Source organism: Desulfosediminicola sp. (assembly GCF_048381775.1).
Taxonomy (GTDB): domain Bacteria; phylum Desulfobacterota; class Desulfobulbia; order Desulfobulbales; family Desulfocapsaceae; genus Desulfopila; species Desulfopila ganghwensis.
This window is the reverse complement of the sequence record NZ_JBLXGE010000010.1, coordinates 115,343-230,685: the sequence shown is the minus strand read 5'-3', so window position 1 is coordinate 230,685 and position 115,343 is coordinate 115,343. Positions and strand designations below refer to the sequence as shown.

At 50.4% G+C, this 115,343-nt stretch carries 93 protein-coding genes, 1 tRNA gene and 1 riboswitch (2 of these 95 running past the window's edge); of the genes, 27 read left to right on the top strand and 67 right to left on the bottom strand.

Annotated elements, in window-relative coordinates:
• The 3 genes from ACN5NT_RS16975 to ACN5NT_RS16965 all read right to left on the bottom strand — a co-directional run.
• On the bottom strand, positions 1–12 hold the 5' portion of the coding sequence (locus ACN5NT_RS16975; RefSeq protein ID WP_419176211.1) for an ABC transporter permease. 1,629 nt of this gene lie to the left of the window's left edge; 12 of the gene's 1,641 nt are visible here — the first part of the coding sequence; its start codon is at positions 10–12; the stop codon falls past the left edge of the window.
• An 11-nt stretch (positions 13–23) separates the two neighbouring features.
• A complete protein-coding gene (locus ACN5NT_RS16970) occupies positions 24–1,028 on the bottom strand; it encodes an extracellular solute-binding protein (protein ID WP_419176210.1) in 1,005 nt (334 codons plus the stop codon).
• A 208-nt stretch (positions 1,029–1,236) separates the two neighbouring features.
• A complete protein-coding gene (locus tag ACN5NT_RS16965) occupies positions 1,237–1,647 on the bottom strand; it encodes a DUF4345 domain-containing protein (protein ID WP_136798154.1) in 411 nt (136 codons plus the stop codon).
• 254 nt (positions 1,648–1,901) lie between these two features.
• Between ACN5NT_RS16965 and ACN5NT_RS16960 the strand changes: the two genes are divergently transcribed.
• Both ACN5NT_RS16960 and ACN5NT_RS16955 read left to right on the top strand, forming a co-directional pair.
• On the top strand, positions 1,902–2,930 hold the full coding sequence (locus ACN5NT_RS16960) for a threonine aldolase family protein (protein WP_419176209.1): 1,029 nt from the start codon (positions 1,902–1,904) through the stop codon (positions 2,928–2,930).
• 132 nt (positions 2,931–3,062) lie between these two features.
• Entirely contained in the window at positions 3,063–3,518 is a 456-nt protein-coding gene (locus tag ACN5NT_RS16955) for a MarR family winged helix-turn-helix transcriptional regulator (protein WP_217907698.1), read from the top strand.
• Positions 3,519–3,709: 191 nt separating this feature from the next.
• On the opposite strand, the gene ACN5NT_RS16950 is transcribed toward ACN5NT_RS16955, so the two are convergent.
• Together ACN5NT_RS16950 and ACN5NT_RS16945 are read right to left on the bottom strand one after the other, a co-directional pair.
• The gene (locus tag ACN5NT_RS16950; RefSeq protein ID WP_136798156.1) at positions 3,710–4,174 is read right to left on the bottom strand and encodes a YbaK/EbsC family protein; all 465 of its coding nucleotides are present in this window, start codon (positions 4,172–4,174) and stop codon (positions 3,710–3,712) included.
• Between the two features lie 232 nt (positions 4,175–4,406).
• Positions 4,407–5,126, bottom strand: a complete 720-nt coding sequence (locus ACN5NT_RS16945; RefSeq protein WP_419176208.1) for a hypothetical protein — start codon at positions 5,124–5,126, stop codon at positions 4,407–4,409.
• Positions 5,127–5,310: 184 nt separating this feature from the next.
• Here ACN5NT_RS16945 and ACN5NT_RS16940 point away from each other — a divergent pair, with 184 nt between their 5' ends.
• The gene (locus ACN5NT_RS16940) at positions 5,311–5,937 is read left to right on the top strand and encodes an FmdE family protein (protein WP_136798158.1); all 627 of its coding nucleotides are present in this window, start codon (positions 5,311–5,313) and stop codon (positions 5,935–5,937) included.
• Positions 5,938–6,050: 113 nt separating this feature from the next.
• Here the strand turns inward: ACN5NT_RS16940 and ACN5NT_RS16935 are convergent, their stop codons facing one another.
• From ACN5NT_RS16935 to aroC, 3 genes are all read right to left on the bottom strand, one after another.
• The gene (locus ACN5NT_RS16935) at positions 6,051–8,150 is read right to left on the bottom strand and encodes a chloride channel protein (RefSeq protein ID WP_136798159.1); all 2,100 of its coding nucleotides are present in this window, start codon (positions 8,148–8,150) and stop codon (positions 6,051–6,053) included.
• Positions 8,147–8,326 carry a hypothetical protein gene (locus ACN5NT_RS16930; RefSeq protein ID WP_136798160.1) on the bottom strand — a complete coding sequence of 60 codons (180 nt, stop codon included), beginning with the start codon at positions 8,324–8,326 and terminating at the stop codon, positions 8,147–8,149. The genes ACN5NT_RS16935 and ACN5NT_RS16930 overlap by 4 nt, the downstream gene beginning before the upstream one ends.
• A 151-nt stretch (positions 8,327–8,477) precedes the next feature.
• Entirely contained in the window at positions 8,478–9,569 is a 1,092-nt protein-coding gene (aroC, locus tag ACN5NT_RS16925; RefSeq protein ID WP_419176207.1) for a chorismate synthase, read from the bottom strand.
• Positions 9,570–9,975: 406 nt separating this feature from the next.
• On the opposite strand from aroC, the gene ACN5NT_RS16920 reads away from it, so the two are divergent.
• Positions 9,976–10,905, top strand: a complete 930-nt coding sequence (locus ACN5NT_RS16920) for a glucosaminidase domain-containing protein (protein WP_419176206.1) — start codon at positions 9,976–9,978, stop codon at positions 10,903–10,905.
• 4 nt (positions 10,906–10,909) lie between these two features.
• Here the strand turns inward: ACN5NT_RS16920 and nudC are convergent, their stop codons facing one another.
• The 6 genes from nudC to ACN5NT_RS16890 all read right to left on the bottom strand — a co-directional run bounded on the left by nudC (position 10,910) and on the right by ACN5NT_RS16890 (position 19,004).
• Positions 10,910–11,752: an NAD(+) diphosphatase gene (nudC, locus tag ACN5NT_RS16915; protein ID WP_419176205.1), complete on the bottom strand. Its 843-nt coding sequence runs from the start codon at positions 11,750–11,752 to the stop codon at positions 10,910–10,912.
• Positions 11,753–11,834: 82 nt separating this feature from the next.
• On the bottom strand, positions 11,835–12,689 hold the full coding sequence (locus tag ACN5NT_RS16910) for a histidinol-phosphatase (RefSeq protein WP_419176204.1): 855 nt from the start codon (positions 12,687–12,689) through the stop codon (positions 11,835–11,837).
• A 234-nt stretch (positions 12,690–12,923) separates the two neighbouring features.
• Positions 12,924–13,682: a phosphonate metabolism protein PhnP gene (gene phnP / locus ACN5NT_RS16905; protein WP_419176203.1), complete on the bottom strand. Its 759-nt coding sequence runs from the start codon at positions 13,680–13,682 to the stop codon at positions 12,924–12,926.
• 74 nt (positions 13,683–13,756) lie between these two features.
• Entirely contained in the window at positions 13,757–15,094 is a 1,338-nt protein-coding gene (locus ACN5NT_RS16900; RefSeq protein WP_419176202.1) for a tetratricopeptide repeat protein, read from the bottom strand.
• Between the two features lie 207 nt (positions 15,095–15,301).
• The gene (locus ACN5NT_RS16895) at positions 15,302–17,575 is read right to left on the bottom strand and encodes a carboxyl transferase domain-containing protein (protein WP_419176201.1); all 2,274 of its coding nucleotides are present in this window, start codon (positions 17,573–17,575) and stop codon (positions 15,302–15,304) included.
• 25 nt (positions 17,576–17,600) lie between these two features.
• Positions 17,601–19,004, bottom strand: coding sequence for a biotin carboxylase N-terminal domain-containing protein (locus tag ACN5NT_RS16890; protein ID WP_136798168.1), 1,404 nt, complete (start codon positions 19,002–19,004; stop codon positions 17,601–17,603).
• A gap of 426 nt (positions 19,005–19,430) precedes the next feature.
• Here ACN5NT_RS16890 and ACN5NT_RS16885 point away from each other — a divergent pair, with 426 nt between their 5' ends.
• The 4 genes from ACN5NT_RS16885 (at position 19,431) to ACN5NT_RS16870 (ending at position 24,576) form a co-directional block, all read left to right on the top strand.
• A complete protein-coding gene (locus ACN5NT_RS16885; protein WP_136798169.1) occupies positions 19,431–20,312 on the top strand; it encodes a hemolysin family protein in 882 nt (293 codons plus the stop codon).
• Positions 20,309–21,910, top strand: a complete 1,602-nt coding sequence (gene lnt, locus ACN5NT_RS16880; RefSeq protein WP_419176200.1) for an apolipoprotein N-acyltransferase — start codon at positions 20,309–20,311, stop codon at positions 21,908–21,910. Before ACN5NT_RS16885 ends, lnt begins: the two co-directional genes overlap by 4 nt.
• A 92-nt stretch (positions 21,911–22,002) precedes the next feature.
• Positions 22,003–23,113, top strand: a protein-coding gene (gene prfB, locus ACN5NT_RS16875) for a peptide chain release factor 2 (RefSeq protein WP_136798171.1) whose coding sequence is annotated in 2 segments (ribosomal slippage) — positions 22,003–22,086 and positions 22,088–23,113 — 1,110 coding nt in all. Because the reading frame shifts where the segments join, the coding sequence is not laid out codon by codon here.
• 155 nt (positions 23,114–23,268) lie between these two features.
• Positions 23,269–24,576 (top strand): (Fe-S)-binding protein, encoded by a 1,308-nt coding sequence (locus tag ACN5NT_RS16870; RefSeq protein ID WP_419176199.1) that lies wholly within the window; start codon positions 23,269–23,271, stop codon positions 24,574–24,576.
• Positions 24,577–24,756: 180 nt separating this feature from the next.
• Here ACN5NT_RS16870 and ACN5NT_RS16865 read toward each other — a convergent pair whose 3' ends face one another.
• The 11 genes from ACN5NT_RS16865 to ACN5NT_RS16815 all read right to left on the bottom strand — a co-directional run bounded on the left by ACN5NT_RS16865 (position 24,757) and on the right by ACN5NT_RS16815 (position 34,465).
• Complete coding sequence (locus ACN5NT_RS16865) at positions 24,757–24,951, bottom strand: hypothetical protein (RefSeq protein WP_419176198.1); 195 nt, start codon at positions 24,949–24,951, stop codon at positions 24,757–24,759.
• Between the two features lie 338 nt (positions 24,952–25,289).
• Positions 25,290–26,405: an alanine dehydrogenase gene (gene ald / locus ACN5NT_RS16860; RefSeq protein WP_136798174.1), complete on the bottom strand. Its 1,116-nt coding sequence runs from the start codon at positions 26,403–26,405 to the stop codon at positions 25,290–25,292.
• Between the two features lie 104 nt (positions 26,406–26,509).
• A complete protein-coding gene (locus ACN5NT_RS16855) occupies positions 26,510–26,953 on the bottom strand; it encodes an Lrp/AsnC family transcriptional regulator (protein WP_136798175.1) in 444 nt (147 codons plus the stop codon).
• Between the two features lie 324 nt (positions 26,954–27,277).
• Positions 27,278–27,493 carry a hypothetical protein gene (locus ACN5NT_RS16850; protein ID WP_419176197.1) on the bottom strand — a complete coding sequence of 72 codons (216 nt, stop codon included), beginning with the start codon at positions 27,491–27,493 and terminating at the stop codon, positions 27,278–27,280.
• Positions 27,494–27,515: 22 nt separating this feature from the next.
• Complete coding sequence (gene nqrF / locus ACN5NT_RS16845) at positions 27,516–28,739, bottom strand: NADH:ubiquinone reductase (Na(+)-transporting) subunit F (protein ID WP_419176196.1); 1,224 nt, start codon at positions 28,737–28,739, stop codon at positions 27,516–27,518.
• 134 nt (positions 28,740–28,873) lie between these two features.
• A complete protein-coding gene (gene nqrE / locus ACN5NT_RS16840; protein WP_419176225.1) occupies positions 28,874–29,485 on the bottom strand; it encodes an NADH:ubiquinone reductase (Na(+)-transporting) subunit E in 612 nt (203 codons plus the stop codon).
• Complete coding sequence (locus ACN5NT_RS16835; protein WP_136798179.1) at positions 29,482–30,105, bottom strand: NADH:ubiquinone reductase (Na(+)-transporting) subunit D; 624 nt, start codon at positions 30,103–30,105, stop codon at positions 29,482–29,484. Before ACN5NT_RS16835 ends, nqrE begins: the two co-directional genes overlap by 4 nt.
• A complete protein-coding gene (locus ACN5NT_RS16830; protein WP_419176195.1) occupies positions 30,098–30,880 on the bottom strand; it encodes a Na(+)-translocating NADH-quinone reductase subunit C in 783 nt (260 codons plus the stop codon). The genes ACN5NT_RS16835 and ACN5NT_RS16830 overlap by 8 nt, the downstream gene beginning before the upstream one ends.
• Positions 30,873–32,081 (bottom strand): NADH:ubiquinone reductase (Na(+)-transporting) subunit B, encoded by a 1,209-nt coding sequence (locus ACN5NT_RS16825; RefSeq protein WP_419176194.1) that lies wholly within the window; start codon positions 32,079–32,081, stop codon positions 30,873–30,875. Before ACN5NT_RS16825 ends, ACN5NT_RS16830 begins: the two co-directional genes overlap by 8 nt.
• A 28-nt stretch (positions 32,082–32,109) precedes the next feature.
• A complete protein-coding gene (locus ACN5NT_RS16820) occupies positions 32,110–33,459 on the bottom strand; it encodes a Na(+)-translocating NADH-quinone reductase subunit A (protein WP_419176193.1) in 1,350 nt (449 codons plus the stop codon).
• 1 nt (position 33,460) lies between these two features.
• Positions 33,461–34,465, bottom strand: a complete 1,005-nt coding sequence (locus ACN5NT_RS16815; RefSeq protein ID WP_419176192.1) for an FAD:protein FMN transferase — start codon at positions 34,463–34,465, stop codon at positions 33,461–33,463.
• Between the two features lie 379 nt (positions 34,466–34,844).
• Here ACN5NT_RS16815 and ACN5NT_RS16810 point away from each other — a divergent pair, with 379 nt between their 5' ends.
• Positions 34,845–37,316, top strand: a complete 2,472-nt coding sequence (locus ACN5NT_RS16810; protein WP_419176191.1) for an ATP-binding protein — start codon at positions 34,845–34,847, stop codon at positions 37,314–37,316.
• Between the two features lie 343 nt (positions 37,317–37,659).
• On the top strand, positions 37,660–37,992 hold the full coding sequence (locus ACN5NT_RS16805) for a carboxymuconolactone decarboxylase family protein (protein ID WP_136798185.1): 333 nt from the start codon (positions 37,660–37,662) through the stop codon (positions 37,990–37,992).
• 127 nt (positions 37,993–38,119) lie between these two features.
• Here the strand turns inward: ACN5NT_RS16805 and ACN5NT_RS16800 are convergent, their stop codons facing one another.
• From ACN5NT_RS16800 to ACN5NT_RS16790, 3 genes are read right to left on the bottom strand one after another with little or no spacing between them, the layout of a single operon-like run.
• On the bottom strand, positions 38,120–38,770 hold the full coding sequence (locus ACN5NT_RS16800; RefSeq protein WP_419176190.1) for a TPM domain-containing protein: 651 nt from the start codon (positions 38,768–38,770) through the stop codon (positions 38,120–38,122).
• A gap of 1 nt (position 38,771) precedes the next feature.
• Positions 38,772–39,707, bottom strand: coding sequence for a TPM domain-containing protein (locus tag ACN5NT_RS16795; RefSeq protein WP_419176189.1), 936 nt, complete (start codon positions 39,705–39,707; stop codon positions 38,772–38,774).
• A gap of 25 nt (positions 39,708–39,732) precedes the next feature.
• Positions 39,733–40,272, bottom strand: coding sequence for a LemA family protein (locus ACN5NT_RS16790; RefSeq protein ID WP_419176224.1), 540 nt, complete (start codon positions 40,270–40,272; stop codon positions 39,733–39,735).
• A gap of 277 nt (positions 40,273–40,549) precedes the next feature.
• On the opposite strand from ACN5NT_RS16790, the gene ACN5NT_RS16785 reads away from it, so the two are divergent.
• From ACN5NT_RS16785 to ACN5NT_RS16760, 6 genes are all read left to right on the top strand, one after another.
• On the top strand, positions 40,550–40,999 hold the full coding sequence (locus ACN5NT_RS16785) for a MarR family winged helix-turn-helix transcriptional regulator (protein WP_419176188.1): 450 nt from the start codon (positions 40,550–40,552) through the stop codon (positions 40,997–40,999).
• Positions 40,996–42,078, top strand: coding sequence for an efflux RND transporter periplasmic adaptor subunit (locus ACN5NT_RS16780; protein ID WP_136798189.1), 1,083 nt, complete (start codon positions 40,996–40,998; stop codon positions 42,076–42,078). Before ACN5NT_RS16785 ends, ACN5NT_RS16780 begins: the two co-directional genes overlap by 4 nt.
• A complete protein-coding gene (locus tag ACN5NT_RS16775; protein ID WP_419176187.1) occupies positions 42,078–45,191 on the top strand; it encodes an efflux RND transporter permease subunit in 3,114 nt (1,037 codons plus the stop codon). The genes ACN5NT_RS16780 and ACN5NT_RS16775 overlap by 1 nt, the downstream gene beginning before the upstream one ends.
• Positions 45,178–46,440, top strand: coding sequence for a TolC family protein (locus ACN5NT_RS16770; protein ID WP_419176186.1), 1,263 nt, complete (start codon positions 45,178–45,180; stop codon positions 46,438–46,440). The genes ACN5NT_RS16775 and ACN5NT_RS16770 overlap by 14 nt, the downstream gene beginning before the upstream one ends.
• 376 nt (positions 46,441–46,816) lie before the next feature.
• On the top strand, positions 46,817–48,016 hold the full coding sequence (locus ACN5NT_RS16765) for an MFS transporter (RefSeq protein ID WP_419176185.1): 1,200 nt from the start codon (positions 46,817–46,819) through the stop codon (positions 48,014–48,016).
• 337 nt (positions 48,017–48,353) lie between these two features.
• Positions 48,354–48,851 carry a DUF2059 domain-containing protein gene (locus ACN5NT_RS16760; RefSeq protein WP_419176184.1) on the top strand — a complete coding sequence of 166 codons (498 nt, stop codon included), beginning with the start codon at positions 48,354–48,356 and terminating at the stop codon, positions 48,849–48,851.
• A 26-nt stretch (positions 48,852–48,877) separates the two neighbouring features.
• On the opposite strand, the gene ACN5NT_RS16755 is transcribed toward ACN5NT_RS16760, so the two are convergent.
• Positions 48,878–50,137 (bottom strand): HD domain-containing phosphohydrolase, encoded by a 1,260-nt coding sequence (locus ACN5NT_RS16755; protein ID WP_136798194.1) that lies wholly within the window; start codon positions 50,135–50,137, stop codon positions 48,878–48,880.
• 436 nt (positions 50,138–50,573) lie between these two features.
• Here ACN5NT_RS16755 and ACN5NT_RS16750 point away from each other — a divergent pair, with 436 nt between their 5' ends.
• Positions 50,574–51,188: a hypothetical protein gene (locus ACN5NT_RS16750; protein ID WP_136798195.1), complete on the top strand. Its 615-nt coding sequence runs from the start codon at positions 50,574–50,576 to the stop codon at positions 51,186–51,188.
• Between the two features lie 49 nt (positions 51,189–51,237).
• On the opposite strand, the gene ACN5NT_RS16745 is transcribed toward ACN5NT_RS16750, so the two are convergent.
• From ACN5NT_RS16745 to ACN5NT_RS16610, 28 genes are all read right to left on the bottom strand, one after another.
• A complete protein-coding gene (locus ACN5NT_RS16745) occupies positions 51,238–51,750 on the bottom strand; it encodes a DsbA family oxidoreductase (RefSeq protein ID WP_419176223.1) in 513 nt (170 codons plus the stop codon).
• Between the two features lie 141 nt (positions 51,751–51,891).
• Positions 51,892–52,212, bottom strand: a complete 321-nt coding sequence (locus ACN5NT_RS16740) for a hypothetical protein (protein ID WP_136798197.1) — start codon at positions 52,210–52,212, stop codon at positions 51,892–51,894.
• Between the two features lie 284 nt (positions 52,213–52,496).
• Positions 52,497–52,673: an ankyrin gene (locus tag ACN5NT_RS16735; RefSeq protein WP_136798198.1), complete on the bottom strand. Its 177-nt coding sequence runs from the start codon at positions 52,671–52,673 to the stop codon at positions 52,497–52,499.
• A gap of 119 nt (positions 52,674–52,792) precedes the next feature.
• Positions 52,793–52,975, bottom strand: coding sequence for a hypothetical protein (locus tag ACN5NT_RS16730; protein WP_136798199.1), 183 nt, complete (start codon positions 52,973–52,975; stop codon positions 52,793–52,795).
• A gap of 200 nt (positions 52,976–53,175) precedes the next feature.
• Positions 53,176–53,676, bottom strand: coding sequence for a tRNA (N6-threonylcarbamoyladenosine(37)-N6)-methyltransferase TrmO (gene tsaA / locus ACN5NT_RS16725; protein WP_136798243.1), 501 nt, complete (start codon positions 53,674–53,676; stop codon positions 53,176–53,178).
• A gap of 171 nt (positions 53,677–53,847) precedes the next feature.
• A complete protein-coding gene (gene eno, locus ACN5NT_RS16720) occupies positions 53,848–55,122 on the bottom strand; it encodes a phosphopyruvate hydratase (protein ID WP_136798200.1) in 1,275 nt (424 codons plus the stop codon).
• A gap of 339 nt (positions 55,123–55,461) precedes the next feature.
• Positions 55,462–56,634 (bottom strand): polysaccharide pyruvyl transferase family protein, encoded by a 1,173-nt coding sequence (locus tag ACN5NT_RS16715; protein ID WP_419176183.1) that lies wholly within the window; start codon positions 56,632–56,634, stop codon positions 55,462–55,464.
• Positions 56,635–56,691: 57 nt separating this feature from the next.
• Entirely contained in the window at positions 56,692–57,672 is a 981-nt protein-coding gene (locus tag ACN5NT_RS16710; RefSeq protein ID WP_167495804.1) for an NAD-dependent epimerase/dehydratase family protein, read from the bottom strand.
• Between the two features lie 62 nt (positions 57,673–57,734).
• Positions 57,735–58,907, bottom strand: coding sequence for a glycosyltransferase family 4 protein (locus tag ACN5NT_RS16705; protein WP_136798203.1), 1,173 nt, complete (start codon positions 58,905–58,907; stop codon positions 57,735–57,737).
• Entirely contained in the window at positions 58,904–60,562 is a 1,659-nt protein-coding gene (locus ACN5NT_RS16700; RefSeq protein ID WP_419176182.1) for an FAD-dependent oxidoreductase, read from the bottom strand. Before ACN5NT_RS16700 ends, ACN5NT_RS16705 begins: the two co-directional genes overlap by 4 nt.
• 15 nt (positions 60,563–60,577) lie before the next feature.
• Positions 60,578–61,426 carry a hypothetical protein gene (locus tag ACN5NT_RS16695; RefSeq protein WP_419176181.1) on the bottom strand — a complete coding sequence of 283 codons (849 nt, stop codon included), beginning with the start codon at positions 61,424–61,426 and terminating at the stop codon, positions 60,578–60,580.
• 416 nt (positions 61,427–61,842) lie between these two features.
• The gene (locus ACN5NT_RS16690; protein WP_419176180.1) at positions 61,843–63,459 is read right to left on the bottom strand and encodes an N-acyl-D-amino-acid deacylase family protein; all 1,617 of its coding nucleotides are present in this window, start codon (positions 63,457–63,459) and stop codon (positions 61,843–61,845) included.
• Between the two features lie 32 nt (positions 63,460–63,491).
• Positions 63,492–64,676, bottom strand: a complete 1,185-nt coding sequence (locus ACN5NT_RS16685; protein WP_419176179.1) for a YgeY family selenium metabolism-linked hydrolase — start codon at positions 64,674–64,676, stop codon at positions 63,492–63,494.
• An 11-nt stretch (positions 64,677–64,687) separates the two neighbouring features.
• Complete coding sequence (locus tag ACN5NT_RS16680; RefSeq protein ID WP_419176178.1) at positions 64,688–66,157, bottom strand: pyridoxal-phosphate dependent enzyme; 1,470 nt, start codon at positions 66,155–66,157, stop codon at positions 64,688–64,690.
• Between the two features lie 22 nt (positions 66,158–66,179).
• Positions 66,180–67,460, bottom strand: a complete 1,281-nt coding sequence (gene thrC / locus ACN5NT_RS16675; protein WP_419176177.1) for a threonine synthase — start codon at positions 67,458–67,460, stop codon at positions 66,180–66,182.
• Positions 67,461–67,526: 66 nt separating this feature from the next.
• Positions 67,527–68,102, bottom strand: a complete 576-nt coding sequence (locus ACN5NT_RS16670) for a GNAT family acetyltransferase (protein WP_419176176.1) — start codon at positions 68,100–68,102, stop codon at positions 67,527–67,529.
• 62 nt (positions 68,103–68,164) lie between these two features.
• Positions 68,165–69,196, bottom strand: a complete 1,032-nt coding sequence (locus tag ACN5NT_RS16665; RefSeq protein ID WP_136798210.1) for a DctP family TRAP transporter solute-binding subunit — start codon at positions 69,194–69,196, stop codon at positions 68,165–68,167.
• A 27-nt stretch (positions 69,197–69,223) separates the two neighbouring features.
• The gene (locus tag ACN5NT_RS16660) at positions 69,224–70,507 is read right to left on the bottom strand and encodes a TRAP transporter large permease (RefSeq protein ID WP_419176175.1); all 1,284 of its coding nucleotides are present in this window, start codon (positions 70,505–70,507) and stop codon (positions 69,224–69,226) included.
• Positions 70,504–71,046 (bottom strand): TRAP transporter small permease, encoded by a 543-nt coding sequence (locus ACN5NT_RS16655; RefSeq protein ID WP_419176174.1) that lies wholly within the window; start codon positions 71,044–71,046, stop codon positions 70,504–70,506. The genes ACN5NT_RS16660 and ACN5NT_RS16655 overlap by 4 nt, the downstream gene beginning before the upstream one ends.
• 50 nt (positions 71,047–71,096) lie before the next feature.
• On the bottom strand, positions 71,097–71,792 hold the full coding sequence (locus ACN5NT_RS16650) for a GntR family transcriptional regulator (RefSeq protein WP_419176173.1): 696 nt from the start codon (positions 71,790–71,792) through the stop codon (positions 71,097–71,099).
• A gap of 379 nt (positions 71,793–72,171) precedes the next feature.
• Entirely contained in the window at positions 72,172–72,777 is a 606-nt protein-coding gene (locus ACN5NT_RS16645) for a class I SAM-dependent methyltransferase (RefSeq protein ID WP_419176172.1), read from the bottom strand.
• A 507-nt stretch (positions 72,778–73,284) separates the two neighbouring features.
• Positions 73,285–73,956 carry a GntR family transcriptional regulator gene (locus tag ACN5NT_RS16640; RefSeq protein WP_419176171.1) on the bottom strand — a complete coding sequence of 224 codons (672 nt, stop codon included), beginning with the start codon at positions 73,954–73,956 and terminating at the stop codon, positions 73,285–73,287.
• 403 nt (positions 73,957–74,359) lie between these two features.
• Positions 74,360–75,628: a dicarboxylate/amino acid:cation symporter gene (locus ACN5NT_RS16635; RefSeq protein ID WP_419176170.1), complete on the bottom strand. Its 1,269-nt coding sequence runs from the start codon at positions 75,626–75,628 to the stop codon at positions 74,360–74,362.
• A gap of 153 nt (positions 75,629–75,781) precedes the next feature.
• Positions 75,782–76,780, bottom strand: coding sequence for a D-cysteine desulfhydrase (locus tag ACN5NT_RS16630; protein ID WP_419176169.1), 999 nt, complete (start codon positions 76,778–76,780; stop codon positions 75,782–75,784).
• 27 nt (positions 76,781–76,807) lie between these two features.
• Complete coding sequence (locus ACN5NT_RS16625) at positions 76,808–77,191, bottom strand: RidA family protein (protein ID WP_136798218.1); 384 nt, start codon at positions 77,189–77,191, stop codon at positions 76,808–76,810.
• Between the two features lie 768 nt (positions 77,192–77,959).
• Positions 77,960–78,568 carry a universal stress protein gene (locus tag ACN5NT_RS16620; RefSeq protein ID WP_419176168.1) on the bottom strand — a complete coding sequence of 203 codons (609 nt, stop codon included), beginning with the start codon at positions 78,566–78,568 and terminating at the stop codon, positions 77,960–77,962.
• Between the two features lie 164 nt (positions 78,569–78,732).
• On the bottom strand, positions 78,733–80,118 hold the full coding sequence (locus tag ACN5NT_RS16615) for a sigma-54 interaction domain-containing protein (protein WP_419176167.1): 1,386 nt from the start codon (positions 80,116–80,118) through the stop codon (positions 78,733–78,735).
• Between the two features lie 728 nt (positions 80,119–80,846).
• Positions 80,847–81,590: a hypothetical protein gene (locus ACN5NT_RS16610; RefSeq protein WP_419176166.1), complete on the bottom strand. Its 744-nt coding sequence runs from the start codon at positions 81,588–81,590 to the stop codon at positions 80,847–80,849.
• Positions 81,591–82,714: 1,124 nt separating this feature from the next.
• On the opposite strand from ACN5NT_RS16610, the gene ACN5NT_RS16605 reads away from it, so the two are divergent.
• Entirely contained in the window at positions 82,715–84,679 is a 1,965-nt protein-coding gene (locus ACN5NT_RS16605; protein WP_419176165.1) for a Clp1/GlmU family protein, read from the top strand.
• A 357-nt stretch (positions 84,680–85,036) separates the two neighbouring features.
• Here the strand turns inward: ACN5NT_RS16605 and ACN5NT_RS16600 are convergent, their stop codons facing one another.
• The 4 genes from ACN5NT_RS16600 to cfa form a co-directional block, all read right to left on the bottom strand.
• Complete coding sequence (locus tag ACN5NT_RS16600; RefSeq protein WP_419176164.1) at positions 85,037–85,282, bottom strand: hypothetical protein; 246 nt, start codon at positions 85,280–85,282, stop codon at positions 85,037–85,039.
• A gap of 323 nt (positions 85,283–85,605) precedes the next feature.
• Positions 85,606–87,003, bottom strand: coding sequence for a Re/Si-specific NAD(P)(+) transhydrogenase subunit beta (gene pntB / locus ACN5NT_RS16595; protein WP_419176163.1), 1,398 nt, complete (start codon positions 87,001–87,003; stop codon positions 85,606–85,608).
• A 10-nt stretch (positions 87,004–87,013) separates the two neighbouring features.
• A complete protein-coding gene (locus ACN5NT_RS16590; RefSeq protein ID WP_419176162.1) occupies positions 87,014–88,567 on the bottom strand; it encodes a Re/Si-specific NAD(P)(+) transhydrogenase subunit alpha in 1,554 nt (517 codons plus the stop codon).
• Positions 88,568–88,925: 358 nt separating this feature from the next.
• On the bottom strand, positions 88,926–90,083 hold the full coding sequence (gene cfa, locus ACN5NT_RS16585; protein WP_419176161.1) for a cyclopropane fatty acyl phospholipid synthase: 1,158 nt from the start codon (positions 90,081–90,083) through the stop codon (positions 88,926–88,928).
• Between the two features lie 1,001 nt (positions 90,084–91,084).
• Positions 91,085–91,158, top strand: a riboswitch (cyclic di-GMP riboswitch).
• Positions 91,159–91,403: 245 nt separating this feature from the next.
• Between cfa and ACN5NT_RS16580 the strand changes: the two genes are divergently transcribed.
• Together ACN5NT_RS16580 and ACN5NT_RS16575 are read left to right on the top strand one after the other, a co-directional pair.
• Positions 91,404–93,050, top strand: a complete 1,647-nt coding sequence (locus tag ACN5NT_RS16580; protein ID WP_136798227.1) for a hypothetical protein — start codon at positions 91,404–91,406, stop codon at positions 93,048–93,050.
• Between the two features lie 670 nt (positions 93,051–93,720).
• Entirely contained in the window at positions 93,721–95,892 is a 2,172-nt protein-coding gene (locus tag ACN5NT_RS16575) for an aryl-sulfate sulfotransferase (RefSeq protein ID WP_419176160.1), read from the top strand.
• An 841-nt stretch (positions 95,893–96,733) separates the two neighbouring features.
• On the opposite strand, the gene ACN5NT_RS16570 is transcribed toward ACN5NT_RS16575, so the two are convergent.
• Together ACN5NT_RS16570 and ACN5NT_RS16565 are read right to left on the bottom strand one after the other, a co-directional pair.
• Complete coding sequence (locus ACN5NT_RS16570; protein WP_419176159.1) at positions 96,734–98,083, bottom strand: glycosyl hydrolase family 8; 1,350 nt, start codon at positions 98,081–98,083, stop codon at positions 96,734–96,736.
• A gap of 160 nt (positions 98,084–98,243) precedes the next feature.
• Positions 98,244–101,558, bottom strand: coding sequence for a glycosyltransferase (locus tag ACN5NT_RS16565; protein WP_419176158.1), 3,315 nt, complete (start codon positions 101,556–101,558; stop codon positions 98,244–98,246).
• A gap of 1,071 nt (positions 101,559–102,629) precedes the next feature.
• Here ACN5NT_RS16565 and ACN5NT_RS16560 point away from each other — a divergent pair.
• A complete protein-coding gene (locus tag ACN5NT_RS16560) occupies positions 102,630–103,763 on the top strand; it encodes a pyruvate flavodoxin/ferredoxin oxidoreductase (RefSeq protein WP_419176157.1) in 1,134 nt (377 codons plus the stop codon).
• Entirely contained in the window at positions 103,744–105,057 is a 1,314-nt protein-coding gene (locus ACN5NT_RS16555; RefSeq protein ID WP_419176156.1) for a thiamine pyrophosphate-dependent enzyme, read from the top strand. Before ACN5NT_RS16560 ends, ACN5NT_RS16555 begins: the two co-directional genes overlap by 20 nt.
• Before the next feature lie 22 nt (positions 105,058–105,079).
• Here the strand turns inward: ACN5NT_RS16555 and ACN5NT_RS16550 are convergent, their stop codons facing one another.
• The 4 genes from ACN5NT_RS16550 to ACN5NT_RS16535 all read right to left on the bottom strand — a co-directional run bounded on the left by ACN5NT_RS16550 (position 105,080) and on the right by ACN5NT_RS16535 (position 108,651).
• Positions 105,080–106,099, bottom strand: coding sequence for a type I glyceraldehyde-3-phosphate dehydrogenase (locus tag ACN5NT_RS16550; RefSeq protein WP_136798234.1), 1,020 nt, complete (start codon positions 106,097–106,099; stop codon positions 105,080–105,082).
• Positions 106,100–106,335: 236 nt separating this feature from the next.
• Positions 106,336–106,836, bottom strand: a complete 501-nt coding sequence (gene tpx / locus ACN5NT_RS16545; RefSeq protein ID WP_136798235.1) for a thiol peroxidase — start codon at positions 106,834–106,836, stop codon at positions 106,336–106,338.
• A 252-nt stretch (positions 106,837–107,088) separates the two neighbouring features.
• A complete protein-coding gene (locus ACN5NT_RS16540) occupies positions 107,089–108,021 on the bottom strand; it encodes a rhodanese-like domain-containing protein (protein ID WP_419176155.1) in 933 nt (310 codons plus the stop codon).
• Between the two features lie 144 nt (positions 108,022–108,165).
• The gene (locus ACN5NT_RS16535) at positions 108,166–108,651 is read right to left on the bottom strand and encodes a DUF3465 domain-containing protein (protein ID WP_419176154.1); all 486 of its coding nucleotides are present in this window, start codon (positions 108,649–108,651) and stop codon (positions 108,166–108,168) included.
• A gap of 397 nt (positions 108,652–109,048) precedes the next feature.
• Here ACN5NT_RS16535 and ACN5NT_RS16530 point away from each other — a divergent pair, with 397 nt between their 5' ends.
• From ACN5NT_RS16530 to ACN5NT_RS16510, 5 genes are all read left to right on the top strand, one after another.
• Complete coding sequence (locus tag ACN5NT_RS16530; protein WP_419176153.1) at positions 109,049–110,143, top strand: deoxyguanosinetriphosphate triphosphohydrolase; 1,095 nt, start codon at positions 109,049–109,051, stop codon at positions 110,141–110,143.
• Positions 110,144–110,650: 507 nt separating this feature from the next.
• Positions 110,651–113,320: a valine--tRNA ligase gene (locus ACN5NT_RS16525; RefSeq protein WP_419176152.1), complete on the top strand. Its 2,670-nt coding sequence runs from the start codon at positions 110,651–110,653 to the stop codon at positions 113,318–113,320.
• 17 nt (positions 113,321–113,337) lie between these two features.
• A complete protein-coding gene (gene nadC, locus ACN5NT_RS16520) occupies positions 113,338–114,171 on the top strand; it encodes a carboxylating nicotinate-nucleotide diphosphorylase (protein ID WP_419176151.1) in 834 nt (277 codons plus the stop codon).
• 165 nt (positions 114,172–114,336) lie between these two features.
• Positions 114,337–115,176 (top strand): hypothetical protein, encoded by an 840-nt coding sequence (locus ACN5NT_RS16515; protein WP_419176150.1) that lies wholly within the window; start codon positions 114,337–114,339, stop codon positions 115,174–115,176.
• A 99-nt stretch (positions 115,177–115,275) separates the two neighbouring features.
• A tRNA-Phe gene (locus ACN5NT_RS16510) sits at positions 115,276–115,343 on the top strand (it continues 8 nt past the right edge of the window).

The following is a 115,343-nucleotide window of genomic DNA, read 5'->3' as shown; positions in this document are numbered from 1 at the left end:
TGGTTTTGTCATTACGGATGCGACTATTTATATTGAGCTCTATCCATCAATTTGATCGCATCTGTCTGCAATTCGCCGTAGACAGAAATGTTCAGCGGATTACCTTTGAAGCTGCCCCAGCTCTGAACCAGCGGTTCAAGGGCGACAGAATCATTAACAGGATATTCCATGTTCAGGCCGGCAAAATCGACCTGGGCTTCAGGGCCGGAAAGCCATTCGAGCAGCTTGATTGCCTCGCCCTTGTTTTTGGCATGGGCGGTGAGGCCAGCGCCACTCACATTCATGTGAACGCCATCTGTTTTCTGGTTTGGCCAGAATATCGCCAGCGGAAGTTCAGGTTTCTGCTTCATCAGGCGACCGAGGTAATAGGTGTTTACAATTGTCGCGTCACCGATGCCTGCCGCAACGGCTTCAAGCGCTTTGGTATCGTTGGAAAAAGGTGCAGTAGCCAGGTTGCTTACCCAACCCTCGACAATGGTCTCAGCTTTCTCTTCTCCATGGCTTGCGATAAGGGAGGCTACCAGGGACTGGTTGTAAACTTTTTTCGAGGTACGCAGCACCAACCTGCCTTTCCAGTTTTCGTCGGCGAGCCCTTCATAACTTTCGAGTTTATCGGCAACATCTGCGTTGGTGTTGTAGACGATGGTTCTGGCACGTACCGACAGTCCGAACCATCTGTTTTCAGGATCGCGCAGATTGGCAGGAACATTAGTGTTTAACTCTTCAGACTCAAGGGATTGGAGTACACCTGATTCTGCAGCTTGCCAGAGGTTGCCGGCATCTACTGTAAGGTATATATCTGCAGGGGTTCGCGTCCCTTCGGCTTTAAGCTTTTCCAGCAGAACACCAGCGTCGTCGGTGATATATTTCACCTTTACCCCGGTCTTTTCCGTGTACTTTTCAAAAATTGGTTTGATCAGGTGTTCATTGCGGGCGGAGTAGACAACGATTTCATCCTGGGCAAGTGCGTTGGCTGCAGGAAGAACCATGCTCATTGCCAAACCTGCGAGAAGTGCTTTGATTTTCATCTGTAATCCTCTTTGGTAGAAAAATGTACAATATGTTAGAGATAGTCAATTAGCCTCTTAGGCTTACATGTTAAATTTCGGGGAGACTAAAATATTAAGCAAGACCTGTCAATGGCAATTTTAAGGGGCACCTAAAAACATATGTGAGACAGGTGGTCACCTTTGTTCGTTATTGTAGGTATTCCGAATTGTTACAGGCTGTTCTTTTTTAGTTACGATTTTTGTCTGGAGGTGGGAGCTGGCCATCTTTTTTGAGCAGCCAGATGCAGATCGGTATCAGGGCGAGTTCCATGAAAATATAGAGCACAAACAGTGGTGAGGGGGGGCCATCGATAACTACGCTCAGTATCCTGCCGGCGACGAGTCCCCCACAGAATATTGCCAGAATGACGATCCCGATATCACGGTATCTATCAGAAAAAGCAGCATAGAGCCAAAATAGCCCGAGTGCGATGTAGAGCATCATTACCGCTCGTAAAATATGGGTTTGATCTATACTGGCAGGTTCTGAAGCTGTAGAGAAAGTAGTCAGAAACCAGCTGGGTGAGATGCCGTAGAGCATACCGATGATAAGGATGGTACCAAAAGCCAGAATAAGCAGGGCCTTCTTTAATTGCATGTGTTCCTCATAGGGGAGAGCGAGGGGGGAGCCAGGCAATCCTTTTTGATTTCAAACTTATTATATGCGAGTTCAAATCATTTGCCAAAAAGCCGAACAGAGGCTGGTGTGTTGGGCCTGCTGTTGGCTGCTTGGATGAAGAATGGTGTTGACTATTGGGCTGATTTACCAATAATGTGCTGCTCGTTTGTGATGAATTTGTATATCGAGCAAGAGAAGGGAAAGAGTAACAGACACGAGCAAGGACAGATTCAATGTACAGTTTTAAAAATGATTACAGTGAAGGCGCCCACCCGGAAATTCTCCAAGCTCTGGTCGAGAGCAATCTCAGCCAGGAGGAAGGATATGGGTTGGACTGCCATACAGAGCGGGCGATTGCGCTGTTGAGGAGTCAGGTAGCGGATGAAAACGCTGATATTCATCTGCTCTCAGGTGGCACCCAGACGAACCTGATCGCTATCAGCTCATTTCTTCGACCGCATGAGGCGTGTATCTGCGCCAGATCGGGACACATCGCCACCCACGAAACGGGGGCCATTGAGGCGACCGGGCATAAGCTGCTGGCGGTAGACGCACCGAATGGCAAGCTGACCAGACAGATGATCGAGCCGGTACTTTTTGAACACCACTTTGAGCATATGGTGAAACCGCGGCTGGTCTATATCTCTAATCCTACTGAGATTGGCACAATTTACTCAAAAAAAGAACTGGCCGAACTGCAGCGTTTCTGTCTGGAAAATGAACTGCTGCTCTATGTGGATGGTGCCCGTCTGGGTACGGCTCTGGTGGCTGATGGTGGCCTTACCATGGCTGATATGTATCAGTTGACGGACGCCTTTTTTGTAGGTGGCACCAAGACAGGTGCTTTGCTTGGCGAAGCGCTTGTTGTGCGCAATCCTGATCTTCGCCGCGACCTCCGCTACCTGATCAAGCAACGTGGCGGTTTGCTTGCCAAAGGCCGGGTGCTTGGCGTCCAGTTTGAGGAGCTGTTTAAAGATAATCTTTACTTTGAACTATCGGCCCACGCCAATGAGATGGCGCAGCTTATGGTACGGGAGTTGTCTCAGGCTGGTTGCAGGTTCTGGATCGAATCTCCAACCAACCAGATCTTTCCTATTTTCGAGAATAAGGTAATCGACCAGTTGTCCGGGGATTTTGAGTTTTATGTCTGGGCCAGGATAGATGAGGCAAGTTCTGCAGTGCGCCTGGTGACTTCATGGGCAACTCCGAGGGAAGCTGTCGTCAAATTTATTGAGGCGTACAGAGAGGCAGTGGCGAATTGAGGAAATATGTTATCCAAAGGTTATGCCATGATGGGGTAACCTTCACACTCTACTGATTGCTTTATCTGGCCCGATTCTTGACATCAAGACCCTCCCAAATTAGTTTAATATTTAATTATTACTTTTGGGGGGATGATGAAACACAGGGTGAAAGGTAAAAAAGCAGATCTGCAGACACTGAGCACCTATGTGAAACTGGCCAGAGCCTCGGACACGGTTACCGCCGTCACACACAAACATCTTGCCAGGGAAAATCTTACTATATCGCAGTTTGGCGTGCTGGAAGCTTTGTACCACCTGGGATCAATGTGCCAGAAAGATGTGGCTCGAAAAATCCTGAAGACCACGGCCAATATTACCACTGTTATCGATAATCTGGAAAAACGCGGCTTGGTTGAGAGGGTGCGTAGCACCGAGGATCGCAGATATATCAGCCTGCACATCACTCCCGACGGTGCAGAGTTGGTTGAGAGGATCTTCCCTGTTCACTTGCGGGGAATCGTCGAGAGTTTCAGGGTATTGACAGCAGAGGAGCAGGCCCAGCTGGCAGAACTTTGCAAAAAACTCGGTCTGGCGCAAAAGGTGTAAATCTTTTGCTGCGCTACGGTTCAATGGGATACGGTTGAAATCTTTTCTGGCAAGATAACGTTGTTGCGTTAAAATATTCGGCCTGGGCCTCGCTGTGTGGCTAAGAGTACCCCGGCACTGAAGAGAGTAAGGTAGTGAACACATTTCCTTTTCAATTACCGCTCCAGCCAGCGTCATCCGGGCGGCCGGGATCAGGTAACCTCAACCTTTACCCCACCGGTGATCTGCTGCAGATAATCGGGGCTCAGGGGCACACCGGTGGCATTAGTGCCAGCCGCAGGATAGACAGTTTCATACTTGTCGAGCGATATGTCCAGCAGGATCTCCAGCTCAGCTTCTGCCAGCCCGAACGGGCACACTCCGCCGGGTAGAAATCCGGTAACATCATTTGTTTCATCGGCAGTTGCCATCCTGTGTTTGGCGCCGGTTGCCCGCTTGAGTGCTCCGCTGTTAATCTTCTTGTCGCCAGCAGCCACGACCAGCCTGAAGGTGTTATCTTTACCTTTGAAAAGGATCGATTTCGCAATTTGGCCAACGGGAACTCCTATCCGTTGGGCAGCCATTTCTGCGGTGGGTGTTGAACCGGGTTCGAATTCGAGTGCGGCAAGATTATGGTTCTCAAGAAATGCACGTACTTTATCTGGGATATTACTCATCGCTACTTTTCGTCCTGTGTCAGTTTGCAGGTAATAATATGAATAATCAAAACTTTAGAGTTTTCAGAGAAGCCCCGGGTCGGCAAGAGAGAAGAGTCTTTGGTCTGAAAGATACTGTTTCTCCCAGGCTGTGAGGGCTGCGCTGGCTACGACATTATCTCATTATCGTTTCTAAACGTCACTAAGCAGAACCAGAGAGGATGCTGGTTCTGTCCCCTCTGGTTGCAACCAATTATTTCACCTTGCTGAGGTGAGCCTTCTGGTTTTCAAGATAGCTGTCGGTAAAGATATAGAAAATCAGAATTGTGGTGACAAAGTTAATGATCAGCTCAATTGCTTTGGTAATAAATTCTGAAGCCTTGTCGGGTGACACACCGGGCTCGAGAGGCTGGAAAAACATGATCTGAAAGAAGCCTGAGACGATAAATGACAGCATCATCACTATCACAATTTTGTGAACATAGCCTGTGGTATAGCGAAAGCTGGTTGCGATTGCCCCAAGAGTACTTTTGCCATCCAGTACAATGAGGTAGTCGGCAAATGTTGCCTTAATGGCAATATAGAAGAAGATGAAAGTGCTAAATGACAGGGCAAAGGCGTTTTGCGAAGAAAACTGTTCTCCGGCAAAAAGCCACGGCATCAAGGGAATAGACAGCAGGAGGTAGAGAAGCAGTATGGCCGGGGTGTACGCTACTCCGGCCAGTAATGCCTGTTGAACCGAGGTTGGCTGATTATAGCTTCGCGCTGAGATATAGCGGATCAGCGAGGCAGAAATAAAAGCATTGGCCAGAACCTCGGCAAAAAATACCATTAAGGCTCCTGCGGTGCCGGGCAGCATTGAAGATAAGGTGATCAGAGCTGCGAAGATAAGCGCTGGTGGCAGCGCCAGTTGTACGAGATCGGAAATGTTCTCGCTTATAAACGTAAAGGATTTCTGAAATATCTCTTTCATGGAATACCGGTTAAAGTCTTGGAGTTAATGTTTCTGGTTGATGGAATATACAGTTATTTGCAGGGACTTCAAACTGTAACCAGGAAATATTGGCTGCAGTTGAAGGTTTACCCAAAAAACTTCGGCCCTGAAGCTACCTTACGGTATGAAAAATCGGGGCGAATAATCAGGAGGCATCGGTATTATGACTATTTTTTCCAAAGAAACCATAGAGGGCCTGATAGCTTTTCATGGCCATTCCTGCCCAGGTTTGGCAATCGGCATTCGGGCAGCGGAATATGCCAAAAGAGAACTGCCCAAGGCGGACTCTGCTTCGCTCATCTGTGTTACTGAAACGGATATGTGCGGTGTCGACGCCATCCAGTTTTTATGTGGCTGCACTTTTGGCAAGGGCAACCTGATCCATCGGGATTATGGAAAAATGGCCTTTACATTTTATGATCGTGAGCAGGGTACGGGCTTTCGCATCGTTTTAACTGGTGGTGTGGCCAGCAGCAAGGATAGCCGAAAGAGCGGGAAAGGAAATGTCAGTGAGCTGATGGCAAAAGATAAAGAGGGTACCATTACTGCCGAGGAAAAAGAGCTTTTAAGCGAGATGCGAGAGATGTCACGGAAGCAGCTGATGGAAGCACCGCTGGATGACCTTTTTACTAAAACAGAGTTGAATGTTCCTCCGCCGAGCCCTGCCAGGGTGCTTGCAGGACTGGTTTGTGAATCCTGCGGGGAAAAGACCATGGAGTCTCGTACCCGACGTTTTGGTGGGCAAACATTGTGTATTCCGTGTTTTGATAAAGTTGAGCAAAAAGTGTGAGGGAAGAATTGCCGGAAGTTGAAATGTTTATGATGGGTGCCGGCTCAAACGCCGCCCTTGAGACAAGATTTCCCATGAGCATTGTGCTGTACAATGCTCATGGGAAATTCGGGTTAGTTGCTGTTGCCGTACTTGCCGGGGAGCGGGCAACTGTTCATTACATCTTTAAGTACCTTGATATCACTGACCTTGCCGTAGACTGTAACCACATCACCAGCTTCCAGGCGGGTTGAACCGCGGGGAATGATAATTTTGCCACCGCGCTTGATGGATACGAGGTTGACCGTATCCGGTATCTGCATCTCTTTCACCATGGCTTTATTGCAGTTGTCGCTATCTGTGAGTACGAACTCGGCAAAGCTGTTATCAGGTGATTTTCTCAGCTCGACCTGATCGTCGATTATCTGGCCTCTTTGCTTACGCATAACACCGACATCATAGGCGCGAAGAATGTCACTGCGGCTGATGAGACCTGCAAGACGCCCGGAGGTGCCGCGGCGAACCACCGGCAGGCGTGCCAGATCCCGTGGTGACATCTTCTGGATGGCGACCCAGATTGGCTCATCGGGAAAAACCGTAATCGGGTCTTCCACGGCTACATCGGCTACCTTCATCTTTGTGGAGGAGAAATCATCTTTCATCTGGGCCCGGTCGATATCCTGAAGGGTGACGATACCCCAGACCTTGCCGCCATCCTTCATTACCGGAAAGCCATGCAGGTTGGTCTCCTGAAACAGAGCCATAAGATCAGACAATGATTGATCTTTGTGGATGGTCACGGGTGTAGTCTTCATGACTTCACTGACCCGCACACCCTGCATGATATCCATATCCCGGCCTTCTGCAAAACGAACACCACGTTTTGCGAGCTTGAGGGTGTATATCGATTCAGGATGCAGCCACTGGGCAAAGAAGGTGGCTGTGACACCTGCAACCATCAGGGGCAGGATCATGAAGTAATCGTTACTCATCTCAAAGACAATGAGCATGGCTGTAAGCGGGGCCCGGGCAGTAGCGGAAAAAAGGGCTGCCATGCCGACCAGGGCAAAAGCGGCGGGGCTGCTGACGATATCCGGGAAATAGTTGTTGAAAAGATGTCCCATGGCTCCACCCAGCATCGCACCAATGAAAAGGGATGGAGCGAAGACACCGCCGGAGTTGCCGGAGCCGAGTGTAAATGAAGTGGCAAGGGGTTTAAGGAAGATGAGCAGTACCAGTACCCAGAGTGTCGCTTTCCCCTGGATAGCGACTTCAATGAAGGGAAAGCCGGAGCCGTACATATGCGGGATAACTGCACCGGAGCCGCCATGTGCTCCACCGGTCATGGGCTCGGCGACACCAGGCAGGTGCATATAGGCAAAACCGAGAATACCGAGAAAGACAGCTCCAACTGCGGGCTTGAGCAGTTGGGGGAAATCCCAGCCATCAAAGACATTCTCACTGAAGTTGAGCATCCTGATGAACATGATGCCGATGACGGCGGCGGAGAGTCCCAGCAGCAGATAGAACACCAACTCAAGTGGTGAGTTCATGGTGTAGATCGGTACCTCGAAGGCGACCCTGTTGCCGAAGAAAAACTGGCTGACGATGGAGGCTGAAACTGCGGCGATTACCACGTTGCCGAAATGGCGTACCTGTAATCCGCACATCAGTACCTCGATGGCGAACGCGACTCCGGCAATGGGCGCATTGAAGGTTGCCGCGATACCGGCAGCAGCACCGCAGGCCACAAGATTTTTGATCCGCTCGTCAGAGAGTCTGAGAATCTGGCCAAGGCTGGAGCCCAGCGCAGAACCGACCTGAACAATAGGCCCTTCTCGGCCGGCTGACCCGCCTGTACCAATGCAGAGTGCGGATGCTGCGATCTTGGCCGCTGCCACTCGAGGCCGTATCCGGCCGCCTCGCAGGATGAGCGCCTGCATAACCTCAGGTACGCCATGGCCCTTCGCTTCCTGTGCGAACATTATCAGCGGGCCGACTAACAGGCCGCCAATAATCGGCACCACCAGGTAGACCCACTTCCCGAGAATGGGGATTGCCGAGGAAAGCCCACTGTAGGAAATATACTGGATAAAATGGATGAGTTTAATGAAAAGAACCGCGGCCAAACCGGTACATGCACCGACCAGCACGGAGAGGATAAGCAGCAACAGCCCTTCAGGCGGAGCTAACCTATCGAGATAGGAACTGAGAGGATTACGTTTCGGTGTCATGCAAAGGCCGTACGGCGGTAAAGACTGTCCTGGAGAGTGCGGAAAGCCGGGCTGACACTGCCTGAAGCCGAGTCGATTACCGGTTCGCCGCTATCGGGTCCTGTTGCAACAGCAACAGCGACACCATTACGATGCAATGCCAGGTACAATGCGTCGTCGCGGTATCGCCAGTACATTCTACACAAACAAAAAAACCAGTATCATCTTTCAATGACGTGACATTTTTCTACTTCGTTCACCGCTGAGATTCAAGAATTATTTTGGGTTAGGCCCGGTTATTTCATTATTTACTGTATCACCCAATATGCGGGTATCGAGAAAAATCTCTTAGAATTTAGTAGCAATACGAGCCTCCTGGCGCATGGCCATGTCAAGGATGACCAGCGCCGACATGGATTCGACGATAGCCACTGCCCGTGGAACCACGCATGGGTCGTGACGGCCCTTGGCCTCCAGGGTGGCTGGTTCGCCCTGAAAATTAACGGTGTCCTGGGGGAGGGAAATAGTTGCCGGTGGCTTGAAGGCGATCCTGAAAAAGATCGGCTCTCCGTTGGATATGCCGCCCTGGATACCGCCGGAGTTGTTGGTGGCTGTACCGAGTATATTGCCCTTTTTGATGAACGGGTCATTATGTACCGAGCCGCGCAGTCTGCTGCCGCTGAAACCTGAGCCAATCTCAAAGCCTTTAGTCGCGGGTATGGCCAGCATCGCCTGAGCCAGTTTGGCTTCCAGTTTCTCGTAGGTCGGCTCACCGAGGCCGGCGGGAACGTTACGGATAACGCAGGAGACGGTTCCCCCTATGGAATCACCCGCATCTTTGAGTTCTACGATGAGTTTTTCCATTTCTATGGCAGCATTTTTGTCCGGACAGCGAACCCGTGTTTCATCGACCCACTCACGGCTGATTGTCAGGTGGTCCGGTTCGCGGGAATTGATGTTACCGACACTCCCAACCCAGGCAACAATTTCAATGCCATATTTCAGACGCAGTATTTTATCGGCAACGGCTCCTGCTGCCACGGTACCGATAGTCTCTCTGGCGCTGGAGCGCCCGCCGCCGGAAGAGGCACGAATACCATATTTCATCTGGTAGGTATAATCGGCATGGGATGGACGGGGGATGGCAGCCATCTCTCCATAATCACCTGGCCTCTGGTCGCGATTTGCCACTTGCAGCGCAATAGGAGTACCCAGGGTCTTGCCGTTTTCTGTACCGGAGAGGATTGTCACCCGATCCTGTTCCTGCCTGTCCGTGGAAAGAGAGGACTGGCCGGGACGTCTTCTGTCAAGTTGGGGCTGGATGTCAGCTTCTACCAGGTCCAAGTCCGGAGGGCAACCGTCTATGACCACACCCACGGCTTTACAGTGGGATTCGCCAAAGGTACTGACACGATAAATTGTTCCAAAATTACTCGACATAATATTTGATTAGCCTCTTTTGGTGATGGAGAGTGAAAATTGAATTTGGTAACTGTATGAAATTACTTGCCTGTATTGGATAACAATGACCATACAACACTGATTTGTAAAGACTCCTGCAGGACTTCCCCCGGCCAAGGCTGTGTCGCCATTTGCTGAACAGCTTAAATTTTGGTACATATCAGGCCGATAGCTCCTCTTCAGGAGGTTGGGCATTACTCCCCGATAGCGTTATTTATTATCTGACAGTTCACTGTTCAATGCACAAAGATGGTGATAGGTAACATGGGAGTTTTATGATTTGCGTCAGGTTGTTGATAGGGACGCGTTAATTTTTTTCGTCGGCAGGTGAAGGCTTGGAGTTCCGGCTTATTTCCGTTGCCTCCGGATGTGATAACAGTTTTTTATGAACATGAAAGTAGACCGTTGGTTGTTTTTTCCTCTGTATACGATCTTCTCAGTACTCTTTTGTCTGGTTGTATATCATTGTCTGGTGCCGGAATTACGTGAAGGCGGCAGATTCGATGGGAGTGGGCGCACTGTCTTTACCATCGACGGTGCCGAGGGGTTTGCCCTTCTGCTCGATGAGTATGAAAGTAGCTTGCTGGAAGTCCGGGAGAGTGCGGATGTAAAATCCCTTTATCCGGAAAATTTACCCCATGACCTTCATGCATTACCGATACCCGAGAAAACGTCGATCTTCATCTCTCTGGTGCTGCCCAGCGTTTTGCGTGTAAATGCGGAGATCGCCGAAACGCGGAACGAGGTGGTCCGGCTTATTACGAAAAAAGAGAACTTTCAGCGTCTAACAGCTAAAGAGGAGTGGTGGCTGAACAGAGTTGCCCGGTCTTATGGCTGCAGACCGGATGATACAACTCAGCTCATGATGCGTGTGGATGAGGTCCCGCCAGCTTTGGCCCTGGCCCAGGCAATTACCGAATCGGGATGGGGGACTTCGCGCTTTGCCCGTGAAGGAAATGCCCTTTATGGACTTCATATGCCGAGCAAAAGTGATGGTAACTATATAGTCTCCCGGAAGGGTAATGTGAAAGTGGCGGCATTTGACTCCGTCTATGAGGCGACCAGGAGTTATATGCATAGCCTTAACAGGGTATATGCCTACAGTGAATTTCGCGCCCAGAGGGCGGCAATGAGGGAAAAAGGACAGACTGTCACGGGTCATGATCTCGCTGTGAATCTCTATTCATACTCGGAGTTGGGCGACAGGTATATCAGGGATTTGCAGTTCCTGATTAAGCAGTATCAGCTTGAAGAGCTGAATAAGACGGTATTGTTACCAGAAAAACGTGAAAACAGGGTCCGCTTTTCCCGGTAGCGGATTATTTTGCCAGAGACTGCAGGAAAAGTTCAATCAGATGTCTTGAAATGCTGATTCTGGAGGGCAGTTGTGGCAGGTTGTCTGGCGTAAACCAGGCGGCGTCTTCAAGTTCATCACCGTCCGGCTGCAGTTCACCGCTGGCGTATCTGGCACTGAAACCTACCATCAGGGAGTGGGGAAAGGGCCAGGACTGGCTGTTAATGTACCGGATGTCGGTTACTTCAATTCTGGTCTCTTCATACACTTCTCTTTTGACAGCTTCCTCCAGGGTTTCACCCGGCTCCACATAACCGGCCAGTACACTATACATGCCATTGGGAAAGTGGGGAGAGCGACCAAGCAGGATTTCATCGCCCCGAACCACCGACATGATCACCGCCGGCGACAAACGCGGGTAGTTGAAATAGCCACAGCCAGGGCACCTGCACAGCAGGTCGTGCTTATCCTCCACCATCTCCGATCCGCATCTGCCGCAGAATCGGTGATCCCGGCGCCAGCGCAGTACCTGGCTGGCTCTGCCGGCGATGGTCCAGTGGTCACTGCCAATGTGGCCGTGGGCAGCTCTCATCGTTACTCCGTTCAAGGGTGACGAAACAACAGCTGACGGATCAAGCTCGATGACCATGCAGGGGACACCATCATAGACACCAATACACCGGCTATACTTGATTTGCTCGGCATCGACAGGTGGCTCCAGAGCGAAGGGTACAACAAAACCCTGAGAGTTCCCCTCCAGGTAGAGAGTGTCCTTTTGCAAGATAAACCAGAACATTGGCCCGGCAGCAGCAGTCGTTTGCCTGCAATGCGGTTGAAAGGGTTTTTGAAGGGAGAACAGATCAGACACGTGTTTCGTCAGGCCTTGAGGATGATGTGCGATGATTATACCCTGCACCGGTTCAGCTAGTGAATGGTGCCGGGCGATGTTGCTATTCGTAGCTGTAAAGTGTTGGCTTTGGCCAATTGGTAGTGAAACCGAGATCCTGGAGAATTGCTATAGCGCGATCCATATTTACGTGGATGTTGCCAAGACCGTGCGAGTCATCACCCGGCACGACTGATATCCCCATGTCGCGGGCTTTTTGCAGAATTGAGCCGGTTATATATGGTTCTTCAGCTCCCTTGAGCAACGATCTGAGGTTTAAATCCATTATCAGGTCGTGTTTTTTAATCACTTCCAGGTTTCGCTCAACGCGTTCGTTTATTTCCGGTTTAAGCAGACGTGACTTGTAGTCGGCATCAAAAATTCGAATCAGGTCGAAGTGACCCACCACCGCTGGTTGCAATCGCTCGAGCATCTCGTGCTGAATATCGAAATAACGGCAATACATTTTGTCGTAACCGCCTACGGCGTCGGCAGTCTCGTCGTACTGTTCTTTGGAGTAGTCAAAACCTAGATCATCAACGAAATGCACTGAACCGACCAGATAATCAGGTTGATATTTTTCTATCAAACTTGGGATGAACGTATCGTAACCGCTGTAGGTTTCGATTTCCATGGCTGCGAAAATCTGCAACTGTCCAGCATACTTTTCCTGAAGCCTTTTGCATTCACCCATGTAACGGCCGAATCGCTCCAGCAGAAATTCCGGGGTGAGACCAGCGGCTTTCTGGTCTGGATAGAGCAGCTCTTCGGTGCGGCCGGGGACGTGCTCGGTAATGCCAACCCAGGCGAAGCCGTGCTTGATATACGAGGTGATTATTTCTTCCAGGGTGTCTGTCGCGTGGTGACAAAATTGCCCACTGTGACCGCCATGGACCGATACATACTGCGCTGTACTCATGTCTGATAAACCTTTGGGTGGATAAGCATTGCACACTTTTTTCAAAAACACTGCAAAATACCTTAAACATCTTTTCTCGGCAGGCAGAAAAAAGAGTTGTGCCAATGAAGGGAAAGAATTGGTTTGTTTTTTACCAAAACCGCAAGAAATCCACAAGTAAGCTTTTGGATCGCCTGGGTACGTGCAAAATATCAGGGAGATGTGGTTTGTTAAAAACTGTAGTTATTTGAGCTTTTATAGCGATAGCGTCATAAAATCCCGGGCTACATGGACATTTTCCGGCAATGCGTCGGGGTTTTTCCTGAGCCAGAGATCCAGAGTGTGATCGATGTGGGCCAGGTAGGTCTGGTAGGGGCCGACATTTTCATGTATGGCTAAAGCAGCGTTGATATCGTTATGGCTTTTATGAGCCTGCTCCAATGGCGGGAAGGTACAGTCTAAGATGATAATTTCAGGCTGGAAGCTCTGCAGGAATTGAAGTGTCTCTGTAGGTAAACCGCTTGTGTCCGCTAGCCAGGCGAGGCGGGCGTCGGCTGTGGAAAGGCAAAAGCCGAGGGATGGCCTGGAGTGATTGAGCGCAACAGTGGTAACTTCAAGATCAGCTATCCTGACAGTCTCGAATGGTTGCAAAGTCCGGGAAAAATCAAAGATGCCGTTATGTTTGTGCAGGTCGGCACATCCGTCGGGATCATCGGGGCCAAGTACCGCTATCTGCTTATCTCTCACCCCCCAGCGCATCGGGAAGAGCCCCATCACGTGGTCGATGTGATAATGACTCAGCAGGATTGCGTCGATTTTGTCGGCCGGGCAGATCTCGCCAAGATAAGGGATGCCGGCGTCGATGAGTATGGTCTGCCCTCCGGTGTTGATGCGGGCGCAGAGCGAGCCCCGTTTCAGTTCCGGGTTGTTGCGGCTGTCGCTGCAGACTTGGCAGTCACACCCATATACGGGTATTCCTGCACAGTTTCCGGTCCCTAGAAAGGCAAGTTGCATGGTGCTGTCTCCTGGTAGCTTTTTCCGGCTGGCATTACTGCGGGTTTAATAAGGAGGCACGCCTTGTGCAATCCTCAAAGTTGTCCCCACCATGAGTCCTGGAATTCGGTAAAAGTCATCCCTGTATTTTCATAGAGGGCCTGCTCGAATTTTTTTCCCCCGGCCATGGAGTGCAGGATAGCCCGCAGAGTGACAATTGTATAACGGTCGATCAGGTAATCAGTCGCTGAGAGAGCCAGCCCATAGGCGAGTGCCGCCTGTTTTGAGCCTTTGATCGTTTCGTTGAGTTCCGCCAGCTCCGGAGCAGTTTTTGACCAGTCTCCGGTCTGTTTTTGCACCCTGATCGCACCAAGTATAACCTGTAATCTCTTTTGACTCGAGAGTGAAAGATATTGAGCAAGCCCCTCATTGAGCCACCAGGGGCAGCGGTAGGCCATGGCGTCGTAAAGCAGGGCGTGGGTATACTCATGGGTGATGATTTCTGCTGTTTGTTCAGGCTCATCGCTCTGGAGCGGCAAGCTGATTCTGCCCTCGTAGACTCCACCAGACCAGGCGGGGACCCCATTTTCAGTTTGGAATGTTTCTGAATTGACCAGATAAACTGTGATTTGCCGCTTGGGATAAAAATCCAATTCAAGGCCGACATGGTACCAGGCGTCTTCGAGCATTCTCCAGATACTGTTGATTTGTTCGCGTGCTATGTCATCTCCGGCGTTTAAACGAAATACCTGGCTTATCTGGGTTACGCCATTATTTTCAGACTGCTCTTTTGCCTTGAGCTGGGTCAGCCGTAGGGTAAGGTCCCTGCGGTCGGGCTGCAAGGCGATAGCAATTTCGAGATAATCTATAGCATCTTCCAGTGAACCGCTGAGGTAGTGTATCTGGGCCAGGGTCTCGGCATAATGTGGGTTAATGCTATCCAGAGCATAGGCGCGGGAAAATGTCGTTACTGCTTCTTCGTACAGCGACTGCTCGAGATAAATTCTACCCAACTCTGCATAAAGGGTCGGGTCTTCATCATTGTAAGAGACAGCCTGTTCAAACAGTTCCTGGGCTTCAAGCAGATTGGTGTTTTCAAAAGCATTGCGTCCGAGCTGGCGGAAGGCGTGGGCGATATAATACTGTATACCTGAGCGATCTCCCCGGTCTTCATATTCCGAGATGAGGAGATTGATTGCACATTGCCAGTCAGCTCTCTTGAGGCAGTCGGCACCTTCATGACTCATGGAGACTGTCGGCAGTTTGGCGGCAGCCCTGGGCAATGCCGGGGAGGAGAGAGTAAACAGCAGGATGGTACAGATAGCCGTGAGACGGTGTGTTGAAAAGGGTGCAGTGGACCACCCGAGCTGTGTCAATCGGGTCGGCAGCGAAAAGAGAAATTTCAGTAACTCATGGCGGGTATTGTTGTGCATGTACTTGTCCCTGACTAAGTAATCATGTCACATACGTAGAACAGCTTTGAGAGGATGTAAATGGAAAAATACCTTTTCAGGGTGCTTGTAGAAAGGGGAAATGAGGGAAAATAGCGCAGTTACCCGCAATAAAAAAACGGGAACCTGGAAAGATCCTGGTTCCCGTTTTTGGTGAAAAAAGAGACTATCGCCCCGGAGGGCGGTTCATCATCTATAGTAAAGATGCGGACTGCCCATGGTTTGCAGTGCCTTGTGCAGATTACGACGGAACTCGCGACGATCCCAGATACCCTGAATGTGGCCGCGGCGCAGCGCGTTTCTGGCCGAGTGGTAATCGGGCGGAATATCGATTCCGGTGGTTTCCCTGATAACCCGCGGGCCGGCAAACCCTACCCGGCTTGAGCGAATTGCGAATTGGTAGGGGGAGCAGCCGAGAAACGATGCAACCGGGCCGGCGTAACTGTTGTTGTCGTAAACAACGATGTACAGGCCACCCGAATCGATGTATTCACGCACTGCCACGGTACACTTCGGCATCTGCACGACACCAAGGGTTCCCTCCTGAATACGGATTCCGCCGGTGGTGTGTACATAGGCAAGCAGTGGTCGTTTCTTACGCTTGGCGATGGCACAGGCCTGCACGAATTTCTCGCCTTCAGCGCTACCCACGGTACCGTTTCTGAAATCGGAGTAGAGCATGGTGGTGACGATTTTGATATCGTTCACCTTGGCGTGAAAGGTGAGGTTTCCTGCCTTGTAGCCGGTCTTCTTCTTACTGGCGTTCAACCTGTCGGCGAAGCCGGTGTAGTCAAGCGGGTTGCCGGAAGCAAGGCCTGAGTTGAAGAAGCGGATGGTACCTGCATCGAAGATGTTTTTCAGGTACCACTGGTACTCCAGTGGAAAGTGGTGTCCGCAGGTCTCGCAGACACCGCCAAACTCGCCATAAAGATCAGGAATCCAGAGATCCTTGCAACCGTGTTTGTCTGCATTGGGACAACTCACGGTGCGGTCCTCGTTGGCAAGCGGACTGGTGTAGGTATCCGTCAGTTCCAGCGGGTCGCTCAGGGGACGTTCAGCGTCACCGTTGCCGTTGGTTGGAGTATAGGTCAAAAGCCTGGTTGGCTTTTTGCCGGATTTTTTGGAGATGAGGTTTATCATCGTGGAAACCGGTTCGGTCAATCGTTTGAGCATTACCGAACCTTCGCCGGATACGTCCTGAATCACATTACCAACCTGTTTCTTGTGATTTTTCAGGATGTCGTAACGGATTTTATAGTAGGCTTTTTCCGAAGCAACCCGGGCGAGGGTATATAGGCTGAGGGATGAATCGGGCGAACCTGTATAACCATTTCTGGCCATAGTAAGATACTTTTTTGAGCGCAGCGCAAGAAGACGTTTGGTCTCTTCGCGGTTGAGCTCCCAGTTGACCAGTACCTGGTCTTCAGCATCCTTACCGGTTTTTTTTCGCCTGACTTCCCAGGATCGAAACGCCTTAAAGCTTTTGGTCTCCAGCACGACATGATCGGTAGCTCTGATCATCTCGCTGCGAAGGGTGGCAAAAAAGGCGAAGTCGTCGCGACGTGCGCCAAGCTGCGGTTCCTGAATAACCCTGTCTATAGTGCCTTGTTTTATATTGTCGAAAGCGGTGAGGCGCAAACGATCTGCACACACCTCAATCAGTTCTTTAGGTACTTTGGAGCCTTCGCGAATACGTCCTTCAATGGCCGCGGCACCCTCTGGAGAGATAACCGAGTAATAGCCGTGACTTGCCATCAGTCGATAATCAGAGAGGCCGATTGCTTCTGCACCGCCGGAACCACCTTCCGAGATCATGGAGATCACAGGAATGCGGAGCTTGGACATAGCGTAGATATTGCGCGCGATCTGCTGGGCGGCGCCGGGGTATTCCTCTACCGGGTAGGATCCCGGGGTGAAAATGTAGCTATGGATCGGAATACCTTCAGTTTCCGCAACCTTCATGAAACGCATAGCTTTCTCGTTCCCTTCAGGTTTACAGGAGCCACCGTTGCGGAACTCCTCGCCGTGACCGCTCTCCTGGCCGATAACCATGACCGTGGAGGTGTGGGTCTTATTCTTGATCCGGCGAACGAGGGTTGCCTTGGCGCAAATCATCGCCGGGTCGACGTTGGCGTCTTCTTCACCACCGAGTTCGGTGTAGTCCTCGTAGACATTTTCGAGGATGTCTTTAAGGCTGAAACGCTGGATTGAGCGGACGATGCGCACTCGTTCCATAGGGGTGAGATGTTCCTCGGCCCTTTCCTCAAGAAAACTGATCGACTCGTTGAGCTTGCGAATCTCTCCCAGGAGTTCTTCCTCGGTGTGGTCGTAGAGTGTCTGCTTCAGTTGATCGCAGGTCTCCTTGAACCCCTCCAGGTTCCCCCAGTTATTGTAATCTTTAATCTGGAGCAGGTAATTGACCCGCTCTTCGATTTTCAGAAGTTTTTTTAGTAATTCGTTCATATATGTGTTCCGTCTGTTCTCATCTCTAGAAGGCCAGCAGACGATCCAGGTTGTTTTTCAGGTATTCCAGATTGGTAATGATCGGACTTCCGCTGGAATCTTCACCCCTGATAACCGTCTCGTCGATGAACTGTGCGGCGCGCGCCTTAGCCTCATCCATATCTTTGCCCCAGACCAGCGCCAGCGCCAGGTTCGGATCAAAATCACTTGGAATTGGGTATGCCCTGTCGGTGGGAACGTGGCTGTATACCACTGACCATTCATGAGCCGGGAAACTGAACTCGTTAATGGTTCCGATCCATGGGGCAAAGCCGCGACGGGTGTCCTCGGCAACGATACGAAGCTCGATTGAAGCACCTTTAAACTCGATGGCGTTCTGCTTGTAGCCGGTTTTCTCACCAAGGGCCAGTCGGATCTGTTCCCGGATAAGATTAGGCTGCTCGCCATTAAGATAGGAAATGCGCGCTGAAATATCGTTTTCTACCTGGATGCGGGTGTTCACCTCCAGCAGGTAGGGCTGACCGGATCTGGTGACAATCCATTCCCAGGTGCCGACGTTGTCATATTTGACGTGGTTGGCCAGTTTAAGAGAATACTCGACGATTTTATCGAGAACTTTCTTTTCGTCAAAATCGTAATCAAAACAGGACTGGCAAAAACCAGGCGCTGCCTCGACGCGTTTCTGACGACCGGTGGACTGGATTGTACAGTTACGGGAGCTGAAGTGGATCCGTTCACCATGACGGGAACAGACAAGTTGCACCTCTAAGTGGTTAAAATCCCTGATACATTGTTCAATCAGTACACCGCCGTCGCCGAACTGACGCTTGGCGTAGTTCTGCAGCTGGCGGTAAACACGACGAAACGTCTCAATTTCTGTAACTTCCTCGATGCCCATGCCGCCACCGCCTGCTGCGGCTTTGACCAGGATCGAAGGAGACTGGATGCCCTGGGCGAGCTGGTCTTCGAGCAGACGCTGGGCTATCTCTTCGGCCTCCATCTCATTATAAATGGGGGCGTCTGTGCCGGGAATGGTGGGGATGCCAAGGCCGTTGGCAACCTTTTTAGTGTTGATCTTGTCACCCAGGTCCTTGATTACATTCCAGTTGGGGCCAATAAAGGTCAGCGCCCGATCACGCTTGGTTGCCCGGCGGGCAAAGCGGTAATCTTCTGAAAAAAATCCATAACCTGGATGGATGGCTGTTGCTCCGCAATAATCTGCCACCGCCAGTATGTCGTTGGGGTCAGTATAACTGGTTATACGCCAGGCATTCTGATCCGGGCCACTGGTGATGTTACGCTGCACATGCTCGGAGTCTTTATCGGCCTCGGTATACACTACTGCATAATCGAGTCCGAGGTCTATGCAGGCGTTCATGATGCGGATGGCGATCTCGCCACGGTTTGCAATGAGTACCTTTCCTTCCAAACTGTATCCTCTGTTTTCCGAATTTATGTTGTGATTGATTGGCGTTAGCCAATGCCGAAGGCGCAGTTCTCCCTACCCTTTTTCTCTCTAAGCGCCTTGGAAATGGAAAATTACAGCAATATAGTAACCTAACTGCGATTAGAAAAGCAAAAATGTTCAATTCTTTGGCGCCACTCATCGAACGAGGCACGTTTAGCGCAGATTTCTCTTTTCTACTTGACAAGAGTTTTGAATCCCCATACAGACTATGAGTGGGAGTCTGTGTATAATAATTACAGCTACCGTTGATTTTTTTACCTTCGTAGCAATCTTCTGTGTATACAGCGCAGTAGGCACTCGTTACCCAGAATTTTGATCGGGGCCTTTTAAGGTTGTTAGACTAGAGGTTGTTTTGGCTTTAAAAGGGAATTTCTTTTACTCAAAATAATGAACACGGAAAACGAATCTGACCAGGAGGAGCCTGAAGAACGAAAAGGCTTTCTCAGACAATTGCTGTCCAAAGTACCTTTCGGGCGGCCGGAAACCACCCAGGATTTAGAAAACGAAATTCTCGAACTGCTGGAAGAGGGCGAGGAACACGGGCTTATATCCAGTCTTGAGGAGAAGATGATTAACTCCATCTTCGACTTTCGAGACACTCTTGCAGCTGAGATTATGACCCCGGCTGCCGAGGTCGTGAGTATTGAGGCATCAATGCCCATGGCCGATATCATCAATTTGGTCATAGAAAATGGTTTTACCCGAATACCCGTGTATCAGGACAATCCGGATCGGGTTGTCGGCGTGCTGCATGCCAAGGATCTGCTGAGGGTTTGCGCACACCTCTCCAATAAGCCGGTGGTGCTGGATGATGTGCTCCGTCCCATCTACTTCGTGACCGAGAACAAACCGATTGTCGACCTTCTCAAAGAATTCCAGATGCGCAAAAATCATATGGCCATGGTCACCGATGAGTTCGGAACTGTACGTGGCCTGATTACGCTGGAAGATATTCTGGAGGAGATTGTTGGCGAGATCGACGACGAATATGACGAAGAACAGGATGTCATCGAGCGCCTCGAAGATGGTGCAATTGTCGTTCATGCGCGCCTCGATATTGAAAAGATCGAGGAATTTTTCGATGCTGAACTGCCTGAAGGGCCGTTTGAGTCAGTTGGTGGCCTGGTTATTCATCTTCTCGGCAGGCTCGGGAAGACCGGCGACGTAATGACTGTCGGCGGCTTGAAGCTCGAGGTGAAAAGCGCCTCCTCCCGTCACATCAAGATGGTCAGAATTGAACGTATACCCGACGGGGATAAAGACGAATGACAGCTCCCAGGCGGGTCTGGCCGCTATTTTCATCACTGCTTACGCCGGTGTTGCTCTGGTGTGCGTATCCCGGAGGTGGGGAAATCTGGCAGTTGCTCTTCGTTGCCCTGATTCCTTTTCTTCACGCTTTGCCGCTGATGAGTGGCAGGCGTGCTCTCGTTTGTGGCTTTCTGGTAGGGGTGCTGCATTATCTGCTGGTGCTTTACTGGATTACCACGGTGGTTGGCCGTTACGGTGGGCTGCCGCTCCCGATTACCATTATGGCCTTGGTACTGCTCGCTTCGTTTATGGCCAGTTATACGGCAATATTTGCCGTGCTGGCCAGGGCCATGCTCGTTAGAGCCTCCCTGCTCGCCTCCCTGCTTGTTATTCCCGCAATATGGATCGGTCTGGATTGGCTCAAGAGCTGGCTGTTCAGTGGCTTTCCCTGGATGGATATAGGGTATGCCCTGGCAGGGGAGCCCTTGTTGATTCAGTCGGCAGATGTGTTTGGCCATAGCGGTCTTTCCTATCTGCTGGTGCTGATCAATGTGTTGCTGGTGCTGGTTATATATAATTTACGGTACCTGCGGGCTGTACTGCCGCTGGTGGTGTTGGTCGGCGTGCTGGCAGGTGGAGCCGGTTTTTATTCCGTAGAGCGTTGGGACGAGGTTTCTGCCCGGCTAACTGATCCGAATACCCCGAAAACAGTCATGGGGATTGTACAGGGCAATATCGATCAAAGTGAAAAGTGGTCGAAGGACAACCAGCAGCGAACAACAGATATTTATATAGAAAACTCTCTTCGGCTGAGAACGGATGAGGGGGCTGCAAAACGTCCCGAGCTGGTGGTCTGGCCGGAGACTGCGCTTCCCTATTATCCTCAGACCTACCAGGATATAGGAACGCTCATAGGTTTCGTAGAGTCCCGGCAGATGGCTGTATTGACCGGTGCCCCCTGGTTCGAACTGAGAGATCGGGCAACCCGTGATATTCGCTACTTTAACAGCGCCCAGCTGGTTCAACCTGGCATAGGGTTTTCCGATTATTATCATAAAAGCCATCTGGTGCCGTTTGGCGAATATGTGCCGATGAAACGTTTTCTGCCGTTTCTGGAACCGCTGGTGGAATCGGTCGGTGATTTCAGCGCAGGCCAGGTGGAAGAGCCAATGGTCTGGAACGAGTCCCGTATCGGGGTGCTGATCTGCTTTGAGTCCATCTTCGCCGATATCGGCAGGGCTTGGGTAAAAAGTGGAGCCAACGTTCTGGTAAATTTGACCAATGACGCCTGGTATGGTAAATCCAGTGCCCCACACCATAGTATGGCGATGACAGTTTTTCGCGCAGTGGAAACCCGTCGTAGCGTTGTTCGGGCGGCAAATACCGGTATATCAGGCTTCATTGATCCACGGGGCCAGGTTGATGAACCATCAGCTATATTCACCCTTTGGGCCCACGCCGAAGAGGTGGCGCTGCTGGAAGGCGAGACAGTTTTTGTTCGCTGGGGGTATTTTTTCGCACCCGTATGTCTGATCCTGGGCGTCCTGATCGGAGGTCTCTATGCAGGATTGCCTTCGGGGAGAATTCGCCAGGGCAGAGATTATGTGATACGCGGTTAACGAACCGCAGAACATTGCGTATAATAAGGATGAACTCTGCGATGTATTGTGCATTGCAGTAATACAATAATTTACACGTTTGGATAGGAAATATGTCTATTGAAACAGGTGCTGGTGTTTCCAAGCAGATCATTACTGATCTCAAAGGCCGTCTCCTGGCCTTGAAGGAGCATCTTTGACTTACCTCGCAAAAGAGAAGAACTGGAAAAGCTGGAACGACTGACCATGGCGCCGGACTTCTGGAATGAGGCTGCTGTAGCCCAGAAAGTCCAGAAAGAGCATGGCCAGCTCCAGGATATTATTAAAGCCTGGGATGATCGCTGGGAGGAGTTGGAAGAAATCGAACTTCTCCTGGAAATGGCCACTGAAGAGGGTGATGCCGAATCGGAAGTTGAGGTCGCTGAAAGGCTCCGCGAAATGCAGGATGAAATTGCTGTTGCGGAGGTGGAGTGTATGTTCAGCGGTGAGCATGATGGCAATAACGCCATAGTTTCCATTCATGCCGGTGCCGGTGGTACAGAGGCACAGGACTGGGTGGATATCATGCTGCGCATGTACCTGCGCTGGGCTGAGGATAAAGGTATCAAAACTGATATTCTCGATTATCTGCCTGGTGATGAAGCTGGCGTGAAGGGTGTGACTATCATGTTCCAAGGGCGCAATGCCTATGGCTATCTGCGCTCTGAACTTGGCATTCACAGGCTGGTGCGGATTTCACCGTTTGACTCCAGCGGCAGGCGCCACACCTCCTTCGCCTCGGTAATGGTCATGCCCGAACTGGATGACAGTGTCGACGTGAATATCGAGGATAAGGATCTGCGCGTTGACACCTACCGGGCAAGCGGTGCCGGGGGTCAGCATGTGAACAAGACCGACTCCGCTATTCGCCTGACCCATTTGCCCACCGGTGTCGTAGTGCAATGCCAGAACGAACGCAGTCAGCATCGCAACAAGGATATGGCCATGAAAATGCTGGCGGCACGGCTTTATGAGCTTGAGAAGCAGAAGCAGGCCGAAGCCCAGGAAGGTTTGAGCGGCGACAAGAAGGATATTGCCTGGGGCAGCCAGATCCGATCCTATGTCCTGCAACCGTACCGGATGATCAAAGATCACAGAACCGAGCATGAAACAGGTAATGTGGACGCGGTTCTCGATGGCAATATTGATCAGTTCATTAAGGCCTATCTGCTCTGGAAGAAGTAGGAGCCGTTTGAGAAATACATTTTAGTTCTAAGCTGTTGAAGTCAAATTAATGCTCGTACTGTTCGTTAAAAGTATTGTTTCGCTTAATTTGTCTTCAGCGGCCCGATCTGAAAGAAAATCATATTTCTCCATCGGTCTCCTGAGTTTTTTGTCATTTGAGGTGTAGCATCAGTACAGGTAACAGCAATAACGCGCAGGCTGGGAAAAAAAGTTCGCGCTGCGCCAGGTGTGGGGCTTGCACCGTAGTTTGCCCCGTTTACAGGGCCAGTGGTGGCAAAGAATATTACTCTGGCCGCGGCAAAAAATATCTGCTCGAAGTAATGGGGGAGGAAACTCCCTCTCCCGTTTTCGAAGATATTTTTTCCAAATGTCTTCTTTGCGGGGCCTGTGTCGCAGCCTGTCCACGTGGGGTGGACGTGGTTGAAGAGGTGCGCGATGCCAGGAGTGACTTCACCAGAGGCTATGGCGAACATGGCTACCAGAAATTTCTGGCGGCTAAGGTGCTCGAAAAGCCTGAACTGCTCGGCGTCGTCCGTAGATTTGGCAGATCCTTTCACTCCCTTCTCAGTACAACTCTCCCCGCCGATAGTGGCTTACGGGTCAAGTTGGCCATGTTTGGCGGCGAACCCGTTTCTTTCGCCAATGAAAAAATAGCATCTCCCGCAGCTCCCATATCGACCAGTACCGGTATCGGTGAGCAACTGATCTATTTTCCCGGTTGCAGTGCAAGGTATCTCGCCCCGGAAGTTCTCGATGCGAGCCGTGAGCTGCTCGGCTCCCTCGGCTTTTCTGTCCATATTCCTGCAGGGCTGGTCTGTTGCGGGTTGGCCATCGATTCTATTGGTGAGCGGGAAAAAGCACGGCAACTGGCTAAAAAAAATATCGAAGCGCTGGAGCAACAGAAAGGTAGGATCGTGGTCAGTTGCGGCTCCTGTTACGCTCATTTGCTGAGGTATAAGCAGCTGTTGTCAGGAGATAGCCCTTGGGCAGACCGTGCTGAAGAAGTCGCTGGGCGACTGGTGGAGCTGAGCCGGCTTCTTGACCTGACACTGGCGGAAAAGGGCCTGAAAATAGAAAAAGATTCACCCGGACGTGTAGCGTCAAAAAAGAATCTGCGCGTTTTTTATCATGACCCCTGTCATTTGCGAAACGAGCTGGATATCACCCGGGAGCCCCGTAATGTTCTAAAACGCTTCTCAGCCCGGGTTGAACTCCTGGAATTGGCAGACGGGCCTCAGTGCTGTGGACAGGGAGGGTTGTTTCATCTGGGAGCGCCGGAACTCTCTGCGACTATTCGCGATGACCTGACTGCGAAAGTACTGGCCATGGAGCCGGACATCATCACCAGCAGCTGTTCCGGTTGCCTGATGCAGTGGAAATCTGCGCTGGCCGCAGCCTCTGTGGAATTACCGGTGCTGCATCTCTCAGAGCTTGTCTCGATGCTTTCTGGTCAGAAAGCTTGAGCGGCCCGAATATCCCCTGGGCCATATGCACCATCCTGCTTCAATTTCAATGATCGGAGCGGGCGGGGAGTCTATCCTGATAATTATCTCCATTTTAAAAAAAGAAATACGCAGGCGCCTACTCATCCGGGCCTGCGTATTTGTGCCGGTATTGACCGGCCAACCTGATACTGCTCTGTATTAGTCGCCAACGGCAACTGCCATTTTAGCTCGAGCTAGAGGCGCATCTCCAAAGACTTCATGGGATCTCATGGAGTGTCCTTGTTTAAGGAGTTTAACAATGGGCCAGACGGCAAGAACAGTCAGAGGAAGAATGATTTGTAAGACAACGGGAAGGAACCAGAGTATTACGATGATTTCGGCTGGAAAATTCATACTACACCTCCTGTCAAGCACATGATCTTGTGCTGAATTGATTGGCTTTGGTATGGGTGATCCGGAATCACAACGGGACTTCTCGTTTCGTATAGGTACAGTGTACGGGGTGCTCCTGACAAAATCCCCCCCACACAGTGGTTATGCAGCCTGTGAAAGTGGTTGAATACTCTGATTGCACAAGCTTACCGTTATGCAAGTATTCGGCAAGATAGTAGATTTTAAAAGTCGCAGTATCTAAAAAAAAAATGCAACCCGAAGGCTGCATTTTTGAAGGAGAGGTGGTTCGAAGATAAGTATCGCCCTGATCTTCGAACCGGCGAAAGGTCTCGTTCGTTTTAACCGAGAATTTCCTCAACTGGGGTGTAGTTGAGATTAAAGGCTTCGGCTACAGCCTTACAGGTGACCTTGCCGCGAACAACGTTGAGGCCTGGAGTGATCTCAGCATTGTCCTTGCAAGCCTGCTTCCAGCCCTTGTTGGCGATCTGAACCGCATAAGGGAGCGTGGCATTGGTGAGTGCGAGGGTGGAGGTTTTAGCGTAGGCACCGGGCATATTGGCTACGCAGTAATGGACGATGCCGTCCACCTCGTAGGTCGGTTCAGCATGGGTTGTTGCTTTTGAGGTCTCGAAACAACCACCCTGATCGATTGCTACATCCACCATTACTGAGCCTTTTTTCATAACCTGGAGCATGTCACGGGTGACCAGTTTGGGAGCCTTGGCGCCGGGAATAAGCACTGCACCGATGACCAGGTCTGCTTCAGCCAGCAGTTCGCGGAGTTTGGGCGTGCTGCTCATTACCGGGATGCAGTTGGCAGGCATGATGTCGCTCAGATAGCGGAGGCGGTCGAGATTGGTATCGAGCAGGTACACTTTTGCTCCAAGACCACAGGCCATCTTGGCTGCGTTGATACCGACAATACCACCGCCGATGACGACAACGGTGGCCGGCTCTACGCCGGGAACACCGCCAAGCAGAACACCGCGACCACCGTTCGGCATGGCAAGATGGTTTGCACCCTGCAGGGTTGCCATACGACCGGCCACTTCACTCATCGGGGTAAGCAGGGGCAGGGAACCGTCGGCTTTCTGAATGGTCTCATAGGCAATGTTGATAGAGTTGGCATTCATGAGCGCATGGGTCTGCTGCTCATCTGCAGCCAGATGCAGGTAGGTAAAGACGATCTGGCCGTCACGAATCAGCTCATACTCGGAGGGCTGAGGTTCCTTGACGTGCATGACCATGTCAGAGCTCTGATAAATTTCTGCGGGGGTGTTGACAATTTTTGCGCCTGCAGCGACATATCTCTCGTTGGGAAAACCGCTTCCGACACCAGCGTTGTTCTCTACGAGAACCTCATGGTTGTTGGCCACCATAACCTCAACGCCTGCCGGAGTCATTGCAACACGATTCTCCAGTACTTTGATTTCCTTTAGAATTCCAACAATCATGGCATTACTCCTTGAAAGTAATAATGAAAAAATGTTCCCGGTATGATCCCGCCCGGAGGAGAGGAGAAAGGGCGAAACCACACCAGGAATCCTGGTACCACTATTTAAAGGATATATGGAACCTTCAGGTTATATCCTTCGTACACGACAAAACTCTCAACAGTCTGAACATCATCTATCTTTGTTACCTGGCTGGTGACGAATTCGAGCAAGTTATATTCTTCATTAAGCAGTACCTGCAGAATGATATCGTATCTGCCTGTAACAATTCCTGCTGAAACCACGCCTTTGAGCTGGCTGAATTCCTGAGCCTTTTTCTGGAGCTCCATGCTTTTGAGTTTTACCCCAAGGTAGAGCAGGTTATGACCGGGCAGGGCGTCTACCCGGATATTGCCGGATATATCGAGGAGACCTTCTTCAATCAGCTTATTGACCCGACTGCGGACGGTATTCTCAGTGATGGAAAGATCAGTAGCGATCAGCTTGAAAGATTTACGGCCATCTTTGAGGTGTCGGATTATCTCGATGTTTGTCGCATCAAGTTTCATGGTGATCGTGTCCTTTATTATTACATTTATTCTGACCGGTATGTGCTTGCACATCTAAAATCAGATATAGCCCTGATTGAGTATAATGTCAAAATAAAAGATCAATAATTGTAAAAACATAAATTTGGGATTGCCAATATTCGGATTACCTCATGCGTAAAAAACCCGGGCACGTGTGGAAAAGATCTGGCTTTTCACTGCCCCTATGCTATGAGATCAGGTTTTTTAAGGAGTCTATCGGGCGTAATACACCAGACTTTCGTTGAGGAGCAGTTAAGGGGGCACGCGCATTGTATTACGGATACTGCTTTGACCAATCTGTTGTCAGCTGCATTTCTCCTGCCCGGCCGGTCTTTTTACAGCCTCGGGCGGCAGTAGTTGGCTGCATGAGCAGGCAGAAGCGGGGTCGCCGGTTTTATGGCATATGGCGGTGAGCGGGTGTTTGCGGGTACCGGCACGTTGCTTGGAAAAATTAATAATCAGTCCGGAGCATATGATAACCGTCAGGCTGATAATAAAAAGCAGAATAAACGTGGTCATAATTCAGATTCCATCACAGCGGTTAGCCGCCGAAATCATCAAATTTAATGTTTTCTCCCTCGACTCCGAGATCTTCAAGCATATTGATCACGGCGGCATTCATCATCGGCGGTCCGCAAATATAGTAGTGTATATCTTCAGGAGCCGGGTGGGCTTTGAGGTACTTTTCGTACAGTACATTGTGGATAAAGCCTACATCACCCTGCCATTTATCTTCGGGCAGCGGGTCGGAGAGCGCAAGGTGAAAGGAAAAATTATCGTTGTTTTTTTCTATCTCATAGAAATCCTCAAGGTAGAAACATTCCTTGAGGCTGCGTCCACCATACCAGTAGGAGACTTTGCGATTGGTGTGGTGGGTCTTAAACAGATCGAAGACATGGCTGCGGAGAGGGGCCATGCCAGCGCCGCCACCGATAATGATGACTTCTGATTGGGATTCATCCATAAAGAATTCACCAAAAGGACCGGAGATGGTTACCTCGTCACCGGCCTTGAGGTTGAATATATACGAGCTCACCTGACCCGGAGGAATGTCTTTCTTTGCTCCCGGCGGTGGACTGGCAATCCGCACGTTCAGCTTGATAACCCCTCTTTCACCCGGATAGTTGGCCATGGAGTAAGCCCTGGTAACCGGGGTATGGACATGGGACTTGTACTGGAACATCTGAAATTTGGTCCAGTCGCTCAGATATGATTCACCAATATCAAAGCTGGCGTAGGAGAGTGTATGCGGCGGTACTTCGATCTGGATATAACCTCCGGCCTTGAAATCGACATTTTCGCCGGGGGGCAGTTCCAGTATCAGCTCCTTTATGAAAGTGGCAACGTTCTCATTTGAAACGACTTTACATTGCCATTTCCTGGCATCAAGCATGGAATTCGGCACTTCGATTTTCAAATCACGCTTCACTGGCACCTGGCAGGAGAGGCGCATCCCTTCGCGCTCTTCCCGTCGGTTGATCTTTCCTTTCTCTGTAGGAAGAATGGCGCCACCGCCTTCAGAGATAATGCATCGACACTGACCGCAGGTGCCACCGCCACCACAGGCAGAGGAGAGAATGATGCCGTTGTCGGCCAGGGTTGTGAGCAGTTTTCCTCCGGGTTTACCGGTAACAACCTTGTCCTCGTTTATGATGATGTTGATATCACCGCTGGGCAGCAGGGTTTTCTTGGTAATAACGATAAGCGTCACAAGTACCAGCTGGATGCCGAGAAAACAGAGTACGGCATAAAGAATCTCATTCATATTCTGCCTCCTATACCATGAACATAAGCATCATTTACAAAATGAAATGGCAGAACCGACGAGACATTGCTACTGGCTTTGTGCTGTGAAGGAGAGTCATTTTGGCACATAAATCTGCTCATGAGAAGTTCTGGTTAGAGTTGCATTCCTGCAAGGCCCATAAACGCAATGGCCATCAAACCTGCGGTGATAAAGGTCATCCCAAGGCCTTTCAGACCTGCGGGCGGGTCGGCATACTCACTGCGTTCACGAATTCCTGCCAGTACTACCACCGCCAGAAAAAAACCTGCTCCTGCGCCAATGCCGTAAGCGACGCTTTCACCAAAGGTGTAATCACGTTCGACCATGAAGAGTGAAGCACCGAGGATGGCGCAGTTGACGGTAAGCAGCGGCAGGAAGATGCCAAGGGTGTTGTATAGTGCCGGTAAAAAACGGTCGAGCACCATTTCCAGTATCTGCACCACTGCGGCGATGATGGCGATGTAGGTGAGTAATCCCAGAAAGGTGAGGTCGATATCGGGTTGTCCGGCCCATGAAAGGGCTCCTGGCTTGAGCAGAGTCGAGAGCACCAGGTTATTCAGGGGTACCGTGATGATCTGCAAAAAAAGAACAGCCGACCCGAGACCTATGGCGGTTTTTACCTGCTTGGAGATAGCAAGGAAGGTACACATGCCGAGGAAAAAGCTGAGCGGCAGGTTCTCAAGAAAGACTGAGCGGAAAATTATATCGAGATAGTGGCCCATTATTCAGTCTCCTGTTGATCCGGCAATGCTGTACGCACTGCCCAGATGATCAGTGCGACAAGGAAGAAAGCGCTGGCCGGCAGTACCAGCAGGCCGTTCGGGATATACCAGCCGCCATTGCTCACTGTTCTCATAATCTCGTAGCCGAACACCGAGCCGGACCCAAAAAGCTCGCGTATAAAGGCCACCAAGATCAGGATAAAGCTGTAGCCCAGCCCGTTGCCGACACCGTCCAGGAAAGAGGCCACCGGCGGATTGCTCATGGCGAACCCTTCAGCCCGACCCATGATGATGCAGTTGGTGATGATCAGCCCGACATAGATTGAAAGCTGTTTCGAGAGTTCGAAGACAAACGCTTTCAGGATCTGATCGACCAGTATAACCAGAGTGGCTATAACGGTGATCTGGATGCCGATACGAACCGAGTTAGGGATCTGGAAGCGTACTATGGAGATCGTCAGACTGGAGAAAGCAGTAACAAAGATTACACAGACCGACATCACGAAGGCGGTGGCCATCTGGCCGGTTACCGCCAACGCCGAACAGATACCGAGAATCAGCAGGGCGATAGGGTTACGCTTGAATATGGGAAATACGACCAGTTCGAGTTTTGATTCAGCCATTTGAATTGTCCTTTTTCTTCAGTTGGCTCAAAAATGGTTGGAAACCGTGATCTCCGAACCAGAATTTCAACAGATCCGAAACACCGTTGGAGGTGAGGGTGGCGCCGGAAAGGCCATCGATCTCATAGGCAGCATCGGCTGAAGTCTCGTCGATAGTGCCTTTGATGACTCTGATTGCAACATCTTCATCCTTGTACACCTTTTTCCCACCCCAGCGTTGCTGCCAGCGGGGGTTTGAAACTTCGCCGCCCAGTCCCGGCGTCTCACCATGCTCATAGAAGGAGACTCCGCGGATAGTGTTCAGGTCGCTGTCTATGGCCACATAGGCATACATGGTGGACCAGAGCCCCTTACCCCGCACGGGCAGCACTATCTGGGAGATGGTGTCGTTGTCCTTTATCACATAGACCAGGGAAATTTTTTCCTGGCGGCCAAGCTTGGCGAGATCTGCGTCGGGCTCAATCGGTCGGCCCAGATCGTTTGAAAGAGCGGCTCTTCGCTGGTTGTAGTTTTTTGGATCGAGCTGGTCTGCTTCAACAAACTCGCCGCTTTCAAGATCGACCAGCCGGGTCTCAACGTTGGCAAAGAGTTGGTCTATCGACTTCCCTTCCTCGAAGAGGCCCGCCGCATAAAGGATGTTTTTCTGGCGATCGAGCTGACGGTTGGCTTCCTGTCTGGGGCGCAACCCCACTGCCGCTCCTGCCACCAGGGCAGAACAGGCGAAGGCCAGGATAAGAACCGAATAAAATGGTTTGGCGGCTCGTATGTCAACCATGGCGGAGCCTCCTTCTCTTGATGTTGGCTTGCAGCACGAAATAATCAAAGAGCGGTGCGAAGACATTGCCCAGGATAATCGCCAGCATTGTCCCCTCTGGGTAGGCAGGGTTGGCAACGCGAATCAGTATGCAGAGGATACCGACCAGCCCGCCATAGAGCCATTGGCCGGTATTGGTGTGGGCCGCAGATACCGGGTCGGTGGCCATAAACACCATGCCGAAGGCGAAACTGCCCATCACCAGATGATAGTAAGGCGGGAGTGAATAGAGGGCATTAGCCGGACTATTATGGAACGAGAGCAGCACCGAGGCGATTATGCCACCGATCAGCATTGAGACAATGATCCTCCATGAAGCCACCCTGGTTACCAGCAGGATAACGGCCCCGAAAAGACAGGCGATGGCAGAGGTCTCACCCATGGAACCCGGAATATTGCCAATAAACATCTGCAGCCAGTCGATACCCATGGCCGAGGCGGGGGTGCCGGGTGCGGCAGCAGCGGCAGCGCCGAGGGGGGTCGCACCGGTGACGCCATCCACGGCGGTCCAGACCGCGTCGCCTGAGATCTGGGCCGGGTAGGCAAAATAGATAAAGGCGCGGGAGGCGAGGGCCGGGTTCATGAAGTTGCGACCCACCCCGCCGAATACCTCTTTGGCAAACACCAGCCCGAAGGTGATGCCTGTGGCCACCTGCCAGAGCGGGATGGTGGGCGGCAGTATCAAGGTGTAGAGCAGGCCGGTGACTAAAAACGCTTCTGAAAATTCATGGCCGCGGATAATGTTGAAGATACCCTCGACAATTGAGCCGACGACCATGGTGACGACATATATGGGCAGGAAGTAAAGAGCGCCATGAGCCAGATTGGAGAAGGTGCTGGCAGGGTCGCAGCCGATCCCGGCCATTATTGCCCCCCGCCAGCCTTCAGGTGCCGCCAGGCCCAGCGAGGCGATTGCCTGGTTAGCCTGGTATCCTGTGTTCCAGAGGGCCATGATGACGCAGGGAAACAGCGCAATCAGCACCGTGGTCATGATCCTCTTCAGGTCGATTCCGTCCCGGACGTGGGGGGCGTTCCTGGTGGTAGTGTTGCTGCCGAAGAGAAAAGAGTCGAACGCTTCATAGAGCGGATACCAGCGGGCAAAACGTGCGCCCGGCTCGAAGTGTTGTCCCAACTCTTCCATTTTCTTGCTGAGTTTATTCATGTCTGCTCTTTATGATTGTCTGTTGTTCTCAGCCTTCGATTTCAATTGTGGTCAATACCTGGCGGAGGTTGGTACCGAACTCATTTTTTCCGGGACAGACAAAACTACATGGGGCTACGTCCTCCTCGATGAGTTCGAGGCACCCGAGCGCCTTCGACTTTTCTGTATCGCCCACCAGCAGGGCGCGCATCAGATAGGTGGGGATGATGTCCAGGGGCATCACGTCTTCATAAGTGCCTAAAGGATAAATAGCCCTATGGCCACCCCAGACGGCGGTGTTCATGTCTAGCTTCAGCAACTTGTTCATGGCGGAGGTGAAAACGGGTTTGACCGAAAATTTACTGGCACCCGGCAGTGCCCAGTTGAGCAGGCTTCTGCCGCTGTTATCGGGCAATACGCTTACCTGATTGTGATACCGGCCGAGGTAGGCGTGGTGCTCATTGGCGTTGCGGCCGCTGAGCACAGAGCCTGAAATGATGCGCATTGTGTCATTTCTCAATTCTCCGGCGCAGAGATCGTGCAGGTTTGTACCTAACCGTGTGGTTACAAGTGACGGATTCCTCACTCCAGGTCCGGCGAGTGAGATGGTACGTTCCGTCATCAACGTGCCGGTCCGAAACAGGTAGCCGATAGCGATGACATCCTGATAGCCGATGTGCCAGACGGTTTTTTTCTCATGGACCGGATCGATGAAATGGATATGGGTGGAAGCCAGTCCTGCAGGGTGGGGTCCTGTGAAGGTCCAGTAATTGAAGTTTTCCTGCTTTTCACCGATGCCGAGTTCACGGTCTGCTGAGCAGTAGTGAACCGGCACTTCCAACAGCCGGTCGAGCAGATCAAGGCCCATTTTGTAATCCTCGGCATGGGCCGAAATGATGAGTTCCGGTGGTGGTGCCAAAGGCTCGCTATCGATTGCGGTGATAAAAAGGGATGCAGGCAGGGTATCAATTTCAGGGATTTTGCCGTAGGGCCTGGTACGGAAGGATGCCCAGAGCCCTGATTCGGCAAGAACTTCCCTGATGGCCTCTGCCGAGAGGTTTTCCACGGGCTGGCCAGGGTTATCCACGAACGATATCGCCTCATCGCCCATCAGTTCGATCACCAGGGATTCGAATTTCCTTTTGGCTCCGCGATTTATAGCCACCACTTTGCCGCAGCCGGGTGCTACATACCTTTGTCCCTGTGATTTCTTGTTAGTGAAAAGCAGTTGCCCGGTTTTAACCATGTCGCCGACCTGCACCTCCATGGTCGGCTTCATGCCAACGCTGTCGTCTCCTATCAGGGCAACACGGCGGCTTTCTGCTCCTTTGCGGATTGTGGGCTCCGGGGCACCGCTGATGGGCAGGTTGAGTCCTTTTTTGATGATTATATGTTCCATATCAGCTGAAAAATCCTGAAGAGTGAGAGTTTCTCTGCTGCTTATCGATGAGATATCCTTCACAGCCGTCAAGCGATTCCAGTAGCTCCAGCCCTGTATCACGACCAAGAGCCATGACTGCGGTGGCGAGACCGTCTGCGAGGCCAACCGTCGGGGCCGTGATGGTGCAGCTGGCCAGGTCCGGAGAAGAAAAACCGGTCCGGGGATCTAATATATGATGATTGCGAAAATCAGCGGTGTAGGGTTGGAAGTAATCTCCGGAGGTGGCAACCGCCCGGTTGATCACCTTCACTGAAACGGGCTCCATTGGTTGCTCTATCCTTGGATTACGTATGCCGATTCTCCAGGGGCTGCCGTCCGGTTTGGCGCCGGCCACCATCAGGTCGCCACCGGCATCTACACAGACATTGTGAAATCCGGCCGCTTTTAAAGCCGCCACCCCCTGATCGACGATATATCCTTTGCCTATGCCATCCAGGGTGATACCCATGCCGGTTTTCTGGAATTGTACAGATGAGGCGTTTGCTGCCAGGTAGCGATACCCCGTTGCTGTCCTGGCCTGGGTGATGGCTCCGCTACTATCGGCATATTTGCCTGCAAATTCAGAGTGAGCATTCATCACCGGCAGAATCGTCACGTCAAAAGCACCGTCGCTTCGTTCACTGAGGCCAGCCGAGAGGCCAAGCAGTTCGAGCAAATCCTTGTCGGGGCTGTCGAGACGGCCAGTGGAATTCAGGGTAGCCACCTGGCTGGTCGGCATATGCCGGCTCAGTATTGCCTCAAGCCCTTTCATCCTGTTTATGGTCCGATCAATGGCAGCCTCACAGGCATCACGGTCTTTCCCGTAAACGGTCAGGTTGAGATAGGTACCCATGATCGGCTGACTGCGCCTGGCGACCTGAAGCCTGGCATCTCCGGTAAACAGCCCAAGCTGCCAACACCCACCCGCTGCGCCGGCGACGGCGACTATTTGCAGGAAAGTCCGCCTGGTTATCTTTTTTTTCATTCTTCCTCACCTGTTTTTTTCAACATTTTCATGGGCGCAGTGCACAGCTTTGATGAGCGCTGCTATGAATGAAATCACATGTGTTGAGGGGGTGCCCAATGGCTTGAATGGGCTGACAAAATTTGCTGACTCATCGAAATATTAAAAAAAAATATAATAAACTATAACGGGAATGCGAAAGTGAATCAATCTCATTTGGGAATAAGATTGGTAATCTTTTGTATCTGAAAATCTTTGAGAAAACCCATATCTGCAGTTTAGCATGATTTTACCGCAAAGTTTCAAGAATTATCCGGTGTATAATTTAAGACGTAGGGCAAGAAATGGTTGGGAACGCAGGGACTGCAGGAGTATCTGACTTTTCGCTGAGGTGATTCCGATGGCTGGAGATATTATTGATTCAGGCAAAGTTTCAGGCAAAAAAAAGAGCTATGAAAAACTGGGACTGTTCTATCTGGGCCGGGAAATTGGTGACAATGGAGAAACAATCGCCCCTATGCTGCTCAGGAGTCGTGACCTTACCACCCATGGCGTGATTATAGGCATGACGGGAAGCGGCAAAACAGGCCTTGGAATTGGATTGATAGAAGAGGCGATAATGGATGGGATTCCCTCAATTATCATTGATCCCAAGGGTGACATGGGAAACCTGTTGCTGACATTTCCTGATTTACAGGCCCATGATTTTCAGCCGTGGCTGGAACAGTCGGAAGCATCCCGTAAAGGGCTCAGCCTTGAACAGTATGCGCAGAAAACCGCTGCACAATGGCGGGACGGTCTTGCAACATGGGATCAGAAGCCCGATAGGATCCGAACTCTTACTCAACAAGCAGAGATAACCATATATACCCCTGGTGGAGGTGGTGGCGTGCCGGTTTCTGTGTTGGCAGGCTTTGCCGCACCAGTCACGGATCCGGCGGCTGATCCCGATACCTTGAACGATCTTGTTACCTCAGCTGTTTCAGGATTGCTGGCACTATTGCAGATTGACGCCGACCCGATGCAGAGCAGGGAACATATCCTGCTCAGTTCGATCTTGCTGCACTACTGGCAGAAGGGGAATGGGGTGGATATGGAGGCATTGATCGGTGCCATAGTCAGCCCGCCGATCGAAAAGATTGGCGCTTTTGCCCTGGAGACATATTGCAAACAGTCCGATCGTATGCAGCTTGCCATGCGCCTGAACAGCCTCCTGGCAAGCCCCTCTTTTGCAGGTTGGGTGAAAGGAGAGCCGCTGGATATCCAGCGTATTCTTTACACCGATGATGGCAGGCCCAAAACCGCAATATTTTCGATTTCCCACCTGACCGATAGCGAACGGATGTTTTTTGTCACCTTGCTGTTGAACAGGTTTGTCGGCTGGATGAGAATGCAGCGAGGGAGTTCATCTTTGAAAATGTTACTTTACATGGATGAAATTTATGGATTTTTTCCTCCAACCGCTAATCCTCCATCGAAAAAGCCCATGTTGCTTATCCTCAAGCAGGCAAGGGCCTTTGGCTGTGGAGTGGTGCTCTCAACCCAGAACCCGGTAGATCTCGATTATCGGGGGCTCTCGAACATGGGCAGTTGGTTTATCGGCAGGCTGCAGACAGATCAGGATCGGAAAAAAGTTGCGGGTGGCATCGCTGGAGCGAGCGATGGCCGATTCACTGCCAGGGATGTTGAGCTGCTCCTGGCAAAAATGAAGGGTAGGCAGTTCCTGCTGAATTCAGCCCATCTGGATGAGCCAATGGCCTTTGAGACCCGGTGGGTTATGTCCTTTTTAAAAGGCCCGCTTGCCTCAAAAGAGATCGAACAGCTGATGGCGGACAAGGTGACGGTGGCTAGAGAACTTCAAGGTAATTCGATCACTTCCGGAGAGGCGGACATGGCCCGGTCTGCACCAGGACCGGCCATGGCGGAAAGCAGCGCACCGATTCTGGCAGGCCAGATAGAGCAGCGTTATTACCTGCCTGCTGCTCCAGGAGAAAAATGCGTGTTGCAGCCTGCGATTGCAGCACGTTGCAAGGTTCGCTTTTTTAACGCCAGCAGAAATATCAATGAGACCAGGCTGGTGCAGCGCTACTATCCACTAGGGGGGACTGCAGAAAATTTCCCAGGTTTGGCTGAGATTACCTGGTCGGAGGCTGAAGAACTTCCTTTCGCACTGGAGGAATGCTTTGTCTCGGCCCCCTCAGGTTACGGATATGCTGCAATACCTGCTGAAATCTGTGCGGTTCAAAATCTGCGAGCTGCAGAAAAAAGTTTTGCCGATGCCCTCTACCGAACCGAACGGCTCGAGCTTTTCAGGGTGAAATCTCTGAAGCTGGAATCGGTACCCCATGAAACACTGACGGATTTTAAAGTCCGGCTTCGCGACCTGTTACGGGAGAACAAGGATGAAGCGGTTGATAAACTGCGGGCAAAATATGACCTCAGGCAGCAGCGTCTGCATAAAAAAATTCAGCAAGCCCATGAACGTCTGCAGCAGGAAGAGGCCGAGGTGCGAACGAAAACGACAGACACGATTCTCTCTTTCGGGGTGGCGGTGGTCGGAGCACTTTTCGGGCGCCGGTCGGCCGGCAGCGGTACCTCGGGGTTTGCCACCGGTATGCGGAAAGCGGGGAGGGTGTTTACAGAAAAAGACGATGCCAGAAGGGTGCGACTGGAACTTGGGCAGCTTCAGAGTGAGTTGGAGCTGTTGGCAGGGGAGCTGGAGCAGGAGATAGACGCACTGGGAAGTTCATTTTCAGTTGAAAATTATCAGATCGAGACGTTTACCATCAATCCGCGAAGAAAAGATATATTTGATGTGAATTGTTTCCTGGTGTGGGAGCTTGCAGAGGTTGGAGACATATTGCCAAGCTAATGACGAAGCAACAAATTGTAGAGACTAGGCAAGAAATGACTTTTTGTCAAAGTGAAAATGAGAAGGAGTTGCTGAAAACAGAATTGTTGAAAAAAGTGCGGATTAGGGTGGAAATTATTAGGTGTTGGTGGTATGCCGATGAGAAGAAGAGCATCCCCATGATTTCAGCATATTACATGGGATGAAGAGAGCACCGGAGTGGAGAGGAAAAGAGCTATGAGAACGAGTAGTTCAGCTGTTTTCAAGCTGACTCTCCTGTCTGGAATTCAGCGTCTGTTCCATTGCCGGAATGGAACGGTCGTCTGCAACAATTAAATGCAGAATGCCAACCACACAGTGAGCCATGAAAGACCCCATCTATCCCGACAGAACACAGTATGAAGTTTCTCAGTGCTATCCAGAGGTTATGTCGGCCTTGAAAGATCTCAGCACCAAAGTCCGCAATTGCGGACCACTGGAAGAGAAGACAACACATCTTATCCAGCTGGCAGCTGCTGCGGCAAATGGATCTGAGGCAACGGTTCATTCACACGCCAGGAGAGCGATGAGAGCAGGCGCAAGCAGTTATGAAATTTACCATGCCTTGATGCTGCTGCTGCCTATCTGTGGTTATCCGATAACCATGGAGGCGATATCCTGGTGTCGTGATATCCTCGAAGGGGAATGCGGCGAGTAATCGCCGCACCGGGACAAACATAAAGTTCTTGTAAGTATTTATTTTTAGCTGCTTCGGTGTCCTGGTTTGTGGTTTGCCGGTTCAATTTGTTTTTTGCGCCTGTCATTTGATATGTGGGGCTGGCCGATTAGCGGATGATGAGATTGTGGAGTTCGTTGTGGTCATCTCCTTCTATCGGGAAATGGTGTGCAAGTATCTCTCCTACACGTTCGATCGCTCTGCACAGGCTTTCGCAGCGGCAGTTCGTCCTGATGCCGTGAGTCAGTTCTTCTACTATTTCAAGCCATTGGTCGGGGGCAATTTTTTCGTTGATGCCCCTGTCGCCCAAAACCCATACTTTATGCTCAAAAACTGAGATGAATATCAGGATACCGTTCTCAGCCCTGGTGCGATAAAGTCCCTCCTCATAAAAAGATGTTATCGCCGCCTCTGCCACCTCCTCCTCGACCTGGTCACTGTTCAGGAAGAAACGCTTTAGCCACAGGAGGTGGGCAACAAGAGCCCGGGCGGGGAGGTAAAGCACCGCAAAAATTGCCAGAAAAAGGTACATGTTTTCGGGTCCAAACCAGAGGTAGTTGCCGATAAGAGAGGTTAGCAGTAAAGCCACAGGAAGAGTGATAATGGCGCCGCCTGAAGCACAGGCCAGCGGGTAGTGGTGGCTGGCTGAGACTATCATGGGTACGATCTCACCCGAGGTTTGGAGTTCGGCCGCATGAACTGCCTTGCTGACCAGCTGTTGTTCTTCTGGTGTGAGAAACGATTCGGCAAGATTTTTCATATCACCATCCTCCTGAGGCACCGCCTCCGCCGAAACCGCCTCCTCCGCCGCCAAATCCTCCTCCGAAACCACCCCCCAAACCTCCGCTGCCGTAACCTCCGTAGTGACGGCCGCTCCCGCGGTGAATGGTCCTGGAGTTCAATGAAGAGGCAGCAAAGGCAGAGGCGATCAACCCTCCGACCGCGCCAGCGGGTACCAGGACAGCAAGAAGCAGCCATTTCGCGCCAAGGATGAAATAGCCAAGAATCGGTGCGGCAACTCCGCCGATGGTAGCCGCCAGCGCTTTGTGTTTGCCGAACGCTTTTCCGATAAAGAGCAGAACGGCCATCAGCATAATGGGAAATGTCCCAAGGCCGGCCTGATTTTGGCTGGCTTGATTTTCCGGGGCGGAAAACTCACCCCGGACAACATCCATCATGGCATTGACGCCATTAATTACCCCCTGGTCGAAATCGCCACGCTTGAACGAGGGAGCAATGATCTCCCGGATTATTCTGCCCGAAGTGAGGTCGGTGAGTGTGGGCTCGAGGCCGTACCCAACTTCTATTCTGATTTTTCGATCATTTTGGGCAATGAGCAGGATGGCTCCGTTGTCCAGATCGGCCTGGCCTATCCGCCAGTTTTCTGCAACCCTGATCGAAAAATCCTCCAGCGAATCACCTTTAAGACTCTCTATGGTAAGGACTACCAGTTGGGTCGACTGTTCATCCTCAAATGTTTTCAGGGAATTTTCGAGCTGACTCACAGTGGCAGGATTCAGCATCTTCGCGTAATCATTGATCCTGGCCGTAAGAGGGGGGACTTCGAGGGCCCCCGCTGACGGCGCTTGCAGTCCTAGTACCGCAATGATGGTTATTGGCAGAGCCATGCCGGAGGCGGCTCTACAGATACGAAGACCATGAACATATAGAGAATTACAGCAATCGGCAAAAGACATTGCTCTTCTCCCCAAAATGTACCGGTTAAAATTTCACTTCCGGCACCTGTTTTGCTGCTTCGTCCGCTTTGAAGTATTCCTTGCGGTCCAGGTGGAGCAGGATGTTGTTGGTCAGGCTCTGGGGAAATTTGCGAATAGCGGCGTTGAACACCTCCACTGCCTGGTTATAGCGTTGACGAGCAACGTTTATTCGGTTTTCAGTACCTTCCAGCTGATTTTGCAGATCGAGAAAATTCTGGTTGGCTTTAAGATCCGGGTAGCGCTCAACCACCACCATGAGTCTGGAAAGAGCAGAATTGAGTCCTCCCTGTGCCTCCTGGAATTGCTGCATTTTGGCGGCGTCTCCCAGGTCGGAGGTGTTGAGCTGTATGGAAGATGCCTTGGCCCTGGCGTTGACCACCGCTTCCAGTGTCTCTTTCTCATGGGCTGCATAGCCCTTTACTGTTTCAACGAGATTGGGGATCAGATCACCCCTTCGCTGCAGGGTAGCTTCGATATCAGCCCAGGCTTTGAAAACAGATTCCTCCTTTATCTGCAGATCATTATAGCCACAGGAACTGAGCATAAACGCGGTGAGAGCCAGTGCGCTCAGCCAGTTGAGTTTTTGAAAAAATCTAACTGGGGCAGGGCGGGTCATGGGAACCTCCATAATCGGTATGGATTTGCAAAACACTCAGAGTCTGTATGTTCTTCAAGGTTTGTGCCTGACAAAAAATATCCTATATGGTCTTTGCTCTGTTGTCCATCCCCATCGTGCTGTTTCTCCATAATTAATGAAAGTCGTTGACAAGATAAAGTTTAGCGCCTAGATATTTGCCTAGTTAAATATCTAGAGGAAATTTATGGATAAATTACAAGAGAATGCATTAGGTCGCCTGTTGTACCTGTCTGCCATGTCGTTCAGGAACTATCTCGAAAACCACTTGAAACCATACGACCTGACGGCGGAACAGTTTCATGTGATGAAGTGCCTGATCGAGGAAGATGGCGTAACACAGAGTCGTCTTTGTACTTCGACCTACAAGAGCCCGGCCAATGTGACCAGGATTCTTGACAGGCTGGAGAAAAAGCGATGCCTCGAACGACGGAATAATCCTGGCGACAGACGATCGAGCCTGGTCCATCTCACCGGGCAGGGAGAGCTTCTCATGGCAAAGATCAAGGAGGAGCTTGCCGATTGTGAGGCGAAGGTAACAACTGGTTTGAGCCCTCAGGAGGTGCAGGTAATTAAAGATGGGCTGAAGATCATCCGCTACAATATGGAACAAAGTATGGGGGAACAGGCGAAATGAGAGAGGGGAAAAAGGGCAGTATTCTCGTGTTGTTTGTATTAGGAGTATTTTGCGGAGTTGTATTCTTAAGCGGCATGGTGGCAGCTCAGGGGCCACCGCCTGCACGGGTTATTGTCAGCAAGGTCGTAGAGGAGGAGGTCTCCCAGAGTCGCTCGGTGATCGGCATTCTCTACTATGAGCGGACCAGTGACATTTCTACCGAGGTGGCCGGCCTGGTAGAGGTAGTGCGTGTGAACCAGGGTGATCATGTGAATGTGGGGGATGTGCTGGTTGAGCTTAATACCGAGATTCTCGATCAGGAGATAGTCCTGACGAAAACTCGTATCGCCCAGGCGGAACTTCGTATAGTCAACACCAGGAAAAACTTCAATCGCCTGCAGAATCTGTTCGACAACAAGGGGGTCAGCGAGAAGGATTTCGATGATGCGCTTTACGCCTATCAGGACGCCCAGAAAGAAAAGCAAGCCAATCAGGATAACCTGAAAAAACTGCTGATCCAGAAAAAAAGAAGCGTTATCACCGCTCCTTTTGCCGGTATTATTCTCGCCAAAAATGTGGATTCAGGGGCCTGGGTCCAGCAGGGCAAGCAGTTGGTGAGCCTCGGTTCTATAAATGATCTGTATGTACGGGCACCGATCTCGGAGGCGCTGTTGCAATACATCCGAATGGGTGAAGAGGTGCCGGTGATCATAACCGCTTTTGGTGAAGAAAAGAGCGGTAAGGTGGTTGATATTGATCCGGTGGCCGATGTGAAGACCAAAAATGTCTTCTTAAAGATCAAGATCGATCCGTTGCCGCTGGTCGCTCAGAACATGTCGGCTACGGTTCACGTGCCTGCCAGCCCCAAAACGCAACTGCGGATATTGCCGAGAGCGGCGATTATCAAAAATCAGGGCAAAGATTTCATCTTTACCATCAAAGAAGGGAAGGCCTCCATCCTGCCGGTTCATGTCGTTAGCTTTATGGGGGAAAAAGTTGCGGTGGATAACCCGTATATCGTGGTGGGAATGGACGTGGTGGTAGAAGGTAATGAGCGTCTCCGCCCTGATCAGCCGGTTATGATTGCGGGAGAGAGATAATGAACATCGTCGAATACGCTCTGAAAAAACCGGTGAGTGTGGCGGTGGGAGTTATCCTGGTGGCCACCTTTGGCCTGCTCGGTCTGCAAAAGCTGCCGGTACAGCTCACTCCGGATGTTGAGACGCCCCAGATCACTGTACAGACAACCTGGGCCGGCGCGACCCCTTACGAGATTGAGAAGGATATCATAGAGATACAGGAAGAGGCTCTGAAAGGGCTGCAGGGGCTCACGGAGATGGAGAGTTCCAGTTACAATAACTTCGGTGAGATTACTCTCTCGTTCGGAATCGGAACCGAACTGGATGATGCGCTGCTCAGAGTCTCAAACAAAATGAACGAGGTGTCCGGCTATCCCGATTCGGCGGATAAGCCAAAGATCGAGGCTGCCGGTGCTAACAGTTCGCCGGTTATCTGGTCCATGCTCAAGACCCGCGAAGATAACCCTAACCATATCAACACCTATCGCACCTATTTCGAAGACAATGTGCGCCAGCATATCGAGCGTGTGCCGGGAGTAGGTTCGTTGTTGGTTTTTGGCGGTACAGAGGCAGAAATGCATGTCACTCTCGATATGACCGAGATGGCACGGTACAACATCTCCATAAATCAGATCAGCTCCGTTTTGAAAAATGCCAATGCCACCACCTCAGCAGGTGTGCTTGGTATTGGCCGCAAAAACTATCGCATCAGAACCATGGGGCAGTTTCAATCCCCGGAAGATGTAATGGATGTGGTGGTGTTTGATGATGGTATCAAGCGTGTCTACCTGCGGGATATTGCCAAGGTTGATCCCGGCTATGATGAGGAGACCGGGGCTGTATTCCATAACGGGACCCAGGTTATTGTAATCGGTATCCGCAAGGAACCGGGTGCCAACGTATTGGAGATGACCGAGCGTGTGGAACAGGAAGTGGAGCGGCTTAACAGTGGCCTGCTTGGTGATAAACAACTCTACATCGATATGGTCTATGACCAGCGACCATATATCAACACCGCTATAGATCTGGTGAAGACCAATGTGATGCTCGGTGGCCTTTTGGCTATTCTCGTGCTCCTCACTTTTCTCCGCAGCCTCCGTTCCACCATTACCACCGCGGTGGCTATCCCGGTCTCCGTGGTGGGCAGTTTTATCTTTTTGTGGGTGAGCGGCAGGAGCCTGAACGTGGTGAGTCTGGCCGGTATCTCTTTTGCGGTGGGCATGCTGGTGGATAACTCCATCGTCGTGCTGGAGAATATTGACCGCCACCGAAAGATGGGCAAAGATGCATTTACCGCCGCGCTGGACGGTGCCAATGAGGTGTGGGGTGCGGTTTTCGCTTCCACCGCCACCACCGTGGCGGTGTTTCTGCCGGTGGTATTCATGCAGGAGGAGGCCGGTCAGCTCTTTCGCGATATCGCCATAGCCATCACCTTCTCAATCATGCTGAGTCTGGTGGTGTCTGTTACCGTTATCCCGACCTTGATCAATATTTTCTATAGAAACAGAAAAGAAAAAGAGAAGACCTGGCTGCAGAGATCCACTGTGGGGCCGGTGATAGCTGACGGTTTGATGTGGTTTTCAAACCTCTGTTTAAAAAACGTCTTCACCAGACTTGCATCGGTATTGGTTTTCACCTTGCTTTCCGTGGTGCTGATCGTGAGCCTCAAGCCCAGTGCAGAGTATCTGCCCCTGGGCAATCGTAACCTTATTCTGAATATTCTTATCCCGCCCCCGGGGTACTCGGTCGACAAGCTCAAGGAGATAGGCGGTTACATCTTCGAGAGTTCAGAGCCCTATTTCAAGGAAGACGACCGGGAAGGGTTCCCCCAGATCAAACAGATGTTTTATGTCGGCTCGGACCGTTTCACCCTATTTGGTGGTATCTCGACCCATGAGACCCGTGCAGCTGAGTTGATTCCCCTGTTTTCACGAATCATGAACACAATCCCCGGTTTTTTCGGGGTCTCCCTGCAGGCTGGTATTTTCGAGAGCGGGCTTGGCGAGGGCAGAACCGTTGAGGTCAATATTTCCGGCGAGAACATTGACCAGATAGCGGGCTCCGCCCTGATGCTTTACGGGGCAACCATGCAGACCATACCAGGTTCCCAAGTGCGGCCGGTGCCATCTTTTGAGACCAGCTACCCTGAGATCAGGGTTATTGGTAATAAAGAAAAACTTGCGGCTAACGGGCTTACTGAAAGAGATCTGGGCGTCTATATCGATACCCTGATGGATGGTCGCAAGGTGGATGATTACCGCCCGGAAGGTGTGAAACAGATCGATCTGGTGGTCAAAGGCAGTGATGAGATTTACGATACACCGGAGCGTATTTTAAAGGCGACCATTGTCAACAGCTATGGCAACCTTATCCACGTCGGCGATGTAGCGAGTCTCGAGTATAGTCAGGGCATGCCCCAGATCAATCATCTGGAGCGTAAGCGAACCATCACCCTGCAGGTGACTCCACCCAAGGATCTGCCCATCCAGACGGCCATGGAGACTATTGAAAACAACCTGATCAAACCGATGCAGGAAGAGGGCAAATTGGCCGGACTGGATATCACCATCGGCGGTAATGCCGATAAATTGCAGGAGACAGGGGAGGCGTTGAAGTGGAACCTGTTGCTGGCTCTGCTGATCACCTACCTGCTGATGGCGGCGTTGTTTGAGAATTTTCTCTATCCACTGATCATCCTGTTCAGTGTGCCCCTGGCAGCAGCGGGTGGGTTTGTCGGGCTTGTTGCCGTAAACGCTTTTGTGGCACCACAGGCCTTTGATATCCTGGCTATGCTTGGATTTATCATCCTTATCGGTACAGTGGTCAATAACGCTATCCTGATTGTTCACCAATCGTTGAACAACGTTCGCTATAACGGTCTGGTCGGCATGGAGGCAGTTTCCGATGCGGTGCGGACCCGTATCCGGCCCATTTTCATGAGTGCCACCACCAGCCTTTTAGCCATGACCCCGCTGGTGCTTTCCACCGGCTCGGGTAGTGAGTTGTACCGCGGCCTGGGTTCCATCCTGTTGGGAGGACTGGCCCTGTCAACGCTGTTCACGCTTTTTGTCATTCCATCACTTCTCATATTCGTCATAGGTTTTGAAAGGAGCAGAGTCAATGAAGAGAGTTAGTCTGGTCACCGCAACTTTTGTCGGTTGTCTCGCGGGCGCAGTTGCTGCGCAGGCGATGGATCTTACGGCAATGCAGAATGCCGCGGTGGATAATCGTGCGGTGGTGCAGCGCTTTATAAGCAACGTGGAGAGCAGCGAGCAGGATGTTGCCCTGGCGAAAGGGCCCTACTATCCGTCTGTGGATCTCTCCTATATCACCAATACGCTCGATGAAGCGAGTCAGTTTGAGAATTCTGAGAACAGTGTGGCTGAAGCCACGGTGAGCTGGAATATGTTCTCAGGATTTCGGGATAAATATAACCTGCTTACGGCCCGGCAACTCCAGGAGGTGGAAGAGTACCGCCTGGAAGGCATCAAGCAGGATCTCAGGCTGGTGGTCGCTCTCAGTTATCTCGGGGTTTATGACAGTCTGGCCAACCTGAAGGTGACTGAAGATGCAGTCCGCACCCTTGAGCGGGTCTACCGGGATGGTGAGAATCGATATGAAGTGGGGCTGATCGGTAAAAATGATCTGCTCAAATTCAGGGTCGACTACGATAACGCCGATATTAATATGAAAGCGGCCCGGGCCCGCCTTGATAAGAGTGTCAACTCTCTTTCCCGGGAGATCGGGGTCGGGGTGACTCTGGAAGATTTGCGTTTTGAAGAATTTTCCATATTGCCGAACGAGCTTGATGAGATGGAATACCTGCAGAGGATGCTTGTCTCGCGTAGCGAAATCCTTGCCCTGGAAGGGGTGATAGCCGCCAGTGAGTCCCAGGTGCGGGCAAGTTACGCTGATTATTATCCCAGCGTGGATCTGGTGGGCAGTTACAGCCGCTACGACGACAACTACTTCAACGGCGCCGGTGATGAAGAAGATGACGAGTTGCGCGCCAGTCTGGTTCTCTCCATGAATATTTTTCGTGGCTTCACCAAAGAGGCCCAGACCAGCAAGGCCAAGCTGGAAAAGCGCGGCAATCAGTTTGAGTTGCAGGAGCTGCAGGAGACTCTCACCAATGATCTGCACAATCTTTTCATTGATTACCGGGTAAGCCTGGAGAACGTGGAGGTTGCCAGAAGGTCAATTGAGCAGGCAGAGGAAAACCTGCGAATCACCCAACTGAAATATGATGAGGGACTGGAGCGTGAGTCCGATCTGCTGGATGCCATCGCCAGTCTCTCCCGGGCCCAGGCCAACGAGGTGGCGGTTATCCGCACTGTGTATAGTAATTATTTCCAGATTCAGAGGATGGTCGCCGGCTTTTAACCTGAATATTACCTCGGTCATGCAACGCCATCTTCTCCAGTGTTTTGCCTTGAGCATAGGCTCATTGCAAAAAACGTCGAATATGACGTCGCCTGAACCGATGGGATCTCTGGCAGGATATTGAAGTTCGTCGAGACCTCTGGGATTTGCCTATGTGAGTAGAGTGAATCCCAACTCTCTTTGAACAGCAGCCTGTCTCAATTCATTCTATTATAGTGTATGAATTAGCTGCGCTTTTTGGTAGCTTTTGGGTTGTGCCTCATTCGTTCCCCGTCCTTTGCCATTTAGCAGAGGGCGGGGTTGTTTTTTGGCGGAGAGAATTTCCATTTCGGCTTCCGCTTTGTTTTTCCCTACCAGCCTATTACATTGGTACTTTATGGAACGTAGTACACTCATAACCCTGCTTCTCACAATTTTCATCGCTCTACTAGGGATTGGAGTCATCATTCCGGTTATGCCTGTTCTAGCCGAAAGCCTCGGTGCCGGCGGTGTGGCGTTGGGGATGATTATCGCTGCGTTTTCCATCGTACGTGGGCTCGCCCAGCCAGTGGTGGGCAACCTTTCCGACATCCTGGGCAGAAAATGGTTCATGGTAGCCGGGCTCTTTATCTATGGTCTGGTGGGACTCTTGATCCCCCATGCGACAAGTGTCAATGACCTGATCATAATCAGGGGATTTCAGGGACTCGGTTCGGCAATGATCGTACCTATTGCCCTGGCTTATGTGAGTATACTTGCCCCGGCCGGACAAGAGGGGCGTTATATGGGGTATCTCAATATCGCCATGTTCTGCGGCATAGGATGTGGGCCGGTATTTGGCGGGCTGTTCATGGATACGCTGGGATTGGCTTCTGCCTTCTATGCCATGGCAATTCTCTCTTTTGCCGCCTTTGTGCTGGTGGTTTTCAATATGCCGGCCTACCTCCCACGAAAGGGTGTGGAGGCGGCAGGGTTGTTGCCCAGTCTGGTCAGGATGGCCCGTCGCAGGAGAACCGTCGGTATCCTCCTGGCCAGGTACGCCACCATGATCGTCATGGTACCCACCATGGCATTTCTCCCTTTGCTGATGATGCAGTGGGAAAGCCATGTGACGGGAACTCAGGTGGGATTGGTCATTGCCGCGCGGACCCTGGTAAACGCCGTTCTTCAGGTACCGTTCGGCAAGTTGGTTGACACCTGTAACAAAATAACACTGCTTGTTATCGGCACTCTCTGCATGGGTGTCTCTCTAGCTTTTGTCCCGCATGGTTCGAGTGTTATCGAAATGATTATTCTCTATGCAATTCTCGGTATAGGGGAGGCCCTTATCTGGCCGGTTTTGGGAGCATATGCATCGGAGGAGGGCCGAACGCATTTCGGACATGGAACCATGATGGGAGTATACAGCCTGGCCATGAGCGGAGGTGTTTTTACCGGTGCAATGCTGGCTGGCTATTCAACAGATAATATGGGGATGAGTTGGGCCTACTATCTTACTGCGCTTGCGGTTTGTCTGATCACAATCTTTGCTGCTTATATGATATTTCTGGGTGAGCAGGCGGACAAAGCCGGAAACGTACAGTCAGACAGACGATGAGTACGAATCTGATTGTGGTTGCGCATATCAATCTTCATTTGGTTCGAAATGAAAGGGTTGTTGATCTTGATTGTTGAATCATCCGGTTCACCCTGTTTGTCTCATTCTATGCTGAAATTTCAACCGGCCCATGTGATTGACTCTCACATCTGCATCAGAGCTGGTGGCGCTACCCCCAAAAAACGCAGAATTATTTCAAAAATTTTCAATGCGTTGGATACTCCCCTGGTGTAAAGTGAGACGTACCTGACGCATTGATGGTGCTTTTCTTGCGGGTTGCGCCCAGGGTAGTGGATAGAACAGAAGAGGAGACAAATAATCCAGTGAGAGGATACTGATGATAAAGCGTGTTCTGGCGGTGCTGGTGGTGCTGATGTTTTCAAGTTGCCCCTGTTGGGCGAGTGATGAGAAGGCAGAAGATATCCTTAAGTTGCTCGTTATTACCGGATCGCTGGAGCAGGCTAAAGATATAGTGATCTATCTGGCCCAAGCTGAACTGGCGGCCGTGAGTGAAAGTGACGATGATATCTCAAAGCAGGCAATTGCCATTATAGAAGAAGAAACAGTCAAAATCCTGACCGGGCAATTTGCTGCCGGTTCACCGCTTGTGAGCGAATTAGTGAATATATATGCGGAATATTTCAGTCACGATGAGATATTGGAGATCATCGCATTTTATGAATCAGGGGTGGGTTCGAAGATGATCGCCAGCATGCCGCAGATTATGGAAAAATCAATGCTTGCCGGCCAGATGATGGGCAATAGTATTACGCCTCTGTTGAGAGATAATATCCTGTCAAGGTTACAGCAGGAAGGTATTGAAGTACCCCGCTAATTATTGCTGTATTGTAGGGTTCCGCCTTAAAAGACGGTGGCGGTTGTCTGGCACTGATTGAGATTTTTCTCGATAATTTTGAACAGCTCCGGATCTATGTTGTGCAGGCTCACCTCCTTTTTAAGGACCATCAGGATATCATAGGGGGCCAGCGGAGGACGATAGGGTCTTCGCTGAGCAAGTGCCTGGTAAATATCAGATATGCAGACAATTCGTGCCTCTATGCTGAGCTCATCGGCGGTTTTTTTGAACGGGTAACCGCTTCCGTTCAGCTTTTCATGATGATCTGCTGCCCAGCTGGTAATTTGATCAAAGCCTTTAATTCTTTTCAGGATCATGAAGGTGACATAGCTGTGCTGGCGCATAACCGAGAGAAATTCACCATCCAGGCCGCCGGGATAGTCAAGAATTTTATCGGGGACCTGGAGTTTACCCAGATCATGCAGCAGGCCGGCGATTTCAAGCGAGATGACAGTCTCATCAGGAAGACCGCAGCACTGACCGATATAGGCAGCAAGTCGGGAGACCCCAAGTGAATGCTCTGCGGTGAAACTACTTTTAGCATCAACAATTTCAGCAAATATTGCAGCCATTTTCCTGAGCTGGTTCTCATCGAGCCAGATATCATCCGGTTCAATAATCTGCTGTGAGAGATAATCGCGAAGATGTTCTATCTCTTGAGTTATCCAGAACGATTCTCTCTCAGAGGCGGCAAGAACCACATCCACAAGCTCCGGCTTGAAGTGTGAACCTCTCAGAAACTTGATGTTTTTACAAACCCTGTCGCGACAAGAGAGCTTGTTGGTGAAAGGTTCCATGAAGGAAATAGCATCAATCCTGTCGGTGAGATAAATTAAATTGGCGTAGGTCTTAATATTCTCATCAATGGGTAAGTCTTTCAACTCATCCCATCGGGTGTGGTGATACAGGATGATATCCGCGAATCCCTCCAGCGGTTCAAACCGCCTCAACCGTTCGGCACCTATGAGGCAATGGATATTGGCGTTTACCCATTCGAGTTCAGTGACCAGATGGTTGTGGACCTGGCTCGATGATACCCCGCAATCATGGAGCAGGCCGAGGCGATACAGCTTTAAATGTAATTGCGGATCGGAGCTCATCAGTTTGGCACATTCCATGGCCATGAACCCTACCCGCTTCCCATGGTGAAGTTCATCAACACCTACCAGATCTATAGTATCTGAAAGGGCATGGACCAATTGTCCGAAATCTATTCTCATGTTGGGGCCTATTGGTGATATTGATCCGTTACGATCCTGACGCATTAATACATCATGTCTTCCTGGCCAGTTGATGTGTCAGGTCGCTCTAGTATTATAGCATTCTCCAAGTCGAGATTAGCAACATAAAGATGGGGTGAGATCGAGATGAAGACGGAACCCCAATTTGACGCTGAGCATTTTGAATCTGAAGGGCATGTTGTGCAAGTATATGAATCTGCACAACAATATTGGTTTTTATGTGGAAGGTGAGATTTTGTTTTCTATGGTGTTAATCTTCTGTGATTGTACCGTCAAATCTCCGTGAATATTTTAATTGTTATTGTCGGGATGGTGATAACATACTAGATTCACATCTAAAAGTATGATTGCCGTTGTCAGGATATAGTCAGCTCAATCCCTCGTACGCACTGTACTTCGAGCTGGCTGAAAAACGGCCTCATTTCCCATTGGAAAGAAAACGCGAATTTTGGAGGAGACGATGACAAGAGCTGTAGATCTGTCACACGTGGTGTTTATTGACTTACTGCAGAATCTGGTTGATACATCAGGCATCAAGGTGGCTAAAGGCAACCTCATGCGCATTGCCATGAAGGCCGGCCAGCAAGTTGAGCCGAGAGAGTATGAATCATTTGAGAAGTTGGTCGAGGCAATGGAAAATGGTGACACACCATTGTCAGCAATTGAAGGGAATGCAACTTACCTCGGTGATGGGCTGTTTGGGCTGAAGTTGTGCCCTTTCGACAAGCTTGCACAAGATTATAAGAGCTATTTTGATAAGGAACCGGCTGGGTTGAAAGATCTAACCATTGAATTCAACACAGAGAATACCATGGCCAAAGAAATGAAAATAGGCCTGGGAGCGGGTGCAGGTCCTTTCTGTATTTTCCACCAGCCCATGAGGAGTCAGGCTGGGACAAATATCATCGTAGCTGGTAAATCGGTGGAGATCATCCAGCTTGCCTGCAGAAGCAGCAATGGTGAAAAGGCCTTTGCCCAGATCCTTATTTCAGAATATGGGTGTGATAAGGATAAAGTACTGAGCGTAATGGACAGTTACACCTGCTGCTACGGTATTCGTATAAAGGGTTCCTGATTCAACGAACAGGCGGTGCCTGTATTGACCGTTGGCTACTCAGGCGATTCTATCTGCGGAGCACCCCGTGCTGCAGCATGAGTCCCTGCAAGTTGCTATAGGCTTGGGCACCGACAAGTAAGGTGCTACCGAAAGTAAACGTAGGCACCGCAGTTATCTGCTGCTGGCGGGAGGCTTCCCAGTCCTCATCAACCGCGGTTGCGTAGCTTCTTGTGCGCAGTACCTCACTGGCCTCTTCGATGGGCAGATTACATGACTTGGCAAGGTCCAGGAGAACGTGCTGTTTGGCGAGGTTGCGCCCATCTGCAAAATATGCCTTAAAGGCTGCGAGGTGAAACTCCTCGCCCCGCCCGTTTTTCTCAGCCCATAGCCCAAGTTCCTGGGCGAGCCTCGAGTTGTAGGTTTTTGTTCGGTTGCCGAAAGGCAGCCCCAGCTGGTTTGCTGTGAGTCTCAGTTGGGTAACCATGCGATCAATCTGATCACTTCCGGTTTTAAAGAGTTCTTCCAGCAGCATACCTTCATCAGGGGTCTCGGGATGCAGTGGAAAAGCGCGCCAGCGGATTTCGATCTGGTACTCATGTTTCAGTTGCTCAACACTTCCAGTGATGAAGTAGCAGTATGGTCAGACGTAGTCTGAGAATATCTGAAGAAGGGGTGGCATTGTCATGGGGGTCTCTCAGCAATGTTCAGGAACGAAAACGCTTTACTCTTTTTGGGGTTTAACACTTCCCGGCTTGCCATTGACCACACGGCCGCAGCGGCTGCAGTTCAGTATCAGCCGGGCATTGGCATAGCCGGCACCATATTCAGCTCCCATGGTACCCACGCTGCCGCATAAGTCACAACGAGCAGGCATGGTGCTATTGTTGATGCGAATACCAATATAACCGCCAATCAGGGCGATGAGTGCAAATCCGGCGAGTGAAACCTTTTCGAATTCGGCCAGGTACAGGATGGCGAGTAAAAGCGCCAGGGCGGCAGCAGCGAGTCGTAACCAATAGAGTCGGATAAGGTTGATATGCATAATTGTATAATCTGTATGAGGATAGCAGGTTAAACCGTTCCTGGAGTGAATCCGGGCTACCTGTGGATCGTCTTTTACCGAGCGGATTATCCTTACACAGACCACTGCATTGTTCAAGATGTAACTTGGAGCATCTGCAATTGCGTTAACTTAGAGTCGGCACCTGGACAGCAAGGCTGGTGTACAGTGAGAAATACCGGGAAATGTCACCGGGGAGTAGAGTACCCCGGTGACATTTTTTTCATCTATCAGAAAACGATGGGTTCAGCATAAAGTTTCTGCCATCAGTCTTCGTATCCTTTCCCTGCACAGGTAGGGCAGTTTTCCTCAGGAGTACAGCGAATATCGTCGGCCTCATCGCCCATCTGGCCTCCACGCCATTCTGAATCCGCTTCACATACTCCCTCTATAACTTTTTTCCCCTGGCAGGTTGGGCATACTTTTCGTGTTTCTTCAGACATGATCTACTCCTTTAGGAAAATAGAGTTCATGGATAATTACCATCTGTTTACGCTTATGGTAATTGCAACTCAATTGACTGCTTTGATTATGGAATCAGCGATCTGTTGAAATCTTCTGACTATTCCTCATCGACAAAATAATCTTTCAACTTCTCAAGCAGAGACTCCGGGAGTTCCTGCCTGTACATAAACGCATCGGCTTCCTCGCCTGTGATCTGCTGCTTGATTTCCAGCGGCAGCGCACGGAGTGCGGCAACACGTTCAGGATCAGGTTTCGTTTTTTTTATTTCAGGGCTCTTCACAACTTCTCTTCCTGGATAGCAATGTGACAGGAATTGGATACTCTTCATCCGGATTATATTACCTGCCACTCTTTAAGTTTTCTTCCGGGCTCATCTTCTGTCAATGGTTAAAGATGACAATACATAGTATTAATAACTATTATCAGCGGAAAAGCCAGAAGAAAATCTATCGACGCAGTAAAAAATTGTAAGAGGATCGTTTAGATGAAGCGGTGGTCAGATTTTTTGCGAGCTACATCCTCTTCAGAATGGTTCATCCAGCCGCTTTCAGCATTTTCTACATGATCAAATGCAGGAATGTAGGGTTTGATGTCAATGAGGGGGGTGTTGTCTAAAATATCTACTCCGAGAATATTCAGAAAGTTATTCTGAACGGAAGTCATCTGTACCAGGGATAGTCCAAGGTGATTCGGGCGTAACGGTGAACGGGTTGAGTACACTCCACGTCGGACAGTATCCATAAAAGGGATCACGGAGAGTTCAGTTCGGGTTGCTTTGTGGAACAGGTAAATCAGGTAAATGTGGCTGAAACCTTCCAGGTCGGCAAGACCACCGGCATATTCATTGAAAATTTCTACCCGTCCTTCTGTTTCGGCCGCACCCTTGGGCTGAATGGGCATATCGGCCAGATTGGTGTATGGGGAGTGAATAGTGCCAATCGGCTTAATGGAAGAAAAATCTGAATTACTATCTGTTTTCATAGCCTTGATATTCCAATAGAAGTGATTCTGCTCCGTTGCTAACGCTGACACCGGAGTCGCCTGACAGAGGGAAAATCCGGTTTTCTCAAAAGAGATTCGGGATGCTCCTGGTAAGATAGCAAAAAGCCCGGTTCTTAACCGGGCTTTTTGTATATATTGATGAAATATTTTCTATTTCCAGTAATACAGGGCACTGTCGCCCAACTCGTGTTCGATTTCCAGCAACCTGTTGTATTTAGCTATTCGCTCACTCCGACTGGCAGAACCGGTTTTCAGCTGGCCTCCATCCATGGCCACGGCAAAATCGGCCAGAAAGGTGTCTTCGGTTTCGCCGGAACGGTGTGAGATGAAGTAGCGCCAACCTGCGTCGCGGCACATGCGCACAGCCTCTATACTCTCAGTGACGGTACCAATCTGGTTCAGCTTGATAAGAACGGAGTTTGCTGTCTTCTCCTCAATACCGCGGGCGATATATTTGGTGTTGGTGACAAAGATATCATCACCGACAATGTCGATTGAGTCACCCACTGCGGCGGTGAAGTTCCTGAAACCCTCCCAGTCATGTTCAGCGAGCGGGTCTTCCCAGGTGACGATGGGGTACTTCTCAACCCATTTTATGGCCAGGGCGACCAGTTCATCACGAGACATTTTACCGCCACCAGACCATTTCAGGTCATATTGGCTGGTCAGGTCGGGAGAAAAGGAACTTGCGGCGCTGTCCAGCGATATGCTGATATCCTTTCCCGGAGTGTAGCCAGCTTCAACGATGGCCTCCATGATAGTGTCCATCACCGCGTCGTTGCTTTCCAGGTTGGGGGCAAAGCCACCCTCATCTCCCACACTGGTGGCCAGGCCTCTTGATTTTAGTATTTTTTTCAGCACATGGAAGGTTTCAGCCACATACCTCAACCCTTCACTGAAGCTCGGTGCGCCCAGTGGAGTTGCCATAAATTCCTGAAAGTCAACGCTGTTGTCAGCGTGCTCTCCACCATTGATAATATTCATGGCAGGCACGGGAATGCGTCTGGCGTTGGTACCCCCCAGGTACTTATAAAGTGGCAGGCCGGTGACCATCGCTCCCGCCCGTGCAACTGCCATGGAAACTCCCAGAATAGCGTTGGCACCCAGTTTCGATTTATTCTCGGTGCCGTCCAGCTGCAGCATCAGATTGTCCACATCCGTCTGTCTGGTGGCGCACATACCGATAAGTTCGGGCGCGATAACGTCGTTGACATTGGCTACAGCTTTTAAAACACCTTTGCCGAGATAGCGGGTTTTGTCGCCGTCTCGCATCTCGATGGCTTCATTTTCACCGGTAGAGGCGCCAGATGGTACCGAAGCGCTGGAAATGGTGCCGTCTTCAAGTTCTGTAAAGACGCGTACCGTGGGGTTGCCCCTGGAATCCAAAATCTCCATAGCCTGTACAGCTGTGATTTTATCGGCCATAATATGTTCCTCCTAAACATGAGTGCCTGGTTATTTAACCCTTGGATGCACAAGATTTACGGGTTACGCATCTGACTCGCAATTTCCATTCAGATTCGAATTTCAGGACGATCTTAAAATCAAATGCCGCTTTCGTATTTTGGCAAAATAGTCATGAGAAATGCGAGCGAAAGATTCGAGGTTTGGTGAAACAGATATACTATAACACACATGTGGGGTCGTACCGGAAATATTAACGGACGGCGTCCAGTGAAGCGCGGAAGAGAGTCAAAAACGATATCCCGGGTATTGCCGTAAAGCCAGGACGAACAAGAGATATCGGTTACCGGAGGTGTTGGACTATCCCAGCAGCTCATCGACAAGATGAACAGCTTTACGTGCTTTTTCTTTTTCGATACTGGTTATGGGGATGAGTTCCTCTCTGCGCCTGTTACGGTTACGCCAACTGTCGATGACTTTTTGGGTAATGTAATCCACGTTCAAATCTTCAAACTCTATCATCCAGTCATCCTGGCCGATACTGCGCATAAAACCTGCATTTTTAGGGTATGAATTGATCGAGATCATAGGCGTGTTAACCGCCGCACAAAAGATCAGCGAGTGGGTCCTCAGGCCAATATGGGTGTCTACACCCCGAAGGATGCCGACGATATCGTTGCAGGTGTATTTCCTGTTGGAGATCATCCGAACTTTATACGCGTTTTGGATGTATTGCCGGACTTCTGAGGTGATCTTTTCATCCATCACCTGGGTTACGGTCAAAAGAATATCCACCCCAAGTTCCTCAACCACATTGTCGATGGCGGCAGCCATGATCCGGCAAAATTGTTCGCGGGTCAGCTTTCCGGTGTTACTCCAGTTATCTATATATGAATTGACGTTAAAGCTAATAGTGCCGGCGCTGTCGGAGGCAAAAAGGTTTTCATCGGCAAAGATCTTTTGCAGCCGCTCATCGGGTGAGGGCAGGGTGTTGATTGCTGCATCGGCCAGCAGGTGGATATGAGGTGATCGGAGCTGCAACTTTTCAAAAAGTTCTTTGGTCGAGCTGTCCCTGAGGGTAACGAGCTTTGTGGCGTCGAGAACTGTCTGCATAAGTTCCCGGCCTTTTTCGGTCTCGATCGGCCCGACACTGGCGTTATAAAAGACGATGGGAATATTCTTCTTCTTGCAGGTCGGTGCCATCAAGGCAACGCTGAAAAGGGTGTTTACCAGAGGGTTGTAGAGCTTTCGGTCAAACAGGGCATTATCGGTAATCATTACCATGTCGGTACTGGACATGGAACGATAGGTGGCCAGGCCAAAGGCTTTCAGGGAGAAATGCCAGGGCATCATCCCCATGGGCTTTACATTGTAGTGACCGTAATAGGTAGTGACAAAGCTTGGTTTAAGAGTGGGGATCAGAAACTGTACATCAGAGCGGACTTGGGCAAAGTCATGAAGGATGTTTGCCAGTATGGCGATATCGCCGGCATTGCGTCCGGAAAAGCTGCCTATCAGCGTAATTTTTTTCATGGGGTACCTGTATCTGGATTAGTCGGTTGCGGTCTCTGCTTTCACACTGGCGTACTCCTACAGCAGGTTGTGCTCACGGTACCACCCAGCAGTTCGGGCGAGCCCACGTGTGTAATCGAATTGCGGGTTATAACCAAGCAGGCGCCGTGATTTCTCGATGGAAAACGAGCGTGATTTGGTAAAAAAATCGATTCTGCGCCTATAAATCGGGGGTTCTATCCCAAGCGGTATACATATTTTTTCACACAGGGTTCCCGCGACCTGGAAGGGTTTGACGGGCAGATGCACCTTGCGGCTTGGTTTGCTGAGAATGAAGGAGATCTTGTCGAGAATATCGTTGAGCCGCAGGTTTTCAGGCCCTGCACCGAGAAAAACCTCGCCGACAGCTTCTTCCTTTTGTCCGGCCAGGATGAAAATATCGGCCAGATCTTCTACATAGACCATGTTGTAGAAGACGTTGCCATCTCCGAGTACTGGTGTGATGCTTTTCGAGGCGAGCTTGAAGAGTTTCAGAAGCCGCATATCACCTGCACCGTAAATTGCGCCCGGCCGGATTACTGAAACGGGGAAGCCGGTTTTGCGATGATACTCGAGAACCTTTTTCTCGGCGGCAAGTTTGGTAATCTGATAGATGTCGCCGGGTGAGAAGCGGTAGGTCTCATCAGCTGGCGGCTCTTCGATGTCGCCATGTACGCCGACGGTGGAGCAGTGTACAAAACGTTTTGCTCCAGCCAGGTGAGCGAGTTGCAGCAGGTTCTCGCTGGCTTTAACGTTGACATCCCAATACTCCTGATCCGGTACTCCTGCCTGACGATAGATGGCCGCAATATGAAAAACGACCTCGATATCCTGGACTGCACGCTCCAGCTGTTCACGCTGGGTAAGTTCGCTTTCAATAACTTCAAATTTGCCTGCACTGGGGGAGCTTATCCGATTGCGATCACGGACCAGTACGCGCACATGGTGTCCTTGCTGGTAGAGTTTTTCGGCCAGTATGCCTCCGGTAAATCCCGTCGCTCCTGTTACGAGTGCTCTCATGGATACTCCATGGTGATATGATACCGTCCGTTTCGCATTCCCCATATAGAGGGGAGATCTTTTCAGGCGGTAGTTATTGTGTGTTCGATTCGGGCATAAAACGATTTCAGCTTCCTGTTAAACGCTGTACGGGTGTACTCTTCGCTCACCCGTTGCTTTGCCCGTGTGGCCAGCCGGGAACCGAGCTCGCGGTCGTTGACCAAGCGCATGATACCTGCGGCCATCTCCGTGTCGGTTGGTGCTACCAGCATGCTGATGGAATCGTCGAGTACCTGGGTGTGGGTTTCAAGGCGGGTGGCCACCACAGGTTTTCCGGAATCGAGATACGAGTAGATTTTCATCGGGGTGTTATAACCTTTGCATCGTGGTGAGACGACGATATGGGCCTGGTCGAGATAGTAGGCGAGATCTTCCACCGGTTTGGGGCCGGTGAAGATGACTCCGCTGTCAACTCCAAGAAGTGTCGCCTTGTGTTTGTAATGGCTGATGTCGTTTTTGTTGCCGCCTATGACGACCAGTTTCAGCCGGTTGTTTTCGAGATAACAAAGGGAGAACGCTTCGAGCAAGAGGTCTATCCCCTGGTACTTTTCCAGATTGCCAACATACATCAGCACGATATTGTCCTGCTTGAGCCGGAGGAGTGTTTTTTTCTTCCGGTGATTATCAAGCTCTCCCGGCAGCAGGGTGATATCCTCCAGGCACTGTATTATGGGGCCAGAGCTGTAGGATCTGGCTAACTTTTCAAGATACGGGCAGACCGGCAGTACGCCGGTACTGTTTGCAACGGCCCGTCGTTCGAGTGTTCTGAAAACCGGCAGCAGCGGGGTAAGTATGGAAGATTTTTCACAGAGCTGCTGGGGTAGGGATGAGTCCATGTCGTAGACGTATGGGATCTTGAATTTTTTCTGTAATCTGCGTGCCATGAAAACAGCCTCTTCCCCGGCGTGGATCAGGTCAAAACTTTCAGAACTGAGCAGTCTTCTGGCCATTTTCATCATGGCCAGGTCAAGTGCGAGCTTTTTCCAGGAGAAACCCGGGCGTACTCCGGCAGTGAAGGCTACTTTTTTTACCCGTAGCAATCGACATCCGGGGATCACTACCGGTTCTCCTTCCGGGTAGACCAGTGCGGTGAGTTCATGGCCATCTGCCGCCAGGCATTCAAGGAGCATGCGCAGGGCAATGGGGGTACCCCTGTTCTGGTAAAAAGGATGGGGGGCGAGCACCAGGATTTTCATTGCTCCCTCCCGGACCGGTTCTGGTAGTAGGAGTAGAGTTGTTCCACTTCAAGAGCTTGTCTGTTTTCGTTCCAGTCGAGTTCATCGGCCATGAGCGTGGCAATCTTTTCAAGCGCCTGAAGGGAAGGGCAGCCTCCGTTGCCGCAATCTGTCCTGCGGAGCACAACATCGCTCAATTTCATGGCCATCTCTTCCCGAATGGAGTACAGCACCTCAGCTTTCAGGAGTGGTGCACCCTCGTTTACCGGCTCTGCGGTATTTGCCTCCTTTTTCATGATATCCAGCAGGGAGGAACTGTAGCTGCCGTAACTGTTTTGAATGCGGGGATAGTCGTTCAGAAATTGCTGAATATCCTGCCCGGTGGGAACGTCGGCAGTAGAACTGCCAACCCCTTTGGTAAGATGAGAATTCGGAATGATAGCTTTTTTCCGCAGCAGTTTTTCCACCTGCAGGGCAATTGCAGGAGCTGTGGTGTATTTGACGCCTTCGACGGTAAGTAACCCCTCAAGTCCTTCGAGTGCCTGGTGGTCAATGATTTTAGGCTTTTTGAGTAGCTGGGGGGTACTGTTGCGGGAGTTGTTCACGGGCTTATGGGCAGGGATCAGACCGGCGTGACTGTGAATTACGTTCTTCCGGCTGAGTGCTGCACCGGGATAGATAGCGTTGACTTCGCTGATAATTTCTTCGATATCCCAGTCTTCAATCTTCAATTCATCGCATCGGCCGCTGTAATATGAGTAGCTGGTACCGATGATGGTACAATTCTTCCAGGGGACGAAAAAATAGAGACGGTTGGAGCGCTTTACCTTGCTGTCCCTGTCCTTTACTTCGTCGTTGGATTCAAGACCGACGCCATGACCGGCAAAGAGCTGTTTGTCGACGACGATGTTGACAGCCTTGGCAAGGTCTTCAGTGGTGCTGGCCTGATGCGACTCCCTGCGTATTTCGTCAATCCAGGGGCCTGCCGCATTAATCACCATCCTGCCCCTGATCATGAAGGTCCTGCCGCTCAGCCTGTCTGTAACCTCTGCCCCTGAAATGCGGTTTTTGGTGCGAGCGAGCTTACGAACTTTCACGTAATTTGCCGCCACTCCACCGGCAGCGCATCCCGCTTTGACAAAGCTGAGGCACATACGCTCGGTGTTAACGATCAGGTCATCGTACCAGAGGGCTCCGCCGGTGATTTCATCGGTGTTGAGTTGGGGGACAATTTTGAGGAATTGTTCCCTGTTCAAAAGGGTACCCCGGCCTGCTCTATTTTTTTCGGGTGCGTGGTGATTTCTGTCCCAGCTGAGAAAGTCAAAAATTTTCAATGCGGCGGCCATCACCGACTTGCCCTTGATGCCGTTGTCGCTGGTTGGAATAACACAGGGCAGCGGTTGAACAAGGTGGGGGGCAACCTTCATGAAAACCTTCCTGGAATAGACCGAATCACGTATACGCCTGATGTTGAGGTGTTGCAGATACCTCAGGCCCCCATGCAGAATTTTTAAGCTGTTGGCCGATGTCCCGGCGCCAAAGTCGTCTTTTTCCACCAGTGCCACCCGGATGCCGGTTTCCGCCAGTTGCCGGAAGAGCACGCTTCCGTGGATGCCGCCGCCGATGATCACCACGTGGAAATCATTGTTTGCCAGGTAGTCGATATCTCTTCGCATAGTGTGGCTGCTTCCTTAGTTACAGTTAAATCGCAGCGCCAGTTGGTCGCGCATAAAGTCCATTGATCGTGTAAGTGCACCAAATGGTCGAGTATCACAGGTTCTTTCCGCGATTGCTTTCAGTAGTGACATAGCCGGTCTTTCCCGGTCGAAACAACAGCTGATCAAGGTACCGAAGTTTGCAGCAACATGGCGACGATTGCTGCAGGGAAGTGGATCTGAACCTGAGATAATCGGAATATTATGTGTTCTGGCCAGATCGAACTGTTTTACCCAACGCCAGAATTGGGGACGTCCTCCGTTATCTCCCAGGGCAAACGGGGCATGAACGGGGTTGTCATTTTCCCTGATCAGTCGGGAGACGAGTTTCCCCCGTCGAAACAGCCACTTTCCCACTCCCCAGGGCAGTATGGGGAAGCCGCCGGCGTCCTCTATCGCCTTCAGCGTTGCGGCAAGCGGCAGGCGATCAGCTATGGATTGTTCGGTGGCTATAGAGAGCACCTCCAGGCGCTCGCGGGTTACGATCTGCTGACCACTTATTAGAGAAATTTCGGCACCATCAGTGTGTGTGGCAATAAGAGAGAGTGGTTCGGCCGTAGAGTGTAACTGCCAGTCCGGCGCCAGGGGAGTTGGACTTTCACTTTCCAGCTGCCGTTTCAGTCTGGCAAAAGTGTCGCGCTCTCTGGGCTCTGTAAAAACCAGTACGACTGCTGATGCCGGGTTGTGGCTATGATGCGCTGTATCCTGCTCTTGATGACAGACTCTGGCGCTATCCAGTATGGGGACCAGATCGCTCCAATGGTAGAGGTGGACATGACTGTCCAGAAGTACTGTTGAAGTATTGCCCTCAGGTGGTTGTGTCATGTACGAGTGAACGTGGAAGTTGAAAACGTAGCAAATTGTTCTGCTACGCGGCCAAAACAGAGATTTTATCTGTCGCCATTGTTTCAACAAAACAGCTTGTAAGCCGAATAACGAACAAACTCAAAGAGCTGCAGCTCCTGATTGGATCAGGTTGAATGATATTTACGTGACCTGCCGGAACATACAACCTATGTTCCGTAATTAAGGGGAAAAAAGTACTATACAGATAGGGAAATTTTTATTCAAAAGGGGTCGGTCTGTCAAGAAAATTCCAAGGTTTTGCAATATGCAGCACAGTTGGATCATGGGGGGGATTGTTGGTGGAAGGCGATAGTATTGCTCAGTGTGCAGGTTGCTTTCCGGGGTGAGCAAAACAACTTCTGCACCTGTCCGTTTCTGCCTTTCTCTCTAGGGCATCAGCTGTTCAGTCTCAGAACTTTGCCACACTGCATATCCTGGTTATGGCCGGAAAGGAGAGTCTTGTATGGCTCTGCTGTGTAGGCAATGGTTCCGTTTATCATGACAAGCTCGATCCCGGCAGGGTGCTGACACGGGTTGGTATACGTGGCCAGGTCTGAAATAGCAGCGGGATCAAAAACGACGAGATCTGCGAACCAGCCCTCTGCAACCTTGCCTCTTTTGGCTATATTAAACGATTCCGCTGCCTGCAGTGTCATCTTCCTGATGGCTTTTTCAAGTGGCATGAGCTGTTCATCCCGGGCATATTTGCCGAGAAAACGAGGGAACGCACCATATGTTCTCGGATGAGGTGTGCCGTGCATCAGCCCATCTGTGCAGAGATTCATCTCCGGTCGCAGCATGAAGCGTCGTACATGTTTCTCAAGCCCGTAAAAGTCCACCATGCTGACCCCATTTTCCTCTTCCAGAATCAGATCCAATGCAGCCTCCACCGGGTCAGTGCCTCTTTCTTCACCAATTTCCAGCAGTGACTTGCCGATAAACTGCGTGTTCTGTGCAGTCTGCACGTTGGTGATCGAGATGCCGTCAACACCGGCAAAGGCAACAAAGTTGTCCCAGGAGCTTGGAGTGGTGCGGATATCATCCAGCATGCGTTTCCGGCATTCTCTGTCTGCAAGGCGGTTGAGGAGTTGGGCGGTACCGCCTGCATGGGCCCACGGAGGCAGGATGGCGCTGAGCATTGTGGAGCCGGCGGTGTACGGGTATTGATCAAATGTTACCCTGAGTCCCTCTTCGCTTGCCCTGTCGAGCAGGTCGATAACTCCGGGCAGCTTGGCGTCGTTGTATGTGCCGCAAATCTTGAAATGGGAGAAGTGGATATGTACTCCGGTTACGCGTGCTATTTCGAGCACCTCACTCATTGACTCAATAATGGCATCGGCTTCACTGCGCTGGTGAATGACCAGGGGGACCGAATTGTCGGCCGCGACCTGGCAGATTGCAACGAGCTCTCTGAAATCGGCGTACGTGCAGGGGGGGTAAATAAGACCGGTGCTTATGCCGTGCGCACCGTTGTTCAGTTCCCGTTGAGTTACCCGGCGCATGGCATCGAGTTCTTCATCGGTGGCCGGGCGCTGATCGAGCCCCAGGACCTCCATGCGGAGGTTGCCGTGGGGAACCAGGTAACAGAGGTTCTGGGCTGAGCCACTCTTTTCGAGCAGATCGAGATAACCCTTGGTATCTCGATAATCCCAGGAAATTGAATCCGAGGTTCCTGCGAGGCCAGCCAGGTTTTTTCGCCACTGGGCAATATGCTCAGCCGGCAGAGGTGCCATGGCAATACCATCCTGGCCTAAAATCTCGGTGGTGATTCCCTGCCGTATCTTGGCGTCCAGTATCGGAGTCTCGAGAATAACCAGGTCTGAGTGACTGTGTGTATCTATAAAACCAGGGCAGAGGGCCTTGCCCTCCAGGTCAATAATCAGATCTGCAGCGGGCTTGTCAGGGCCGCTGCAGATTGCCTCAATAGAGTCACCAGCAATAACTACGGAAACGATTCCGGGTTTGTCGCCTGTGCCGTCATAAAGTACTGCGTTGTCGAATCGTATCCGCATCAGTGATCCTTAAAAAAACTGAAGAAAATATATCAGAGTTTGAGTAATGCCCTGAGGATGGCCTGATATCCCAGCACTCCTTTGTGGAGCTGCTCAATCTCAATATACTCGTCTATGGTGTGGGCAAGGTTTTCCTGCGAGGGACCGAAACCAAGGGTGGTAATATCGGCTTCCCCGGCATAGTGACTGCCGTTGGTGCAAAACGCATAGTGCGATACAGCAGGTTTCAGTCCGGCTTGCTGCAGCTCTGAAAGTACTGCTGTAACGAATGCCTCTTTTTCATCATAGAGCCAGGCTGGAAAAAACCGGGTCCCCTCAATGGCAGCACCCGTATAACACGGTTGCTCATCGCTGGCAAAATAGACTTTAGCCTCAAAGTCCGGGTCTTCCTGTTTGAGCAGGTCAATGGTTTCGACAAAAGGGGCGAGCACTCTCTCCCGGTCTTCGCCCACCAGCAATCGCCTGTCGTAGGTCACCCGGCAGTTGCTTGGGACCACGGACGCACCGGGGTATGGCGTTGACTTGATATCAGTCAGTACGCAGATGCCTTCTCCTAAAATCGGATGGGATTCCGGTTCCACCTCTTCCATGCGGGTGATGAGTCTGGTCATGGAATGTACAGCATTGACGCCTTTTTCCGGGTTGGCAGAGTGGGCTGGAACACCGAAGGTTTCGACCACAATCTCGGCCCGGCCACGCTGGCCGATCTTCAGGTTCAGCTCAGACGCTTCGCCGATTATCACGTAATCGGGTTTGAAACGTTGGGAGATTTCCCGTGCGGCAACACCCTCGAAACATTCTTCATGCACCACCCCGGCAACACAGATCGTACCACCAAAATCACGGTTGGTTGCATCAAGAAAGGAGCTTGCTGCCACAGTCATGGCCGCCACTGCCCCCTTCATGTCTGAAGCGCCGCGGCCATAAACGCGTCCCTCTTTGATTTCAGCAGCAAAGGGCGGCACGCTCCAGGCAGATTCATCCGGTACGGGCACGGTGTCGATATGGCCATCGAGCAGAACGCAGGGGCCGGGACGGTTTCCTTTAATCACCCCGATAATATTACCATATTTGTCCTGGTGAACTTCATCGAAGCCCAGCGACTCCATGGCTTTTTTCAAGGTGTCTGCAACCGCAGCTTCTTCACCTGAAACACTGGGACAGCGGATCAGTTGACGGGTGAGTTCAGTTGCGGTATCAACATAACTTTCAACCATCTTCGTCTCCATTACAACTGCGCCAGCAGGCCGGTGCGGGCGTTGAATTCGTTGATGTGCTTATCGATTTCAGGTGCCAGGGCCGGGATGGAACTCCAGTAGCTGCTCTCCTGCCACTGTGCCTGGATTTCCTCATAGGTTTTGCCCTGCTGCTCGACCCAGGTGTAATACTTCAGGTTGTGGATGCGTTTACGGCCGTAGTAGCTGAGTTCTTCCATGGTGTCGATGCCGGTGGTGTGCAGGCGGCCCATGGCGTATGCTGCGTTCAGTGCAGAGAATTCACCTTTCTCCTCTGTCAGTTCGGTGAGGCGGCTGCCGTACATTTCCATGGAGTCCGTGGCCATGGTGAGCACCACATCTTCCTCCCCCAGTTCGTAATACTTGGCGAATTTTATTGCGGCCAGGGTGTTGGCGACAGAAGAGATGCCGAGCTGATCAAGGCCGTCAACCACAGCACTGTCTATACCCTGCTGCACCAGGAATTCCTTGCCTGCTTCTTCGTTGAACAGGCGGATAAGGTTCATGGGGATCTCGTCGTCGATGGCGATGACCATATCGGTATTTTTGGCGTTATGAACCCATGGGATATGTTTGTCGCCGATGCCCTCGATTCTATGATCGCCAAAACCGTTATTCAGCAGTGTCGGGCATTGCAGAGCCTCGCTTGCCGCAATTTTGGAAGTCGGGTAGAGACTCTTGAGATAGTCACCGCTGGCAAGTGTGCCACCGGAGCCGGTGGAAAGCACCACACCCTTGAAATTCGTTTCAGGGGTCGGGCAGAGTCCGGCTATCAGCTCGGCCATGGCATGACCGGTGACATGGTAGTGCCAGAGATAGTTGCCCATGTCGTCAAACTGGTTGAAGATCATCAGCTTGTCGCCGGATTGACGCAGCTCCCAGCACTTGTCGAAGATCTCCTTGACGTTACTTTCAGAGCCTGGGGTCTTGATGGTTTCGCCGGCAACCTTTGCCAGCCAGTCGAAGCGTTCCTTACTCATGCCTTCAGGCAGGATGGCGATGGATTCACAGCCGAGCAGGTTGGAATCGTAGGCACCGCCGCGGCAGTAATTGCCGGTGGACGGCCAGACAGCTTTCTGCTCGGTGGGGTCGAACTGGCCGGTCACCAGACGGGGAACCAGGCAGCCGAAGGCGGCTCCGACCTTGTGGGCGCCGGTGGGGAACCATTTGCCGAGCATCAGCACGATCCGGGCTTTTACGCCTGTGAGTGAGGAAGGCAGTTCGATATAATTCACTCCTCCATAGCCGCCGCCCTGCGCTACCGGTTCGTTCTTCCAGCTGATACGAAACAGGTTGGTCGGGTCCAGATCCCAGAGGCCGAGATTGCCGAGCTTGTTGCGAATCGGTTCCGGAATCAGGGACGGATTGCGCATCTGCTCAAAAGTAGGGATGATGATGTTTTTTTCACGGGCCCTCTGTACGGCCCGCTCCAGTCCTTTCTGGTTTATGGTCAGATCGAGCATGTGCTTCTCTCTCAGTAAAAAATTAACAGTTGTTTTTCAGATCGGCTGGCAGGTTCTTGCCAACCTCGTCAATATCAGGGGCTATGGTGCAGGCTTTGCTGCCAGCAACCGAGCACGCTTTGATGGTGGCACCCGGGTCTTTCAAACCGTTACCGGTTACCAGGAGCACCGAATTTTCTTTGTTGGTGATAAGGCCGGCGTTCACTGCCTCTTTGAGCCCGGCAAGGGAAGCCGCCGCCGCGGGTTCGGCAAAAATCCCGGTGGATGAGGCCAGGGCAGGTATTGCGGCGAGGATATTCTCATCAGCCACCCGTAGCCAGGCTCCACCTGTTTCAGAAACTGCTCTTGCGGCTTTTATCCTGTCTCTCGGTAAACCAGCGGAGATGGAATCGGCAACAGTATTGGCAGAGATGGCGGGGAATGTGAGTACATCCGCATTCTTTTCGCTGGCCTGCCACATAAAGTCGCTGCCGGCAGACTGTACCCCCATAAGGCGCGGGATTTTCTCTATCCAGCCCAATTCCAGCAGATCTTTGAACCCTTTGTGCAGGCCGCTGATTATGCAGCCGTCACCAACGCTTACAAATACCGAGTCGGGAACCCGCCAGTCGAGCTGTTCACAAATCTCAAAGGCGGCGGTCTTCTTTCCTTCAGCCATATACGGGTTGTACCCGGTATTCCGGTTATACCAGCCGAACTTGCTGCTGGCCTGAAGGCAAAGCTCGAATGCGTCATCATAGGTTCCCTGAACCAGGAAAATAGTGGCGCCATAAGCCATTAACTGGGCGATTTTTCCTTCAGGTGCCGACGCCGGGACAAAGATAACGCACTCCATCTGCACCGAGGCACAGATGCCGGCCAGTGCAGCCGCGGCGTTACCGGTGCTGGCGGTGGTGATCACTCTGGCTCCTGCTTCTTTGGCTTTCATAACCGCAAGCGCTGAGGCGCGGTCTTTGAGCGAGCCTGTTGGCTGGCGGGAGTCATCTTTAATGGTGAGCGAGCCAATGCCGACTGATTCAGCCAGCAATGGAGCCGGTACCAACGGTGTCCAGCCTACGGTGAGCGGTGGCACAGGAGTGTCGGGCAGAACCGGCAGCAGGGGGCGGTATCTCCACTGGGAGAAATCGCCGGACTTGGCCAGATGTTCCCTGGTAAACGTTGTGCCGATCTGCTGATAGTCATACTCGACTTCGAGGATGCCCTCATTATCGTGATCGGGGCAAACGAGTAAGCCGGAGTCAGGTGCGTGGAGAGTGTTGCAGATAGTGCAGCGCAGGCCTGTTATATGTTGTGGAATTTGCATAAGTTATAAATGTGAACTGTGGGCTTGATAGAATTGTTTAAAATTTCTCAGGTAAAATATTTAGTTTTAATTTTGGTAACTTGGAAGTTTTTGTGAAGTATCGTATGCCAGTTCGTAATAGGCGTTACAGTTGAATTGGAACTCATGGAGGGTTGTCATGTGTAATTTACGTGTATGAGCTTCATAAGACCTCGGATTTTCTTTGTTTATGAAGGTTATCATTATCGGGTAACGCTTTGACATCGCATCTCGTGCAAAATCGAAGATACCTTCAAGTACACCGGTTCCCCGAAATTTCTTATGAATGCAAATAGGGCCATACTGGCACGAGTTCGTTACCGAGAGTGTTTCAGTCTTAAAGGTGTGTTGTGGCAATTCGTTGATCATGAACTGGAACATTGGCCACTCTGACCAGTAGTGCCAAGATGCCGACATAGCGTAGGCAATTACAGTTGACTCATCTTTAGCGACAAACAGGCCTTTCTCTTGAAGAATGAGGCGTTGCAATTGGTCGGCTGTAAAGGGAGTTGTAACAAAGCCATCAGTTTTGTCTTCTTCAGAGATGTTATCGAGTTGATACCTGCCCTGAAGTTCAAGTACAGCGTTAATATCGTTGAGTTCTGCCAGGCTATATTGGATCATCTGTCTTGTATCCTTTCCTCACCAACCGACCCGGGGAACCGGGCCGATTGGAGTACAGGCTATCAGGAAGCTGACTGGACAGCTGCCAGGAATGCCTCAAGCATCTCTTTACCTTCAGCACCGAAAGTCTTTTCGATATGCTCCTGAACTACCGGCAGGGTCGCTGCGCGGAATTTCACTTTTTCTGCTTCCGGAAGCGAGTATACCTCAAGTTTCTCGTTCAGAAATGGCAGACCGCGATCAGAGGCCTCAATGGAGTTGGCGATACCGCGGCTGGTCACGATGGCAGCTTTAGCGGCAGACTCTACCACCTTCTGCTCAGCAGGGGTAAGGCTGTTGTAGAAATCCTTGTTCATCATCCATACATGGGGTGCGAACAGGTGATTGGAGAGGGTTAGGTACTTCTGAACCTCATAGAGTTTAGCGAACTCTACAATCGGTACCGGGTTCATCTGGCCATCAGCAACACCGGTCTGCAGCGCGGTGTATACCTCAGACCAGGCGATTGCTGCAGGCTGGCCGCCGAGTCCGGAGATCAGCTTCTTGTGGGTATCCAGACCCATGGTGCGGATTTTGAGCCCCTTCATGTCTTCGAGGGTCTTGATAGGGTGCTTGGAGTTGGTGAACTGGAAGAATCCGCCTGAATCACTGAATCCCAGGGTTTTCATACCGGTTTTCGCCTCGATGTCCGCTCCCAGCTTTTTACCGAACTCTCCGTCAAGCACCTCATAGGTGGAGGCGATATTAGGAAAGGCAAATGGAATATCGAGAACTGAGATCATTGGGTATACACTGGCTACACCGCCTACAGAGTGTACACCAAGCTGGATGATACCGGATTTCACCTGCTGAACCACATCAGCATCTTTGCCGAGCTGACCGCTTGGGAAGATCTGTACCTGCACCTCTCCATTGGTCCCGGCTTCGACCAGGTTCTTGAAAACGACTGCCGCAGCACCGGAAGGATTATCGAAGGCACCGTTCTTGTTCAGGTGGTGCATCTTAATAGTCTTGGTTGCCAGGGCTGACTGTGCTACCAGCATGAACAGAGCGCATGCCGCGAGCATGAAGGAAATTTTACGTACGGTTTGCATCGAACACCTCATAAAGAAAATTGCCTGCTAGAGATCCAGCAGAAGTTTTGGAAAAAACATTGCCAGGTCAGTCCAGTAGGTGATGAGGACCAGCACGGAGACTTCGGCAATGATAAACGGCCACAGAGCGGCGCTGATCTTTTCAATCTTTTCCCCGGTTACGGAGGAGAGAACAAAGATACAGGCCCCGACCGGCGGGGTCATAAGGGAAATATTGAGGGTGAGAATAATCATCACGCCGGCATGAACGGGGTGCATGCCGATGGCGGTGGTGAGTGTTCCCAGCATGGGAGTGAGGATGATAAGGGCAGCGTTGATATCCATGAACATGCCGATAGCAAGTAAGAAAGTCAGTATCAGCGCTTTGATCACCAGCGGATTGTCGGAAAGGGAAAGGAAAAATGCAGCAAGTTGCTGGGGGATCTGCATGAACGTCATCCACCAGCTGAGAATTGAGGCGGAAGCGATGATCAGAAAGACCACGCCGGTGATCCGGGAGGTACGGATCAGCATCTGGAAAATATCATTGACCGTGATGGTACGCTCAATGATCAGGCCAACAAAAAGGGCGTAGGCAACAGCGATTGCTGCGGCTTCTGTTGGTGTGACTATTCCGCCCAGAATGCCGCCAAGGATGATAAGGGGCATAAGCAGGGCGAGAAAACTGCCCTTGAATGCTTTGATAATTTCAGTGAGCTTTGGGCCACCTTCAGCCTTGGGCAACCCGAGCCTACGACCCAGGGCCACAATGAGTGCCATGCAGGTGAGACAGATCAGAATACCTGGCAGGATTCCCGCAGCAAAAAGGCCCGCAATTGACACCCCGGCCAAAGAGCCGTAAATGACCATCAGGTTAGAAGGGGGAATGGTTGGCCCGATGATGGAACCGGCAGCGGTGACTGCGCAGGCGAACGGCCTGCTGTACCCCTGTTTGGTCATTGCCGGGACCAGGGTGTTGCCAAAGGCTGCGGCATCGGAGACCGCGGCGCCGGTCATACCGGCAAAGAGCACGGAAGCCAGCATGTTGGAGTGGGCGAGCCCGCCCCGCATGTAACCAACCAGAGAGTCGGCAAAGTTGGCAAGTTTCATGGTCATACCCGCCCGGTTCATGATTTCACCGGCCAGGATGAAAAAGGGCATGGCCATAAAGGTAAAAAGATTGAGCCCGTCAAAAAACCGTTTTGGGGCCATCATCAGGAAGTTGTCGCCGCCAATCATGAACAGGCCGATGGCACCGGCGATACCGAGTACGAAGCCGATGGGTACCCCGACAAGGAGAAGGGTAAAGAATGTTGCTGCGACGATAATCATCTGACCTGCTCCTTGAGTTTGTAGATAGGTTCGATCTGATACGCTTCCCGGACCATGCAGACAGATATCTGAATTATGGTCAGCCCGCTCGCTAAGGGGACCGAAAGGTAGGGAATGGTCATATTCATCCCGAAAATGGTTGCGAATTGTGTGGCTCCGGCCTTGGTCATCATGATGCCGTAATAGAAAAGAAAGGCAAAAAAGATGAGGCCGATCAAGTCGAGAAGAAGACGGAACTTCACCTGATGCCGGGACGGGAGTTTGGCAAAAAGAAGATTCAGGCCGATATGCTCCCTGCGGTGAGTGCAGCAGGGGATGGCCAGCAGGGCCGCCCAAATCATGATGTATCGGGCAAGTTCTTCGGTCCAGGTGCCACCGAGAGCGAGGAAATATCTGTCGATAATACCAAACCAGACCACGCCGATCATGGCTGCGACCAGCAGTCCGCAGAGACGTTCGGTGAGGTAGTTAATGGAGTAGCCAATCTTTTCTATGGATTCCAGCTGGCCGGAAACGGCTTTATTCAATGCTCTAGTCATTCTTTATCTCTTCAGGGAAAACATAAACGTGAAATCTTAAGGCAGATGGGTCAGCTTGCGTCGTCTTCCTTCTGGTCCTGATCGAGATCAAGAGCCTGAAGTCTTTTGAGGCTGTTTTGCCAGTTCGTCCGAATAAGGTGCTGGGTCTCAGCGAGGTTGCGATTTCTAAGTGCCCCCAGAATCTGGTTGTGTTCCATGAACGATTCATCGGATGACTTTGTGCCATCGAAATAGCACACCTCGATGCGCCGAAACTTGATCTTCAGATCACGCAGAATCGAAATCAGGTAATCATTGGCGGATTTGGCGATATAGACCTGATGAAATTCGACATCAGCCCACGATGCCTTTACCGGGTCATTGTTTTTGGTGGCTTTCTGGATTGAACGGTTAATCGCTTCCATCTGGTGAAAATCTTCATCATCAAGAAGATCGATACATTCAGAAACTGCCAACTCTTCCAAAGTCCAGATGATCGGATAGAATTTCTCAGGTTCTTTCAGCGAAATTCTGGCAACCCGTGTCCAGCGGTTGGCCGCAGACTCTATTAATTCTTTGTCTTCGAGTCGTCGGAGTGCTTCACGTACGGGAGTTCTGCTCACACCAAGGCGTTCTGCCAGATCTTTGTCGAGGATCTTCTCTCCGGGCCGGAGAACACCCTCCATGATCCATTTCAACAAGGTGTTGTACACCTCTTCACGCATGCTGAAGCGGTTGATTTGCTGAGGGTTGTGCGGTACGGGCATTGAATGTGTCCTCCAGTGGGGAAACAGGTTCGTGTGTCATATTGGATGTGATATATCACCTAAAGCCAGAACCGTCAAGAAAAGAAAATCTGTTACGAAAATGTAATTCAACTATCGATAGTTGTGAAAATGATGTTGGAAATGTGATGTTTGAGCTGGGGAGGGTGTTGAAATAAACTGTATAATATCAAATTGTAAGGATGGATTACATAGTTTGTGTTCGCGGAGGGGCGATTGTCTGAAGTGGCAGAAGGCTATTATTGGTGTCAGTAGAGAAGGAAAAAAACACCCGGCAAGAATGGTGGAGGCATCGGGCCTGTAAGGTGAGGGTCCTTGATGGTCTCTCCGGTGTGAGACCGGAGAGGAAAGAACTGGTGGTTCAGATTTTTTCACCAATAAACTGAACCACTGCGCCGGTGCCGGTGTGCAGGGTTCCTTCAAGAATCTCGCGGGTAGTTTCGAGAAGGTGGATCTGGTTCAGATCACGAAAATCATCTTGAACTGTGGTGAGGGTCATCATCAACTCTTTCACCGGGGGGCCACCTGTACCCTGGTGAAGTTGCTCAGGGGTGTACCCCTCGAGTATCAGGGTGCCGCCAATCTTCAAGCCATCAATAACCTGTCGATGGAGGCGGCTGCGAACAGCTGGTGGCAGATGACAGAAAATTGAGATAACCCCATCAAAGGAACTGTCGGCAATGGTAAATTCAGCCAGATCTGCCACGATCGTAGTTATCTGCACACCATTTTCGTCGGCAAGCTTTTGAGCTTTTTGCAAACCCACTGTCGAAGAATCTACCGCAACAACATTAAAACCGTGCCGGGCCAGAAACACAGCATTGCGACCTTCCCCCTCAGCTAAACAGAGTATGCGTCCCCCGGCGGGCAGGTGCTGAATGTTTTCCCGCAAGAAATCATTTGGTTCGGTGCCATAAGCGAAATCATCTGTGGCGTATCGTTCATCCCATTTATTTATTTCTGACATGGTGCCTCTCTATATTTGACAGTTTTCTAATCGTTTCGGGGGGAATGGTCGTAGCAGATTATCATCTTGCAATCACTTATTATGTGTATGCATTTTTCAGTTTTTAGCAAATGGTGAAACGGGTATTGAATACGTCTTCTTGACCAGCAGGAGATGAGTTGCGGTTTAGAGAACTTTATGTGCAGAAATCAAGAGCGGATCTGATAGGTACGAGTATTAAGGTAGCTGATGTCTCAAGCTTACAAATGGTAACTTTCTTTTAATGGAAGGCTTTGTTGAGCCACTGGCTAATCCGGGAGAAGGTTAATGGAAGGTATCTGCAGCTATCACTGAGAGCGGAAAATGAAACCTAAAAGCATTAGCAGTGGCCAATTCGCCAAGGAGCCTGTCGGATTGAAGTAGTCTCTACTCAGAGGTCAACATAGAATTTCTAATCACTAACGTTTCACGCAACACGTTTGAAAGGCTGTCTGGCCAAACAACTCTGGCCGCTTTGTGTCTCTGTCATTACGCTACTTCCGCGTCAGCCTTTTCTTTCACTCGAGTGATCCGCTCCCCTATGTCGATGTAGTGAGCCCGGATGACCTTCTCGAGTTTATCTGCGTTCCGCTCCTTCAATGCATCAACGATCTTTTTGTGGCGCGCGTACACTTCGTCGGGGGTAAATATCGCTATCCAGTATTTATAAAGCAGGAACTTCGAAATTCCCTGACATGATCTTTTGCAGAACTCTTTTAAAAGATCATTGTCGATTTTTGACAACAGAATCTTGTGAAACTTGTCATCCAAGGCTGCAAATGCTTCGAAACTATTTTTACTTTCAGTTACTTCAAGCATTTTCTCATTGATGGCCTCCAACCGTTTGTAATCTCGATCGGTGTACAGGTCCACTGCTTGAGCAACTGCAGCGCCTTCCAGGATACCACCAGTGAAATAGCTGTTTCGAATTTGTTCAGAATTGAGCTTGGTTATGAATTTGCCTTTTTGCGGTATCCAGATAACCAGACCTTCCTGGATGAGAACCTGGAGCGCTTCCCGAACAGGAGCGCGACTTATGGAGAGCTCTTTGGCAATGGTCAATTCCTTGACTTTGTTACCAGGTTTATAGGTACCATTCAAAATGCACTCTTTAATGTAATTTACTACTCGCTCTGTATAAGTGTGCTTTTCGAAACCCAAGGTGGTACTCCATCTGATAGTAGTGCGTTGTTGTATAGTTGTTGAAACACAAGGCCAAACATCCCTTTATACTGCAATTGTTTGTTTAGCACAAGATGCGTTTCGATGGCAGATGCTGCTTACCAGGGGAATCCAGAGGAACAGCCCATGGTTTGTATAATTCTCTGCATTCGATTTTCATTTCTTTCTGCACTTCTCCATATACCTCCCATAAGGTGCTGAGTCGGGAGAGCTGCCGCTGGGTGTTCCGTGCATTGTGATGCCGAGAAATATAGAGCTGCAAGTGCGCCAGCAGGTTGAAAACATAGTTGAAATTATGGGGCAGCAGCAATAAAAAAGGCCTCCTTGTTGAAGGAGGCCTCTACGTGGCATTGAGGGTAATGCTATGTCGCGGACAACTGTTTTAGTTCAGATCATCAACGAGGTGACCCTCTTTATCAACATGAACACTACTTCCGAGTTCCATCTCATCAAGTGGGGTTGCAGCAACTTCACGATCCAGCTCACCGTTTAAAGAAGCCACAACAACACCGGCAGAGTTGTCACCAAAAATATTGGTGGTCGTTCTGAACATATCAAGAATTCGATCGACACCTGCCACGATGGCGATTCCTTCAAGCGGCAGGCCGACTGACTGGAGGACCATGGTGAGCATGATTAAACCGCCACCAGGAATACTCGCGGTGCCAACCGAAGCCAGAACTGCAGTGGCCACGATGGTTCCCTGCTGGGTCAGTGTCAGGTCAATACCATAGGCATTGGCGATAAACGTGGCTGCAACTGCCTGGTACAGGGCTGTGCCGTCCATGTTGATTGTCAGTGCCATTGGCAGGGTAAAGCCGGAAACCTTAGGCGATACACCCAGCTGTTTCTGAGCACGCATGGAAAACGGAAAGGCAGCGGCAGCACTGCAGGTAGACAGGCCAACAAGTGCGGGTTCAAGTGTCTTTTTCAGGAAATCAAGAGGAGATATGCGGCCAACTGTTGCAACCAGCAGCGTATAAGATGCAAATATATGAATAACGCTGGCGATCAGTGCTGCGATGATCAGCTTACCCATGGGCAGGAGTATATCGAGACCGAATTTACCGGTTGTCCACGCGATAAGGGCAAATACGCCATACGGTGCAAAGCTGATGACGATATCGGACACCTTGAACATGACCTGCGCCAGGCTTTGGAAAAACCTGCTGACAGGTTTACCTGCGTCGCCGGCCATGGAGAGCCCGGCACCGAAAAGTAAGGCAAAAATAATTATCTGGAGAACGTTGCCTTTAGCAAGAGCTTCCATCGGGTTCATCGGAAACATGTTGACAATCATCTGGGCCGGGCCAATTGGGTCCGGAGCATTGAAAGTCTTCATCTCGCCCAGGGTAAGTCCTGTGCCTGGCTGGAGGATATTGGCGACCAGCAGGCCAATTAGCACCGCCAGGGTGGTCGTTGCCATAAAGTAGACAAGAGTGGTGATCCCGGTCTTTCCTAAATTTCTGATGTTTCCGGTGCTGACGACACCTGTAATCAAGGTGGAAAGGATCAGTGGAACGACGATCAGGCGCAGACAGCGAATGAAAATGTCACCGACAGGCTTTAAATATGCAGCTTTTTCTCCGAGTATCAGGCCGGCAACGACGCCAAGCACCAGCCCGATCATTATCTTATGATAAAGTTTCATAGTGTTTTCCTCTCACAGAACACTTTAGATTTGGAGAACAGGCAGTTCCCTCCCTCAACGGGTAATTCCCTATTCTCTATAGGGTAAAGCACCGAACTAGCATTTGCTCCGGTGCTTTACTTTTAAGCCGGATTTCTCAGTACATGCTTCTATCTATTTGAAGGTATCAAGATAAGCGTAGAGGGCCGGCGAGCCTCCAGTGTGGAGAAAAAGAACGTTCGAGCCTGCAGGGAAATGATCTTTTCTGACAAGATCAATGAGGCCCGCCATCGCTTTGCCGGAGTATACCGGGTCAAGCAGGATTGATTCTGTCTGTGCGAGCAGGGTAACCGCTTCTTTCATGGAGTCTGTAGGCAGGGAATAACCAGGGCCGACATACTGATCAAAACAGGTAACCTCATCTGCACTGAGCTCACCACGCATACCAGCGAGTGCCGCAGTCTCCTGGGCGAGATTGAAGACAATACCTTCCTGTACATCTTTAGGGCGACTCACGTTGACACCCGAAACAGTGATATTGGCACTGGTTCCTGCCATACCGACAACGATACCGGCGTGGGTGCCTGCACTGCCGCTGGGTACAACCATGTGGTCGATATGCAGACCGGTTTCAAAAAGCTGCTGGACGATCTCCTGCGCACAGCCGACATAGCCCAGCGCTCCGATGGCATTTGAGGCCCCGCCTGGAATGATGTACGGCTTCTTGCCTGCAGCTTTTAACTCCTCAGCCAATGTCTCCATTTCGCCAAGCATATCTGAGCCGCCCGGCACAACCTTGGTAGAAGCGACTCCCAGGAGGTTGAACAGGAAATTGTTACCTGAGGCATCTGGCTTGTAGCTTCCTTTAACACGCTCTTCTAAAATGAAATGACAATCCAAACCTTCTTTCACTGCCCAGGAAAGGGTCAGGCGGCAATGATTTGATTGCACTGCGCCACAGGTGATGATGGTGTCGGCACCTTTTTCAAGCGCGTCAGCAATGCAGAAATCGAGTTTTCTGGTCTTGTTGCCACCAGAACAACCCGGCAACAGGTCATCACGTTTGATGAAGACATTAACTTTGCCACCGAGCGCTTTGGAGAATGCCGGTGCTGCTTCGATGGGGGTTGGTCCCTGCAGATAATTTCGCCTGGGGAATTGAGTAAGGTCCATGATCTCTCCGATAAAAATATAATATTGTTAAATACTTGCTACAGCTTCTATTTCGATATCTGAACCAAGCGGCAGTTTGGCTACCTGGACAGCGCTTCTGGCTGGAAATGGCATCTTGAAGTATTGCGCGTAAACTTCGTTCACTTCCTGAAAGTCGTTCATGTCTGCTAGAAAAACAGTGGTCTTGACCACATCGTCGAGTGTGGCTCCTGCAGCATCAAGCACCGCAGCCAGGTTTTTCAATACTTGGTGGGTGCGATTTGCAATGGGCCCTTCGGGGAATTTTCCGGTTGCCGGATCGATTGGCAATGCTCCGGAAGTAAAAATCAATCCATCTATTTTCACGGCTTGGGAATATGGACCAATGGCTCCCGGAGCGTTTGGGGTTTCAATTGCAACATTTTCTGACATGTTTAGTCCTCTGCGTCTGGTTTGTGCTGACGTCGTTGATTCGTTAGTCCGTCATTCCAGTCTACTCACCGAGTAAACGTAATTAATACAGCTAAAAAGTGGCGAATGTCGACACTTTGTGCTTAAGGTAAATCTCAAAAAATTTGGCGGTTGTCAATATTTATTTTACAGTCAGTGGTAAAATGTCGACATTTTACATAGGATAAGTATAGCTATTACATATACCTATGTGGTTTGCGGAAGAAAATATTCATGAATAAAAATTGTATAAGGGGTAAATTTAGGCCACGCAGCTAGGGGCTTGCTATAGATATTCCGACGGAAAAAGCAGATGCTCCTTCCTCGGTAAATTGCCCTGGCACAGGGCACGGTCATAATGGGGTGGATAAGAAGCGGAATAAAAGTGAAAACAGGGAACGCGCCCATTTTCGATTAGTCGACTGTGGAGGCTTTGCGGGCTGATCTAAGCCATAAAAAAAACATATCATTACAGGGTATTCCTAATGTAAAGCTCAGGAATACCCTGGTCCAAGCAACCCTTTCAACCACCCACCGGTAACCCAAACCTTTCAGGATGTGTGTAATCCTTAGATTTGTTTAAATGGGAAACATTGCCAATAAGAGTCTCTTCCTTTTGGGTGGCGGGTGTCTAGAGTGGGGATTTAAAGAATGCGTGGTTGAAATGGGTAAACAAAAAAGGCTCCATTTCACGGTTGCAATCGTAAGATGGAGCCAAAACAGCAGAAGTTTAATCCGCTTTTTTTAATATCACTTATACCGACCAGCGGAAAAATGTGGCAAAAAAGATGGCAGAAAACCAGTTGACTGCTCTTTCCTTTCACCTGGAATAGGCACGACAGTAACGGGTACTTTTGATCTTTTCATTACTCGTTTAGAGAGGGTTGTCGTAAAGGTGAAAAAAGGTTTCTCGTGTGCACCCATGACAACGAGGTCGCAGTTCGAGTTTACTGAATGTTTTAAAATCTGCTCTTCGACATCGCCGTACACTACTTTATCGATAATTGTTAAGCCGAGCTGTTCTGGATAAAGTCCATCATCCATGCCGAACTGTTGACAAATAAAAGCCTGGCGATTTCTATGTGCCATCTCCTCAAGTGCTTTGTTGTGTTCACGAATGAGTATTTCCTGTCTAACCTCTTTGGTGAGGTAAGACATAGCAAAATTCATGATTGCAGATTGGGTATCTATGACATGTAAGCATATGATTTCAGAGTTAAACTGCTTGGCAAGATAGAGGGCATACTGGTACACTTTAGGTGCGGATTTAGTCAGGTCCGTTGCGTATAGGATCCTTTTGATTTGGTTTTTGTTGGTCAACATGTCCTTAGGCATTTGCTTGGTATTGTTTTGGCTCATGGGGTGGTTCCTTGGTTGTGATAAATAATGGTTATGCGTTCTGATAACTTTACACTAGCAAAGAGCGTGCCTGAAATAAAAACATAGCAAATACAAGTTGATACAGGTTAGATCGTTGGCGGGAGGAATGCGTTTATGCAACTCAAATGCATTCTTGCATAAAGCTAGAGTTTTCTGGAGAGGGTTGACTGATGGACGCCTAAAATTTTTGCAGCTTCAACCTGACTCCCACACTTCTCTATTGTTTGTTGGATAATATCTTTTTCAAACTGAGAAACCTGTTGGCTGAGAGTACCGTCATAGTGTGGTAACTGCTTTAGGGTGCTTTTTGTTATTGTGGTTGCCCACTCGTGAACCTGCTCCACTGTGATTTCTCCTCCTCCAGTGACAATGAGTAGTCGCTGAATAAGGTGGGAAAGCTCCCGTACATTACCTTTCAAAGGCAGTTGCGTAAGCTCGTTCAGGGCCTCAGGTGTAAGAGAAGCCTCAATCCCAAATCTGGTTGAGTACTGTTCAAGAAAAAAATGAGCCAGGGGTGGTATCTCTTCTCTACGCTTTCGCAGAGGTGGGAGTTCGATCGGCATACCGTTGAGGCGAAAATAGAGATCATCTCGAAATATTTTATTAGCCATCATGGATGCCAAATTTCTATTTGTGGCCGCAATAACAGTACAGTCAACAGGGATCGGACTTGTCCCACCCACAGGGTAAATCTGACTTGTCTCAAGAAACTGGAGAAGTTTGACCTGGAGGACATAAGGAAGTTCACTAATTTCATCAAGGAATAATGTCCCACCATCTGCGGCTTGTATGCGACCTTTTTTCCCCCCAGCTGTGGCACCGGTAAAGGCACCCCCTGTATGTCCAAAAAGTTCTGATTCCACAAGTTGATCCGGAATAGCCCCACAGTTTATGGCAATAAAAGGGCCTTCTCTTCTAGGGGACTGGTCATGAATAAAGCGGGCAAACATTGTTTTTCCAACCCCCGATTCGCCGGTAAGAAGTACAGGTACGGGGAATTTGGCGACCTGCAGTGCGAGGTTGAGCTGCTTTTTCATTATATTACTTGTTACAACGATCCCGTTTAATGTGTACTGCTGAGTTTCTGCGACGAGGTGTTCGTCTTTGGCTGCAGCGTGAATGGCCAGTTCAACAGATTCAGTGGAGTCGTTTTCAAGAACCGACTGTAACGACATATCCCTGTCATTAAAAAGTACATAGAGGAGTTCATCTGCATCATCAAAAATTGGTGTACCTGTGGCGAGGATTGACCTACCACTTCGGGTGGTCTGCATGATGGAGAGCGTTTTTTTCTTTTGTACTACGCGCTGGAAGAGGTTTGGCGACCATGCTCCCTGCTTAACAAGCTCTAATACGTTGGCTCCAAGCACCTCTGAGGCTGGGATTTGAAAAAGTTTGCTAAACCTCTTGTTTATGGCAATTACAAGGCCTGTCGAATCGGTGAGTAATATTCCATCGGTACTATAATTTAACAACAGCGTTGCGAAATCGGTTACATCAATATCAGGTAATATATTAAGCGGTGGCATCAAAGACCCGTGTGGTGTGTGGATGGAATGGGTGGAATATTCCATGTAGAGTGCACGGCCTTACTCATTTTGTCAATCAGTGATACTGAGGAAACAAGGCTCAGCAACCCAAGTACGATAATTCGAACAATATGTTGGGCAACACATCCAAGACATAATCCTTCTGAAGAAGGGGACTCAGGTCTTCAGAGGATACCATCAAGTTGGAAAGAGGCAGGAAGGGATGAACGAAAAACCAATAATCCCCGGCCCCAAAAACGACCTGTTTAAAGCCTGATGGGAAGAGCTGGTTCATCGACAGGAGATAATACGGTTCTTCAGGAACATGGAGTTTGGGAGATTTAAATCTCTAGCTGCCATCCGGAATAAAGACAGCCACTTACCAAACTGATTGGTAAGTGGCTGTTGTCGTATGGAAGGTTTTTATACCACTGTGGTGGCTCTTTTTTCACTCAGGTCACTTCCAGTACCAATGTACACTCAGCCTGCCTCACCTACTACAACTCTTCAAACCAACCTCCATGGAGCTGAGGCCAGCCCAGAAGAACATCTCTGCAAGAGTCTTTTTGCCAGCCCTTCCGTAACGGAGGAAGGCCCTGGAGCAGCAGTATTTGAAATTACTGGCTCGACAATACTGATATTTCCACCTGATTATGATAAAAAAAACAGGTGAATGGTAGCTTGGGGCATTATTTGTGAATAGATCGCTTCTTCAGAAGCAGATTTTCCTAGTCAACTTCTGCAAGCTCATCCTTGACCAGTCTGACGCTTTCAACCGTGACGGAACCTTTTCCCAGGTATGCTCTTGTAGGGATGTAGCCATCTATTTCCGAAATATCCAATCCATCTGATGTATTATAACCAACCTCTGCGTATACAACTACCTCATGATCACCTGCCGCCAGATTACCAAACACAAAGTTAAAGGAATTAGCAGTCATTGTATCGAGGACCAGGGCTACCATCTCTTCTTCTACACAAGCTTCATCAAGTGTTGTGATACCAGTCTCGGGATCTGCGATTAAGCAACCTGCATCATTAAAATCCACATAGCCAGCTAAATCCGCTATCAATGCCTGGTACCTTCTGGCAAAAGTCACTTCTCCTGGCTCTGCCTCTACACCATCAACCTCTACCGAGACTTTTACATAGGCTTCGGCCTCTGCAATAGCTCTTACAAGATTCTTGCTCATAACCTTGGTATTAGTCGTGAGACCACACTCGAGGGAAACATCGATGAAAAGGTCTTTCTGCGAGGCCGAGTGGATGGTTTGTGTAAAAATAGGAGTTTTGAAGGGATTAGCATAATCGGCGGCGCTTTCGTAGTCAACTATGGCAACTTCAGTCGCTGCACAGGTTGCCTTAGCAGTAGCCGAAAAAGCACTGCCAACTCCAAAGAACATCATCAAAGCGACTGCGAAACAGACAACAGATAATCTTTTACCCATTATTTTATCTCCTTTAACTTTCATGTTTTTTTTCTGTGAAATCCTGAAATGTTCAACCCCTTCAATGATTCATTGAGTGTCGCATCACCTCCTTCTGCATATGCAGTGACGTTTTTTAAGATGAGTTCTTAGCGGGTCATGTGATTATCCGATAAGAAATTGATTCCCCCGATAGAGAACCCAATTGGTCCCAATCGAATCTTTATGCACTTTGCTTCCTGGTGAAATAGGGACGCCAACTGCACCAATAAGCCAACAGGCTATCTATATTTCGTTAAATGACGGAACAGCTGTTTCCCCGTGCCTTTTCAGGTATCTGCTCTATAGCACCAACATTTTTCGCGATCATATGGAATGAATTGTCCAGCTTGTAGCCACCATATGTCCTTTGACCAATTTCAGTGGGTACGTCAATTAAAGGTCAGGGTTTTGTCTGGAGCAGATGCTATATTTATCGCTTTTAGACTCGGCTTTTAGGTTGTAAGATCCACTTGTTGCACGACATAGCCTAGATGTTTGGAGAACTCACTTTCACAATGAATGCAAGTGCGTCACAGGCACAAGAGCGTTCCAGTTACAGCCTAAGCTTTCCATCACTTTCCCCTGAACAGCGGCAAGCGAGGTACGAGACTTGGAGATATCATCTATATGGCTGCGGTAAACAATCGATTCGCGCCTCGATCTTGAATAAAATGCCGAGTTTTAATATGAAAACTAACTAACAGAACTTGGCTTTCAGTCTATTACTACGCGCATGATATTGTAATGCTGAACAATCTTGGTTAGATAAAAAGTTGCCCCGGAACCTAGCATACAATAGGTTTAGAGACAACAGGAAAACATATGCTCCAACTAAGTAACAAGCTTTAAAAAAATGATGCTCCACAATGTTTTTACGGCTGCATGAGCGAAATGAACTGCAATTCTGATAATTGTGAAGACCACATCTGAACCTCCTGAAACGCTTTAAGAATCGCTTAACATAGGAAGTTGTTTTTTAGGTGAGCACCTTAAGTTGCTTTCCTTACGCGCCTATTCAACCTTTCGTTAGTGGTTGAAGCCTCCTGTCCATCCTAATTTTTCCTCTTGCTGTGCTTTTCAGGAGGAAAGGATTACTATTTTAGCAGAGCAACCGGGGTGAGGAAATTATGTCAACGGACCGACCTGTTACGTTCTGTGGAGAAAGAGAGGATCTTTTAGCACCGCTCATTACAGGATATCGCCGCATTCTCGTCTGGGGCGATATGGGAGCCGGGAAGTCCACCCTCGCCCTGAAGCTACTGAGCTCCCTCACCACTTCGTTGAAATCCTGTCAGATTCTGGAACTTGATCCCGGGAGCCCTCCCTTTGGCATCCCGGGAGCTGTATGCCGGGGCTGGTTGGAGAATGATGAGATCCGTTTTGGGAATTCCGCTGCGCTCTGCTCCCTCGATGCCAGCCGTTTTCGACTGCCGCTCAGTCTTCTGGCCCGCTCCCTGGTCCGTCAGGTCGATGAGGAAAAAAAGGACACGATACTGCTCATTGACCCGCCAGGGGTGGTTAAAGGTGTTGGTGGGGCTGAACTGCTCCTTGAGCTCACCGAATCCCTTGAAATCGACATGGTCCTCGTTCTCTTCTGGAAAGCGGCTCCACTCCCCCTCGCCCAGGAACTGGCCGCGCTCCATGCCGAAAAACTCTATATCCCTGCTTCTGCGCTGGCCAAACGGCCAAGCAGGTTTCAACGGATCAAACACCGCACACGGTTGTGGGACAATTTTCTGAAACAGGGTGCGGAAGAGACGGTGCAACTTGATCGGTTGCACCTTTTAGGGACGGTGCCGCCCCTGGAAGCTGTCAAAGCATGGAAAGGAAGACAGGCCGCATTGCTGGACAGCCGGGGAAGGACGGTTCGGCTCGGGGAAGTGGCAGAACTGCACGGCAAAAAGCTTACACTGAAGATGGTTAGATGCAACAATGGCAATGTGTCCTCACTGCTAATCAGGGATGCCGGAAGAGATGGTGCAGGGAGACTCGCGACCATCCTTCCCGTTACCCGGACACCGGCGGTGGGCAACCAACCTGCGGAAATGACGCCTCCCGTTCTCCCCCCGAATGCGGGATATCTTCCCATCTCCAGCCATCTCGGTCCCGCCTGGGCAACCCTGGTGGGTGGTGCTCTCGGCGACCCCCTTCTGCATGTGAGGCTGAAAGATCTGAAAAAGAGTCTGCTCTTTGATCTTGGTGATCCGGCCCGTTTGGCGGCCAAGGTCGCCCATCAGGTCAGTGCGGTGTTTTTAAGCCATGCCCATCTTGACCATATAGGAGGCTTTGTCTGGTTCCTCCGTTTGCGCATCGGCCTGCTCGAACCGTGCAAGATATTTGGTCCGGTGGGAACGATCGATCACATAGAGCATTTTATACAGGGGGTCACCTGGGATCGGATCAAGGAAAAGGGACCTGTCTTTGAAGTGGGGGAAATAGGGCAGGCGACCATCAGGCGCGCCAGGCTGCAGGCTGGTAAAGAGCGCATCAACCTGCCGGAGACGACCATCAACAATGGCGTCATCCTCACTGACGAACATTTTATTATCAAGGCTGCCATATGTGACCACCGTACCCCATCCATAGCCTACGCGCTTGTATTTGGCAGGGAAATAAAGGTAAGAAAAGAACGTTTGAAAGCCAAGGGAGTGGCTCCGGGGCCCTGGCTTGGTCGGCTGAAATATTGCATAGCCAATGAATCACCTCAAATATTGATCGAACTTCCCAACGGTATGAAGCAACCAGCCGGTGAACTTGCCGAAGAACTGACCCTCATTGTACCGGGCAAGAAAATGGTATATGCCGCCGATATGGCGGATAGCCCGGATAACAGAATAAAGCTCACCGAGCTGGCTCGCTCAGCACACACCTTGTTTTGTGAGGCGGCATTTACCATGGAGGATCAGGCCAGGGCCGATGCCAATCAACACCTCACGACCTTTGCCGCCGCGACAATCGCCGGAGATGCAGGGGTGGAGCGATTAGTTCCGTTTCATTTTTCCAAGAGGTATGCGCCCGACTACCAAGTTCTCTATGATGAAATTCTGGCAAACGCTGGCCGTGTTCAGGTCCTGGGCCACTTTTCCAGGTGAGTGGCAATCACCTTTTCCTGTACCTGACAACGATTATAACGTATGGGTGGCGGCTTCCCGGCAGAGCACAAGATCATTCGACACGCAGTGCAACGAACATTTCCCGTTTCAGGAATCAATGATTAACTTGCGGATGTTGCTGAAGGGAAAATGACAATGGCAAACGCATCGGTGTTGGCTGTAAAAATTGGAAAAGAGGCTGTCTGTCTGGTCACTGTAGCTGATGTGATGTGCGGTCTCTCCAACGAAAAGAGTGGGTTGGAGACGAATAACTCCAGTCTCGCACCCATCACTCCATTTCCCTCCTGCTGCGCAGCAAGGTGTTGGAGGGGGCAAGGGCTTCTTGCCCTACTCAGGCTATCCCTGATTATCGATCTTATCGCGAAGGTTGCGCAGACAGAATGACAGGAATTCCGACTCCGGTGCCCGTACACCTGTCCAGTCGACACTCTGCCTGAATTCATCCACTACACCTTGCCAGTACTCATCGTATTCACCGTCTTCCATGAAGATAGCCTTGGCGGCTGAATCCGTTACCGTATTACCTGTTTCAAAAAAACTGATTAGCATATCCAGCACTTTCAGGAGCTCATTTGTTTTCATGATAAAGATCTCGTCTGTAGATTTTACGCCCAGGGTAATACTCTAATACCCCTCCAGACTGAGTCGGGCAGTGGACCGACCCTCCCCATAATTGCTGTTGTTCGAGTTGATGGAAGGAGATCGGTATCCCATGAAAATTACTGATGATCTGATGAATGCAATGCGCAGAGCCTATACTGGAAAAAACTATGCAGTGAAAGATGATGTCAGGCAGTGCATTCGATGGCTGAACCATGATCTTTTCACGGAACCTCCCGGAGGAGACGGAGAATACCACCTTGTCTTCTTACGCAACAACTTACTGACCTATTATCAGGGACACGCTATTCCAGATGTTTCAACACAGCATCCAGGCTTTCACGGGCATCGCCGAACAGCATTCTGGTATTTTCTTTATAAAAAAGCGGATTGGCAACACCTGCATAGCCGGTGGCCATAGAACGTTTCAGGACAATGGTCACTTTCCCTTTCCAGCACTCCAGCACGGGCATACCGGCGATAGGGCTGTCCGGTACCTCCTGGGCGGCGGGATTGACAATGTCGTTGGCGCCAATTACCACGGAGACATCGATCTGGGGAAAATCTTCATTGATCTCATCCAATTCGAAGACGATGTCATAGGGCACATTGGCCTCGGCGAGGAGCACGTTCATATGGCCCGGCATGCGGCCGGCAACCGGATGGATGTCAAAGCGGATATTGGTGTTATTCTCGCGTAACTTGCGTGTGATTTCATAAACAATGTGCTGTGCCTGGGCAACAGCCATCCCATATCCCGGAATTATCATCACCTCTTTGGCATTGAGCAGCAGTTCCGCCGCCTCCACCGCTTCGATAGCAACGACTGCGCCAGCTTCATCCTCGGCATCTGCTCCTGCTGTGCCCGCTGAGGTGCCGAAGCCTCCTGCGATAACGGCCAGAAATCGGCGATTCATGGCGCGGCACATGATATAGCTCAAGATTGCACCACTGCTGCCGACCAGGGCGCCAACCACGATCAGCAGGTCATTGTTCAACATGAAGCCGGTTGCCGCAGCCGCCCAACCTGAATAGCTGTTCAGCATGGAGACCACCACCGGCATATCGGCTCCGCCAATGGCCATGACCATGTGCACCCCGAAAAGAAGAGCGATGACGGTCATCAGGACAAGGGGAACAGTACCGCCGCCAATAGCCGAATATTTGATGAACTGCCCACCCAGCACTACCGTTCCCAAGAGCATCGCCAGATTGAGCCAGTGACGAGCTGGCAGCAGCAGAGGTTTGCCGCTGATCCTGGCGCTCAATTTTAAAAAGGCAATTACCGAACCGGAAAACGTCAGGGCGCCGATCAGTATGCCCAGATATGTTTCCGAATCGTGAATGGTCTTTTCGATACCGACAAGCATCCGCTGATGATCCATGAAATTGGCATAACCGACAAGGACCGCCGCCAGCCCTACCAGGCTGTGCAGGATCGCCACCAGTTCGGGCATCTGGGTCATCTGCACCCTTCTTGCAAGGATCAGGCCTATGGAACCCCCGATGACAACTGTGAGGAACAGGATGAAATAGTTGGCAGAGACAATACCGATGACGGTGGCTAACAGAGCTATCGCCATGCCGATCATGCCGGAATAATTCCCACGTCGCGAGGTCTCCTGCCGACTAAGGCCTCCAAGTGCCAGGATAAACAGGATGGTTGCGCCGATATATGCTACGGTTACAATACCATATGACATGTTTGCCCTCCTATTTCCTGAACATGCTCAACATTCGATGGGTGACCGCAAAGCCGCCGAAGATGTTGATGCTGGTGATCAGGACAGCAATCCCCGCCAGAAAGACGATCAGCAAGCGATCGGATGAGATCTGCAGCAGCGCGCCGATGACAATGATACTGCTGATCGCATTGGTGACACTCATCAGAGGCGTATGCAGAGATGGCGTGACATTCCAGACCACCATATAGCCTACGAAACAGGCCAGCACAAAAACGGTCAAATGGGACATGAACTCAGGTGGGGCAACACTCCCCAGAGCCAGCGAGCCGATAGCGAGTATGGCAGCTGCCAGAATGAGGCGCAAGGGACTTCTTTTCTTTCCGGGCTGTGGTTCCACTTTTGCCGGAGCCGGCCGCTTTTTCGGGGCAGCAGAGATTTTTGGGGTCGGTGGTGGCCAGGTAATTTCACCTGTCTTAATGACGGTTGCTCCCCGTATGATTTCATCGTCCATATTGAGGACGACCACGCCGTCTTTTGCCGGAGTTAATTCCGAGAGCAGGTGGCGAAGATTGGTGGAGTACAATTGACTGGCCTGCGTTGGCAGACGCGAGGGCAGGTTGGTATACCCTATTATGGTCACTCCATGTTTCACCACAACCTTATCCGCTTCAGTAAGTTTACAGTTACCTCCCATTTCGGCAGCGAGATCGACAATGACACTGCCTTCCCGCATGACCTTCACCATGGCTTCGGTGATCAACTCCGGGGCGGGTTTACCTGGAATGAGCGCAGTGGTAATGATGATATCGACCTCCTTTGCCTGATCGGCAAAGAGTTCCATCTCGGCCTGAATGAATTCTTCGCTCATCGCCTTGGCGTAGCCGCCTTCACCGGAGCCGTCTTCGTCGGCAAAATCGAGCATCAGGAACTCACCGTCCATGCTCTCGACCTGTTCCTTGACCTCGGGTCTGGTATCAAAAGCCCTGACTATTGCTCCCATGCCCCTGGCTGCGCCAATGGCCGAAAGGCCAGCCACACCCGCGCCTATCACCAGCACCTTTGCCGGAGGAATCTTGCCGGCGGCAGTTATCTGCCCGGTAAAAAAACGGCCGAAGTGTTGAGCTGCCTCAACAACAGCCCGATATCCAGCTATATTGGCCATGGAGCTGAGCGCATCCATCCTCTGGGCCCGTGAAATGCGGGGAATGGAGTCCATGGCCAGCACGTTGATCTTTTTTGAGGCAAGCTTCTCTAAAAGCGCCTGATTTTGACCGGGATGGATGAAACTGATAAGTGTCTGGCCTTCCCGTAACAGTTCCAGCTCGTTTATACCGCGTTCGGGGTGATTCTCCGGCGGGCGGAGCTTGAGGATGATGTCGGCATCGCGATAGAGTGTCTGTACATCCTGCTCGACCCTCACGCCAGCGTCACTATAGGCGTCATCAGTAAATTTTGCTGCAGCACCTGCACCGGCTTCAATGACTATGTCGAAACCGAGTTTTTTGATTATCTTTGCTACTTCCGGTGTCGTTGCAACCCGTTTTTCATTTTCATGTCTCTCTCTTGGAACACCTATCCGCATACTGTACCTCCTCTTGCTGTAGGAAGTTTTAGCTCTACTCGGGTAGACGATAAGTAATTGCTTAATGTAGCGCCTTAAAGAAATTGGCCTGACAGGTCCATGGACGCCAAGCCACTATCTTTTACCTGACACGCCAAAGCCATCGAAACATTTTTTTTCTCTTCATTCAGTGTGATTACCCTGCTGAATCACCAGAGGTGTGTACCGTTTGAGTATTTGCCAAGATGATTTTAGTGTTTTGCTATCAGGTGCACAGGGCTTGTCTGGGAGAGGTGAGAGGCATGAGGCGTTCGCTGATAGGTTAGAGCTGACTGACCGTTCTGCCGATGTCACTGCAGAGAATGGCTCCAAGCCCCTTTTACTTAGATGAGTCGGAGCATCTCGGACAGCGAATCGACGTGTAGCCTCCGTTCCTGCCGAGTTGGGAAAGTACTATCTGCCATACCTGCATGTATCTGGCACGGAAGCCACCGGCCATGGAGAGCAGGTAGTAATTCCACACCCGATAAAATTTATCGCTGTACCGTTTTTTCAACGTCGGCCAATTGCGTTCGAAATTATCATGCCAGGCCAGAAGGGTCTTGTCGTAATGAGTGCCGAAATTGTCCCAGTCCTCGAGAATAAACAACTTTTCGATAGCGGTGGTCAGCTGTTTGGCGGACGGCAGCATGCCGTTTGGAAAAATATACTTGTCGAACCAGGGATCTCCGGTATGTGTGGTCCTGTTGGAACCGATGGTATGCAGCAAAAACAGGCCGTTATGGGCAAGGCATCGAGCGACGACCTTCATAAAGGTCTCATAGTTTTTATAGCCGACATGTTCGAACATACCCACCGAGACTATGGCGTCGAATTGGTCATTGACTTCCCGGTAGTCCTGCAACCGGATCTCCACCGGCAATCCGGTACATCGTTCTCGAGCGAATTTGAGCTGTTCCCTGGAGATGGTAATACCCACCGCCTCTACCCCATATTGACGGGCAGCGAATTCCACCAGCCCCCCCCAGCCGCAACCAATATCGAGCAGCCGCATGTTCTTTGTGAGCTGGAGCTTACGACAGATCAGGTCCAGCTTAACCTCCTGCGCCTGGTCAAGGGTGTCGGCCCCCTGCCAGAAGCCGCAGCTGTAAATCATGTGGCGGTCAAGCATCAGCTCGAACAGATCGTTGCCGGCGTCGTAGTGGCGTTCCCCCACCTGGGGAGCGCGGTGCCGGCTTTGACGGTTGCTGAGCCTGGCCTTGAGAATATTGAAGAGAAGCGGAGGGTTGAGCCGTACACAACGGTCCAGTCGGTGACGCAGAATCCGGTGGATAAATTCATCCAGCATTTCGCATTCCCACCAACCGTCAATGTAGGATTCCCCCAGGGCAAGCGAGCCCTTGGTCAGGATATTCTCAAAAAAAGCATTATTCTTGACCTGGATGTCCCAAGGCCGAGTGCCGTTAACGGTTACATCAGCCTGAGTCAGGAGGTTGGTGAGATAAAGGCGCGGAGATGTCAGCAAGGATCGATTCATGGAAATATCTTACCCCCATCGTTGTTTGCTGATGAACAAGACAGCCTGGCGCCGTCCGGGGAATCCTGTGCCCTTTGCTGCGGGATTAGTACTACTGGCGAAGGTGACGAGTAATCGCTCCATTAGGTGGCCCTGGGGGTTGGAGCTGTCCGACACATAGCTGTCATTTCACTACTCTCATCCTAACATAGCTGGAGCTATCTAAACAATTTTTTCTCACTGAATGTGTCGGGTGCACATGTAAGGGCACTGGCAAAAACGGTTATAAGAAGACGGGTTTTTTCAGAAGATATAAATAGCATCGGATCGAGCCACCGGGAAAATCAAAGGTTCCTTACATAGCGATGACCTATCACCTGTCACCCTGCCTCGAAGGGAAAAGGGGGGAGGAAATGAAACTTTCGGCTTATCTGCCCCGTGTACCCCCTTGGTCTTGGGCAGTGTGCGAAACTGGCGATGCACCATGCACCGCTCTAATGGTATTTGTGGTGTAGATGATCCGCCATATCTGTGCCGGATACTGGAACTATTGCCCCAGTCTTTCCCAATTGTTGCGCAATCCCTGAATGTTAGCGTATTCTTGATGGGGAATGGGTCTAAGTAAATGAAATGTTGAATAAAATCTAGATGATGTCGGCGCCATTCCACCTTGGTCCATTTAGCTCGTTCATATTTCTTTGGACGAGAGACTTAACGGTTGAAGGCTAATTAGCTCTTCATTTCACTCAATGTCGAGCGAGAAATTTATGTCTGTACAGATATATATACGATATCGGAGTTATGATGTGGCCAGATTTAATTAGAGATACTTGGATCCGGCTTCAGAGTGTTTATGATAATGAGCTTTGATTTGATATATATCAATGATGTTGGAATCGTAATGTAAATAAGAAATTAGATTGATGTATTGACAATGTTCTAATAAAAACTTTGCTTTGCTGAATTGCTTTTGCTAATATTTTACTAGCGAAAAATGACAAAATATAATTGTTATAGTTAATGCAAGATAAAGCCAAACCCGCCGCAAGACGGGGACGGAAAGTTGCGGGTCTCAAGAGATCGCCGGACTACCTCGGAAATAGGTTGTCCGGTTTTTGCGTTTTTAATAATTGAACAACTATAAAATTAGCTGAAATTGGTGTCGGTGTGCTTGGATTCCTTTATTTATTTCAAGCTGACAAGTATTCATGATGAAGGCTATCAAGTATTTAAAAGTGTTTATTGAAAACTGTTTATTTTGTCATCTTTAGTTTAACTGCCTTTTCATGATCCTTGTTGGCAATATCGGAAAACAATTGTCTAAAATTTAAAGGAGGAAACATGAATAAAAAAATCATGGCATTATTACTGTTGATGATCTTTTCGCTTCTCAGTCCTTTCAAAATATGGGCACTGGGTGAAGGACAACTCAAACGAATCGCAACCGGAGGATTCGGTGATTCAGCAAACAGCTATACCTGGGGGCTGACCGAGTTTAATGGTGATGTGTACGCTTCAACAGTTCGTCATCATTTGTGGAGCATAATGCAGGCAATGCCTGGTCTTCTTCCTGATGGTGACTTTCCGATTGATCCAACTACGGCCATTGAAGGTCCAGCTGACCCGGTGTGGGGCAGTCCTGGCTATGCCGCCGAGATGAGAGGGCAAATTTGGCGATTAAAAGATGGCATATGGGAAAAAGTGTACCAGTCCATGACATTCGAGCTTCCATATCCGATAATTGTTCCAGATTATGGGTTGACGATACCAGCCGGTACTTATCCTGTGGCCTATGGATATCGGACGCTTGGTACCTTCAACGGTCATATATATGCCCTGGGGGTGGGAACCTGGATGCCGCCCATGCCTTTTAGCAGTATCGTTCGCTCAGCTACCGGTAATGAGGGTGATTGGCAGGATGTCAGCGGACCTTTAGCAAATACCACTAATGTCAGGGGATTTGTTGAGTGGCAGGGAAAAGTTTATGTTTCAGCTTCAAAGCCCGGAACAGATCTGGGATCAGCCGGCGGCTGTGTAGTCTTTAGCTCTCCAGATGGCGAAAACTGGTCTGAGATGAGCGAGATCGGGTTTGGCAACCAGGACAATGTGGAAATCTACTATCTGTCAGTATTTGATGATCATTTGTATGCTTCCACAGTCAATTACGTGACCGGCTTCGAAGTTTGGAAAACCGACGGCACAGAGGAAGACGGCAAATTAGTTTGGACCCCCGTGGTCGTCGATGGCTTCGGAGACACTTGGAACCAATACGGCATGACCATGCAGCCTTTTGGCGAGTACCTCTACATAGGCAGCGCAGTTGGAATTGGCATGGTGATGAAAGATGGCGAACCGGTCGGAACCCGGCCGATCGATATCATAAGAGTTGATAAAGATGACAAGGCCGAGTTGATGGTCGGCGCCTATTTCCCGAGCGATCCCCCTCCCGGCTGGCCAACATTCAGAATCCCTAAAAGTTATATCCCCGCTGGATTCGGTAACCCATTCAATGGCTATGCTTGGCATATGGCCGTTTATAAGGGCGAGTTGGTTGTCGGCACGCTGGATATGAGTGGGACGATACTTAGAAATCTCAAAGAATTATTAATTGAAGATCCTCAGGCAGCGGCGGATTTAGTACAAAATATTACCGATACATCTTCACCTTCCACCATGTTCCCGCTTCAGATCCTAAACCAAATTGACTTCCAAGATGGCGACCAGGTTGCCGTTGCATTAAAGCTTATTGATTACTTGATCAAAAAATTTGGCGGTGCAGATCTATGGAAGACTAAAAATGGAATAGATTGGGAGCCTGTGACCTTGAGTGGCTTTAAAAATTCGCTCAATTACGGAATAAGAAGAACAGTTCCGATTGTCGACGAAAAAGGGAGAGAGCATTTGTACATAGGTACAGCCAACCCATTTACAGGCTATCCGAATGGAGGATGTGAGGTGTTGGCAACACCACCTGTAAAGATAAAGTAAATAACAGATAGTAAGCCTGGTAAATATTCTCACAAACCACAAAGGACAGAGGTTTTTTTAGCCCTGTCCTTTGTGGAATGGCAATAAATGCTGAAGGGAGAATAAACTAAACCAGAAGTAAATGATCGAACTGTGAAATACAGGTTAGGTTTATCTGTATTAATTGAGCTTCAGATAACTGAATCGTTTAAAAATCGCTGATATCTTCCATATCTTATTACTCGATAACCACTCAGACTCAGCAAGATTGAGCAAGAAGGGAGGTATGAGGAGTAAGGTGTAAAGCTTCTTTCTACTTTCATCACTCATTTGAAACTAGAAATAGCTCAAAAGTTATGGATAATTTTGTCATAACGTCCAGCTCTGTAAATACGGTGCTCCTTATAACACCCACACCCAAATCCTTACAAACATTAGGCTGATAATTAGTGAAATTCAGAAAGTCTTTCAGCCAAACGAGACCATTGCCATTGGCCCCGATTTTAAAGCAATAACAGGCATTTCAATTTTTTGGTATAGATACGGGATTAGCGTGAATAGAGGTTGCCGTGGATTTTTTTTTAAGAGTCAACAATAGCTCTCATGTGCCAGTTTTTATTCATTTATTGAGTGACTTGAGGGGTGTGGGCCTCTGCTTGAACCCATCTGTAAAAAGTGAGGAGGTGTATGAATGAAACGAAAGGGTATTAAACAATTTAGGACCTTCCTTTGCACCGCTGCCTTGGTTAGCGCGTTTTTTGCAGTCATCACCATTGAAAGCGCCATAGCGGCTATCACACTTTCCCCCAGTTTGCCCTCAGGCGCACCGGTGGGATCAAATATCACCTGGACTGCATTCACCGATTATGATCTGGATGCCATACATTACCGGTACAAAATTCAGCGGATAGGCGGCCCTGAAATGATCGTCCGCGACTTTGATATTTACAGCTCATTTGATTGGACACCGCTGGAAGAAGGTATGTATAACATCTCCGTGGTAGCCAGAGATATTAGCGGGGAGCTGCAGGAAACCAAAACACGCTATTTGGTCAGTTCCCGGGTGGCGGAAGGTGATCCAGTTATCACGGCGACCCAGCATCCATTGGTTGCACTCTATAGCGTGCCCATTACCGTCTCCGGTGCAGAGGTTCGCGTCCAGTTCCGCGTCCAAGGCGATGAAACCTGGAAATCAACGCCCTACAAGCGCTGCAAGGCACACCGCAGTACCAACTTCCTCGTTGCCGGCATGGTGCCGGAGACAGATTACGAGATGCGCCATGAAATCACGGTTGGCAATCATATTCAACAGGTTTCCGGAATTTCTGTTTTCACCACAGGTGCTTCAGAGATCCCGGATTGGGGTTTTAGTGTCACTTACGGTCCCGGTCCCGACACCAGCCTGTCCGATGATGTGATCGTTCATGCGGTGCTTTTCGGCGGAGAAGGAGAGAACGTGGGACTCGGTTGCCCTGTGGCAACTGATCTGAATGGAAACTTGCTCTGGTACTTCAAGAAGCCGTTGGATTTTATGCAATATGCAGGTTCGTTCTTGATGTCTTTTCCACCATCGATGTCAGGAACATTCCTTATTCCCATGTCCAGACCGCCCATTCCTGACGTTATCCCCGGGCCGATTCGGGGGCAGCTTCTGAGGGAAATCGATCTGGCGGGAAATACGATTCGTGAAACTAATGTGGAACGAATAAACGAGCAACTCATTGCGATGGGATACGACCCCATTTATTACTTCCACCATGACGCCAGGCGTCTGCCGAACGGGCATACCCTGGTGATGGCCGGAGTCGAGAGAATCCTCGAAGATGTTCAGGGCAGTGGACCCGTGGACGTTGTGGGCGATGCTATCATTGATCTGGACAAAAACTTTCAAGTAGTGTGGGCCTGGAACACTTTCGATCATGACGAGTTGCCAGTGACCCGTCGGGCGCTCCGTGATGAAGAGTGTACCGGCGCACCGGGCGTAGGCAACGTTTGCGGACCTCTGCGCCTGCTCGGCGATGGTCCGGACCAGGCCCCTGTGGCACATGATTGGACCCACGGCAATACAGTTACCTACGCACCGGCGGACGGAAGCATTATTGTCTCCTTCCGCCATCAGGATTGGCTTATCAAGATCGACTACGATGACGGCAAGGGGGCGGGAAATATTCTCTGGCGACTCGGCAACGAGGGAGATTTTGATATCGAACAAGCGCATGCCGGTCCCTACGACTCTCACCCATGGTTTTCCGGTCAACACCAGCCTATGGTCTACGCTCAAAATGAGATAGTGATCTACGACAACTCCAATGCCCGGAATGAAAATGGTGATGATTCCGTTGCCAACAGCAGAGGGCAGGTATATATCTTAGATGAAAAGGGTGGAACAGCGACTTTGGTGACCAACGCCGATCTCGGCGTCTATGCGTCTTTTCTCGGAAGCGCTCAGAAGCTCTCTAATGGTAATTACCATTTCCTGTCCGGCGGGATCGCCGGCGATCAACCGTCCCCGGTTCCCGGTTTTCCAGCTGGCCTCAGTGAATCCACCGAGACCTCTCCTGCTGGCGAAATTACCTACACGCTCCAGGCGCCGCATCACACCACCTACCGTTCGTTCAGGATGAAAGGCATGTACCGGCCCGCGGGAATTCCTGGAGATGTCGATGGTGACAGCGATGTGGACAGATTTGACCTGATTCTGATCAAATCCAAGATAAACCAACAGGTCGATGACCCCGACGATCCCTGCGACCTGAATGGTGACGGCTCGATCACCTTTGAAGATATGATAGAGGCGAAAAGTCAGTGCACTTTGCCATCTTGTAAGCCGTTGAACTGGGTGGATACTGTGAAAGGCTACTAAGCGCCTGAAAAAGCCCAGCTCAGGATTCATTTACATTGGCAGCGCTCACCTTTACCGCAACTGTTGAGGGTAAAAACCAGCCTGACTTTGCGTTTGTCAAATTCAAAAGGTTTTATCATTAAAAAACGGGGCCGTTATAGTCGGCCCCGTTTTTTAAAAGGAACTTTCTTTTCGCTGTAATCCTGTCGACTCGAAGCTTTGTGCGAAGTCTGACCTGTGACAACTCCGACTGATGTTCTCTATAATATCAAATGCATAGAAAACCTGGCGCAATACATTCTCCCAACACTTGCTCGCTTGCTAAGTTGAGCTATGGCGACAGTACCGGAACGGTTATCTACCGTTTTAAGATGAGTCATGGCACCAACAAGAAGATCTTGGATTGTACGAGGAAGACAAGTCGAAGTGGAATAGGGCGACCTGCTTTCCCGGATTTTGTTGAGAGCATTATCTGGCCGTATGAGGATGGATGTGCCGATTATGAGCAGCCTTTTGTTGATGTGCAAACACTGTGAGATTGGATGAGCGGGGATGCTGTTGCCATAGAAGGGGTTGGCTGGAAGTCGCCGCATATTAGGTATTTGATGTCAGTGCAGGGTTGGTTTGAGCCAATGAGTCTGAGTGAAAGAATCGGTGTGAACCTGTGGTGGAGGAGACAGCCGGAGGGGTTGACACGCAGTTGAGGTTTAGGAGGAGAAAAACTCACAAGATCGGGGTGAAACGGCCACGATGGTAGTCGTAATCGTGAAGGTTTTATCAGGAAACCGGTTTGGGGGACAGTCGTAAAAGGCAAGTACGCATCACCCACTTACCTGAAATGAAGATTCCAGTACAAACAAAGTCAGAAATCAGGTGCCCACCAGTTGCCTGAGAGGATGATCAAAGTGAGCATTTTCAAGGTGTTTTCATAGTATCTTTTGGGGCCCACCTTGAATCCTTTTTCTCTCAACAGGAATGCCCACAAATGGTCGAGCCATAGCTGGTTATTCTCGTCAACCATGGCGCTGACCGCCAGGGGACCCGTAAATGCCGCTGAAGAATAATCGCTGCCAGGCACCATTTCTCCGTTGAGATAATATCCCGCCTTAATCCGCTCGGGCTCACCATTCGTGGATAGCATGACCCAACTGTTGATGCTATCCAGTGCCTCTTTGGCTCTGATGTCACCGTAAATCAGGTAATCGGTCGCTAGACGCCACGGAGTACGGCAGGCGTTTTTGTAATAACTGCCGTCATAGTCGGATTCAAGAAAATGCTGGCTGGCAGGGGCGGGTATAACGTTGGTATTCTGGATGAAATCGGGTAACAGGCCTGTTTGCGGGCTGTATTTCTTCTGCATGCGCTCAACCAGGTAATAAACTCGGTCAATGACCAAACGCCATTTTTTATCGGCCATTACGTTTTCGAATGCCCTGAAGTGGTTGACGATAAAATCGGAGGTGCGGGTGTCGAAAAAGAAAGGATCAGACGGTGAAATCCAGTTCCCCAGATTCGGGGTCCAGGTATCGGAGTTGACCTCATAACGCATGATATCCCGAATGAGTTTTTTTGCTTCGCCGAGATAATTTATCATGCCATTACTGCCCCATTGGTTATGGGCAAGCAACAGTGCGTAGGCGATATCAATATCGGCGTCGGTGGAGGAATAGTTCCCGTCGCCAGTATTCGTTTTTGGAGCATTGCGACATCCGGCGACCTGATTCCATGCCATCAGCGAGCTCCCGCCCTTGTTACTTACATGTGCTCTGTAAAAGTTATACAGTCCATCGAAGATTTTTTTTGCATCAGAATCATGCCCTGCCATATAGGCAACAATGATCATGCCGTACCCTTGGCCCTCAGAAACCGAAATTGAGTCCAGGGAAGCGTTGCCACTATCAAAGGCGGAATCAAACCAGACATATATTTGGTCTGAACCGCAATCATCTTTCAGATAACGAGCCTTCCACGCCTCATAGAACACCTCGGTGGCTTTATCCATTTTTTCCTGGTCGACGTTCGGCTTGATGGTGCCAGGCGTATAGGAAACATGCTGTGGAAAAGGTCTTTTGGCCTTTCCGAGCCATTGGCCGAAAACGTAGCCACCAGTGAATACGCTCGCCTTGTCTGGTCTGTTTATTACAATGTAGCTGACAATCAGTATGAGAAGTAAGGGGATCAGTAATTTAGTCACGTTTTTGTAACGAATCATCTGTCAACCTCTTCGATTTTCAGGGCACCTTTAACAGGTTCCGCTTTTTCGGCCGAGTCCTCCAGGGCCCTCGGTCGCCGAGCAGGTTGTGGTCTGAAAAGCACTTGCGGGAATCTGCCCGGGCTGTTTCAAATCTGGGTATTTTCATGAAATATTCGGGTTAGGCTGCTTCAACGGTTCCCGCTCGATCGAGTTTGTTCCACCCGACGAGCTGCCCCCTCAGGGAAGCGACAATAGACTTGATCGCTACGTAATAAAGCAGTTGGCGATAAAAAAAGCGTTGGGGAACAACCCAGAGCAATAACCGTTTATCCTCTTCTCGCTCCATGAAAAAAGCGATGGTGGCCGACAGAAGATCCGCCGCCAGAAATATGGAATAAAAACAGAAAATTCTTAGCAGCGTGTCGGGGGAAAATTCAGCGGAATGCTGCCAGCGATTTAGAGCCGCCGACAGCAGTGACAGCAGCAGAACAAGATCCATCACGGGGGATATCAGGGGGAAAAATATCTGGTGCAGGAGGAGATTGGGCAGGGAGAAAAAACCAAGAAACCCATTCTTTGGGCGGAACAAAGCGTCCTTATGCTTCCAGGCCACCTGGAAGGTGCCGAACATCCAGCGAAAGCGCTGACGCAAAAAACCTTTGATATCCGCCGGGGCTTCGGTCGAGGCGATGGCCTTATCTTCATAGCAGACCTTGTATCCCTGCTTGATGATCTGGACAGTCAGGTCAGAGTCCTCGGCGAGGGTATCGGCGCTGAAACCGCCGGTCTGTTTGAGAGCTTCCCGGCGCCATGCGCCGATCGCCCCGGGGACAACCGTTATACCGTTCAGCACATCAAGGGCCCGGCGGTCCATATTCTGGCATGTTATATATTCGAGCGCCTGCCAACGGGTTAAGAGGTTAATCCGGTTGCCGACTTTGGCGTTGCCGGCGACGGCCCCTATGGCGGAGTCAGAAAACCGCTTTGCGAGGAGCACCAGGGCATCTTTAGCGATGACTGTATCGGCGTCAAAGGTGACGATTATTTCTCCCAGAGCGTGCTCGATGCCAAAATTGAGTGCCTGATGTTTGCCGCCGTTTGGAATCGAAAACATCCTGATTATCGGATCCTCGCTGTAGGCTTCCTGCACAATTTTGTAGGTGGCATCCGTCGATCCGTCATCAATGATCAGAATTTCAAAGGACTCGGGATGCCGGGCAATTAACAACGAATCGATGGTTTTTCGGATGACCTTTTCTTCGTTGTAAGCCGGAATGATAACGCTCACGAAAAATTCTTTTTCGGGTAGGTGAGCAGAACCATTTTTCCGGACCATTCCCAAAAGCGCGATTCCCATGATGAACAACGTTCGGCTTAACCCCAGAATGATTCCAGTTACGAACAGGACCGAAAGCACATCCTGTCCTAAATTTATAATATTGAAACCAAGATTCCGCCCCCATTCGCTCCAGGTACTTTGTTTTGAAGTCTCGGGCATGACCTCAGCCCTGGTCTTCCCGGTAAGCTGCGAAACAGTGACGAACTCATACCCTTTCTGCCTGAAGGCATGAATGATGCCGGGCAGCGCCTTGACGCTTTGCGAGCGATCCCCTCCCGCATCGTGCATCAGTAGGATATTACCCCCGTATGCCGCCTCTTCCTCTAGGGCTTTCTTGACCATTTCCCCGGCACTCAGTTCTTGCCAGTCATGGGTATCGATCTTCAGCCCGACTTCCTCGTAACCAAGACTGCTGATCAATTCCAAAGGTCGCAGCTCCTTTGCGGTGACGGGTTCCGAATCGGTGTTATAGGGGGCTCTGAAAAGGCGCGTGCCTCGCCCGATCACTTTCTCCAACAGCAGTTCCGTTGCTTTTATCTCGGCCCTCAACCGCAACCAGGAAATCTTAGCGATATTGGGGTGGGTGAAGGTATGGTTGCCTATCTCATGGCCTTCGGCGAATACCCTTTTCAGCAGAGAAGGATATTTCAGGCCGTTATATCCGGTGATGAAAAAGGTAGCCGGTACCTGCGCCTTTTTGAGCTCATCAAGGATCAAAGGAGTGTAGCTCGGGTTAGGGCCGTCGTCAAAGGACAGGGCGATTTTGCGGTCCGCGGCACCGGAGAGAGAAATCAGACTCGGGAAGGGAAAGACGGTGTATTGATCGGTTATAATCAGACCGGTGTTTTTATCAAAATCGATCTCTCTTTTCCCCGAGGTGGCTTTCCGGACCATGCTCATGACTTCACCGTCGCCTTGGTAGTCGGCGGAGTAATCATAATCAATGGACCCCAGTGCACCTGCAGTCCGGCTGTTGAAATCAGGTGTATCTCCCAGTACCTCCCAGACCATCGGATCTTCACTGCCCAGACGCCACAGGGCAATTCCGAACGGTTCCAACGGCTTGGCCATGGCCATCTGGTTGAAAAGTGTGATGGCGTCAAGCATCCAGACCTGGTGTGTATTGTTGTTTTTATCCTCGTACTGAAACATTGGGTTCAGGGAAAATGGATCCATTGCAATTTCTCCCTTGGACCAGGTGGCGGTAAACACGACGTCCTTAAAGGTTCTAACCTCGGCCGGGCCCTTGGCCGCAGGCAATCCATCCTCTCCGGCTTGTTCGCTCATCTCCCAGTCATAACTGTAGTTTCCCAACGTCAGGATCATCTTTTCAGATGGAACATCTCCCTGCAGTCTCCTCATAGCGGATGAAAACCAATCCATGCTCGCAATCGGCCCGGGAGAACCCGTCGACCAATGTTCGTCATAGGCCATCACAACCACATAGTCGGCCAGTTCAGAGATTTTCCGGTAATCATAGTCATCGTTATCGGCGGGAACGGCTACCAAAATAGCCAGATCCGATGCATGAAGTGCGGAGCGAAACTCGTCAAGGAATCGATAGTAGACTGGCAGGCTCTTTTCAGTAATAGCTTCAAAGTCGATGCAGATCCCGGCGAGCTGGTGGGCTTGTGCATACTGAAGCAGTTGCAGGATTGCCCTCTTTCTGGCTTGGGGCTGGGCCAACATCTGGGATAGCGACTCGGAATCCCATTCGAATTCGGAAAAATTAGACACCAAGCCGATCACTTTCGTATCCGGCTTGTGTGAATGGATGAAATCCAAGACCTGTTTCCGGTCAGCTGAGTTATCTTCAGTCAAAGACCCATCACCGGACGCAAGATGCAGCCAATCCCCAATGACCACATCCAGTTTTTCGATGTGGGCCTTTAAGGACTTGTAACTGTTTCTATCCCAATGAACATGGAATCCCACCGTTATGGGTGACCACCCTGGGCTGAGCCTCTTCACCGTTTGCGTCAGCCAGAGAGGCCGTTGCAGAGGTTTGAATTGCGGGTAGAGAAACAGGTTCATCAGAAAAAGGGTAAGCACCAAGGTCAAAAAGACGGCTAACAGGGTGACAACACCTTTTACACGTTGCCAACGTTTATTTCTGGGGTCAAAAAAAACGGGTTCATCTCGCTTCTTAACCATGAAAACCACCTCTACAGCCCTATGAAACTCGCCTTGCGAAATCAGGACCACGCTGGCACTGTCATTAGATATCAGCGATTATTTAGACCTAATTTCTTTAATAAGACCAGTTTCAGCGGCCATTGCAGACTCTCCTGCCTGATTTCAAAGCCGATCAGCCGACACAAGGTCAATTGTCCCGAACAGTCTTGCCGCTGACTACTGCGGAGTCAGAAGACAGGAGTTCAACCGAAGTCAGACCAACATAACCACACTCTCAAAATGCTGCCTGTGAGATAACAAAACTCTACCTGCCGAAAATTCTTGGCACTATCAAACGGCAACATAAATGAGCATTGGGTGCGCCAGGATGAAATCAAAATAAACTTTACAGTTGAGCCATATTTTTATTTTTTGTCTGATACTTACAATCTAATCTCAGCCTATTACCATACCGAAAATTTGAGAATTATTTGTATCGCTCAAAATGAACATGTGCTCTGATAGTCAATAAATATTAGGCAGTTGTTATTGGCCTTGCCTGAGCTGGAAGCTTGACAGGCATAAATGATGAGGAGGTATTTATTACCCGCATTGTTCCGGTATCCTAAAATAGGAAATCAGTGGTGCCAATGCACAATCCTAGCACGTGGATACTCTGCTTATCCAATTATTTTGGGCAGGTTTTTTTTGAGTTAAAATTCATTTTTATGTTAGGGTATTGGTATGTTCAGGACAGAAGTGATTGGAAGATTTTGTTTTTTCTCGCCCTATCGGTCTAGTCCTCGGTCCCGGTTTTTTTTTAAAAGCTACTACGCAGTATCATTCCGTTTTTTCCTGGTTAATGGATGAATAGCCTAACCTCAGACCTGGGCTAGCGGTGTCGGGGGGAACCACTCACGGAGCCTTCATTCGGCACGATGATTGCCATCCAATACTGGGCTCCCACATTAAATTGACACCAGGCTTTATGATGTTTCAGATCGGATCTGGAATTCTGCAGCTATCTTTGGGGCAATCTTGTGCAATGGTCGAAGTTATGACAAAATATCGGAAATGTAGGACGCTCAGGAAAAATCCGGAGGTGTTTACATGTCCCCATATTTTATCGATGGCAATGAGGCCATTGCCAGGGCAGCTGTAGAGGCTGGTTGTACGTTCTTTGCCGGTTACCCGATCACGCCCGCCACCACTATCTTCAATCACATGCTGAAACTGTTACCTCCTGCTGGCGGTATTTGTCTGCAGGGGGAAGATGAGATCGCCTCAATCGGTTTCTGCCTTGGTGCCTCCATGGCTGGGCGAAAGGTAATGACCGCCACTTCCGGGCCAGGATTGAGCCTCATGAGTGAGCACATCTCTTTTGCGATTGGCAGTGAGATTCCCATTGTCGTTGTCAATGTCCAGCGGCTTGGGCCGTCCACAGGATCGGCGACCAAAGGAGCTGATGGAGATATCCAGTTCATGCGTTGGGGCAATAGCGGCGGCCTGCCGGTGATTGTTTTGGCTCCGGTGGATGCCGGTGACTGTTACCGGCTCACCCATGAGGCGTTTAATCTGGCTGAGCAATATCGCTGCCCGGTCTTTATCGCTTCTAACAAAGAAATTGGACTGACACGGGAGAGCGTTGACCTGGGCTCGCTGGAGCTGGGCGAGAAGATTCAGCGGAAATGTGCACCGCCTTTTCAGGATTACCTGCCGTTTCATACTGCTGATAATGAAATGGTGCCGGATTTTTTGCCGATCGGTGGTGATGCATTGGTGCGGCAGACTTCATCGTCCCATGGTCCGGATGGGTATTTGACTGTTGACCGCCAGCTGATAAATAGTTCCATGGATCGCCTGCTGGCGAAACTGAGAGATGGGGGGGCGAGCTTATCATTGCATGAACTTGATAATGAGTCAGGGGCGCAGCGGCTGATCATTACTTACGGGGTCACCGGGAGGGCAGCCAAAGAGGCTGTGGAAAGGCTCAGGGCAAAGGGTGTGGCTGTATCGCTGCTGGTGCTGAAGACTCTCTACCCCGTACCGGAGGAGCTCCTTAGAAATATTATCGCCTGGTTCAGGCTGGTCATCGTCATAGAGATGAATATGGGACAGTATGTCCGTGAAATAGAGCGCATCGCCGGTAATGTTCCGGTATTGAACTATGGCCGTATGGATGGGGTGCTGATCAGCCCGGAAACTATTGTACAGGTGGTGGGCGATGAAGACCTTGCTCAATGACAGGCGGCCTCTGGTTTATTGTCCCGGCTGTGACCATGCCAATGTCGTCCAGGCCCTGAACAGGGCTTTGATGCAGTTGAAACTGAGTGGCAATCAGGTTGTTATTGTAACCGATATCGGCTGCTCCGGTCTCTTCGATACTTTTTACAATACCCATGCCCTGCACGGGCTGCATGGGCGGTCACTGACCTACGCCACCGGATTGAAGCTCGCCAGGCCGGAGTTGACGGTCATTGCGGTTATGGGTGATGGAGGTATGGGGATAGGTGGAGCGCATGTGATTGCAAGCTGCCGCAGGAACCTCGATATTAACCTGTTGGTGCTGAATAACTTCAATTATGGCATGACCGGCGGACAATGTTCTGTGTCGACGCCACAACAGGCGACAACCAGTTCGGGCTTTTTGAATCAACTGGAGCAGCCTCTGGATTTCTGCAAGCTGGCTGAAACTGCTGGTGCGAGTTGGGTCGGACGGTTTCTGCCGGAGGAAAAAGAGCTGGCTGCAGGCATATCGGAGGCTGTCTGCCATCATGGTTTTTCCGTTCTGGAGGTGGAGACTGTCTGCACAGGCCGTTATGCCAGGGGCAACCCGCGTGCTTTGCGGGAGAAAAAGGAACACGAGCATAATCCGCTGTTTTCAGGAGTCGTGTCCCGAAACGAAAGATTGGAATATGGTGATGAGTATCGAAGGCTTGCTGCAGAACAACCGGCAAAGGAACCGTTTACTGAAATTGCAGTGGAGCAGACTGCGGCCATTGATGCCAGGTGTGAAATCATGTTGCTCGGTGCCGCCGGGCAGCGAATGAATACTGCGGGTGAAATACTCTGTTTTGCGGCAATGGCTGCGGGGCTGCAGGTGACCAGAAAAAGTGATTATCCGATAACGGTGTTGCGTGGTCATTCCGTTTGTGAAGTGGTCTGTTCGCCACAGCCGATTCGCTATACCGGTATTGCCAGACCGGATGTCATTCTGGCACTCGCCCCGGAAGGAGTTGAGAGAAAACGGTCTGTTTTTGAGAGCGTAAAGAGTGATTGCCTTATTATCAAAGCGGCGGACGTCGAGATTCCACCCAGTCAATGCCGGATTATCGAAATTGACTTTCAGCAGCAGTGTGGCATTACTTTCATTAATAGAGGTGTCGCTGCCCTGGCGGTGTTGTCGTGTGTACACCCGGTGCTAAACGCTAATATGTTTCGGTCCGGTCTCTTTTATCGTCTCAAAAGCAGGCAACTGGAGATGGCCCTGGTGACAGCAGAGAGGATATCCAGCTGGTTCAAGGAAAACCCGCCATAAATTGTACGCTGTTCGCGGATTCCTATTCCGCCAGTTGCAGCCAGGTGTGACCAACCTCAATCATCCTGTTGGCAAAACCCCATTCATTATCAAACCAGCATATTAGCTTGACCAGAGTCTCGCCACTCACGCGGGTCTGGGTGGCATCGAGAATACCGGAGTGCGGATCGGTATTGAAATCCACCGAGGCGTGGGGTTCCTGGGTGTAGCCAAGCAGTCCGTTCAGGTAGCCCTCGGCTGCCTGCTGCAGGATTTTATTCACATCTTCCGCACTGGTAGGTGTGGAGACGTTCACCGAAAGATCCATCAGCGAGACGTTAATGGTGGGCACACGCAGGTGCAGGCATTGGAAGCGGTCCTGCATATCCGGGAGGATGCGCTGGATGCCTTTGCTCAGACCGGTATCCACCGGGATAATGGAGTGCAGTGCACTGCGGGTCAACCTGAGATCAGTGCGATGGTAGCTATCGATCACCGGCTGATCATTCATCGAGGAGTGGATGGTGGTGATAACGCCATGTTCGATGCCAAGGTGGTTGTCGAGCAGATCGATTATCGGCACGATACAGTTGGTGGTGCAGGAGGCGTTGGAGACGATTTCATGTTCCGGTTTAAGCTGGTCGTCGTTTACACCAAAGACTATGGTCGCATCGAGGTCCGGGTTGCCGGGATGGGAAATTAAAATGCGTTTCGCACCGGACTCAAGGTGCAGGCTGGCGGTGTCGCGATCGCTGAACGAGCCGGAGCATTCAAACACCAGATCTATGTCGAGTTCTGCCCATGGCAGGTTCTTGGGATTTTGTTCCCGAAGAATGCGGATCTTGTCGGGGCCTATATGAAGATAGCCCTGGTCGTTATGAACCGGCAGGGGGAAGCGCCCGTGGGTGGTGTCATAGCGGGTCAGGTAGGCTAAGGTCTCGATATCAGCCAGTTCATTAATTGCCACTACGGTGAACTGGTCCCGCAAGGGGCTGGTATAGATGGCCCGAAGTACACATTGGCCTATTCGGCCATATCCGTTGATCGCAACTCTGTAACTCATAATATTGCAGCTTAGTCTGGTACGTGAAAGGTTCCGGCGCTCTGCCGGTAAGTTTGTGCGGCTGAGTTACGTAATATAAAAAGCAGCAGAAGTTTACAATGATTTTTTCAGACTGAAGGAACGATTAATTTGAAAGAGGGAGGGTGGTCTGGTCGGAAGGGCAGGGAACTCCACACCGATGAATATCGGTGTGGAGTACAGTGGATGAGATCACAGTAATCGGCTCGGGCTTGCCATCAATTCAGTTGTGCCAGTGCAGCATCATAATCAGGCTCCTGGGTAATTTCAGGTACCTGTTCGGTGTATTTGACAGTCCCATCAGGGCCGATCACTACGATGGCCCGGGAAAGCAGCCCGGCAATTGGTCCGTCGTTGATGGTTACACCATAATCCTTGCCGAAATTCGCAGCCCTGAAGACGGAGCAGGGGACGACGTCGTTCAAGCCGTCTGCCCCGCAGAATCGGGCATGGGCAAAGGGCAGGTCTGCAGAAACACAGAGCACGACGCTATTGTCCATGGTGCTGGCGGCTTCGTTGAATTTTCTCACTGAAGTTGCGCAGACATCGGTGTCAACGCTGGGGAAAATATTAAGTACCACGTTCTTGCCGGCAAAATCAGCAAGGGAGCAATCGGAGAGGTCGGTTTTGGTAAGTTTGAAATCCGGTGCTTTTTGACCTGTGGCAGGCAATTCTCCGACAGTGGTGATTGCATTTCCTTTGAGGGTAATATTCGCCATGGATAACTCCTGAAGGTTATATGTTCTTTAAGAATCGACAAATAGCAATATGCCGATATGTTGATAATAATTATCATTAACAACAGGTGCTGTCAAGAAGTAACCAGTATTTTATGCTCAAAATTCAGAAAAAATCGGTTGCAGGCAAGCAACCAATATCTTTTCTTTAAACGTCCCACGTCCCACGTCCCACGTCCCACGTCCCACGTCCCACGTCCCACGTCCCACGTCCCACGTCCCACGTCCCACGTCTCAACTCTTCTCAGCAATAACCAGCAGTTCTATTGAAATGTGATCGAACACTGTATGCATTCCAAGGTGTTCATAATATTTACCGGAGCCGTAGATTATGCCCCAGAGGGTTCTGTCCAGCTCGAAATGGGAAGAGAGGTGCAGTTTGCCATCCCCGCCTTGAACCACAGTGGCTTCAATGTTCAGGTGATTCTGTCTGCCGCGCAGATCGAGCATGCCGCTCAGTTCACAATTAGGCACGGTGGGAAAGGCCTGATTATTGAGTCGGCCACTGGGAATATCGAATCGGGCTCCGGGGTAGACATCGACATAGAAAAAATCATCTGACTTCAAGTGAGTGATCAGAACCTGCTCAAGCTCATCTCCTTTCAGGTTGATATTTTCTATGGATTCCATATCCACCAGCAGGCTTCCCTGGATTGACGAGCCATGCAGGGTGAAGTTGCCTCCCGAGAACAGCACTGTTCCGTAGTGACTGGAGTTAGGGTTTCTGCCGATCCAGAATATTCTGCTCTCAGGAACTGAGACCTTGTAACTGCCATCTTTCAGCAGGTATTGGTCTGTCAGGCTGGCAGCGGTTTCGGTGTCGCCTTCCAGTGGCAACCCGGACTGTCGCCAGTGATCGATGCCGCCCTCGAGTACGGAGATGTTTGAATAGCCGTCGGCAATAAGCTTTTCTGCGGCGGTCCTGGAATCAAGGGAGTTACTGCTCGAGCCATAAAGCACGATGGCGGCCCCGCTGTCCCGACAGAGCGTATTTATCTGATTGACAAAGGTCATGTCATATACGCAGGCGTTGACAGCTCCGGGGAGGTGTATCGCATTGAAGTGTTCTGCCGGCAGGGTGTCTATGAGTAAAAGTGCGGGTTGCTGTTGCAGCATGGTCTGTAAATCTTCCGGGCTGATTATCTTGAATGACTGCCAATGTCTCATAATAGCCTCCGTAGAGGGAGATTTCAGGGGTGTTGGAGAATGGGTGTCGCTACAGCTATTTTAGCCGTTACTGGAGAAATTAACAGGGAGGCAGCACTGTTTAGCCTGAATTATGCTCTTTAGGGCATTGTCTTACGTCCGGTCCTATTGGAACTTCCGGCCATTGTGGCTGAGCCAGCCACCTGGATGTGTTCCGTTGGGGTCACGGTGTGTCCAGTGTACGATGCCGCCTCTGTCGTTATAAACATAGCTGCCACGAAAACTGATTGAATCGCCTCTGGCAATATTCGGGATACGCGGTGCAATATCTAGATTGTGAGCGATCAAAAGTGTCTGGCCATCCGCAATTTTGACGATAAATCGCTGGTGCCGTGAGCCTTTGGTGTCGTCGGGGAGCACTTTCACAACAGTGCCGCTCCCTTCAACCATCACTTCCTGAAGCTGCTCCTGAAAAGCCTCTGAAGCGGAGAGGTAGCTGCCGGTCTGCTGGTGGATAGCTCCTCTGTTGTCACTGTTGATTTCGGTGCCGGGATTGTTAATTCCGGTCAATCTGCCAATGAGCAGGGCCATGATGGTGAGCAGAGCCAGAATGGCGGCGCGTCTGAATCGGGATCGTTTTCCTGCTGGCATTAGTAGTTCCCTAGGTGTGCTGTGGTTTAAGTCTTGGGCGGCAGTATCGGGTTTTGAATTACTGACGAACCCGCCAGACTCCAATGGAGAATAAAAAAACTCGGCTGTAATTGACACGTTGTGTTCGAATCTTTCTTTGAAAAGGGTAAACCTGAAATATTTCCGGGCTGTTCCTGGTAACATTACGTGATTCTGCCTTTTACGGTTGTGACTTTGAGTGCGCTATGCCACCGGCAGGGTGGAGCAGCTGGGCATTTTTTGTGCTGAATCCATTGGTAAATACGTGGACTTTCATTGTACTGAAAACGTTTCCTGCTTGCGCTCAAGGTTAGGGAGGTGTAAACACAGATAATTGAGACTCGATACGTGAATTTGGAAATCAGTTTAAAAGATCAAAATGGCATTTGTACCCAAAATCGGCACTTCAATCAAGCGACAGCTTGAAGAGCATGAGGCAGTGTGTCTCTCTCCCTACGCGGCCCTGAATAAACAATCGCGCGGTCGCCAGATTGAGGAGAAAGAGGATATCTCGGATATTCGTCTGCCATTTCAAAGGGATCGGGATCGCATTGTCCATTCCAAGACGTTTCGCAGGCTTAAACATAAAACCCAGGTTTTCCTTGCGCCCACCGGCGACCACTACCGTACCCGCTTAACTCACGTTCTTGAAGTTTCCCAGATTGCCAGAACGATCGGTGCCGCCCTCTGTTTAAACGAGCCGCTCACCGAAGCGATAGCCCTTGGTCATGATCTCGGGCATACCCCGTTTGGTCATGCCGGCGAGGCAACCTTGAACGAGCTGCATCCCGGCGGTTTTCGTCACTACGTGCACAGCCTGCGGGTGGTGGATAGACTGGAAAATGGTGGCAAGGGACTCAATCTGACCTTTGAGGTGAGAAACGGTATCGTTCGCCACTCGAAAGGAAACTCAGATATTATCCCGAAAAACAAGGGGCACCTGGCGGCCACGCTGGAAGGTCAGGTGGTGCGACTGGCGGATATCATCGCCTACGTAAATCACGATCTCGATGACGCCTTGCGCGCCGGTCTGCTCCGCGAGGGAGATCTGCCGGATGGCATCAAAAAAGTTGTTGGCGAGCGTCATTCCCAGCGAATCGGTACCATGGTCCGTGATCTGATTGTCGAAACCCTGCAGGCGGATGATGGCCAGTTGCACATTAGTGATGCTATGCTCGGGGCGATAAGCGATCTGCGCGCCTTTTTGTACCAGAACGTCTACCGCTATTACCGTGTCCATAACGAGTTTGAAAAGGCCCAGAGGATTATTCGTGACCTTTATGGGTATTTCCTAGAAAACGGGCTGGTGCGCAGGCGTGGCCGGGAGTGGATAGCGGACGGTAAAAACGTGCTGTGGGAAGATGAACAACGGGCCCACAGGCAGGTCTGCGATTTTATCGCCGGCATGACGGATCGCTACGCACTCGACCTCTACGAGCACCTCTTTCTTCCCAAACCGTGGTCAATGAGGTAGTCTGGCAATGGCCGAAAGCGATGATCAGCGTCAGATTCTTCATAGACGTTTTTTGAGGCTGGCAGCTGCAAGGTAAACAGATGTTATGAAACGGCTGGTTCCCAACGGGTGGAACCAGCCGTTTTTTCATGAAAGCATACATAAAAACTGTTGAACTAAAGAGCGTTCATAGTTAGTTTCTGGAGCATTCGGTTAACCGAACCTCTGGATATCTCTTTTAATTGTCAGGTGAGTGCGGCGCTGTTGCCAGTATATCCATACATTTATGGTATGGCTGTGCCTCTGTCGTAATGAAGTGCCCTGACAGACCCGGAGAACAATCGTACACTAATCTGTATTTCTCATCGGTTCAGGCGGTGTCAGTTTTAAACCTTTGGCAGGAGCACGTAGCAGGTTATTTGAGGCTATGTCCATTACTAAAATATCGAACAGGCGTTGCAGAAGCTGACTTTCCCCAGGAAATGCAGGTTTTAAACATCAATTATACCCCGTAGAGCGTCACGAATTATGGCACAGAAAGAAGACAAGCTGTTGAGCAAGGGATACGAATTTTCCAGCGTTGAAGAAAAATGGCTGCAGAAATGGACCGAAGAGGGCTGTTTCGATGCCAAAATGGAGGATGGAAAGCCATCGTTTTCCGTGGTTATCCCGCCGCCTAACGTGACCGGTGTACTGCATGTTGGTCATGCCCTGAACAATACTCTGCAGGACATTCTGGTTCGTTACCACCGCATGTGTGGTGATAACACCGTCTGGGTACCGGGAACCGATCACGCGGGGATTGCCACCCAAAACGTGGTTGAGCGTCAGCTGGCCACAGAAGGTAAAGGACGTCATGATCTCGGCCGCGACGCGTTCATCGAGAAAGTATGGGAGTGGCGCAAAGAGAAGGGCGGCACCATCGTCAACCAGCTCAAGAAGCTTGGCGCCTCCTGTGACTGGGAGCGAGAGCGGTTCACCATGGATGAGGGCCTCTCTGATGCTGTGCGTGAGGTTTTTGTCCGCCTGTATAAAGAGGGGCTGATCTACAAGGGCGACTATATCGTCAACTGGTGTCCGCGTTGTCACACCGCGCTGGCCGATGACGAGGTTGAACACGAAGATACCAAGGGCAAACTCTACCATGTCCGCTACCCGTATGCTGATGGCTCAGGCTCAGTAGTTGTGGCCACCACCCGCCCTGAAACCATGCTGGGCGATACCGCGGTTGCTGTGCATCCGGATGATGAGCGCTACGCCCATCTGGGTGACATTGGTATCAGGTTGCCGCTTACTGACCGCGTCATTCCGGTGGTGTATGACCACCATGCCCAGATGGAGTTTGGTACCGGTGCCCTGAAAGTCACCCCTTCCCACGACCGCGACGACTACGAAATCGGCCTGCGCCATGATCTGCCGCTGCTGAAGGTGATGGATGACAAAGGCGTGATGAACGAGGAAGCGGGAGAATATGCAGGTCTTGATCGTTTTGAGTGCCGCAAGAAGATTGTGGCAGACCTCGAAGCACAGGGATTTCTGGTGGAGATCGAGGATTATGACCATGCTGTCGGTCACTGTTACCGCTGTAAGACCGTAATTGAGCCGACCACCTCCCTGCAGTGGTTCGTTTCCGTTCGTCCGCTGGCAGATAAAGCGGTTGCCGCGGTGCGGGACGGCGATATCAATATTTACCCTAAGACCTGGTACAACACCTTTTACAGCTGGATGGACAATATCCGCGACTGGTGTATCTCCCGCCAGATCTGGTGGGGACACCGCATCCCGGCCTGGACCTGTGAAGATTGCGGTGAGCTGATCGTTGAATCAACCGACCCGACCAGCTGCCCGAAATGTTCTTCGACCAAGTTGGTTCAGGAAAATGACGTACTCGACACCTGGTTCTCTTCTGCGCTCTGGCCATTCTCCACCATGGGCTGGCCGGAAAACACCAAGGAATTGCAGACCTTCTACCCCACCTCGGTGCTGATCACCAGCTTCGACATCCTGTTCTTCTGGGTGGCGCGCATGATGATGATGGGCATCCATTTCATGGATGAGATTCCATTCAAGGATGTTTACCTGCATGCCCTGGTTCGCGATAAGCATGGCAAGAAGATGTCCAAGTCCACCGGCAATGTAATTGACCCGTTGGAAGTTATGGCTCAGTACGGAACAGACGCCATGCGTTTTACCCTCACCGCTTTTGCTGCCCAGGGCCGCGAGATCAAGCTGGATGAGGACCGCATCGAAGGCTACCGCCACTTCATCAACAAGATCTGGAACGCGGCGCGTTTCGCGTTGATGCACGTGGGTGAATGTGACAATTCTGTTAAGAAGGTGGTGGAGAACCCGAAAGAGTTGCCGCTGGTTCACCAGTGGATTCTCTCCCGCACTGCCACCACCATCGAATCGGTGCGCCGGGGGCTTGACGAGTATCACTTTAACGAGGTGGCTTCTGCGAACTACCAGTTTATCTGGGGTGAGTTTTGCGACTGGTATCTGGAGTGGATCAAGGCGGATCTGTTCAGCGATGATCCCAAGGCCAAGGAACAGGCCCAGGGCGTACTGCTCACCGTGCTTGAGACCATCCTGAAACTTATCCACCCGGTTACTCCGTTTGTTACCGAAGAGATCTGGAGTGCACTGCCAGGCGAGCGTAGCCCGCTGATGACCAGCGAGTTTCCGGAATTGCAGGAGAGCTGGAAAAATCCTGAAGCCGAAGCTCAGATGGAGCTTTTGATGGGCGTGATCACCGGTATCCGCAATATTCGTAGTGAGGCTGAGGTGCATCCTTCCAACAAGATCGACGCCTTTGTCAATTGTCCGGATGAGACCCAGCGCACAACTATCGCCAACTTTGCTGCGGCCGTCTCCGACATGACCCGCCTCAGCTCGTTTACGGTGCAGGAGAGCGGTGAAAAACCTGATGATGCCGGAACCTATATTTACAATGATATAGAGATATTCGTACCACTGGCGGGTCTGGTTGATGTGGCTGCCGAGCTTGAAAAACTGGCCCGTGAACGTAAGAAAGTCGAGGGCAAGCTGAAGCAGGTGAACGGCAAGTTGGGCAACGGGAAATTCCTGGCCAATGCACCGGACGCGGTGGTTGCCAAGGTCAAAGAAGAAAAAGAACAGCTCGACGCGAAACTGGCCAAAATTGGTGAAGCTGAAGAGCGTTATAAAAAGATCGGCTGATTAGATAAGGAGAGAAAATGGATAAGAACCTCCTGCGTAGGCAGATCGCAGCTTTTCTGACCGAGGATATCGGTAGAGGCGATCTGACCAGTGAGTCGATATTTGGTGCAAACGAGATGGGCAGCGCCCGTCTCGTTGCCCGTGAAGAGTTCGTGGTCGCTGGTATTGGGGTGGCGAAAGAAGTATTTGCCCTGCAAAACAGTGACATTGTCTGTAGCGAGACTGTGGCCGAGGCTACAAAGGTCGCAGCAGGTGATGTTGTGCTTGAGGTCTCCGGACCGGTGGTCGATCTGCTGAAGGCAGAGCGAGTTGCCTTGAACCTGTTGCAACGCATGTGCGGCATTGCCACGCTCACCTCCCGTTTTGTAGAGGCTGTCGCGGGGCTGCCGGTACGCATTACCGACACCCGCAAGACCACGCCTGGGCTGAGAATGATGGAGAAACACGCCGTGCAGGTGGGTGGCGGCTCCAATCATCGCTTCAACCTTACCGACGGAGTGCTGATCAAGGATAATCATATTGCCGCTTGCGGTTCTATTACCGAGGCTGTGAAAAGAGTCCGGGAGAAGGCGCCGCATACCATTAAAATTGAAGTGGAAACGGATACCCTCGATCAGGTCGAAGAATGTCTGGTTTGTGGTGCGGATATTATCATGCTCGATAACATGAGCCCGAAAATGATGGCAGAGGCGGTGGGCAAAATTGACGGCAGGGCGCTGGTTGAGGCGTCAGGCGGTGTCAATCTTGAAACCGTGCGGGCCATAGCCGAAAGTGGTGTTGATATTGTCTCGGTGGGAGCCCTGACGCATTCGGCTCCCTCGTGTGATATTGGTATGGATTGGTTGGATTGATCGGTTGTTGTCTAGTATTTCTGGTGTATTCAGTGTATCTATTTGAGAATATTACTTGATTAAAATCAGATTTATATGCGATAGTAGGAAAAAATCCCGATACTTATAAGAGCTACAGGTTTTGTGGGATAATTCTGAGACCGAGAAAAGAAGAGGAAAGTCACGATGCGTTGTCCTAAATGCGGCTACATATCATTCGATCATCTGGAAACTTGTTTAAAGTGCAATAAGAAAATCAAGGGTATTTCCAAAGACCTGTCTGGTTCTGTTCACAAAGTTGCTGTGCCGGTTTTTTTAAGCTTTGGTGCTGGTTCTGAGGACGCGGATGATTCGTTTGATGCTTCCGGAACATTTGTCGATACCGAGGATATGCTTCTGGATGATGAGATCAGCGATCCGGATCTCGATATCCTGCTGGACGAGGATGAACGACAGGACGAAGAGATCGCTTTCGAGCTCTCCGACGATGAAGAGGACAGTCCTGATGAAATCACGCTCGACCTTGGCCAGGATTTTGACCTGGGCTTGCCTGGTGATGATTCCAAGGTCTTGGAGGACGAAGAGGAAGGCGGCATTTCACTTGATTTCGGCGATTTCGAGTTTGAAAGTGATGAGTTATCTATTGATGAGGGTACAGACGACGAGCTGCCGCCCCCCCCTCTAAAAGAATTGCCATCAGAATTGAGTGACATTTCCGACCTCAAAAAGCCAACACCTGCAGAGGTCGTGGAAGACGAGGACGATCTTGAGCTGAGCCTGGACCTTGATTTTGGCCTCGACGAAAAAGAAGACGTAGTAGATGAATCTCCAGGGCAAAAAAAATCACCTGCTGAACCGGATGAAGAAGAAAGTGAATTGGAAAAACTTTCTCTGGACGATCTTGACCTGAGCCTGGACCATGATGACCCGGAATCAAAGAAAAAACCTGCAGACGATGAGATAGAGGAAGACGAGGAACTTAATTTTGATCTCGATCTGGGTGATCTGGATCTTGATCTTAAGTAGGGTTTTTGCATAAACTAAAAAGGCAGACAAAAAGCGGTTGACACCCTTTCTGATTCTGTGTAAAAAAGCCTCTCCAAAACGCGATAGCGATTTTGCGGTGCCGAGATAGCTCAGTCGGTAGAGCAACGGACTGAAAATCCGTGTGTCCCTGGTTCGATTCCTGGTCT

Excerpts from the sequence above, each read along its gene's own strand:
- ACN5NT_RS16970 (WP_419176210.1), bottom strand. The coding sequence starts at position 1,028 with ATGAAAATCAAAGCACTTCTCGCAGGTTTGGCAATGAGCATGGTTCTT.
- ACN5NT_RS16965 (WP_136798154.1), bottom strand. The coding sequence starts at position 1,647 with ATGCAATTAAAGAAGGCCCTGCTTATTCTGGCTTTTGGTACCATCCTT.
- ACN5NT_RS16960 (WP_419176209.1), top strand. The coding sequence starts at position 1,902 with ATGTACAGTTTTAAAAATGATTACAGTGAAGGCGCCCACCCGGAAATT.
- ACN5NT_RS16955 (WP_217907698.1), top strand. The coding sequence starts at position 3,063 with ATGATGAAACACAGGGTGAAAGGTAAAAAAGCAGATCTGCAGACACTG.
- ACN5NT_RS16950 (WP_136798156.1), bottom strand. The coding sequence starts at position 4,174 with ATGAGTAATATCCCAGATAAAGTACGTGCATTTCTTGAGAACCATAAT.
- ACN5NT_RS16945 (WP_419176208.1), bottom strand. The coding sequence starts at position 5,126 with ATGAAAGAGATATTTCAGAAATCCTTTACGTTTATAAGCGAGAACATT.
- ACN5NT_RS16940 (WP_136798158.1), top strand. The coding sequence starts at position 5,311 with ATGACTATTTTTTCCAAAGAAACCATAGAGGGCCTGATAGCTTTTCAT.
- ACN5NT_RS16935 (WP_136798159.1), bottom strand. The coding sequence starts at position 8,150 with ATGACACCGAAACGTAATCCTCTCAGTTCCTATCTCGATAGGTTAGCT.
- ACN5NT_RS16930 (WP_136798160.1), bottom strand. The coding sequence starts at position 8,326 with ATGTACTGGCGATACCGCGACGACGCATTGTACCTGGCATTGCATCGT.
- aroC (WP_419176207.1), bottom strand. The coding sequence starts at position 9,569 with ATGTCGAGTAATTTTGGAACAATTTATCGTGTCAGTACCTTTGGCGAA.
- ACN5NT_RS16920 (WP_419176206.1), top strand. The coding sequence starts at position 9,976 with ATGAACATGAAAGTAGACCGTTGGTTGTTTTTTCCTCTGTATACGATC.
- ACN5NT_RS16910 (WP_419176204.1), bottom strand. The coding sequence starts at position 12,689 with ATGAGTACAGCGCAGTATGTATCGGTCCATGGCGGTCACAGTGGGCAA.
- phnP (WP_419176203.1), bottom strand. The coding sequence starts at position 13,682 with ATGCAACTTGCCTTTCTAGGGACCGGAAACTGTGCAGGAATACCCGTA.
- ACN5NT_RS16900 (WP_419176202.1), bottom strand. The coding sequence starts at position 15,094 with ATGCACAACAATACCCGCCATGAGTTACTGAAATTTCTCTTTTCGCTG.
- ACN5NT_RS16895 (WP_419176201.1), bottom strand. The coding sequence starts at position 17,575 with ATGAACGAATTACTAAAAAAACTTCTGAAAATCGAAGAGCGGGTCAAT.
- ACN5NT_RS16885 (WP_136798169.1), top strand. The coding sequence starts at position 19,431 with ATGAACACGGAAAACGAATCTGACCAGGAGGAGCCTGAAGAACGAAAA.
- lnt (WP_419176200.1), top strand. The coding sequence starts at position 20,309 with ATGACAGCTCCCAGGCGGGTCTGGCCGCTATTTTCATCACTGCTTACG.
- ACN5NT_RS16865 (WP_419176198.1), bottom strand. The coding sequence starts at position 24,951 with ATGAATTTTCCAGCCGAAATCATCGTAATACTCTGGTTCCTTCCCGTT.
- ald (WP_136798174.1), bottom strand. The coding sequence starts at position 26,405 with ATGATTGTTGGAATTCTAAAGGAAATCAAAGTACTGGAGAATCGTGTT.
- ACN5NT_RS16855 (WP_136798175.1), bottom strand. The coding sequence starts at position 26,953 with ATGAAACTTGATGCGACAAACATCGAGATAATCCGACACCTCAAAGAT.
- ACN5NT_RS16850 (WP_419176197.1), bottom strand. The coding sequence starts at position 27,493 with ATGACCACGTTTATTCTGCTTTTTATTATCAGCCTGACGGTTATCATA.
- nqrF (WP_419176196.1), bottom strand. The coding sequence starts at position 28,739 with ATGAATGAGATTCTTTATGCCGTACTCTGTTTTCTCGGCATCCAGCTG.
- ACN5NT_RS16835 (WP_136798179.1), bottom strand. The coding sequence starts at position 30,105 with ATGGCTGAATCAAAACTCGAACTGGTCGTATTTCCCATATTCAAGCGT.
- ACN5NT_RS16830 (WP_419176195.1), bottom strand. The coding sequence starts at position 30,880 with ATGGTTGACATACGAGCCGCCAAACCATTTTATTCGGTTCTTATCCTG.
- ACN5NT_RS16825 (WP_419176194.1), bottom strand. The coding sequence starts at position 32,081 with ATGAATAAACTCAGCAAGAAAATGGAAGAGTTGGGACAACACTTCGAG.
- ACN5NT_RS16820 (WP_419176193.1), bottom strand. The coding sequence starts at position 33,459 with ATGGAACATATAATCATCAAAAAAGGACTCAACCTGCCCATCAGCGGT.
- ACN5NT_RS16815 (WP_419176192.1), bottom strand. The coding sequence starts at position 34,465 with ATGAAAAAAAAGATAACCAGGCGGACTTTCCTGCAAATAGTCGCCGTC.
- ACN5NT_RS16810 (WP_419176191.1), top strand. The coding sequence starts at position 34,845 with ATGGCTGGAGATATTATTGATTCAGGCAAAGTTTCAGGCAAAAAAAAG.
- ACN5NT_RS16805 (WP_136798185.1), top strand. The coding sequence starts at position 37,660 with ATGAAAGACCCCATCTATCCCGACAGAACACAGTATGAAGTTTCTCAG.
- ACN5NT_RS16800 (WP_419176190.1), bottom strand. The coding sequence starts at position 38,770 with ATGAAAAATCTTGCCGAATCGTTTCTCACACCAGAAGAACAACAGCTG.
- ACN5NT_RS16795 (WP_419176189.1), bottom strand. The coding sequence starts at position 39,707 with ATGTCTTTTGCCGATTGCTGTAATTCTCTATATGTTCATGGTCTTCGT.
- ACN5NT_RS16790 (WP_419176224.1), bottom strand. The coding sequence starts at position 40,272 with ATGCTCAGTTCCTGTGGCTATAATGATCTGCAGATAAAGGAGGAATCT.
- ACN5NT_RS16785 (WP_419176188.1), top strand. The coding sequence starts at position 40,550 with ATGGATAAATTACAAGAGAATGCATTAGGTCGCCTGTTGTACCTGTCT.
- ACN5NT_RS16780 (WP_136798189.1), top strand. The coding sequence starts at position 40,996 with ATGAGAGAGGGGAAAAAGGGCAGTATTCTCGTGTTGTTTGTATTAGGA.
- ACN5NT_RS16775 (WP_419176187.1), top strand. The coding sequence starts at position 42,078 with ATGAACATCGTCGAATACGCTCTGAAAAAACCGGTGAGTGTGGCGGTG.
- ACN5NT_RS16770 (WP_419176186.1), top strand. The coding sequence starts at position 45,178 with ATGAAGAGAGTTAGTCTGGTCACCGCAACTTTTGTCGGTTGTCTCGCG.
- ACN5NT_RS16765 (WP_419176185.1), top strand. The coding sequence starts at position 46,817 with ATGGAACGTAGTACACTCATAACCCTGCTTCTCACAATTTTCATCGCT.
- ACN5NT_RS16760 (WP_419176184.1), top strand. The coding sequence starts at position 48,354 with ATGATAAAGCGTGTTCTGGCGGTGCTGGTGGTGCTGATGTTTTCAAGT.
- ACN5NT_RS16755 (WP_136798194.1), bottom strand. The coding sequence starts at position 50,137 with ATGCGTCAGGATCGTAACGGATCAATATCACCAATAGGCCCCAACATG.
- ACN5NT_RS16750 (WP_136798195.1), top strand. The coding sequence starts at position 50,574 with ATGACAAGAGCTGTAGATCTGTCACACGTGGTGTTTATTGACTTACTG.
- ACN5NT_RS16740 (WP_136798197.1), bottom strand. The coding sequence starts at position 52,212 with ATGCATATCAACCTTATCCGACTCTATTGGTTACGACTCGCTGCTGCC.
- ACN5NT_RS16735 (WP_136798198.1), bottom strand. The coding sequence starts at position 52,673 with ATGTCTGAAGAAACACGAAAAGTATGCCCAACCTGCCAGGGGAAAAAA.
- tsaA (WP_136798243.1), bottom strand. The coding sequence starts at position 53,676 with ATGAAAACAGATAGTAATTCAGATTTTTCTTCCATTAAGCCGATTGGC.
- eno (WP_136798200.1), bottom strand. The coding sequence starts at position 55,122 with ATGGCCGATAAAATCACAGCTGTACAGGCTATGGAGATTTTGGATTCC.
- ACN5NT_RS16715 (WP_419176183.1), bottom strand. The coding sequence starts at position 56,634 with ATGAAAAAAATTACGCTGATAGGCAGCTTTTCCGGACGCAATGCCGGC.
- ACN5NT_RS16710 (WP_167495804.1), bottom strand. The coding sequence starts at position 57,672 with ATGAGAGCACTCGTAACAGGAGCGACGGGATTTACCGGAGGCATACTG.
- ACN5NT_RS16705 (WP_136798203.1), bottom strand. The coding sequence starts at position 58,907 with ATGAAAATCCTGGTGCTCGCCCCCCATCCTTTTTACCAGAACAGGGGT.
- ACN5NT_RS16700 (WP_419176182.1), bottom strand. The coding sequence starts at position 60,562 with ATGCGAAGAGATATCGACTACCTGGCAAACAATGATTTCCACGTGGTG.
- ACN5NT_RS16695 (WP_419176181.1), bottom strand. The coding sequence starts at position 61,426 with ATGACACAACCACCTGAGGGCAATACTTCAACAGTACTTCTGGACAGT.
- ACN5NT_RS16690 (WP_419176180.1), bottom strand. The coding sequence starts at position 63,459 with ATGCGGATACGATTCGACAACGCAGTACTTTATGACGGCACAGGCGAC.
- ACN5NT_RS16685 (WP_419176179.1), bottom strand. The coding sequence starts at position 64,676 with ATGGTTGAAAGTTATGTTGATACCGCAACTGAACTCACCCGTCAACTG.
- ACN5NT_RS16680 (WP_419176178.1), bottom strand. The coding sequence starts at position 66,157 with ATGCTCGATCTGACCATAAACCAGAAAGGACTGGAGCGGGCCGTACAG.
- thrC (WP_419176177.1), bottom strand. The coding sequence starts at position 67,460 with ATGCAAATTCCACAACATATAACAGGCCTGCGCTGCACTATCTGCAAC.
- ACN5NT_RS16670 (WP_419176176.1), bottom strand. The coding sequence starts at position 68,102 with ATGATCCAATATAGCCTGGCAGAACTCAACGATATTAACGCTGTACTT.
- ACN5NT_RS16665 (WP_136798210.1), bottom strand. The coding sequence starts at position 69,196 with ATGCAAACCGTACGTAAAATTTCCTTCATGCTCGCGGCATGCGCTCTG.
- ACN5NT_RS16660 (WP_419176175.1), bottom strand. The coding sequence starts at position 70,507 with ATGATTATCGTCGCAGCAACATTCTTTACCCTTCTCCTTGTCGGGGTA.
- ACN5NT_RS16655 (WP_419176174.1), bottom strand. The coding sequence starts at position 71,046 with ATGACTAGAGCATTGAATAAAGCCGTTTCCGGCCAGCTGGAATCCATA.
- ACN5NT_RS16650 (WP_419176173.1), bottom strand. The coding sequence starts at position 71,792 with ATGCCCGTACCGCACAACCCTCAGCAAATCAACCGCTTCAGCATGCGT.
- ACN5NT_RS16645 (WP_419176172.1), bottom strand. The coding sequence starts at position 72,777 with ATGTCAGAAATAAATAAATGGGATGAACGATACGCCACAGATGATTTC.
- ACN5NT_RS16635 (WP_419176170.1), bottom strand. The coding sequence starts at position 75,628 with ATGAAACTTTATCATAAGATAATGATCGGGCTGGTGCTTGGCGTCGTT.
- ACN5NT_RS16630 (WP_419176169.1), bottom strand. The coding sequence starts at position 76,780 with ATGGACCTTACTCAATTCCCCAGGCGAAATTATCTGCAGGGACCAACC.
- ACN5NT_RS16625 (WP_136798218.1), bottom strand. The coding sequence starts at position 77,191 with ATGTCAGAAAATGTTGCAATTGAAACCCCAAACGCTCCGGGAGCCATT.
- ACN5NT_RS16620 (WP_419176168.1), bottom strand. The coding sequence starts at position 78,568 with ATGAGCCAAAACAATACCAAGCAAATGCCTAAGGACATGTTGACCAAC.
- ACN5NT_RS16615 (WP_419176167.1), bottom strand. The coding sequence starts at position 80,118 with ATGCCACCGCTTAATATATTACCTGATATTGATGTAACCGATTTCGCA.
- ACN5NT_RS16610 (WP_419176166.1), bottom strand. The coding sequence starts at position 81,590 with ATGAAAGTTAAAGGAGATAAAATAATGGGTAAAAGATTATCTGTTGTC.
- ACN5NT_RS16605 (WP_419176165.1), top strand. The coding sequence starts at position 82,715 with ATGTCAACGGACCGACCTGTTACGTTCTGTGGAGAAAGAGAGGATCTT.
- ACN5NT_RS16600 (WP_419176164.1), bottom strand. The coding sequence starts at position 85,282 with ATGAAAACAAATGAGCTCCTGAAAGTGCTGGATATGCTAATCAGTTTT.
- pntB (WP_419176163.1), bottom strand. The coding sequence starts at position 87,003 with ATGTCATATGGTATTGTAACCGTAGCATATATCGGCGCAACCATCCTG.
- ACN5NT_RS16590 (WP_419176162.1), bottom strand. The coding sequence starts at position 88,567 with ATGCGGATAGGTGTTCCAAGAGAGAGACATGAAAATGAAAAACGGGTT.
- cfa (WP_419176161.1), bottom strand. The coding sequence starts at position 90,083 with ATGAATCGATCCTTGCTGACATCTCCGCGCCTTTATCTCACCAACCTC.
- ACN5NT_RS16580 (WP_136798227.1), top strand. The coding sequence starts at position 91,404 with ATGAATAAAAAAATCATGGCATTATTACTGTTGATGATCTTTTCGCTT.
- ACN5NT_RS16575 (WP_419176160.1), top strand. The coding sequence starts at position 93,721 with ATGAAACGAAAGGGTATTAAACAATTTAGGACCTTCCTTTGCACCGCT.
- ACN5NT_RS16570 (WP_419176159.1), bottom strand. The coding sequence starts at position 98,083 with ATGATTCGTTACAAAAACGTGACTAAATTACTGATCCCCTTACTTCTC.
- ACN5NT_RS16565 (WP_419176158.1), bottom strand. The coding sequence starts at position 101,558 with ATGGTTAAGAAGCGAGATGAACCCGTTTTTTTTGACCCCAGAAATAAA.
- ACN5NT_RS16560 (WP_419176157.1), top strand. The coding sequence starts at position 102,630 with ATGTCCCCATATTTTATCGATGGCAATGAGGCCATTGCCAGGGCAGCT.
- ACN5NT_RS16555 (WP_419176156.1), top strand. The coding sequence starts at position 103,744 with ATGAAGACCTTGCTCAATGACAGGCGGCCTCTGGTTTATTGTCCCGGC.
- ACN5NT_RS16550 (WP_136798234.1), bottom strand. The coding sequence starts at position 106,099 with ATGAGTTACAGAGTTGCGATCAACGGATATGGCCGAATAGGCCAATGT.
- tpx (WP_136798235.1), bottom strand. The coding sequence starts at position 106,836 with ATGGCGAATATTACCCTCAAAGGAAATGCAATCACCACTGTCGGAGAA.
- ACN5NT_RS16540 (WP_419176155.1), bottom strand. The coding sequence starts at position 108,021 with ATGAGACATTGGCAGTCATTCAAGATAATCAGCCCGGAAGATTTACAG.
- ACN5NT_RS16535 (WP_419176154.1), bottom strand. The coding sequence starts at position 108,651 with ATGCCAGCAGGAAAACGATCCCGATTCAGACGCGCCGCCATTCTGGCT.
- ACN5NT_RS16530 (WP_419176153.1), top strand. The coding sequence starts at position 109,049 with ATGGCATTTGTACCCAAAATCGGCACTTCAATCAAGCGACAGCTTGAA.
- ACN5NT_RS16525 (WP_419176152.1), top strand. The coding sequence starts at position 110,651 with ATGGCACAGAAAGAAGACAAGCTGTTGAGCAAGGGATACGAATTTTCC.
- nadC (WP_419176151.1), top strand. The coding sequence starts at position 113,338 with ATGGATAAGAACCTCCTGCGTAGGCAGATCGCAGCTTTTCTGACCGAG.
- ACN5NT_RS16515 (WP_419176150.1), top strand. The coding sequence starts at position 114,337 with ATGCGTTGTCCTAAATGCGGCTACATATCATTCGATCATCTGGAAACT.